The organism is Candidatus Omnitrophota bacterium (genome assembly GCA_026387175.1).
Lineage (GTDB): Bacteria > Omnitrophota > Gorgyraeia > 2-01-FULL-45-10 > 2-01-FULL-45-10 > CAIMPC01.
The window spans coordinates 57,672-173,014 of sequence record JAPLME010000006.1 but is presented as its reverse complement, the minus strand read 5'-3'; the positions used below and the strand labels follow the sequence as shown (position 1 = coordinate 173,014).

The window sequence follows — 115,343 nt, the reverse complement described above, 5'->3', positions numbered from 1 at the left end:
TGTCTCATGGTATAATTACGCCAGAGAGATACTGAGGCTGGTGAAGTCAAAAACTGAAGTCCTGCCGATTACGTCGGAAGAACTGGCCCGTCCGGCCAGGAGGCCCGCGATGTCGGTCATGGACAATTCGAAATTCAGTAAATTTACAGGCTACAGGATGCCTGATTGGAAGATAGCGCTGAAAGAATATTTATCGAAATGTCATTGCGAGGGCCGAAGGCCCGAAGCAATCTAAAAGGGGTTATATGCTAAATGAATTGAGGAAGAGGATATTGAGCAGGAAGGCGAATATAGGGGTAATAGGCCTGGGCTACGTGGGCTTGCCGCTCTCGGTTACGTTCGCGAAAGCAGGGTTCAAGGTGCACGGTATCGATATCGATAAAGATAGAGTGGAAAAGATAAGGAAGGGCGAGAGTTACATACTTGATGTCTCCAAGTCCGAACTTATGATGGTTACACGTGACAGGTCGCTGGAAGTCACAACGGATTTCAGCGTGATAAAGGAGCTGGACGCGGTCATCATATGCGTCCCGACGCCGTTATACAAAACCAGGGAGCCGGATGTCTCATATATAGTCGCGTCCGTAAAGAATATCAAACGTTATATGAAGCGCGGCCAGATAATCGTGCTGGAATCGACGACGTATCCTGGCACCACCGAAGAGGTGATGCTTCCGATACTGGAGGAGGACGGCCTTAAGGAAGGGAAGGATTTTTATCTTGCTTTCTCGCCCGAGCGCGTTGATCCGGGTAACGCGAAGTATGATACGAAGAACACTCCGAAGATAATCGGCGGCATTTCGAAGAGCTCGACTGAGATCGCCAAATTACTGTATGAACAGGCGCTCGAGACCATAGTGCCGGTATCTTCCGCTAAGGTTGCGGAGATGGTGAAGCTACTGGAGAATACTTTTCGGATAGTGAATATTGGCCTCGTAAACGAGATATTACTCATGTGCGATAAGCTGAAGATAGACGCATGGGAAGTCATCGACGCCGCTAAGACGAAGCCTTACGGTTTCATGCCGTTTTATCCGGGCCCGGGCGTCGGGGGCCATTGCATCCCGATCGATCCCATATACTTATCGTGGAAGGCGCGGATGCATGGATTCGAGGCGCGCTTCATCGATCTCGCCTCTCAAGTCAATTCCGAGATGCCGCATTACGCGGTATCGAAGGTGGCCGAGGGCCTGAATGAACATAGGAAGCCTCTTAAGGGATCGAAGGTGCTTGTGGTCGGAGTCGCGTATAAAAAGGACGTTAAGGACCTGCGCGAATCCCCGGCGCTTGAGATAATAGAGATGCTGGTCAAAAAGGGAGCGGATGTTTCATATTACGACCCATTCTTTTCGTACCTTAAGATACATAGCATTAATCTCAAATGCGCGAAATTCTCGAAAGAGACGTTTAAGTCCGCTGACTGCGTCGTGATTGTTGCCGATCACACGAAGGTAGATTACGGCTTCATAGTCAAAAATTCGAAATTGATAGTGGATACCAGAAATATTCTGAAAAGCGTTGAGGATAGGAGCAACATAATCAAATTATAAAACTATGGCTAAATATCTCGTTACAGGCGGCGCGGGTTTCATAGGCTCTAATATAGTAGAGGAACTAGTCCGGCGGAAGGGACTGTCCCCAGACGGTAGTCTTCACAAGGTGGGGACTGTCCCTAAAGTCGGCGAGGTAGTCGTCCTCGATAACTTCATCACCGGCAAGATGGAGAACCTGAAGCCTTTCTTGACGCGGATCACACTAGTAAAGGGCGATATAAGAAACAGGAAAGACCTGGACAGGGCCCTGAAGGGCGTAGACTACGTCATACATCAGGCGGCCTTGCGGTCGGTCCCGAAATCGGTCGATGATCCCTTTACGACGAATGACATCAACGTCCATGGCACGCTGAACCTCCTCGTTGCTGCGCGCGATCACAAGGTTAAGAGGGTAGTTTATGCCTCATCAAGCTCCGCATACGGTGACGCGAAGCATTTTCCGCAGAGAGAGACCGACATTCCGGCTCCTATCTCACCTTACGGTGTAGCTAAATTGGCCGCCGAGCATTATTGCGTGGCATTTGCCAGGACATTCGGTTTAGAGACCGTGTCCTTAAGGTACTTCAATGTGTTCGGTCCGAGGCAGAATCCGGATTCCAAGTATTCCGCCGTTATCCCGGCATTTTTATTCACGATGGCAAAGGGCGGATCGCCTATTGTGGAGTGGGACGGTAAACAATCACGGGATTTCACGTATGTAGGCAATGTAGTCGAGGCAAATCTGAGAGCCTGTGTAATTCCGGGTATTTCGGGAGAGGTATTCAACGTCGCTTGCGGCACGACTACATCTATCATAGATATCGTGAACGAGCTCAATAAGATATTGGGGACAAAGATAAAGCCCAAACATGCGCCAAAGAGGAGAGGGGATGTCCGCAAGACATACGCCGACATATCGAAGATGAAGCGTCTCTTAAAGATAAAGAATATCATCGGTTTCAAAGAGGGCTTGCGGCGCACGGTCGAATGGTTTGGTAATATATGAGAGTAAAAATAACGCTCATTACAGGCGGCGCGGGCTTTATCGGTTCGCACCTATGCGACCTGTTTCTGGAAAAGGGTTACAACGTTATATGCATGGATAACCTTATAACCGGAAAGGTCGAAAATATTAGGCACCACATGAAGGATCTGAACTTCAAGTTCATTAAGCATAACGTCTCCGAATATATTGATATCAAAGGCAAGATAGACTATATTCTGCACTTTGCTTCCCCGGCCAGTCCCATAGATTACCTGAAATACCCGATACCGACCTTGAAAGTCGGCTCTCTAGGAACTCATAATGCGCTGGGCTTAGCGAAGGCGAAAGGCGCCAGGATTCTGCTGGCCTCAACGAGCGAAGTTTACGGCGATCCGCTCATAAATCCGCAGCCTGAGAGTTACTGGGGTAATGTAAACCCGATAGGCCCACGCGGCGTGTACGACGAGGCCAAGCGTTTTGCCGAAGCGATAACGATGGCTTACCATAGATATCATAAGCTCGATACCAGGATAGTGCGTATATTCAATACTTACGGCGAGCGGATGAGGGAAGAAGATGGCCGCGCGATCCCTAATTTCATCAGTCAAGCGCTCAAAAATAAGCCTATAACCGTTTACGGTAGCGGCAAGCAGACGAGAAGCTTCTGCTATGTTTCAGATTTAGTTGGCGGTTTATATAAACTTTTAATGTCAAAAGAATCCGACCCGGTTAATATCGGCAATCCCAACGAAATGTCGCTTTTAAAGCTTGCCAAGGTTATAATTAAACTGACAGATTCAGAAAGCCGGATCGTATATATGCCGCTTCCGGTCGATGACCCGAAGGTCAGACGGCCGAATATAGCGAAGGCCAAAAAGATCCTGAATTGGACGCCGAAGATCCGTCTTGAAGAAGGGTTATCAAGGACCATAGATTATTTCATATCCATAAAAGACAAGAGCCCGTGCCGATAAAACCATATAAGTTAGGCTGCTTCAAGGACAGAAAGGACCTGCGCGATATCCCGATGGGGCTGGTTCTCCCGCCGATAAAGGTGCCCGCCCAAGTTGATTACTCAAAGGAAATGACTGCCGTAAGAGATCAGGGCGATGAAGGTACCTGCGTCGCGTTCGCGAGCGTTGTAGGGGTGAAAGAATACCAGGATACCAAAGAATACCGGAAGGACATAGAGCTCTCTCCTCGCTATCTCTACAATTTATGTAAGGCCAATGACGGCATACCAGGCGAAGAAGGAACGTATCCCAGAGTTGCCATGAAGATGCTGTTGAAATACGGCGTCTCTCCCGAATCCTATTGGCCGTACCGGCCCCACCAAAAAGACGCCTGTAAGCCCGGAGCCGATAAAGCCGCGAAGACCTACGTGATAAAGGCATACGCGAGATTGAATTCCGTACAGGATATGAAGCGGAGCCTCGTAGTCAACGGGCCGTTCCTCGCGGGAGTGGATGTATTCGCGTCCTGGTTTACGGATAAAGTTTCAAAGACCGGAGTTATACCTATACCGAAATCGCGCGATGAACTGCAGGGCGGCCATGCCATATGTATTATGGGATATGATGACTCCGATAAGATATTCAAGTTCAAGAATTCATGGAGCCAGGGGTGGGGAGACAAAGGTTATGGGTATATTAAATATGAGTATCTTAAGCGGCACTGCTCCGACGCCTGGAGCGGAACGGATCTTATCGGGAGCCCTGAAATGCTGGTAAAGAAGAGGGAAGAGCTGCTCAGCCGTTATGCGTAAGGCATACACGCTGATAGATAATCTATTGGATTTATGCTGCACAAAACGCGCCGGAACCATTCTCGCCATATCTTTTATAGCAGTATTCTTCATTCTATCCCTGACGCGAAACTACGATTACAAAAGCTTTGAAAGCATCCTTAACGCTACCGGGGATGACTGGGGCATATACGCTCAGCATGCTTTAGATATAAAACATAATGGCATGCTTATGCCTTCGGCGATATCGGCCTATTGCAGTCCCGCCGGTTTTTTGTATAACTATTTTATCGCCCTATGCCTGGTGATATTCGGAGAGAAGAGCCTGCCCATCTTTGTCGTGCAGCACCTTATGCTGGGGTTCTCCGTGGCGCTGGTCTATTGGACCTTTCGGGATAAGATGAGGGGCCTTACAGGCATCTTATTTCTCTGCGTCTTGTTCTTCTTTGCGCTGAAGGATGTTTACAAAAATTATTCGCCTTTACTGCTGAGCGAAAATCTCGCCCTCTTTACGGTCGCGCTATTTTTCTTTTGCTTCATTAAAGGTTTTGAGAAAGATAACCTATTCCTGCAGATCATGGCCGCGTTCTTACTGGGGCTGTCCATCCTGACCCGTCCGAATATATTTGTATATGGGATCGCGTTGATGCCTCTTGTCGCGTTATATTACGTCAAGAGAGGAGGGGCGGGCTACAGGAATTTATTGATATTTGCCTTGGCGCTTATCGCGGGATCTTCATTTTTGGGAATACGGAATTACCTGTTCCTTAAACAATTTATTTTTCTGCCGACGAACATGTCGTCCATAGACGGCTTAAGAAATTTTCATCCGATACCGTCATCCGTCGACCTGTCGAGAGTGGCCGGGAATTTATTATACACGAAACTGCATATCGATAAATTAATAGTCAACTATGTCGAGTATATAAGGCAGGAGCCGGGCCTCTTCTTCCAGTTCTACTTTAAAAAGGTATTGTTTTGCCTCGGCTACCTGCCAAGCCTTCTGGCGGGATCGTACGGTCCGCGCCTTCGCTGGATGGCCATGTGGGCGGGCTACTTTACATATCTATTTCTGCATATCAGGAACCGCGAGAAGTGGGAGATCTGGGAAGTCTCCGTGCATCTGTATATATTCTGCTATTATGGATCGCTCGTTCTGACCACAACCGTTCATAATTACGGTTTCAGGATGCTCATCCCTGCCATATTTTTCGTGCTGGTATTCGCTTTTATGGCGTTGGACAGATTGCTGTCGGCGGTCATGCCCGCCTTTTTTGGGCCCGATAGGCCTGCCTATCTGCATTAGGCATAGCCCAAAAACCTGTATTTATCCTGACAAAGCCCTTCGTGCGTTATGCTTGCTAAAAAGAGCCGTTTATAGTAACATATTATACTAATATATTATGGAATATGCCGCATTAAAGACTGCAAAACGGGCAGTATCCGACAGTAATACCGGACAATTAATGAACAAAGGAGAGTAAGAAAGTGAAGATTCCGTTACTGGACCTTAAAGGGCAATATAGGTCCATCAAGTCAGAGGTAGAGGAGGTCCTGAAAAAGGTCATAGAGAGGCAGGACTTTATATTGGGCGAGGAAGGTCGTCTCTTGGAGAAAGAGATTGCCGAATATTGCGGCTCAAAATATGCTGTCGGTGTGGCGTCCGGAACGGATGCGCTGATATTGGCCCTCAGGGCGCTGGATATCGGCCCCGGCGATGAGGTGATAACCACGCCATTCACATTTTTTGCCACCGCGGAGGCGGCATCGCTCCTCGGCGCGAAACCGGTATTTGTCGATATTGAGCCCAGGACTTATAATATTGATCCGCGATCGATAGAGAAGGCCATAACTTCCCGGACAAAGGTGATCATCCCTGTCCATCTTTACGGGCAGTGCGCCGATATGGACCCGATAATGGTCATCGCCGGGAAATACAAATTGAAGGTCATAGAGGATACGGCTCAGGCCATAGGCGCTACGTATAAGGGCAGGAAGGCCGGTTCGATCGGAGATATCGGGACGCTCAGCTTCTTCCCCAGCAAGAACCTTGGCGCGTTCGGTGACGCCGGTATGGTAGTCACCGATGATAAGGAGATCGCGGAGAGGATCGGGATGCTGAGAGTACACGGCAGCGCCCGGAGATATATCCATTCCGAGATAGGGATGAATTCCCGACTCGATAACCTGCAGGCCGCCGTATTGAGGGTGAAGCTCAGGCGTCTCGACGGCTGGCTTGAAGCCAGGAGAAATAACGCCGCGCATTACAGCGAAGAGTTAAAAGGTCTGCCGATCGCTTTGCCGTATGTGCCGGATCATAATGTGCATACATATCATCAATACGTGCTGCGCGTCAAAGACGGCCTCGAAAAGCTCATGAAATTCCTGATAGACAGCGGAATTGAGACGAGGACGTACTATCCGGTTCCGCTTCATCTGCAGGAATGTTACAGGGGCCTCGGCTATAAGAAGGGCGATCTCCCCGAATCCGAAGGCGCATGCAATACGACATTCGCGATAGCCGTTTATCCGGAGATGACGGCCCAAGAGCGCGGATACATCGTGAGTAAAATAGAGGAGTTCTACTCTAAAAAATCATGTGCGGTATAGCAGGCATTATAAATCTGGATAAATCGCCTCTGGACGGCGGCATAATCGAAAAGATGATATGCTCCGAGCGCCACCGCGGTCCCGACGATAGTGGCCTTTACGTGAACGGCCATGTGGGGCTTGGGCACGTGCGCCTTTCCATCATCGACCTTTCGAAAGACGCGGGCCAGCCGATGCATAATGAGGACTCGCGCCTCTTCATAGTGCATAACGGCGAGATATATAACTATCTTGAGCTTAAAGACGAGCTTGCCGGCCTTGGGCATGCCTTCAGATCCAGAAGCGATACGGAAGTCATCCTACACGCATACGAGGAGTGGGGAGAGGATTGCCTGTCGCGCTTCAACGGTATGTGGGCCTTTGCGATACTGGACCTGAATAAGAGAGTGTTATTTTGCGCAAGGGACAGATTCGGCGTAAAGCCGTTTTACTATCATCTCGATAAGGATATATTCATATTCGCGTCCGAGATAAAGTCGTTACTTTGTCATCCGAAGGTAAGAAGGCAGCCGAACGATAGCACCGTCTTCAATTATCTCGCCTCAGGGTACGGATATATGGATATATCCGACGAGACGTTCTTTAAGGGCATCAGGCAGCTCAAGCAGGCACACTACGCGACCGTACCTCTCGACGGAGGGCGGCAATTTTCGCAGAAGCGCTACTGGAACCTCGCTCCGCACAAGAAGCTGCGCCTTAACAATGAAGAGGAAGCCTATGAGAACTTTCGGGATCTGTTCGAGGACTCCATAAAGCTCAGGCTGCGCAGCGACGTCCCTCTCGGAGTCAGTTTGAGCGGCGGCCTCGATTCATCGTCGATCGCATGCGTCTCCGCTAGGCTGCTAAAAGGCGGCGCCATCGAAGCATTCTCATCCTGTTTCGACGAAGCGGAGTATGACGAGCGGGAATACATAGCGCAGGTGCTGGATAAGACAAAGGCAAAGGCCAACTTCATATTCACGAGGCCCGAGAACCTGTTCGATGAGATGGAAGAGATCATGTGGCACCAGGAGGAGCCGTACAGCACCCTGAGCATATTCCCGCAGTGGTATGTCATGAAGCTCGCTCATCAGAAGGGAGTCAAGGTGCTCTTGACCGGCCAGGGCGGCGATGAGGTGCTGGGCGGATACCATAAGTACTATTTCTATCTCCTAGCCGATCTCGTAGCTTCGGGTAAATGGGGCGCCGCCCAAAATGAGATCAGGCGATACCGGGAACTAAAGGGCGACGACGCGCTGGTGGCGGGCAAGGTCTTTAAGATCATGGCTTCCCATATCGCGCCGCAGGGCGTCAAGAATATTTTGAAGCGCTTTAACGCCCAGGGCGCCCCGGCATATCTCGATAAGGACTTCGCAGGTCACAACACAAACCGGGTGTTTACCGAGAAGCGGTTCGGCAGTATATTGAACAACGATCTTTATAATGCGCTCAAGATATCGCCGCTTCCGTCGCTTCTCCATATCGACGACCGCTCCAGCATGGCCCATTCGGTCGAGTCGCGCTCGCCGTTTTTAGATTACCGCCTTGTGGAATACGCTTTCTCTCTCGGTCCCGAATACAAGATACGGGACGGGATCACCAAATATATGTTGAGACGGTCCATGAAAGGGATCCTGCCCGAAGAGGTAAGGACGCGCACCGATAAGATGGGGTTCGCGACTCCGCTCGAAAAATGGTTCAGGACGGACCTCAAAACGAAGGTATACGGCATAATCAATTCCGATTCATTCAAGAAGCGCCCCTATTTTAATCAGGCAAGGGTCCAGAGGAAGCTGGATGATTTTATGTCCGGAAAAGGCGGAGCCGGCGAAAGTGGTCATTTCACGATATGGAGCTGGGTGAACCTGGAGCTATGGCTCAGGAAGTTTATCGATGGGCGATAATATCTACAGCCGCAAGGAGTGGGTGGAGAGGTTCGTCCATCCGTCGCCGGCAGACAGTTTCGATGAGGAGCGTTTACGCAACATAGTCGGCGCGATACCGGAAGATGCGAGGGCGATCCTGGATGTGGGCCTCGGCGGCGGGTTCATCTTCGGGGAGCTTAAGAGGAAAAACGGTGTCAGGTGCTTCGGGATCGACCTGTCACCCGAACTTGTCGGCAGGCTCAAGGATCCACGCGTCTGCGTTGCCGACGCTAAGAACATCCCTTTTAAGGACCGTCAGTTCGACCTTGTCCTGGCCGCCGATATCCTTGAGCATCTCAAAGATGAGTATTTCGACGAGAGCGTTTCCGAGCTTAAAAGAGTATCGCGTAAATATATATTGATAAACAGCCCGTTCAAGGACGCTATCGATTGGCCGGTCGCGCTTTGCAACAAGTGCAATAGAGAATTCAATGTTTACGGCCACATAAGGGCGGTGAACGAGAAATTGATAAACCGCCTCTTTCCAAAAGCGGAGTTCGATATCGTAAACATGAAGGTATTCGGAAAGAGACGGGATGCCAGGCCCTCGGCCGTTGTCCGTGCGGCCCGGAAGCTCGGCAAGGTGTACAGCGCCGAAGGGGCCCTATGTCCTTATTGTTTTAATGATTCCATCGAGCGCCCCTCGCGAAACGCGATCGAAGCCTGTTTCGGCAAGGTGAGCGCCGCAATATTCTTTTTAATGGACAGGCTTACGCCGTCCATTTTGAAACAGGGCAGCGAGATCAGCGTCTTGCTGCGGAAGAGGCTATGAGATTTAAAAATATATTATTGGCCCAGGCCAAATACGATTCCGTCTTTTCGAACGTCCTTCCGGCGGGAATAGGATATCTGTCCGAATTCCTTACGGCAAATGGCATCGAGAATGACGTATTCGATCTGAACGTAGCGAAGAATACCGAGAAGGGGCTCTTCGACAAGATAAGGCGCTTCAAGCCGAATCTATTCGGCCTCAGCATGATGAGCCTGAATTATAAATATAATTACGGCATGCTCGGGCGCGTCAAGGCGCTCTTTCCGGAGATACGGATCGTTGCCGGCGGAGCGCATGTCTCCACTATGCGCGAAGAGGTGCTGAGAGATTGCCCTGCCATAGATTACGGCATAGTGATAGAGGGCGAGCACGCTCTTGTGGAACTGGCCGGAGACGGAGATATCGCCGGGATAAAGGGGTTGATACATAGAGACGGCAGCAGGATAGTCTATAACGGCGACAGGCCATTCCTGCAGGATCTGGACAGCCTGCCGTATCCGAAGTATGAGAAATTCGACAAAACCGATTATTCGTCGCTGATATCCCTTTTCTCTTCGCGCGGATGCCCTTTCGAGTGCACCTATTGTCCCGTTCAGCTTGCCATAGGAAGAAGGTTCGTTACGCGTTCCGCGAAGAGCGTGGCCGATGAGCTCGAATACCATTATAATCTTGGCCGCCGCGAGTTCAGTTTTCGGGACGATAATTTCACATTGGTTCAAGAGAGGGTGTATCAGGTATGCGATGAGATCGAACGGCGTAGATTAAAGGGCCTGTACCTGATGTGCGATAACGGCGTCAGGGCCGATAAGATAGACCATAAGATACTGAAACGCATGAAGGAGGTCGGGTTCAGGATGATAGGGCTCGGCGTGGAGTCCGGCGACGACGGGATACTCAAGAGCCTTAAGAAGAGTTCCACCGTGAAGACCATGGAAGAGGCCATTAAGACGGCCTGCGATCTCGGTTATATAGTCGAACTCTATTTTCTGATCGGCGCCCCGGGTGAGACGTGGAAGGATTTCGAGAAGACTGTCAGCCTGGCAACCAAGTATCCTGTCATGATAGCCAGCTTCTATCATATACTTCCTTATCCGCGCACGGAGCTTTTCGAGTCCGTCAAAAAGTCCGGATATCTGCTGAGGAGCCCCGAGGAATACCTCAATGACGGATCGCAGCGCAGGAATACGCCTTTTTTGTCGACGCCGGAATTTCCCTACGAGCTCAGGAAGAAGGCGTTCGATTACGCTTACCGCTCGACTTCGGGGCATATTAAGAGGACGAGGCGCGCGTATTCCAGGAATAACGCGTACCGGAAATTCCGGGATATGGGGCTCGGGCCCCGCACGGCCTCGGCCCTGGCGCGCATATACGCCAGCGGCATAGTCTATGAGCATATCGTTAACAATAAATTCATCTCAAACCTGCGGAAACGGTTAAAGAACCGGATGGCGGCCGAGAAGATAAGAAGCGCGGTGTGATATGAGTATCGCAAGAGATATGATCAACATGGTCCTGGCCCCTCATACCCTGGCCCAAAAGAGCAATTACTTACGGTACCTTCTTTCAGGGAAGAAGGAGATGCTGCATTACGATCCCGTCACCATCTCCATAGTGGCGACCGGCCGTTGCACGCTCTCCTGTGACATGTGTCCGACGCATTCGGGGCGCGTCCCCGGCGACTACGCCCACGCCCAGCAGTCCATAAAGGATATGGACCTGGCAAGGTTCAAGGAGATCATAAACCGATTCAAGAACGCTGCGACGGTGCATATAATAGGTTCCGGCGAGCCGCTTCTGAACAAGGATTTTTTCAAGATGGTCGATTACGCGGCGCTCAAGAAGATGACCGTAAAGACCTTCTCCAACGGCACGATGATCCGGAAGAATATCGATAATATATTGAATTCGGCCCTGGACGGCATCACTATAAGCATAAACGGGCACAATTCGGAAGAGTTCAGCCGTATGACCGGCATGGGCCCGGAAACCTATCAGGAGATTTACGACTCCGTCAGGATGCTGGTCGAAGAGAAGAGGCGGAGGTCTTCAAGTGTGAAGGTAAAGTTGTCATATATAATCGATAGGCATAACTACAAATTCATTCCCTATATGGTGGATGTCAGTATTGCGCTGGGCGCCGACCACTCTTTCTTCTGCAACTTCCTGTCGGCCCCTTATGACGGCCTCAGGGCCGAGGAGAGGTCCCTTATGGCCGATAAGAAGGTTATCGACGAGATGAGAGCCATATTCGCGTCCTATCCTGCCGCCATCAGGAGGAAGCTTACTCCGCCGCTATTGGTCGATAGGAATATGAGCGAAAATAACTGCGAAACGCATTTTTCCCAGATAAGGTTCGACGGGGACGGCAACGTCTCCAGCTGTTCGATGATGCTGCTCAATATGTCCGGGCATGGCAGCTACAAAGACGAAAATGTCTGGAACAACGCTTTCTTTAAAGATATGCGGAGGGCCTTCCTGTCTAAGGATAATTGCCGGATCCCGGATCCCTGCAAGGTCTGTCCCGACAATAAAGGCATCCGTATCGGAGCGTAGGATCATGGAGAAGAAAATTAAAAATAATAAGATCGTGGCCCTCGTGCGTATCGAGTCGGACGTGGTCATACACCCGCTCGGGCTCATCTATCTCGGAAGCACGCTTAAAAAATCCGGGTATGACGTGCGCCTCTTTAACATTTTTAAAGAGGATATAGGCACCGCGGCGGATGAGATAACGGCCATGCAGCCGCTCTTCGTCGGGATATCCACTCTCACGGGGGCCCAGACAAAATATAGCTATGAAATATCGAAGGCCATCAAGGCTCGCGACAAAGATGTGACCATAGTCTGGGGCGGCGTCCATCCGACCCTTCTGCCGGAGGACTGCCTCAAAGAAGATTGCGTGGACATAGTCGCAATGGGCGAGGGCGAGGAGATGGTGGCGGAGCTGGCGGGTTGCCTGGCGCAGGGTAAAGAGCTGAAAGGCGTCAGGGGCATAGGATATAAAGAGAACGGTAAATTTGTCATAGATTCGAGGAGGCCGTTCATAGGTGAGCTCGATAAATACGAACCTGACTGGAGCCTCGAGAATGATTTTGAGAAATGCGTCACGGTCCTGCCCGACGGCAGAAGGCAGGTGGATTTCGTCGCATCGAGGGGCTGTCCCTATAACTGCAGTTTCTGCTATAACCTGAAGTTCAATGACAGGAGATGGCGCAAGCATTCGCCGGAATACGTTATAGACAAGATAGGGTATCTCAGGAGACATCATAATATAAGGGCGATACAATTTCATGATGACAACTTCTTTGTTGATATGGACAGGGCATTCAATATCCTTGAGAAGTTGAAAGAGATGGATGTGGTGGCCACATCGTGCATGATACGGCTCGAGGTATTGACGGAACCGATATTGAGGCGCCTGGAGGCGCTGGGGGTGAGGCGGATATTCGTGGGGGTGGAGTCGGGATCGAGCCGTGTCCTGGAGCTGATCAATAAGGGGCTGACGCGCGAACTCATATTGAAACAGTTCAAGCTCCTGTCGAAGTTTCCGAATATATCCGTAACGGCCGCGATGATAATAGGTTTTCCTACGGAAACCATGGATGAGATATGGCAGACAGTGGACCTCGGAGTTACGTTGTCGGAAATATTTTCCGACATAGTCGTGACGTTCCAGACATTCATACCGTATCCGGGATCGTATCTCTACCAGCTTGCGATCGAGAACGGGTTCAACCTGCCGGCGAATATGGCGGATTACGATACCTTCGACACGTTCACCGGAAAGATGCACCTCAGCTGGCTTCCATGGGCGGATAAAGATACGAAGACGCTCTTCTACAGGATAGATAAATACGGCAAGCTATTGACACATTCCAAGGGATCCAATATGATACGGACTTTCGGAAAAGAGATATTTTACAGGATAAGCAAAGCAAGGCTAAAGACAAAGTTCTTCGCTTTCCCCTGGGAGATAGAGGTGCTGCACCGGTTCAACAGATACTATAACCCTAAATATTCTGCAAAAGGAGCGGCGTGATGAAGATACTTTTCATAGATCCGATGGGTGACAAGGAATCGACGGGGCTCAATATCGGTATAGCGTATTGCGCGACCAGCGCCCTGAGGCGCGGCCATATCGTCAGCGTTCTGGATTTTGTCAATATTCGGGTGGATGAGCCGCTCAAGTCCATCAGGGACGCGGTGGATGCCTTCAAACCGGACGCGATAGGGATATCGGTCACCAATATGAGCTTCAACAACGTGAAGGCCTACGTGAAAGAGATGAAAAAATATTTTAAGGGCACCGTGATATTGGGCGGCCCCGAGGTGTCCGCGCTTAAGGGCAAGGCGCTCGAGCTTATCCCGGAAGCCGACATTGCAGTCATAGGCGAAGGCGAGCTGACGCTTGTAGAACTGCTGAATGCCTTGGACAAAAAGGCAGCACTCGGTCCCGTCAAGGGCCTGGCCTGGCGGAACGGGCGGGATATCACGATCAATCCTCCCAGGGAATTCATAGGCGATCTCGACTCGATCGAATTCCCCGATTACGGCGTATTCGGCGTCGACAAGATGGATGTCTATCCTATCGTTACCACCCGCGGCTGTCCGTATGGCTGCGTATTCTGTTTCTCGCACTTAGGGAAGAAGTGGAGGGCGCGCTCTCCGGAGAATATCATAAAGGAGATCAGGGCGGCAAAGGAGCGATATGGAGCGAAGATGTTCCATGTATGCGACGCGTCGTTCAATGTCGATATAGGCCGCGTGGAAAAATTCTGCAGGCTTTTAGTGGAAGAGAAACTCGATATGCCGTGGGTCGTACAGGGATTCAGGGCCGACAGGATGACGGAGGGCCTGATGCAGAGCCTTAAGGACGCGAACTGCCGGCGCATATGGGTCGGTATAGAGACGCTTGAAGAGGATGTCTTTAAGAAGATCAATAAAGGCGAGACCATAGAGCAGATCCGGAAAGGGATCGCGCTGATGAAGAAACATAATATAGAGATCTTCGGATATATGCTTATGGGGCTCCCGGGCGATACCTTCAAAAAGACATTGAGGTCGTTTGAAAACGCGAGGAAGCTGGATCTCGATCTCCTGGCGTACGCTTCTTGCGTGCCCTTCACCGGTACAGGGATCGAACGATGGGCGAAGGACAACGCCGTGATGCTTGCCGACGCTTATAACATCTCGTCGATAGGCACGCGGTACGGCAGCATCGCTTACGAGACCAAAGATTTCCCGTTGAAAGAACGCATAAAGGCCAGGCGCATCCTGAATATAAGAAGCGGAAGCTACAATGAGCCGGATATGCATCCGATCCTGTTTAAGATCAAAAAATGGCTGCTGATCCTGAGGTACGATTATCGGAACTTTTTCAAAAGGCTGAAGCAGTCCGTATCGTACAGGAAAAATTACAGGACAAGCGTCGACAGCATTAATCTGAGGCGCGGGATATATTTTACAAGGCTGCCCGACGGTAAATGGGGAGTCAGCGGCGACAGCCGGACAGTTCAAGAGAAGCCCCTGCCGCAAAAACGGTATTTTCTCGATCTAAAACGCCTTACCATGTCAGAGGTCGATGCCGGTGAATGATAAAAAGGTGCTGATCATCTCGTACGTATGGCCGCCGATGGAAGGCGTGGGGCTGGTCAGGGCGCTTAAGTTCGCCAAGTACCTTCCTGCGTATGGCTGGCAGCCTCTTGTGTTGACCGCGAAGTCCGGATCGAGCACCGGCAATAATGATACGATATCTCTACCTGATGTGCGTGTATTCAGGACCGATTACAGGGATCCGATCGAAGAGATCAGAAAGCTGTCGCCTTTCAGGCGGAATGGATGCGCATGCGGCGCTCCGTCCGCTGCAAGAGCCGAAACTCCGGCCGGATGCTCGCGCAGGCCGTCTCTATTACGCGAGCTCATACTGATGCCGGACGACCAGATAGGATGGCACAAGTTTGGCATCGAAGAGGGCGGAAAGATCATCGCCGCCGAACATGTGGATATGATCTTTAGCACCTCGCCGCCCGAGACGGCGCATCTGATAGGAAGAAGATTGAAAAAGATGTTCGGCATACCGTGGGTAGCGGACCTGAGAGACCTCTGGGCGGAGGACCACTTCAGGCAAAGGCCCATGATAAAGAAGATGGTTCTGAAGTCGATCGAAAGGCGCGTTCTGAAGGACGCCGATGCCGTGATCACCGTTTCGGAGCCATGGGCAGAGACGCTTCGCCGATCCATAGGGGGTCCTCCCGGTAAAGTGAAGGTCGTTGAGAATGCATTCGATGAGGAGGACTTTAAGCCGTTCACATATAAGTCGAACGATAAGTTCACCATAACATATACGGGAAAACTTCACCGTGACAAACAGCCTTTGGATCTTCTCTTTAAGACGATGAGGGATCTTATGGCGGAGGGCCGTATAGACGGCAGAAAGATGGATGTCAGGTTTCATGTCCTTGGCTATGATAAGCCCGACATAGAGGGAATGGCCGTATCGTATAATTTAAGCGGGATAGTCAGAGACATGGGAAAGCTCGGTTACCGGGAATCTCTGGAGGCGCAGAGGTCGGCCGATGCGCTTCTCTTCGTCCAGTGGCAGGGAAGAGGCGGCGAGGGCTGGTATTCGGCGAAACTTTACGACTACATAGGATCGCGCAGGCCCATACTGGCATTGGCCAGAAAGGGAAGCATAGTGGACGAACTGATCCGAAAGACATCCTGCGGCCTGACGGCAGATACAGGGGAAGATCTGCGCTCTGCGCTGGCCGGCCTGTATGATGAATTTACACGAAATGGCAATGTGCGATACGATGGGAAGGAGACGGAGATACGAAATCTGTCCCGAAAGCTCAGGGCGGGGGAACTTGCCGGTATTTTCGATTCACTTATTGACAGGGCGAGGGCATAGATCATGCCGGAGCGTAAAAAGAGAATCGGTATTTTCTGGAGGGCATTAAAGAGTTTTATCTGCCGTTCCGCGGATCTATTTTATGCGATACTGCCGAAGAGGGCCGTATTAAGATTTTATTCTTACCTGACCTATGTGCTTCGAACGGTGACATGGCGGCTCGCATGCAAATACTACGGGCCGGCGGTTGTCAAGTACAGGGGCGGTATAGATGAATTCATATTGTCGCAGATAAAGCCGGGCGACAGGGTGCTGGATGTGGGATGCGCAGAGGGCCATCTGTCCGGTATCGTTGCTGTCAAGGCGCGCAGCGTAGTGGGCGTAGATATCGATAAGAACTATATAGAGAATATCGATAAAGATGTCAGGGGACTGAAGAACGTCGAGTTCATAACAGGCGATGTACTGGATCTTGAATTCGAAGAGCCCTTCGACGTCGCTGTCATGGTGCACGCCATAGAACACATGGAGAAGAGCGATGCCATATTGAAAAAGTTATCGGCATTGGCGCGAAATATAGTGGTCGAGACCCCCAGCGAAGAATCGGACTGGGTGGCCGAGCTCTTGGAAGATATGGATATCGAGGATATCGGAGACGACAAGCATATAAAGCTATACAACGACAATTTTCTGAAGGACGAGCTTGAGCAGAGCGGATGGACGGACGTTGTCTCCTCAAGGGGCCCCGGCGTTATACGGGCGGTCGCGCGTTCGAAAACATTTCAGGATAAATAGATATGGCCGGGATCAAAGAGATTTTACTGGATAAGTTCACCAAGGCCGGGTGGTATCTCAAGGACCCAGGGCTTCCACACCGGCAGGCGCCCGCGCGAATAAATTTTTGCATACATACGGAGATGCTGTATGACGAGAAGATCTCCGGAACGCTTCTCGGGTTCTCAAGAGATTTTACTAATCTCACCGGAAAAAAGATAGCTGTCTGTGTCAGCACACCTCATTGTCCGGCGGTCAAGATCGCTATCGACAGGATCGGGATGCCGCAGGAGCTTATAGGACGGAGGATTGCCGATATTGCGAAATTCGCGGATATAGGGTATCACGGACATTTTTATCTAGAGGGCCGGAATGGGCCGACTCAAGTATCCGGCGATAATTATGATAAAGATGTTGTAAGGGCTCAGATCAGGGCCGAGACCGGCTGGCTCAAAGATATGGGTATCGCTCCGAAAATATATATAGGGGGATGGTGGTTCCTGACGGAAGATATAGTGCTTGAGCTGGAGCGCGCGGGCATATTAGTGGATCTGTCCGTGAGGAAAGGGAAGCTCAATACCTTCGGCGGGAGATACCTGGACGATGGGGTCATTCCGGAGCATGGCAGGCAATTTATACTTCCCCCTTCGAAGAATATAGTCGAGATAGAGAGCGTATTCGGGCCGATTATGCCCGCTCCTATTATGAAAGGGCACCTGTCGCGATATCTGGACAAGAATAAGGATGAAGGCCTGTCCTTTGTATTTCCGCTTCATGACTGGGACGTGCCGAAGCATCGTCGTAATATATGGTCCAATGTCAAAGCGCTGCAGATGTCCGGGGAGAGCGTTGTCTGGATGGATATTTTAGATATGCGAGAAGAGCGGCACCATGATAAGCGATAAGTGGATAGATGATACGCTCTATAAGGCTAAGGCGGAGGCTTCCGACCTTCAGCCGTGGCATGACTATTTCGAATCCAAGGCGAGAGAGTTAAGGACGATACTTCGTTTTTCCGGATGCGGCGATGCCGATTCGGTATTGGAGATAGGATGCGGTAACGGTTTTACGGCTTTGCTCCTGTCCGAGAAGGCGAAGAGGGTGGAGGCGTTCGATTTGCCGCTCAAGGATCCTGTGAGCCATTCGATGGGCATAGGGGCCGCTAATGAGCTTGTGAAGAGATTGAATAGCATAAATGTGCATGTCACCGGGGGTTCAGCTGAAACGCTGCCCTTCAAGGACGGATCGTTCCGCCTCATATTCTCGGAGTACGCGCTGCAGTACGTGAAGAATAAGGATAAAGCCCTTATGGAAATGCACCGGGTGCTGACTGACGATGGCCGTATTATAATGGTGGTGCCAAATTTTATGGAGCGCGTCTTCTCGCCCATTATGAAGTATAAATATGCGGCACAGCGGATCCTGTCCCGTATATTCAAGAGCGGCCATGCGAAAGCGGTATCGGCCGCGCAGGGCGGCGCTGGCTGCCCTCAGAGCGCCTGCGCACAGGATAAACTCGCGGCGCTGAGAGACCAGTTATTGTTGAGGCCGGACGGCGCATACAAAAGTTTTATGGAAGAGATGTTCAGGCATACGCCGGGTTCATGGAAAAAGTTATTCGAGAGGAACGGGTTTAAAGTGGTGAACACTTTTTCCACACAGATACTGCCGCTGGGGGTTTTCGATATTCTGGGGACTTCGGTAGTCAGGTTTCTATCTCACCGATCGCACTATCTTAATGACAGGCTCGGCGGCCTCCCATTGATAAAAAATATCGGGTACTCTATAGGGCTGGTAATCGAGAAGGGCTGAAGAGTGAAGAGAGTAATACAGATCTGCGATAGGGCGGCATTTGTCCTGTTCGGCGTCATCTTCGGCATTATTACGGCCGCAGCGTTTGCCGCGCTCGCTTTTTTTAAGAAGAAAAGACATGGCGCGGGGCCCGTCAATGAGCTCTCATTCGCCGTATTCGACCTCATAAGCAATAAATATTCGAGCATGTTCGAGGATGCGCTCCTGAACGGTTATATTTCGAAGCACCACTACATCTATCTGGATTTTAATAACAGGTATGACAGGTTCGAGAAGATGGAGGATAAGATATTTTTTTACAGTGTGGCCGCGCATCCCGACAATACATTGTATAATTCCGGATTTACCATGATGAGCATGCTCTTCACCGAGCTGAAGATATTGGCAGCGGCGTTCCGGATAGCGCGGCGTGAAAATATAAGTTTCGTTAAAGCGCACGACCCGCATCTCCTGGGCTTCAACGGCCTTATGGTCTCCCGATGGTTCAGGCTTCCATGCGTGCTGCACATGAACTCCGATTTCGGCATGAAGTATCGGGGGACGGGGAAGGTGTCGGCTCCCATATTCATTTCAAGAGGGCTGGAGAAGCTTTTCGAGTCCGCCATAATAAATTCATATGACATAGTGATGGCGGACAGGAAGTTCTATTCAAAGTCGGCGAGTTTCCCGAAAAGGAGCCTGAGGAAGTACAGGGCGTTCGGAGTCCGCGTCGAGAGGCTGCACTACAGCGATCCGGATTCCAGAAAAGACCTGAAAGGCGCGATGGGCCTGGATAATAAAAAGATCCTGCTTTACGTCGGCAGGCTGCATCCGGTCAAATATCCTGAAGACGCATTAAAGGCGCTCGCCATCATAAGGCGATCGGTCGGCGACGCCGTGCTCCTCGTGGCCGGCTCAGGGATATTGGAGGAACCGCTGAAGGAGATGGCCCGCCGGGAAGGGCTCCAGGAGAGCGTTATCTTCCTTGGACCGAAGAAGTACGAAGAGCTTATCGATATTCTTTATACGGCGGATCTCCTGCTCGCCCCGCATGGCGGCGTTACGCTGGTGGAATCAGCGCTCGCGTCGACGCCGATCGTCACTTATGATTTTGACTGGCACGGGGAGTTCCTCGAAGACGGTAAGATGGGGTACATAGTTCCTTTTCGTGATGTCCGAACCATGGCGGAAAAGGCCGTCGATATCCTGAAGGATGAATCGCTCAGGCTCGCGATGGGCGATTATTGCCGCAAGGCCGCCGTATCCGGTTATTCGCGGGAAAGATCGATCGAGAATGAGAAGACGATATATGACAGCCTTATGAGCATATGAGAAGGATATTAAAGGTCGCTTCGATTTTGGGCGTAGCTACGCTTGTCAAGATATTCGCCGGCGCGATCCGGGCGAAATTTCTTGCATGTTATCTGGGCCCTGCCGGCGTCGGGGTCATCAGCCAGGCCCTCATGTACTCCGGCCTTACGATACAATTCTGTTCGCTTAATATGGGTATGGGCATAACTAAATATATCTCTGAAAGCATTGCGGAAAAGAGAGAAGATAAGATACCGCTCATAATCAATACAGCCGGTACATTTCAACTTGCGGCATCCTTACTGCTCATAGCCGCGGTATTGCCTTTTTCAAAAGACCTTACGAAATTCGTTTTTTCGGACAGCAGGTACTGGATATATTTTGTGGGCATTACCCTGGTAACTCCGCTTGCGCTATATATGATCGGCATGGCCGATCCTATTTTTTACGGGTTCAGAAAGATTGCTGAGTACACGAAGCTGATGATCTGGTATACGGTGGCAACGCTCGTTATTCTTATAGCGGCCGTTTACTTTTACAGAGTGGATGGGGTGCTTGTACAGATACTTATAGTTTCTGCTATAGGGTTCGGCATGGCGTCGTATTTCCTCAAGAATAAGATAGCGTTAGCGCCGAGGATCCGATGGGGACTGTTCAAGGACAAAGAATCGCGTGCGGTTTCGAAGCAGCTTTTTAAATACGGGCTCATATCTTTTATACCGGCTAACGTTAATATGTTCGTTATTCTTTACCTGAGAAGCCTTTTTATGAAACAATATAGCGCGGACGCGAACGGATATTACCAGGTCGCTTATGGTATAAGCGCTTACTATCTTCCTTTTGTGACGAATGGCATCTGGGGGCATTTCTATCCTGAGATGTGCGCCTTAAAAGATAATAAGGACATCAACCGGGAGCTGAACCAGTTTGTGCGGTTTGCTGTCCTTGTTTCTACGGCGATAGCGGCCGGCTGTATCATCTTCAGGAAATATATCATCCTTATTTTGTTTTCCGGGCAATTTATGAAAGCATATGATCTTCTGGCAATTCAGGCCATAGGAGATATATTTTTTATACTCTTCTGTATGTTCAGTACGGCCCTGATGGCCCGAAAGCAGTTTAAGGGGGTTATACTTATTTCGACGATAGGATATAATGCGGTGCTATTGTTGTCATACCTGACATTAACACATTTTTCCATAATCGGTTTTCGCAGCCTTAACCTGTCTATCGCGTTCACGAATCTTATGCTTGTGGCGGTCTACATGATCTATTCGAAGTATGACACGGGATTTGTATTAACAGGGAATAATATCGCGCGGATCATGAAGAGCGTGGTATTTCTTGGAATTATATATTTCATACCGGATGTGAATATCGGCAGTGTTATTATAAAGATAGCAGTCGGCCTGGGATGGATCGCGCTCACTATTTCAAAGGACGAGGCGAGGAGATGCGCCGAGGCCGTATCGGTATACTTTAATAAGAAAGGAAAATGATCGACATGGAGGCCCCTGAGCAAATGAGTAACCTTAAGAAGATAGCCCTTTTTTCGAATTATTCCTGGGCCTATACGTCGGCAACCGTTGCCAGAAAATATTTTCCCGAAAACGATATAACGCTTATCACCGCGAACACCGAAGATGTGGCAAAAAATCACGACTTTGGAATAACGGTCCTTGAGCTGGCAAGCCTTGAGCCTAAAGGCGCACCCTCAGTTGTGAAACAATTGAAGATATTTAAAGGGATGGGCTTCGATGCCGCTATAATAGATTACGGCTTCAGCCTTAATACCGCTTTCCTGCTGTTGTTCATGAACTTTAAAAAGATATTCATGATAGATTTCGGCAGCAAAGAGATAGTGCGGGCCATAACAAAGGGGCAATTTCTCGCAACATTCCGGAAGAAGCTCTATTTTTTTGTGAATAAGATACTGATACATATTTCGATGGGATTCAGGATGGGAGTGAGCCTGGGGTTCCCTTCGGAGATATCGATCGAGACGACCACTATATGCAATCTGCAATGCAGGGGTTGCCCTACCGGCCTCGGGCAGCTTAACAGGCCGCCGATGCTTATACCGCAGGAGCTATTCGACAATATAACGGAAAAGAACAGGATAAATTTCAGATATTTCGACACGATATATCCCTTCATCTTCGGCGAGCCGCTTTTGAATAATAAGATGATCGATTACCTGAAAAAGCTGCGCAGGATATCATCTCCTTACACGCGCATAGAGCTGCACACAAACGGCAATATACCGGACTCGAAAGAATTGGTTCGCAGGCTGTTAGGAACAGGTGTGGACCTGATCAGTATTTCGGTCGACGGGACGGACAAGACAGCATACGAGAGCTTCAGGAAGGGCGGAAATTTTGAGCTTGTCTTCGAATTTGTAAAGAACCTCACCGCCGCAAAAAAGGAGAAGGGCCTCTTAAAGCCGGAGGTAGTCGTCCAGATGATCCTTACAAGGTATTCGGAGAGCCAGAAAGGAGGCGCTAAGAGGCTTAAGGAGGAGCTGGGTGCGGACAGGCTGCTCTTTAAAGGCTTTTTCCATGAATTTACCGGTTTATCGGATGAGGACGGATATTCGATAGCTCCGCTGCAAAAGGACCTTACGCTGAACGAGAAGGATAAGAAAGCCATAATAGAAGGAAAAAAGAATTTGTGCGGTTGGGCCTACAGGGCCATTTCAATCATGTGTAACGGAAACGTCACCCCATGCTGCATAGACTTCAATACGGTCCTTTTGGACGGATTGAAGATAGATCGAGATGTTTCCATAAGGGATATCTGGAACTCGCCGAAATACAGGCGGTTTCGCAAAAATATGCTGCATGGCAAGATCCCGATATGCAATAAATGCTTTTTCTCATAGTCCAAGATTAAAGCATGTTGACAATCGGTATGTGAATAGGGTACAATTCACAGAATGTTTAAAACGTTCTAAACGATATGAAAACATAAGGAAATTTGAGAAATGGGATGCCATAAAATATGAGTAAAATAGCGCTAATCACAGGTTCGGCGGGCCTGGTAGGGTCTGAGTGCGTCAAGTTTTTTTCTCAGAAAGGGTTCAAGATAGTCGGGGTAGATAATGACATGCGCAGGTCGTTCTTTGGAGAGGAGGCCTCTGTTAACTGGAACAAGAAGCTGCTCATCGAAACGGTCGCCGATTATACCCATTATGATGCCGATATAAGGGACAGGTCCGCCATCGAGAAACTGTTTGGCGAATACAGTTTCGACCTTATAGTGCATACCGCGGCGCAGCCGTCGCATGACTGGGCGGCGCGCGATCCATATACGGATTTCAGCATAAATGCCGATGGCACATTGGTGCTTCTTGAATCTTTCAGGCGCTTCGCTCCCGCGGCCGCTTTTATATTCACTTCGACGAACAAAGTCTACGGTGATAACCCGAATTCGCTTCCTCTGGTAGAGCTTGATAAACGCTACGAATTACGCAAGGACCACAAGTATTATAACGGTATCGATGAGTCGATGAGCATAGATAATTGCCTCCACAGCCTGTTCGGCGCTTCTAAGGTCGCCGCGGATATGCTTGTGCAGGAGTACGGAAGGTACTTTGGCCTCAATACGGCCGCATTCAGATGCGGATGCCTCACGGGGCCCGCTCATTCGGGCGCAGAACTTCACGGTTTTCTGGCGTATCTGGTAAAATGCTGTATCGAAGGCAAGAGATATACGGTCTACGGCTATAAAGGGAAACAGGTGCGCGATAACATACACTCTCAAGACCTCGTAAACGCCTTTTATCATTTCTATCTCAAGCCCCGCCAGGGTGAGGTCTATAATATGGGTGGCTCAAGGTTCTCGAATTGCTCGGTGCTTGAGGCGATAGAACTATGCGAGAAGATCTGCGGTAAAAAGTTCAATTATGAATATGTAGATAAGAACAGGATAGGCGACCACATATGGTGGATATCGGATGTTTCGAAGTTTAAGGAGCACTATCCGTCGTGGCAGTTCAAATACGATGTAAGCAGGATAATAGAGGATATATTTAAAGGACACAGAAAGGAAGCTCACAGGACTTAAAGAGCTATGAATATCTCATTAGTTATCCCGGTCAGAGACGAAGAGCGCAGCATATCGAGGCTGCTTGCGTCCATTGCCGGACAGACGAGATCCCCCGACGAAGTCATATTTATCGACGCCGGATCGGCCGATAAGACGCGGTATCTGATAGAAACACGTAAAGACGATAAGCTTGCGGTCAAGGTCATTTCGATAGGTCCGGCCTACCCCGGCAAGGCAAGAAACGCAGGCATCAAAGAGGCGAAGCATGACCTGATCGCGTTTACCGATGGGGGAATAGAGCTCGATAACGATTGGCTGAAAGAGCTAAATTCTTTTATGGAAAAGGACGCCTCCTGCGATGTAGTATACGGCAGCTATTTTCCGAGGACCGATACGTTATTTAAGGAATGCCTGGCGATAGCAGTAGTCCCGCCGTTCACCTCGAGGAACGGCGTTTGCATGAGAACGCGCTTCATCGCCTCTTCGCTTATGAAGAGATCCGTATGGGAAGGGGTGGGGGCCTTTCCGGACCTGAGGGCCGCGGAGGACAGGATATTTATGGAGAGAGTCGAAGATAAGGGGTTCAAAGTTTTATATAATCCGAAGGCCTTTGTGATATGGGATATTCCGGAAAACCTCAAGAGAGTTATCCGGAGATTCTGCAGCTACTCATATCATGATATGAGGGCCGGCCGCTCGAGAGATTGGCACATACCCGTATTAAAGATGTATATCGCCGTGTTTATTTGCATCCTATTGGGTGCTTTCATGTCGCCCATATTTTTTATTTTACCGGTTATCGGTTTTGCGGCAAGAGTGATAAAAAAAATACTTATTAACATCAACGAGCCATATTTCAAGCTCATGAATGTTCCGGCATATGCCGTGATATCCGGGTTCCTGATATTTAGCATAGATTGCGCCATGTTCGCGGGATGGGCCAGGTATTTAACGGGAAGGCTCGGCGTAAAGTTATGGGGCTAACGTCTTTATGAGAGATAAATTATACGTTGTTTTGATCGCTATATCTCTTGCTACTGCGAGCTTCTTTTTCACCGGCGCGGTATTTCTTTTAATTGTCTTCGGGTCGGTCTGTTACCTTATCTTAAAAAACGCGCCGTTGGAGGACAGGAGATTTATACTTTCAGTGCTTATAGCCGGTTTCCTGATACGCCTTGGCGTAGCCATGTCGCTGCATGCGTTCAGTTATCTCAAGGGATACGAGGGAGCTACCTCCGGGGACGATCTGCTTTATACCGTCAGAAGCTGGGCGATCGTCTTCAAATGGGAAGGGAAGCCTTACTCCTGGGTGCAGGACCTTAGCGGCTCATTAGAGTACGGAGTTAACCCGTTTACTTTTATTATGGCGCTTTTTTATAAAGTATTCGGTTTCCATCCGATGTCCGTCAAGATCATAAATTGCATCATAGGTACCCTGATAGGGTGGATGTCATACTTGATAGGAAAGGAGCTGTTCGGCCGGAAGGCGGGCAGGATAGCTATGCTGATATCGATGTTTTACCCGTCCCTGATACGGTGGTCCATCGCGAATCTTAAGGATTCCCTGACCATACTCTCTTTTATGGTCTGTGTTTATATATGCGTTGCCCTTATATATAACAGAATGGCCATATGGAAATATGGCGTCCTGGTTTTATCTATAGTAACTCTATATTTTTTCGTTCAACGCTTCCATTTCGTGCTTGCCCTGGGAGGGGTGGCCGCAGCGGTGGCGTTAAGAGCTTTTACCGTTTTGAATATGAAATCGAGGATGGCTATCTTATCCATGACGGTAATTATTTTTTTGGCAGGCGGCGTATACTTCTTTTCCGTTAACACGAAACCGCTTATCAAATTGATACAGGCGTGTGAAGAGAAGCAGTTTACAATTGCGAAATCCGACTACGCGGGTTACCATTTTTATTCGGATGATTTCATGAGGTCGATAAAGAACGGCAAGATGCCGCCGCCCGAATTCCTGAAGTCGGTTTTCCTGAGCACTTCCTATTTTATGCTTACGCCGTTTCCGTGGCAGATGACGTCCCGCGAGAGGGCCGTAGCTTATCCTCAGATGCTCCTGTGGTATCTTGTGCTTTTTCTCGCGGTCTTCGGTTATTTCAAGCTTGCCTGCGACAAGACAAGGGCGGCCATCTTGATCGGAATTATGCTGTTTGCGGGCGTGATCGTTCATGCGATGGCAGAGGGTAATATCGGCGCGGCATTCAGGCACAGAGACCTCTTCACGCCGTTCTTCCTGGTATTGGCCTCGCCCGTTATAGCTGTAATAATCAACACCAGCGGCAAGGATGCGTGAAGATGAATATAACGCTTATATATCCTCTCCTGTCGAAGCACCGGAGCAGGATAGACGAGAATAAGCAGTTCTGGCCTCCCCTCGGGCTTGCCTATATCGCGGCAGTCCTCGAAAAAGGCGGACACCGGGTCAGAATCATCGATAGGGACGCATCCTTGCGGAAGAACGCGATGGATTTTGACAAGGTCGATGCTATCATGATCGACGAGATACGGTCATCCGGTTCGGATCTCGTCGGTATAAGCGCTACGACGCCTAATATGTCCGATGTCGGGCACATCTCAAAGCTCATTAAGGACTCGTGCGGTAATGCCGCCATCGTCCTGGGCGGCCCGCATCCTTCCGGTGAGCCTGCGCTCAGTCTCGATGAAAATCCGTGTGTCGATATAGTCGTGAAGGGCGAAGGAGAGTTCGCATTGCTCGATATCGCGGAAGGCCTTCTCCGGAAAGATATAAAAGGGATATACTACAGGGACGGCGGCTCGGTCGCCTCTACCGCGCCGCGCGAAGTGATCAAGAATATAGACGATCTACCCATGCCGGCGCGACATCTGCTCGATATGAAATTCTATACCAGGCCAAGCCGCTTCACTTCAAGGAACCTGAGTTTAAGGACAACTTCGATCTTTACGGCCAGAGGGTGCCCGTACCGCTGTACTTTTTGCGCGGGGCCGCTCATCTTCAGCGGTAAGGTCCGCTTTCATTCGCCCGGGCGTGTTGTGGCGGAGATAGAGGAGCTCGTGTCGCGCTACGGTATAGAGGCCCTCTATTTCGCGGAAGACATGTTCCTGAGCTCGAAGGAAAGGGCCGAAGAGCTTCTGAATATATTTATCAAAAAAGGCCTAAATAAGACGATCCGATGGATGGCGCAGGCAAAAGCGAGCATCATTACGGATGATCTGCTTGGCCTCATGAAGGATGCGGGCTGCGTCGGCATAGAATACGGGTTCGAATCGGGATCGCAGAGGGTGCTGGACCTTATGAACAAGCGCCTGAAGATCGACGAAAGCCTGAGGGCCGCCACCCTGACGCGCAAGGCCCGGCTGCGTTTCCAGGCGAATATCATCGTCGGATATCCGGGCGAGAAGGAAGAAGATTTCAAAGAGACGCTGTCGTTCATAAAGAGAGTGAAACCGAATATGGTGGGTTTCAACATCTTCATGCCACTTCCCGGCACGTCGAGCTACGAGGCGCTGAAGCGCGATAAGAAAACTCTCCCGAAATGGGACGATATAGGCGATCCGGAGATGCCGCATATAAATTACGCGGATATGCCGCGGGAGACGTTCGAAAGGCTCTACCTGGAAGCGCGGCTGAAGCTGATATTGCCGCTTAATCTGAAGGCATTCATTGCGGATAACATCCGGAATCCCGCACGGCTTATCCGGATAGCCCTGACGCAGTTCCGCGGGGTCCTGATCAAGACGTGCAGGTCGTTTATCAGGCTTTCGACGCTGAATAAGGCCTCACATGCAAAATAAAGCGAAGATCCTTTTCTTATCCTATAATGGCCTGCTCGAGCCGATCCTGCCTTCCCAGGCCGTTCCGTATCTGGAGAAATTGGTCGCAAAGGGATTTGGCTTCATGCTCTTTACCTATGAGAAGAAACGGGATCTGGAGAGGGTCGGGAAGGGAAAGATAGAAATCCTGAAAGGCGAGTTAAGGTCGAAGGGCATAGATTGGAGATATCTGCCCTACCATAAACGGCCCCCTTTGTTGTCGACGCTGTTTGACCTTGCCGCAGGCGCCGCCGCCGTATCGCGCCTTGTCCGAAAAGAGAAGGTCGACATAATACATGTAAGAGGGATCACGCCCGGCATTATCGTGCTCATGCTCTCGAGATTATTAAAGGTGAAGGTCCTTTTCGATATGAGAGGGCTTCTCGCTGAGGAATATGTGGGAGGCGGATTATGGAAGGAGGACAGCCTTGCCTTCAGGGCGGTCAAAATGGCCGAAAGAAATATGCTATTGCGCGCCGATGCGATAACGGTGCTTACGCAGAAACACCTCGAATTCAACAGGACCCTGGATTATTTAAAGGATAGAGATGTCCCCATGGATGTTATCCCATGCTGCGTGGATATGGATCGATTCGGATATAATCGAGATAACGATACGACCCGCTCAGAGTTGGGGATCGATGGCTCATTTGTTATTATGTACCCGGGCAAGATCGGCACGTTCTATTTGATGAAGGAGATGCTCGAATTCTATAAAGTTTTAACTGCTCATCTGCCCAAGGCCGTATTTTTGATATTGACAAATGACGACACCGCCGCCGTTCTCGAAAAAGCGAGGGCTATCGGCATCGATGAACGGGGCATTAAGATCGTACGTGGCATCCGGTTTGAAGAGATGCCGCGTTATATGGCCGTAGCCGACGCAGGAATATTCTTTATCAACCCATACAAGAAGATTGGTTCATCGCCCATCAAGATGGGTGAGTTCCTTGCTTCGGGAGTCCCTGTTGTCATAAATCCCGGGGTGGGGGATACGGAGGAGCTTGTGCGAAATAACAATATCGGGGTCGTGGTCGAAGGTTTCGAAGAAAGAGATTACAAGGATGCGGCATTACGCCTGATGGCGATGAAAGGCGAAGGTGAGACCCTTAAGCGCAGATGCAGAGATGCGGCGATGCGCTGCCTTTCCCTGAGTGAAGGAGCGGATAAATACGAAAAGATATACGGCATTTTATCGCGCTCAGAAGGGAAGGCATGAAGCAATTCACAATAAGCAAGAAGATGCGGCGTTTCCTGTTGTTACTGATCCTCGCGGCAGCCGCGGCGGCCGTTCTCACTATTGACGTTTCGATAAAGCAGGGTGTCGATGGCCGTGTCAGGGAGATCCATATGCCCCTTTATGCAAAGGGTGCGGAGTTCTTAACCAGGCACCTTGAGTACATCAGGTTGGCTAAAGACGTAACCGCGGGCTGTAGCACCGATGAGCAAAAAGTGCTGGCTATCCTGAAATGGACGCGTGAAAATATTAAAGAGATTCCGCCCGGCATGCCGGTCATCGACGACCATATTTTGAATATCATTATAAGAGGCTACGGTGTGCAGGAGCAGTTTCAGGATGTCTTTACCACGCTTTGCGCCTATTCGGGCGTTCCGGCATTTTGGGGAAGGGTTTACGGCGAAGACCGTAAAGTTAAATACACTCTTTCCTTTGTGACGCTGGATAAAAAGTTGCGGGTATTCGACGCTTATTACGGTAAGTATTTCAGGAATAAAGAAGGAAAGATCGCGTCTGTGGAAGATATATCAGGCGACCACTCTATAGTGAGCGGCGGGGACGTAGATTCTATTTTTATAAAAGGCGTCCCGTATAAGACGTTCTATTATAATCTGGACCAGATCGAAGAACAGATGAAGTTCAGGACCCAGAAGCAGATGCCGTTAAGGCGTATCCTGTTCGAATTCGGGAAGATATTCGATGGGAAGAAGGAAAAGAGATGAAGGTTTTATTTGTTAACCCGTCACGGGCAGGCCAAGGGAACATTCCGCTTAATATCCCTATCCTGATCAGCGTACTGAAAAGCCACGGCCACGAAGTCCGGCTGTTCGATTTTCCGGATTACGAGAAATTTAGCTACGAACTTTACAAAAAGATGTTCTTTAAGAGCGCGCCGCTCGATGCCGATCAGGTCATACGCGACAGGAAGGATTTTTATAAATACGATTTCGGTATCATGGTCGAAGGTTGCGATTTGAAGAGAACGGACTACAAAGCCGATTTCGATAAGCTTTTGAACGATTTTCGTCCGGATCTGATAGGCGTAAGCGCATTAACCGTGGATTTTAAATTCAGCAGCCGGTTCCTGCTGCCGTTCAAGAAAAAATATAATATACAGGTCATCTACGGAGGCTGCCAGGCCATACTGCTGCCCGAGGAAACGCTTGCTTCTCCGGCATGCGATATAATTTGTACCGGAGAAGGTGAGAAGACGATATTGGCCATGATGGATGCGCTCGAGCATGCGAAACCGTTGAGCACGGTGCGTGGGATATGGTTCAAGCAGGACGGCGTTATAATAAAAAATCCCGGCATGCCGCTGGAAGATATCTCGAGCCTGCCGGACCCGGATTACGGATCTTTTGACCCGATTCATTTTTACAGGCCGTTTGACGGAGAACAATATAAGATGCTTAATTATGAACTGTCAAGAGGATGCCTGTTCGATTGCTCATATTGCGTGAACAGTGTCTTTAAAACAAGGTTTAAGGAACTCGGAGTTTATCGCAGGGTAAAAAAAATACCCAGGAGCATTGAAGAGCTTAAAAACCTAATCGCTAAATATAATTTCAACTTTATCCGCTTTTGGGATGAGGATTTCACTTCTTTGAATGCCGCTTATATAAGAGAATACGCCGATGCCTACAAAAAGGAGATCGGTCTTCCGTTTCTTATCTATGCGCGCGTAAGCACTATCACTGAGGAGAAGGCAGGGATATTGAAAGAGATGGGGTGCAGGACATTCGCAATAGGGATAGAGAGCGGCAATGATTTCATAAGAAGAGAAGTCATGAACAGAAGGATGACTAACGAGGAGATAATAGAGAAGTTCAGGATCGTCAGCTCATTAGGCATAAGGGTATCTTCATATAACATAATAGGCCTGCCTCGTGAAACCAGAAAGCATATCTTCGATACCATAGAGCTGAATAGATTGGTAAAGCCCGATTCCTTCTCAGTCAGCTTATTAGCGCCTTTTAAAGGTACTCCTATCAGAAAATTGTGCGAGGAGGAGGGTTTGGACCCTGATTACGATGCGACGGCTTTTATCGGCGTTCAATTTGTGCCAAAAGGGATGACCCGCAAAGAGCTTGAGGGCCTATTTCGAACCTTTTCATTTTATGTTCGCTTCCCAAAAGACAGGTATGATGAGATAAAAGAGGCAGAAACAGATGATTTGGTGTATAAAAGGCTATTGGAAGAGTTCAGAACTAGATTATAACATATTAATTGACACGATATCAGTGGTGTAGTATACTTATTCAACGTTTAATATGTTTTAAACAATATAAATACTAAAGAGGAGACAATGAATTCTAAACTAGAAAGTGCGCAAGATAAGTTTATAGAGAGCATAGGTAAGATGTGCGACAGTTTTGGATTAAACCGATTTATAGCTCAGTTGTATGCGGTGCTTTATTTAAGCGACAAGCCTTTATCGCTCGATGACCTGATGGGTAAGCTGAAAGTCAGCAAAGGTTCGATAAGTCTCAACATACGGGAGCTTGAAAAATGGGGGGCCGTCAAGAATATCTGGATCAAAGGATCGCGCAGAGACTATTATGAGGCAAACCTGGATGTTAAGAATATAATCGCTAATAAGATCAAGAGCGGCATCCAGAAGAGGGCGAATGAGGTTTCCAGTATGCTGGATGAGTTTAACGCGATCGTCCGGTCGGCAGGCGGCGAGCTTACCGAAGAAGAGCAGAAGACAGCCAAGCTCTATCAGGAAAGGATGAAGAATATAGAGGAGCTTAAGAGCATTGCCATCAGTGCCATAAATCTCGCGGATAAATTTCTATCGGTGTTGCCTGATCGAAGAGATGCTCAATAAAAATATGGAGGCAACTTGCCGGACTTAAAAACGCCGAAGATCGATATTCTCATACCTTCCCGCAGCGGGTCGAAGGGCCTTTACAGGAAGAGCATGGTGCTTTTGGATTTTAAGCCCCTAATCGAGTATACGCTTGACGCGGCGGTGGGCGCGAAACATATAAGACATGTCTATCTTACTACGGATGAACCGGACCTGCTCTCTAAGTATAAGGGCTATCACGGCATAAGGATTATCGAAAGGCCCAAAGTTTTGTCCGGAGACGATGTCTCGATAAAGGATGTTATATTACACGCCCTAAGCGCAATGGACAAGAATAAGCCGGATATACTGGCCCTGCTATTTCCGTCAGCGCCGCTCAGGACAGCCTCTCATGTCGATAGATCCGTAGAGTTCGCCATTTCGCTCAAGTCGTTCGATAGCGTGGTGAGCGTTACACGTACGAGATTCTCTCCTTACGGCGGGCTTAAACTTGACGGGCGGAATAGGGCAAAGTTCCTTCTTAAGGATGGACCGAAGTATTTCAGACGCCAGGACCAGCCGGTAACATATAAACTGAATGGCGCTATCTGGATTGTGAAGGCAAGGGATGTCCAGAAGCTGAATGATCTCCTACTCGGTAAAGATTCGTATGGATTCGAAATGGATGAGGCAGATAGCGTAAATGTGGAGACTCTTTACGATATCCCTTTTGCCGAAGCAATGCTATCGTTTCGGAAAGAGCGCATAAGTTGGGAATCGAGGGGCGGGTTCAACGTCCAGCGATTTTATATGCACGATGACGCCGCGCTCGGCATCAGAAGGACGATATTCGATGCGGCCGCCTATGAGAGGCATTTTGCGCGCTACCGCTTCTTCCTGGATCACATAGAGCCTTCGGATTCTGTGCTCGACATCGCATGCGGCAGCGGATATGGTTCGGAGCTTATCGCGGAAAAAGCACGTCTGGTGACCGGTGTGGACGGCGATGCGAAGACGATCGAATATGCCAAACGTCACCACTCCAGAGAGAATATCGCGTTCCAGGCGTCATCCGCAGAGATGTTCTGCCCGAAATGCCGATATGACAAGATAATATCCGTAGAGACTATAGAGCACCTTACGGATCCGGCCGCGTTCCTGTCCCGCGCGAAAGGATGGCTTAAGCCGAAAGGGGAGCTATGGCTTACATGCCCCCTTGCCGATAAGTCGGTAAAGCATGTCGATAATCCGTTCCATATAAGCGAGATGACATATGAGGAGATAAATAAATTAATGAAGTCGTATTTCCGGAAAGCGGCCTTTTTCAACCTTTCCGGCCAGGATATATTCTCGCGCGATACTTTGAACAACAAGACGACCTATATAATCGCGAAAGGAACATGCTAAAGAGATGAAGGCTATGAGGAATTACGCGCTCATACCGGCCAAGGAAAGATCTTCGCGGTGCCATAACAAGAACTGGCGGGACTTCACGGGCGGCTATTCGCTGGTCGATTTCGCCGTGAAGACCACGCCGGAAGGCATCTTCGATACCGTGATCGTCTCGACCGATAAAAAGGGCTATTCCGTTCCGAAAGGGGTAAGTGCACATCTCAGAGGTAAAGAGTTGGCCGGAGAAGATTCGTCCGTCATGGATCTCATTAAGGTGATCATTAAGGAATACGGGATGCGTGATTCCGACTACCTTTGGCTTTTGAACCCGACCTCGCCGTTCAGGAGCCTTAAAGATTACCGCGAGATCTCGCAACTGATCAGGGAAGAAAGGCCGAAAGCGGTGATATCGGTTACGGGGGTAAGCCCGTTCATATGGAAAGGCGATAGGCCGTTGTTCCCGACCAGCGGCAAGCGGCCGAACACTCAGGATTTCAAGAAACAGTATGCGGTCGAGAACGGCATGTTCTATATTATGAATGTCGGTTATTTCCGCAGGAGGAGCAGTTGGTATGGAAATGGAACTATGCTTTATGAACAGAAGAGGCTGGAGTCTTTAGTCGATATAAATACCGAAGAGGATTTTAAAGAGGCCAAAAAGATAGCCAAAAGGAGAGCAGCATGATAGAGCTCGATCTTTCCAAGCAGTTCTATTACGAAAATAATTTTTACCTGACCGCTCCGATAAACAGGATAAGCAAGTTCGCGACGCATCTTGAGCTATTCAGGAAGGTATCGAACATTGCGGGCGACATAGTGGAATGCGGTGTCTTTAAAGGCGTATCCCTCTCCAGGCTCATCAAGTTCAGGGCTCTTTTCGAGAATGTTTACTCAAAGAAGATAATAGGTTTCGACATATTCGGGGAGTTCCCGGAAGCCAGGTTTGAAAAGGACGTAGCGAAGAGGGCGCAGTTCATCCGTGAAGCCGGAAGCAGGAGCATAGGGAAAGAGGAATTCATCACCCTCCTTAAGAAGCTCGAGCTTTACCAGAACATAGAACTGGTCGAAGGGGATATTTTAAAGACCGTGCCGGAATACAAGTCGAAGAATCCGCACCTCAAAATATCACTTCTGCATATAGACGTCGATCTTCATGAGGCCACGGCGGTCTGTCTCGAGGAACTCTATCCGCTTGTCTCAAGAGGCGGGATAGTCATACTTGACGATTATGGCGCATTTGCGGGCGCCAATAAGGCTATAGACGATTTCTTTGCCGACAAGAAGACCAGGATCAATAAATTGCCGTATGCCAACGCCATATCGTTCGTGGAGAAGCCTTGAAGATATTGTTAGTGGTTTATGATAATGACGCGTTTTTGCACCAGTTCCCTTTAGGGACGGCGTATATAGCCGCTGCCCTGAGGAAGGCCGGGCATGATGTCACGATATATCAGCAGGATGTATACCATATGCCCGAAGATCACCTTACTGCGCACCTTGACGGCAATAATTATGATATGGTCGGCGTGGGGGTGATAGGCGGTTACTATCAATATCGTAAACTGCTCAAGATATCGGACAGTATAAATAGATCGAGAAAGAGACCCCTTTATGTGATCGGAGGCCACGGACCGTCTCCCGAGCCCGCCTATTTTTTAAAGAAGACGGGGGCCGATGCCGTGGTGATAGGCGAGGGCGAAAATACCATAGTCGAATTATGCCGGGCCATTGAAAGCAAGAGCCCGTGGGAAGACGTTAAAGGCATCGCCTACATGGATAATAAGCGCGGAAAGTTTCAGACGAACGGAGAGAGGGCGCTGATAAAAGATCTCGATCTGATAACTCATCCGGCATGGGAGTTGTTCGACATAAATTATTACGCGTTATTCCGGTATCCTAATATAAGGCATAACCAGCGCGGACTGCCCATGATCACGGGGCGGGGATGTCCATACAGATGTAATTTTTGCTACAGGATGGATAAAGGGTTCCGTCCGAGGCGGCCGCAAAGCATTATCGATGAGATAAAGATACTCAAGGAGAGATATGGCATCACTTATATAACATTTTCGGACGAACTCTTAATGTCTTCGGAAGCGAGAACGATCGAGCTGTGCGATCAATTCCTGAAGGCGAATCTCGGTATAAACTGGTACTGTAACGGAAGACTTAATTACGCTTCCGGGAAGGTTCTGAAACTTATGAAAAGGGCAGGATGTGTTTTTATCAACTACGGCATAGAAGCCATGGATGACCTCGCCCTTGAAAAGATGGAGAAACAGCTTACTACGGCACAGATCATAAGGGGCGTTGAAAACACGCTTGAGGCCGGCATAAGCCCCGGGCTTAATATTATTTTCGGCAATCTCGGCGAGAGCAGAGAGACCCTCATGAAGGGCGTTGAATTCCTGCTGAAATATGACGATATGGCGCAGATAAGGACCATACGGCCGGTTACGCCATATCCAGGGTCCCCGCTATATTATTATGCGATCGAAAAAGGCCTGCTGAAAGATTGCGCGGATTTTTATGAGCATAAACACCGGAACTCCGACCTGTTAAGTGTTAATTTTACAGACATGACCGACAATGAATTTCACGCATCGCTATTTGAAGCTAACAAGATGCTTCTCGAGAACTATTTTAAAAAGAAATTTGCGGCATCGGTGGAGCAATTCGAAAAGATGTATTGCCATAACGATACCTCGTTCAGGGGGCTGCGCCATACATGAAGAGGCAAAAGAACGTTATATGGATCCAGAGGCTGGGCTCGCCACAGATAGTCTCCATGCTTTTCAGGAGGATCGCAGGATCGTCAGAGATATTTTACGACGAACATTGCGTAACGCCTACGGCAAAGCTCATCATGAAAGCTATTGCAGCCGTTGGCGCAGGTTCTCTTTTGCGGCCTGCGGAGCTATCGATAAGCCAGAGGGATGGGGAAGGTTTTGCCGCGTCTCAGGGCATCTGGGAGCGCATGGATAAGAGCATCGACCGTTTCTGCGATGACTGTTGCGCCGGAGCCGACGGACGGTCACGGAAGACGATCAAGTCATATCTTGCGGCGATAGTCCGCAGCCAATGCGAATTCATCGGTATGGTCGAACTGAAGATCGACGGCGCGGTCGATTGCGATAATATACTTTATATAACGCGGCATCCCGCAAACAGGGCCCTCGATGGATTTTACGATAGGCGGAACTACTGCATCAAGGAATACGGTCTCAAGGATACGATCAAGCATTACCTGAAACCGTTGTACTATGCGTTCTTAGCCCTCCTGGTAAGATTCATTCCGCAAAGGGGTCTCGGTAATGCCTGCCAAACGAAGCCCTCGGTCTGGGTGGAGTACGTGAAGACGGATGTATTCGACTTCGCCTTCTGGCGCAGGCATATAGTTGCGGAGACATTCGACATAATAAATTACATAGATAGAGATGACCGCGGCCATTTTAAAGAGACGGTCGATGATATCACGGACCGGGCCTTCAAGTGGCTCAGGCTGGACATCGTCGCGCTGATGAAGCTGGCGCGATTGAAGCCATCCGATCTGGCGCCCATCTTTTTTAAGAGACGTCTTCGAAGCTCCAACGAGCCGCGATGGTTTGCGATATACACCTTCGAGTACGAAATATTGTACATTCTATATCGGGCCGTATTTGTGCGCTTTAAAGCTAGGATGCTTATACAGCATCAGGAGACTTCGTGGAGACAGGACGTCCAGTCGCGCGCGATCGAAGACGCCGGCGGCATCATGTTCGGATATAATTGGTCCAATTACTATTTTTATCCCCTGCCTACGCACATCTTCCCTCAGCACGTCTATTTCGTATGGGGAGACAACATTAAAGAGAGCATGATGAAGCTGGGCAATATGTCGATGAACATCCTGCCTTCCGGGCTCTGGCTTACGCCCGGGAAAGAGACCCCTGCTGGGCTTCAAAAGATGGCCGGCGGCCTTGATTTTATCATGGCGATATTCGATAATTCCGCGGGATATAAAGTGCTCCATTCTCCCGGGTCTCTCGCGAGGTTCTATCTGGAGATGCTGGAGTTATTAGAGCAGAACCCGCGATGGGGAGGCATCATCAAGAGCAAGTCCTACGATATCGCTGCGTTGAGGCAGCTGCCGCGCGGCGAAGAGATCGTTTCGAAGGTGGAATCTCTCGGCAAGGAAGGCCGGCTGGCGGTCATCGATCACGGCCAGAGCCCGCTTGCCGTTTCGAGGGAGGCGGACCTCGCAGTATGTTACGGCCTGAATTCAGCCGGTATCGTCGCCGCCGTTTATGGGACTCCCGCCGTGCACTGGGATTGCGGTGGCGTGGGCAGGTTCGCATTTTATGAAGATGTCCAGCAGCGTTTCTTCTTCAAGACGCTCGATGAGATGAAGGAAGCGATCAGACTCTCTGCTGCGGGCGATACGTCTATAGGAGATTTTTCAAATTGGGCGCGCGAGTTTAACTATTTTAACGATCTTGCTGCGCCCGCAAGGGTCGGGCGCTTCATAATGACTTTTATGGACAGGCTCTCCGCTACCGACGAGATCCGGCCATCGTTAAAATATTCGGTCGAAAGATACATGGAAGAGAACGGCCTTTCTTCAGGCGTTCGTGGAGGTTCATTTGAAAAAGCGTGTGCATAAGATACAGTTGAAAGATGTAGGGCTGATCGTATACGATTTTGACGGTGTGCTTACGGATAATAGGGCGATCGTCAGCGAGAAAGGGGCGGAGGGCGTGATGGTCAACAGGTCGGACGGCCTGGCGATCGATATGATGCGCCGCTCCGGGGTCGAACAGGTCATCCTCACTACAGAAAAGAATAAGACGGCGGTCTTTCGCGCGCGCAAGCTTCGCATCCCCATCAAGTACGGTATCGACGATAAGAGGGATGCCCTTGAAAGATATTGCAAAATTAAAGGCATCCCGCTCGGGAAGGTCGTTTATGTAGGTAATGACGTGAATGATCTTGACGCGATGGCAGTCGTTGGCTGGCCCGTCTGCCCTTCCGACGCATATAGAGCGATCAAGGACGTGTCGCGGATGATCTTAAAGACCCCCTCGGGCTCTGGAGCCGTTCGTGAGCTTGCGGGCTGTATCTTCGGTGGGATATGGCGCATATAATCTGCATCGTTCCCGCCAGGGGCGGCTCGAAGTCGATACCGAAAAAGAATATTGTGGATTTCTGTGGAAAGCCGCTGATAGCCTGGACGATCCGGCAGGCGCTCGAGAGCAGCCTTATCGATGACGTATATGTGACAACGGATGACGATACGATCGCCGCCGTCTCGGAGAAATACGGCGCGAAGGTGATAAGGCGCCCGAAACGTCTATCGACCGATACTGCGAGCTCGGAAGATGCCCTTATGCATGCCCTATCGGAGATAGAGAAGAGAGGCGCCGGGATAGATCTGGTGGTCTTCCTTCAGGCTACTTCGCCGCTTCGCCGCGCAAAAGATATAGATATGGCCATAGCGCAGTTTCGCGCGACGAAGGCCGACTCGATGTTTTCGGCGGCCATCCTGGAGGATTATACCATTTGGAAGAAGATCGGCCCCCGGCTTAAGAGCGTCAGTTTTAATTATAAGGAGAGAGGCCGCAGGCAGGACAGGGAACCGCTTTATCTGGAGAACGGCTCGATATATCTTTTTAAACCGGAGATACTAAAACGATGCAAGAACCGTTTGGGCGGCAGGATGCGCATGTATATTATGGACTTCTGGAGATCGTACGAGATAGATAATGCCGAGGATTTAAAAGTGTGTGAATATTTCATGAAAAATAATATTTTAAAAAAGCGGGGATAAGCTATGGCGCAGAAAGTGATAAAGGTCGCTGATCATACTATCGGAGAAGGTTCCCCGGTATTCATGATCGCCGAAATAGGGATCAACCACAACGGAAACCTCGATATCGCCAAGAGGCTTATTGACGCGGCCTTCGCTTGCAACTGGGATTGTGTGAAATTCCAGAAGAGGACTCCCGAGATATGCGTCCCGGAGCACCAGAAAGGCGTGATGCGCGATACCCCATGGGGAAGGATGACGTATCTTGAATATCGGCATAAGGTCGAGTTCGGGGACGCGGAATATTCTTACATCGACAGGTATTGCAAAGAAAAGCCTCTGGCATGGACCGCTTCAATATGGGATCTGCCCAGCCTGGATTTTATATTGAAGTATGACATCTCTTTTATCAAGATACCGTCGGCCAAGCTGACCGACAAGGAGCTTATTGGCCAGGCCTGCAGGGTCGGTAAGCCCGTGATCCTGTCGACCGGGATGAGCACAATAGAGGAGGTCGATGAGGCCGTTGAGGTGCTGGAGAAGTATTCGAAAGGGAACTATGTCATTATGCATACTAACTCCACATACCCTACACCGGCCGCTGAAGTGAACTTGCGGGTTATACCGCTTTTGCAGAAAAGATACGGATGCATAGTCGGCTACAGCGGACACGAGTATGACCTTGAACCCACCGTTATCGCAAGCGTCTTGGGAGCGAAAGTCGTGGAGAGACACATAACGCTTGATCACGGCATGTGGGGTTCTGACCATGCTGCCAGCCTTGAGGTCCATGCGATGAATATGCTCTATAAGCGCATAAAGGATATAGATATGCTTCTTGGGGATGGCGTCAAGAGGATCACGGAGAAAGAGCTGGAGATTAGGAAGAAGCTTAAGTGAAGATACTGTTTATCTATCCGAATGCCAACGGTTATGGCAGGATCCCTATTGGGATTTCGGTTATTATGACCATGCTGTCCGTCCGCGGCCACAAGATAGAGCTCTTTGACACGACATTTATACTGAAGACAGAACACGCCGATAATGCTGTCAGGGAGAAGGCGAAACTGGTCCTTCCTACGGATACGTCAAACCTTTACGAGGGGCTTTCGCCGGAAAAAGTGGACAGAATGCTGGAAGAAAAGTTCATGAGGTTTTCACCTGACCTTATAGCGATAAGCATAGTGGAAGACAATTATCAATATGCGGACCATCTTCTCAGTATCATCAACGGCATAGACAAGGATATACCGGTAATCGCGGGAGGTTCTACACCGACCATAGTGCCGCATATCCTTATCGACAACCCCAATATCGATTATATAATCCAGGGTGAAGGAGAAGATGCTATGGCTGAGTTCTGCGGCCTCTTGTCTGCCCATAAAGATGTCAGGGGTGTAAAGGGCCTATGGTTTAAGGATAACGGAAAGGTGCGGCGTAACCCGTTAAGGCCGTTCGTGGATCTTGATACGCTTCCATTTCAGGATCTCGACTTTTGGGACAGCCGCCACTTTGTGAAGGCGTACAACGGGAAACTTTATAAAGCCGGATATTTCGAGATGTCGCGAGGCTGCCTCAACAGGTGCTCTTATTGCATAAATGATTCATATCAGAAATTATTCCGCGATTCAGGCAGCTACCATCGCAGGAAGTCGGTTGAAAGGGCTATCGGCGAGATAAAGTCTTTAAAGGAAAGGTACGGATTCGACATCATATTCTTCTGCGACGACAACTTTCTCCTATTACCGGATAGGAAGATGGCGCAATTTGCGGCATTGTGGAAGCTGAAGGTAACCCTGCCTTACTGGATAAACACTACCGTCGAAACGCTCACGAGGCAGAAGCTGGAGATGCTTAAAGCGTCCGGATGCTGCGGCATTGGAATAGGGATAGAGTCCGGCAGTGAATGGATGAGAAGGCACATCCTGCGCCGCTCGGTTACTAATAAGAAGATAGAAGATGTGTTTGGACTTATACACGAGTTCGGCATACGCACTACTGCGAATAATATGATAGGTTTTCCCGGTGAATACGAGGAAGATATTTTTGAGACAATAAAGCTCAATAAACGCATAAAGCCGAAGAGCTGCGATGTCACTTTCGTCGCGCCGTACGCCGGGACAGCGATATATTCCGTCTCGAAGAAATTCGGCTATATAGAGGTGTCTGATAGGCCCGGTTTTAAGGGCATGTCGAGACAGATCAATATGAGATACGGTCCTGTTATACAGAATCCTGAGATCTCAGCTGAAAGGCTCATGGATATATTCTATAAATTTATCGATTACGTGGATGGGCGCATCTCAATACCGGAGAAGTTCAACCTTCCCGCCCCGGGAAGCGATGGTTCTGCTGCGGGCCGCGGCAGGATGAGCATAGGCGTAAAAGAGGCGCTCGACGCTTTCGTGCCATGATCCCGTTGGCCTTTAAATGATGGAGGAATGTTGTGGATAGCTGGAAAATACCGTGGAGCGGAAAGGCTCATGATTTTACCGATGAGGAGATATCCTTTATTGTAAATGTTATGAAGACGGCTGATCCGCTTACACAGGGTAAATACCTGAAATTATTCGAAGAAGAGCTTACCAGATACCTGGGGGCAGATACCGGCAGCGTTTGCGCCCTGAACAGCGCGACATCTGCGCTTGAACTCGTAGCGGCGTTCTGCGGCCTTAAAGAAGGGGATGAAGTTATAGTCCCCGGCCATACATTCACCGCTTCGGCCTTGCCATTCTTAAGGAGGGGAGCAAGGATCATCTGGGCGGATATTGACCCTTTGACCTGGGTTATAAGCGCCGATGATGTAATTAATAAGATCACGAAACGGACGAAAGCGATAGTGCTGGTCCACTTATACGGCGTGACCGCTGATGTCGGTAAGTTCATAAAGATAGGCGCCGATAAAAAGATACTTATAGTGGAAGACGCCGCCCAGGCATTCGGGGCGATGCATGCCGGAAAAAGAGCGGGCACACTCGCCGATTTCGGGGTATTCAGCTTCCATGCACAGAAGAACATGACGACTTTCGGCGAAGGCGGAGCACTATATGTTAAGGATGCGGGTATTGCGGCCAAGGTGCCCGGTATGAGAAATTTCGGCGCAAAGCCGTTCGATAAGAAAGAGTTCTACTGGAAGCCGGCTATGACAAACATAGATACGGTTCTCGACAATGAACTTCCCTATAAATTTACGATTTCTGAAATACAATGCGCGATAGGGTATAAGCTTCTCAAAAGAATAGAGAGCCTTAATAATTCCAGGAAAGCGCGGTATCTCGAGTTCAGGAAGGCGCTATCCGCATTCCCTGAACTGGTCTTTCAGAAGGTGCCGGATGGATGTGAACCATCATATCATCTATTGCCAGCAAAGTATGAAGGCCGGAAGCACGGAATAGCATCGACGAGAGACGATCTTATAAAAGCGCTGGCTTTTGAGTATAAGGTACAGGCGATAGTCCAGTATTATCCTTTGTACAGATATGATCTCTACAAGAAATGCGGCCAGGGGAAGGCCGAATGCCCGAATACGGATAACTTATTCGACAACATGGTCTCGTTTCCTTTCCATCAATGGATGTCCGATGAAGATTTTGGGTACATGGTGAATAGCACCAAGAAAGCCTTAATGAAGCTGAGGGGACAAAAGAATGATAAAGTTTGAGTCGACAACAAAGCTGATATTGTCGGATAACTTGGCATCCGATATCGGCGCGATCGTCAGAGACGAGATGCCGAAGAATATTACGGTTATACTCGATGCTAACATTGCCGGACAAGAAAGCGTAGTAAAGATGCTCGAAGCTATCGAAACTATTGCCGCGGTGAAAGCGGTTACCGTGAAATCAGCTGAACCCACTACGGATATGGTAAACGAATATGCCGGAAAATTGAGGAAGGTGAAGACGGGCCTGTATATAGGTATTGGCGGGGGAAGCGTGCTTGATCTGACTAAGGCGCTTTCCGTCATGACCGTAAACGCCGGCAAAGTCGAGGAATATCACGGGACCGGCAAGATCTTTACGTCTGGCGTAAAGAAGATGATGGTGCCGACAACCGCCGGTACAGGAAGCGAAGTGACAGGTGGCGCGGTCCTGGTCAACGAAAGGACAAAGTTCAAAAGAGGCATCGGGGGCAAGTATGTCATTCCGGATTATGCCATATTGGACGCATCGTTGACGGCCACGATGCCGGACAGTATTACGGCCTCCACGGGAATGGATGCTATAGGCCATGCGGTGGAGTCGTATACGGCACGGTGTGCGAACGATATAACGAGGATCTACTCAAAAGAGGCATTCAGGCTCGTTTATAACAATCTTCCCAAAGTTCTTAACGACAGGCAGAATATGGACTTGCGGAGGAAGGTCCTTCTCGGCTCGACTCTGGCCGGCATAGCGATCGCTAACTCCAATACCGGGGCATGCCACTCGATATCTTACGCGATGGGGCTCTACCACAATATTCCGCACGGTCTGGCGGTGGCATATCTATTACCGGCGGTCGTGAAGATAAATATGGAAAAAGGGTGCAACTTGTATGCAGATCTTTATGATCTGATAGATGTCGCCGATAAAGGCTTATCGATAAGGATGAAGGCAGAGAGGTTCAGCAGCGACCTATCAGTCTATGGCCCGTTATCGTGCCTTACTAAAAAATTCAGTGATTACGGTGTGACGGAAAAAAACCGCGGTTTTATAGCTAAGAGGGGCTTAGACCTTACGCCCGCATTGAGCAATAATCCGGTTGAGTTCGGGCTCGAAGAAGCCCTTAGGGTACTGAGAGAGGTTTAGATTGAAGACGAAAATAAAAAAAGGCGTAGATATCGAGATAAAGAAAAAACTGATCCCATTCGCCGAATTTCACTCTCCCTCAAAGGCTGCTATGAAGATCACGGCATCTCAGGCTGAACTTGTACGGGAGTTTAACCGTAAGGTGACGGATGGCCTTATTGAATACGAGACTGTCGAATGTCTGTGCGGCGCCCGCGCATTCGATCTCCTGGCATCAGCGGACAGGTACGCCATGATACAGGATTCAGTGGTTTGCACAAAATGCGGGCTCATCCAGTCGAACCCAAGGATGACGGAAGAGGAGCTTCGGCGCTTCTATTCTTCGGATTTATACCGGAGGTGCTACGAGGGCGACGACTATCTGGACACGGCAAAATTCAAATATGATACTAAGTACGGCTACTATATATTCGATGAGATAAGAAAAGTTAGAGAGATCGTGCCTGGCATGACTATTGTGGAGCTGGGCGCCGGGGGCGGCTGGAATCTGGTGCCGTTCAGGGATGCGGGAGCCAAGGTCCTAGGCGTGGAGTATAGTCCGAGCCTTGTAAAGTTCGGCCGGGATAATGGGATGGAGATGGTGCAGGGTGATATAACAAATATAAACGGCACCTATGACGTGGTCATCCTTAACCATGTGTTTGAACATATGCTGAACCCGGTAAGCTTCCTTAAGAAGCTGACGAAACATCTTGATACGGGGTCCGTCGTATATATAGCGGTCCCGAATATAATGAATTTTGGGATGCTGCAGCTTCAGAACGCGCATACCTATTATTTTTCGCCTGAGACGCTAGAATACTTCTGTTCTCTCGGAGGGCTGGAGATGGTGAAGAGAGGCCCTGCCCAGAAGATCCACATGTACGGGATATTCAGGAAAGTCGCCAAGGAAGGACGGCAGGCAGATCTCGGGGGCCATTATAAAAAAATGCGCCGGCATATCATGAAGTCGAATGTCAAATTCCGGATAAAATCCGTGTTGAGGGCGTTATGCCTAAAGTAAAAAAGATAATATTCTTCGTGGAATCCCCATTTTGCCGGCGCGACTACGAGAGGTTCGGCGTAGATATCATACGAAAGAACGGATTTGAGGTCGAAGCGTGGGATTTTACGCCATTCCTGCATCCCGATCTTCATGGAAATGTAAAAGCTGAGGATCCCGGCGATCGGGACGGCCACAAACTGTTTAATACATTGAAGAGAGCGAGTTACGCGATCTCCCGGATCGATAAGGATGAATGCATGATCGTCTGTATGATCTCTTACAGCCTGATCTCATATGCGATCTTCAGGGCGCTTTCGAACAATAACATACGGTATTGCATGTTCGGGGCAAATGCGATACCCCTGGTCAATGACAGCGCGATCATGCCGAGGATATCCCGCGTATTTGACAAAGGCGGTTTCGGAAGAATGCTGAACAGTCTGTTTCTACGAATTCCGCATAAATTGATAGGGGTCCGCCCGGCAGCCATGTTCCTGGCGGGCGGGAGCGGATCGGTCCATTTCGGAAGGTTCTACCCTAGAGACAATAGCACGAAGACGATCCCGATCCATACGCTCGATTACGATATCTATCTCAGGGAGGGAAAGGCGAACATTTCGACGGATAGCATGACGGGAGTATTCCTGGATGAGGATGTTTGTTTTCATCCGGAATATATAATACGGAATGAAAAACCGTACTCTACGGCCGAAGAATATTTTCCGCTTTTGCGTGATTTCTTCGACCATCTTGAAAATAGATTGGGCATAAAGATAACTGTCGCGGCTCATCCGCGATCGAGATACGAAGACCACCCGGGCTATTTCGGGGATCGGCCGGTCATCAAAGGAAGGACGATCGAGCTAGTGAAGAAGTCACGTTTCGTTATGGCGCATAACAGCTCATCCATCAACTTTGCAGTCCTCTACGGGAAACCGATAATATTCATAACGACGGATGATCTGAAGAGGAGCCCGCAGGGAAGGCTCATAGAACGGATAGCGTCGATCTTTGAAAAGAATCCGATAAACTTGAACGATGGTTTTGAAATCGACCTGGAGAAGGAGCTCGCCATCGATGGCAGGGTATATGGACGGTATGCGGAGTCATATATAAAAATTCCGAATTCCGGAGATCGGTTATTCTGGCAGATATTTTCGGATAACGTGAAGGAATTTGGATAACGATGAATATACTGCTCATAAATGTACCATCGAGAAGGGGTCCGGGAGGGTTGATGCTGCCGCTGGGTCTTCTCTATGCAGCCTCGATCATCGAGCGTGCTGGACACCGGGCGAAGATATTGGACCCTCATATCGATGATCTTGAGCTCACGGTTATGGATAGCGGCGATTTTAGCGGCATATTCAAAGCAATCGATGATTTTAAGCCGTCAGTTATAGGGTACGGAGGTATCGCAACCTCTTTCGGGAGGACCAAGAAGATATCTCTTGCCGTTAAGGAAAGGTTTAATAGTATAATACAGATAGCCGGCGGGCCGCTTGCATCCGTTTCAGGACTTTTGCTCAATAAGACAGCTATCGGCGTAGTGTTTCATGGCGAGACCGAAGCGAGCTTGCCGGTATTTTTGGATAAGATCGCATACGGGAAGCTGTTAGAAGGCGTGCCGGGTATCTCATACAGGAACGGCGATAAGGTTTTAAAGAATCAGGATGCGGAGCAGGTCGCATATCTTGACACGATACCGTTCCCGGCATACCACCTCGTGGACCTGAAGAGATACTTTGATTCTACCACCGACCTCTTTAAGGCGTACAGCGGCATGATAGCCGAGAATCCGCTTTATGCCGAGATCAAAGAGCGCGTGGGAGAAGGCAGGTCCTATGTGTCTATCGTGACCGCGAGGGGATGCACCCACAGATGCAGTTTCTGTTACAGGCACATGCGCGGCATCAGGCAGCACAGCACAGACTATGTCATCAGGCACATGAAATACCTAAAAGACATGTATGGTGTTGACGGTTTCCTGATAGCGGATGAGCTGTTCAATTCGAAGCCCGAATGGGTCCGCGAATTCTGCGACGCCCTTGAGAGAGAAAAACTGGAAGTGTTTTACACGATAGCCGGCGCGCGGGTCGATAGGGTGAACGCCAGCCTGCTGAGGCGGCTGAAGGAAACGGGCTGCATAAAGATCGAGTACGGACAGGAATCCGGATCGGATCGGATACTGTCGGAATACCGGAAAGGGATAACGCGCCGGCAAAATAAAGAAGTCACGTTGCTGACAACGAGAGATATAGGCCTATTCAGCGTCGTACAGATTGTGATAGGCTCTCCATCGGAGACGCACGCAACCATCTTAGAGACGATAGAATTTCTGAAAGAGATAGGCGCCCATTACTATTCGCTCAATTATCTGATGCCTCTGCCGGGGACGCCTGTATGGGGACGCGTCGAAGATTCCGGGTTGATTAAGGATGTTGAGAAGTATCTCGATATGGTAGCTGAATACGGCGGGCAGCCTATCGTCAACCTCACCTCCGCGCATGATAATGAATGGCGCCGCTGGGCCGATCTGATCCGGAAAGAGACGAGGCTTGACCATTACTCAAGACGGAACTCTAAATATTATCCGTTGTATGCGTTGATACAAAATGTCAGGAGCGCGATAGCGCCGTATCTTCCGATGGGCGTGAAGAGGATGCTGTCGAAGCTGGTGAGGACTTAAATATGAATAGGACAGAACGGGTCATATATTATCTTAAAAAATACTACCTCCTTTCCGTCTCTATATTCTTATTCGTAGTCTTTGGCTCGTTCCTTGAGATGTTTAATATCGGATTGCTATTCCCGATACTCCAGGGTGTGATAGGAAGCAATTCGATCTTTTCCGGTATACCTTTATTGAGCGGGTTGGATAGCATCTTCAAGGGCTGGGCGAGGACCGATATCTTATCGCTTCTCCTCCTCGTATATATTATCTCTTTCGGGGCGAAACACGTGGCCTTTTATTTCGGGAACGTCGCGATCAGTAAGCAGCGCTTTCTGATCACCAGGGACCTGCAGCTGGATCTTTTCGATAAATTGATGCGTTCGGGGATGAAGTTCTACGATTCAACGAAAACGGGCTATATCGTCAATAGCCTTTATAATGAGACGACTAGGATAGGTAATTTTATAAACTGCGCACTTCGTATTTTCGCGATGGCCGCCAGACTGATTGTTAATGTCATGATACTATTTTTCATATCATGGCAATGGACCGTAGCCGCCCTTTTAGTATTCGCGGTGGTCAGGATCCCCCTGGGCATGACCGTCAAATCGATAAGGGCGCTGGGCGCATCCGTGAACAGGGCCATAGCCGATTTTAACTTCACCGTCCTTGAGATCATAAACGGGATACGTGTCATTCGCATATTCTCGGACGGCGATCGTGAGCGGAGAAGATTTAAGGAGATCGCGGATAAGTGCTACGAATATAATTACTCCATCCTGAAAAAGTCGGAATTATTATTGCCGATTACGCAGGTTGCGTTCTTGGGAGTGTTTCTGACGCTCTTCCTTCTGTTTATAAGGGTCGCACGGCTGGATCTCGTGAAGGTGATACCCTATCTTGTAGCTTACCTTTACGTATCGAAAAATGTATTGACGGATCTCGGCAGTTTTCAGGACCGCAGGGCCGAGGCAGCCGGTTATCTGGGCTCGTTCGATTCCTATGAAAATTTCAACAAGGCAATGGAGGTGACTTTTGAAAGGCCGGGGATGCAACGCTTTGAGGCTCTTAAGGAAGGTATAAGGTTCAATAATGTACGTTTCGGGTATTCGGACGAAAAGGATATACTGAAAGGGATTTCGCTCGTAATTCCTAAAGGCAAGATGACTGCGATAGTCGGCTCTTCAGGTATTGGCAAGACGACGATGATCAATCTAGTTTTAGGATTTTATGAGATCACCGAAGGCAGGATAGAGGTTGACGGATCGGATCTCAGGGATATCGACCTCTATTCATGGAGGACCAGGATCGGCCTGGTTTCGCAGGACGTATTCATATTCAATGCGTCTGCAAGAGAAAATATAGCTTTCGGTCGCCGCGATGCATCGGATGAAGAGGTGAGGAAGGCCGCCCGGATCGCGGAGATCGACAGGTATCTGGAAAGCCTTCCTGAGGGATATGATACGATACTCGGAGAACGCGGGGTAAAGCTTTCTGGAGGCCAGAGACAGAGGATATCGATAGCGAGAGCTATCATGCAGAACCCCGAGATACTGATCTTCGATGAGGCGACGAGCCATCTCGATAGTGAGACCGAAAGGCAGATACAGAACGCGATAGATAAGCTTGCCAAGAACAGGACGGTCATTCTTATAGCGCATAGATTCTCTACAATACAAGGCTCCGATAACATTGTGGTGCTTGACAACGGCAATGTCGTCGAGGGTGGGAGCCACGCGGAGCTTATGTCGAAGAACGGGGTTTACAGAAGATTGTATGAAACTCAGTTTAACGCATCTAAGTAAGGGAACGGCATGAAGGTTGAGTTGATATATCCGGATGTGTCATCGTTTCACGGCCTGCCGTATCATCCGGGCCTTGCGTCGATAGGCGCCGTGCTCAAGGCGAACGGGCATGAAGTCAGGATAAATTACATAGATAGCGTAAAGAAGATCGGAAGTGTTCTTGATGGTATAAAGGCGCGCAAGCCTGCAGTGGTCGGATTCACCGCTGTCGAGACCCAGTTTCCTTATGTAAGGGATCTCGCGCGGCGCATTAAGAGCGCCTATCCGTGTCTGGTCGTATGCGGCGGCGTCTTTACCACCTTATTCCCTGAAGTGGTGATCGAAGAAGCGAGCCCGCTCGATGCTGTCATTATGGGTGAAGGCGAGTTCTCGCTTTTAGATCTCGTCTCGAAACTGGAAAAGGGTGATGAGTGGCGCAGTGTGCCAAACCTCGCGTACAGGGACTCGGTCTCAGGCGGGATAGTGAAGAATCAGCTCGCGCCGCTTATGGCCGATCTCGACGCCTTGCCATTTCCGGCGACCGAGCTCTTCCCGTATCAGGATATCATCGACCGGCAGAACGTAGCCCTGTTCCATTTTAACAGAGGGTGTCCGTATCGTTGCACATTCTGTTCGAATGAGGCGCTCGGAAAAGTATACGGCATGGCGACGAACCGCATGCGCTACAGGACCGTTGAAAGCGTGATGCGCGAGATAACGTCTACCCTGACAAAATACAGGATACAGAACGATAAGCTTCTATGTTTCCAGGATGACCTTTTCCTGTCCGACAAACGGTGGATCACGGAATTCTGTGCTATTTATGAGAAGACCATCAGAAGACCTTTCTGGTGTACGGCCCGCTCCAATCACATCAATGATGACGTTTGTGCGTCATTGAAGCGAGCGGGCTGCAAGACGCTTATGATGAGCGTTGAGTCGGGCAATGATTACATCCGGAACGAAGTGATGAAACGGAATATATCTAGAGAGGTGCTTGTGAAGTCTTTCGAGACCTGCCACAGGCACGGAATCAATACTATGGTGTCATGCATAATAGGCCTTCCCTTTGAAACTGCGGAGATGATAGATGATTCTATAAAGACTATGGCAGGTCTTCCGTCGATATCCACATACGGCATAAATATATTCTATCCTTATAAGGGTACGGTCCTCAGGTCTGTATGCGAGGAAAAAGGTTTCATGCCTGCCGGCATACCCGATAAACATGGTTTCGAAGAGAGGAAGGATTCGATCCTTGACTTGCCGGCTCTCTCCAAGGAAAAGATCGGGTACTATCATGATAACTGGGTTCGACTTATAATGAAAGAGAAGGGCGGTAAGGATAGGATTAAATACTATATATGGACTTTGATGGATGCAGTGTGGAAGAGTTGGTTCGGCACCGCCGTGAAGTCCGCGTTCAATAATAAGGTCGGCAGGCGGCTCAAACAGTACGTGGTGAAAATAGTATGGAACAGGTATTGATTTTAAGGTTATAAAATAGGATCAGGGATAATATGAAAATCAAGCGATCTGTGAAGGCCGGCATGGAGGCATTATTTGACTTGGCGGGAGTTAAAGCATATTTCGCCCGGAAAAGGGATAAGAGCGACATGGTCTTCTTCGATAGGAATATGTTATCTTCATTTTATAATAATAATGGCAGGGTGCGGTTGTACTATGACGGATTGAAGCGGACCAAGGGCGAATGGACCGACAACTTCTCCAAGCAATGCAGGTTCTATGGCCTGCAGGAGATGGCCGGGTGGGTGCTGGGGAAAGAGCTGGGCGGCGACTTCGCAGAATGCGGATGCTGGAGGGGACATTCGACGTATATCATTTCGAAAATTCTCTCGGACAATAATTTCAGGGCTTCTTTCCATGTTTTTGACTCTTTTGAGAATGGGCTTTCGGATAAGACGCCGGAAGATGAAAACGAAAGATTTGCATTGTCTGCGAAAGAGGTTGCACAGGAGAAGATGATGTTCGGCTCTACGGAAGATGAGGTTCGGAAGGTGTTGTCTGATTTTAAGTTTGTGAAGTTATATAAAGGGTGGATACCGGAACGGTTCAAAGAGGTCGAAGGTCATGCTTTCTCGTTTGTACATATAGATGTGGACCTGTACCAGCCTACCCTGGACAGCCTGAGATTTTTCTTTCCGAGGATCGTTGCCGGAGGGTGCATAGTCGTAGATGATTACGGATTCACGAAGTTCCCGGGATCTAAGAAAGCCGTTGACACGTTCTTGTCGGAAAATAAATGTTATTTATGCTACGAGCTTCCTATGGGCGGATGTTTCATTATAAAATAACGCTCCAGAAGCAGAGAAAGGGTATTAAATGAACCTGAACGAACTTAAGTATTTCCAGAAAATGCAGCTGAAATGTTTCGATACCACAGCGCTGCCAATGAGCGTGCTTCTTAAGTCTATATTGGTGAAGGTTCGCAGGAAGACGTGGGGCAAGCTGCTGGACAAGAGATCCCGCCTTGTATGGACGGTGGATATGGTGAGCGACGCCGTAGGTCCTTTCGCGAATATCCGAGACTACAAGGAGAGAAAGGCTATACGTTCGATCCTTGACAGGATCGACAAGGAATATCCGATCAATTCAGCGTGCGAAGTCGGGTGCGGCTACGGACGGCTTATCATGGTGATGGAAGAGTATGCCAAGAGAGTGGTCGGTTTTGAGCGGGAGCAGCACCTGGTCGATATAGCCAAAGAGCTGCTGCCCGCCATAGATTTTTGCAAAATTGATTCGTTGGACAAGCTTTCAGGTTTCGGTAAATGCCAGTTCGATTTTGTGATGACTTGCACAGTCCTTCAGCATCTTACGGATGACCTGTGCAAGGCAGTCTTGGAAGAGATAAAGCGGATAGCCCCTAAGGGGCATATCCTGCTGATCGAGAAGGCAGAGGATAACTTTACTACTAAGAATGTTACGGATGGTGATTCGTTCATAAGCAGGGCCCGCAGTGTGGAAACATACGGCAGCTGGATGGCCCCTTACAAACTCGTCTCTGTTACTAAGCGTTCGGTAGAGCCGGGCTACTTTAATCCAAATGTGGGCGAATGCATGTTGTTCAAAAGCCCGCTTCTTTAATGCAAATGTTAAGTGGATCGGAAAAATAGTGAAAAGATTATACATTCTTTATAAAGACAGCTCTATTTCCCCCGTCTCCGGCGAGGCGGTATTGAGCTTTATGCCGCCGGACGAAGAATACAGGGCGGCTTCGCGTTTCCAGCGGTTCTTTTTCGGCAGGAAGGAGATGGATGCGATCCGGGAAAATACACGCAAGAAATACGTTGATATAGTCTCCCGTATCGCGGCAACGCCATGTCATGGAAAAACATTGCGTCAGGCCCTTGAGATCCCCGGTTGCGGCAATCCATGGTGGTATCACGCGGTGAGCGAAAAGCAGGTTGAACGCGATGACACATTTAACAGGCTCCTGCAGATCTTCACGGCCATGTACGTAGCTGATAGGGAGGGGGCCTATGAGATCGTGATATATGGCGCCCCGGTAGAAGTCATTAGCGTATTGAAGACGAAATATAAAACCACCGGAATGCAATGCCAATTTGAAAGAGGAACCAGTTTGATACGGGCGACTCTTTCGCGGATAAAATATTTATTCGATTCTTTACGCGCATATCATTATATGAAACGGATCGCCATTGTGCCTATCGCAGAGCCCAATATTGTGTTTCAAGGTTTCTGGGGCTGGAGCCTCAAGATAGATGACAGTACAGGCAAGGCAGACGATAAATATTTTAAAGCGCTTCCCGACAAGCTTCGCGGCAAGGGAGCTAAGTGCGCATGGTTTTTATGGGTAGGTCGGAAGTCGGGAGATGCCCCAGGGTGCAGATCAGCGATCGATGCCCTTGGATCCGCTACCGTAGACGCCGAGTTTATCTTTGTACAAAAGTTTCTAAGGATGATGGATATACCCTCCCTGGTTTTTGACATGCGGCCTGCTTATAGGTATCTTCGTTTCAGCCGTTCCGATGAGTTCAAGGCTATCTTTAAGGAAGACGGCTGTGATATGATGCCGCTTTTTCGCAATAAATTGGCTTATGGGTTCTGCGACTCCTCTTTACCGCATAATTATTTGATGGAGACCGCTTTTAAAAGAGCATTCGCTTTTTATAAACCCAAGGTATCGTTTTCTTTTCTTGAGCTCTATCTGTCGGCGAGGGCTTTTAACCAGGGCGCTATTCTTGGAAGCCCCGCGACCGTAAAATGTGATATGCAGCATGCAAGCTATGCCCGGGAGAAGACATTTATACTTGCAGATCCTGAGATGGAATTCAGCGGCAAGCCGGATGGAAAGGCGATGCCGTCTCCCGATAGATTTTTCGTGATGGGAGAATTGTGCAGGGATATCCTGCTTGAGAACGGTATTTCCGCCGAAAAGATATTCATGACGGGATCCGCTCGTTTTGATCATATGGAGAATGCCGGAAATAAACCTCGATCAGGCAAAGCGTCGGATCCGGCAAAAGTCCTTTTAGTTTCGACGCTCAATGTGCGGCTTGATTTCGAGATGGTACGTGCTGCGCCGCTTGCGAGCGAGGGACTGAGAATACGTTTATTCCTGCGAAGCCATCCCTTTGCCAAGATGGAGGAGATGCCCGCATACAAACGGTACAGAGATGCTTTTACTTTATCCAATGTTTCGCTTGAAGAAGACCTTAACTCCGCGGACCTTCTTCTATTCACATACTCCACTGTCGGAGAAGAGGCGTTCTTGAGAGGCATACCGGTCGTGCGGTGGCAGGCTAATGGTTTTAATGGCTCTGTGTTCAGAGATATTGGTGTAGTCCCAAGCGCATATTCTGTAGAGAGCCTGAGGCGGGAGTTCAGGAGATTACTGGAAGATCCCGACTCATTAAGGCCCGATGAAAAGCTTAAAGATCTGGTCTTGCGCAAGTGTTTTTATAAAACGGACGGTATGGCGTCGGACAGGATTGCGGGGAAAGCGGTAGAGCTGCTGGCCCGATCATAAAGAGGCCGGTTATGTTCATTTAGTGTCACGACAATAAAAGGGAAACCATTATGAAGAGAACCGGTATTGGACAGAAGGTTTTAGTGGTCATACCTGCGCGCTATGCCTCGACCAGATTCGAAGGAAAACCTTTGGCGATGATAGCGGGTAAACCGATGATCTACCATGTATATAATCGCGCCGTCAAGTCGAAGATAGTTGATGAGGTAGTTGTCGCCACTGACGATGAACGTATACTATTGTGCGTTGAAGGTTTCGGCGGCAAAGCGGTCATGACGTCTTCTCGGCACCAGACAGGCACAGACCGGATCGCCGAAGTCGCAGAGAAACGCGGGGCGGACATCATAGTCAACGTTCAGGGTGATGAACCCTTGCTCGACCCGGAGATGATATCGCAGGCGGCCGGGCCTCTTATGGATGACCGCGCGGTGAATGTTGTCACATTAGCCGGCAGGATAACAGATCCTGCAGATCTTGTAGACCTGATGAACGTTAAGGTCGTGATGGATGTCAACGCGAACATAATGTTCATGAGCAGGGCTCCTATACCGTATCCTAAAGCAAGGAAGAATTACTGCGTATACAAACAGATCGGGCTTTACGCATTCAGGCGGGATTATCTTCTGCGTTTTGCGGCCATGAAGCAGACGCCTCTCGAGATAATCGAAGGGATAGAACTCTTGAGGGTGTTGGAGAACGGGCATAAGCTTAAAGGGGTTGTGACGAAACATCGCACCTACAGTGTCGATACGCCGTCGGATCTGGTTGAAGTCAACAGGATATTCGCAAAGATGAAGAATGATAGGGGGACGCATGAATAGCATGGACAGCAGGTTGAGGGAGAAGATCGTAAAGATCAAGATACTCATCATAGATACGGACGGGGTCATGACGAAACCTTTTGTTATCTGGAGTAACGACGATCTCGGTAAGAAGAAGCTCTTCGAGACGAGGCTCTTCTGCATACATGACGGGTCTTCCTGCTGGGCAGCAAAGGCGGCAGGGCTTAAGATCGTGCTGGTATCGGGAAGGGCCTCCGAGGCGGTGTCTAAGCGGGCAAGCAAGATCAAGATAGATGAGTTGTATCTGGACAGGATAAATAAGCTCGAGACACTGGATGAGGTGATGAAGAATAATAGCGCAACACGGGACTCTATAGCGTATATGGGAGACGATTTTCTGGACCTCCCGATCTTGAAAAACGTCGGGCTTGCGATCGCGGTAAACGACGCGGTAGATGAGGTGAAAGATGTCGCCGATTATATTACGAAGAAGAACGGCGGCGAAGGTGCCGTTGCAGAGGCGATACGGCTCATACTGAAGGCCCAGAATAAATGGGATAAGGCTGTGGCCGATGTGCTTGAAGAAAGTTATAAGCATAGCGAAAATATAACCAAAATTTCATAATTGCAACGAATGGGTCATAAGATGAGCACGCACGATCGCAAAATAATATCGAAGAAATACCAATTCTCGAACATAGCGCACCTGCCGTTAAGCGATGAACAGATAAAGCTACGGGATGCTATCCAGGAGAAGATCGGGAGCGGGATCTATGCGCTTGAACACTGCCGATGTCTGTGCGGTTCCGGCGATGCGGCGATTATCGCTGAAACTGACCGCTACGGGTTCAGTTTGAATACGGTGATTTGCAAGTCTTGCGGTATATTACGCACAGACCCCCGCCTCGACGATCGTTCTTTAAGAGAATTCTACAGCAAGGAGTACCAAGACCTCTATTTCAATTCCGGAACGTCAAGCATATCCGCGCATTTCAAGGCGCAGCGGACGAACGGGTTGTACATAATGGATTTTCTCCGTGCTCATTACAAGGCGTTTACATTGAAGGGTAAATCGGTCATGGAGATCGGTTGTTCCGCCGGAGGAATATTGGCCTCCTTCCTGGACGCAGGCGCTGAGGTCCGGGGGTATGACCTAAACGATAGCTATCTTGAGTATGGCAGAAGCATTAACAAAGGGCTTGATCTGCGCCACGGTGGCATCGACGATATGAAGCATATCCGCGATCGCTTCGACCTGGTAATAATGAACCATGTGCTTGAGCATCTGGCAGATCCGAAGGCAGCGGTCATGGTGGCATGCGGTCTTCTCAAGGACAGCGGGATCCTCTTCCTATCGGTGCCGAGCATCAAGAATGCCCAGTATTATAACAGCCCCACCCGTAGTTATCTCGGTTCACTTCATATAGCTCACCTGTACCATTTTTCAAGGAATGCATTGATAAGCGTTGCAGAAGGTCTGGAACCGATTTATGTGGATGGGAAGGCGAGAGGAATATTTAAGCGTGCACGGGTAAAGAAGACGCTGCCGTTTCCGCGGGAATACGAAAGAAATATGCGTTTTATCCGGTGGCGTGAAAATTCCCTGTCAGGCGCGGTTTCACGCAGGGTGGATATGATGCTGCACGACCATCACTTTTATACCCGCGCTACGTGGCTGCTTCACTGTTTGCGCAACAGGAGGGCCGGATGAGCCTTCAGCAAGTTGACATAACGCGATACGGGTTCTCCATCCTCCAACTCGAGACAATGTCCCTTTGCAATATGAACTGCGATTTTTGCGGTTATCCGCTACGGCGCGATAAGGCCAGTATCTTGCCGGATAAGGCCGTGTTCAGCGTCATTGATTCGATATGTGTGACGGAAGAGTTTCGGCATCTCTGCCTTAGCCAGTTCAATGAACCATTGCTCGATCAGCGTATATATTCTTTCATCAGTTACGCCAGGGGGCGCAAGGTGCCCGTGATGATCGTAACGAACGGACTTCTTTTCAATTCAAAAGAGGTGATAGATAGGCTAATCGATGCCCGCCCGGAATATATCAAGGTGTCGCTGCAGGTATTGAGCGCCGGATTGTTCTCCCGCGTTCGTAAGACAGGATACGATTTTCAGCAATACAAGGATGGGATATTTGCATTCCTGAAAGCGGTCCGCAACACCACCTCGAACGTCACCGTTGATATTGCATGCAATTTTATATCCGGGACCGGCAGATTGAAGCAGCTGCTTGGACTTGAGCAGGGTGATCCTTCCGTATATGATACTGTAAAAGACCTGAAGATCGACAGCAAAGGCTTCTTACGGGAGATGCAGGCTTGGATCCCCTCGTACCGATACGACGCCGACCTTGTCGATGGTTATCTTGCAGATGTTAGTGCGAATTATATGCTGGAGCCGGGGTTGAGAGTTGCTGATAATATTTCGTTGAAGATAAAGCCTTTCATTTACGGCCGGAGGATTGAGAAATTCTATCCTGTGAAAAAAGCCAGGCCGTGCAATAGCAGGATATTGGGGGTGCTGTCAAGCGGCGATGTCGTTCCATGCTGCATGGCGTATGATGGTAAAGTCTCGCTTGGAAATATCCAGAAAGATACGCTCGGAGCGATACTGGAGAAGAGCGCGCCGTTGCTGGATAATATCAGGAATAAGGGGACGCCCCTTCCTACCGCCTGTCAGCACTGCCTGGGTGCGCCGACAAGACGCGGTGCCATGCTGAAGAAGTTGAGATATTTTTTAAAAGGACAGAGATGAATATTTTGATAACCGGCGCTACGGGGCTGTTGGGCAGGGCGCTCATCGATACAAAAAAACCTTCGCATAAGGTCGCCGGCGTCTATTTGGGCAAGTATGGGATGGCGAACGGGCCCGACATAACGTATTATCCGGCGGACGTGCAGGATCGCGGCGCGCTCGAGGCGGTATTCCTGGCGAAGAAGATCGACGCCGTCATCCATACTGCAGGCGCGGCGGATGTCGATTTTTGCGAGAGGCATTATGACCTTGCATACCGGTCCAATGTGCTGGGGACAAAGAATATCGTCGAACTGTGCGAAAAAGCAAAGGCAAAGCTTGTATATATATCGACCAATGCCGTTTTTGACGGGGAGCATGCCCCTTACGGAGAGAACGACAAGGTCAACCCGATCAATAAATACGGAGCCATGAAATTAGATTGCGAGATCATGGTCAAGAAAGCGTTAGAGGACAATATCATCGTCAGGCCGATACTGATGTACGGATGGAACCACGAAGGCGAAAGGAAGAACCTCGTCACGGCCCTGATCGACTCCCTCGGCTCCGGCAAGGACGTCAATATGGTCGTGGATGTTTACGATAATCCGTTGTGCGCCTATAATTGCGCCGAAGCGATCTGGTCGCTTCTCGAAATGGACAAGAAGGGGACTTATCATATCGCGGGGCGGGACATAGTCAGCCGTTATGATTATGCGCTTCTCATTGCGGATGTGTTCGGGCTGGATGCGCGCCTGATCAAGCCCGTCGATAGCAGTTTCTTTCCGAATATAGCGCCGAGACCGAAGAACACGTCATACCGCACAGAGAAGATCGAGAGCGAGATAGGGTTCGTGTCTCTGGGGTTGCGGGAAGGTCTTTTGTCCATGAAGGCCATGAGAAAGGAACGCTGTGGAAAAGGTGCCTGAGATCAGCGTAGTAATAGCGGCATATAATCACGGCAAGTATATAGAGGAAACGGTCAGGTCCGTCCTTAAACAGACTTTTGCCGACCTCGAGGTCATCGTCTTCGACGATGGCTCTAAAGATGATACCAGGGAGATCATTGCCGGGATCGACGATAAAAGAGTTAAATATTTTTATCAGGAGAACAGCGGTCTGCCCGCATGCGGCAGGAACAGGGGTATGAGCCTTGCCCGCGGCAAATATATCGCTCTTCTCGACGGGGATGATACCTGGCGCGAAGATAAGCTTGCGCGCTGCAGGGAGATACTCGATGAGAACCCCGGCGTCGATCTCGTTTTTCATAATGAGGCCGTGGTCTACAACGGAAAGGTATTAAGGCATACTTCGTTCGGCCCGCTCGCGGATAACATGTATAATAAGCTGCTCTTCAAAGGCAATTGCATGCACTCTTCGGCGGTCGTCCTCCGGAGGAAGATCGTCTTCGACGACGGCATGAAATACTCCGAAGACAAAGAGCTTTTTACGATAGAGGACTATGATTACTGGATGCGATTATCGCAGAGATACCGATTCCATTTCCTGCCGGATTCACTTGCGTTTTACAGGGTGACGGAGACGGGGGCCTTTTTACGAAGCGCGGAATCCAATGCCGTCAATACTTTAAAGCTCCTCGACAGGAACTTTGCCCGGATCGACAGATCACAGGATGGGATCGATGCGATGGTACGGAAGCGCCGGGCGTCCGTTATGATCGCAGGAGGCAGGATGCATCATCATAACCGCGATTTCAGGGCGAGCCGGAGATGGTATCTCAGGGCCATCAAGGAAGATCCCATGAACTACAAGGCGTACGTAAGCCTTGCCGCGGCGCTTTTAAGATACAGGATAGTGTACCGGTGAGGCCATAGCATGCGTGATAAGAATATAATAGCGCTCCTGGTGATCCTTTCGATCGTGGTGAAGCTCGTCTTCTTATTCGGTTCAGGCGTCTATATGAAACCGGGCCTCTTCGAATACGAATCGATAGTCAATAACATGCTGAACGGGGGAGGGTTTTATTACAGGCATTTTCATACAAATTATTACGGCCTAGAGGCCCCCGGATACATACTCCTGTGTTTCACCATATATAAATTATTCGGACATAACCCGCTCTATGTCGTTTTTATACAGATCGTGGTGACGTCGCTTATATCTGCGCCGATCTTTCTGATTGCGCGGAGCATATTTGACAGAAAGGCCGCGATCATTGCCGCGGCCCTCGCGGCGCTCTATCCGCCGTTCATCGTCTATTCGACATCGAAACTGCATGCTATGAACGTCTATTCTTTCCTGTTCATACTTCTGACCTGGTCGCTCATCCGCCTGAAAGAAAGGCCGGACTTAAGAAACGCGGCATTTGTCGGGATCGCCGCCGGGCTGGCGATCAACTTCAGGTTCACCACCCTGCCGTTCCTGGTCCTCGGTCTTGCATGGTTCTGTATCGTGTCGCATGAAGCCCTGCGGAAGTGGTTGTCATTGACATTCGCCATATTGGCGATAAGCGGGGCCATCCTGTCTCCGTGGATCGTCAGGAACTGGATCGTCTTCGGGAAACCGGTCCTGCTTCAGACCAATAAATGGGAGGCCCTCTGGTGCGGCAACGCGCCCGGGACGACGGGCTCCCTCTATATCGAGGATAATGTCACGACGGTGGATAAGATGGCTTCGGAGCTTCCGGAAGAGTTTTATAAGATGAACGAGCTGGAGCAGGGAGAGTACCTTAAAAAACTCACGGTCGGTTATTTCAAAGATGATCCGATGGGATTCATTAAGAGGATAATCAAAAAGATGGGCTATTTCTGGTATTTTTCCCCGCACCAGGGAGGGCTTTACCCGAAACGGTGGATGGGCCTATATAAGATATACTACCTCGCCATTCTCCTTCCGGCGCTTCTCTCGATCTTCTATCGTCTATTCGTTTCGAAGAAAGGCGAAAAGCCGGCCATTGTCCTGATCTGCCTCTTCTTCGCCGCGCTCACGTTCACGCATTCGCTCTATTTCGTAGAGGCACGGCATCGTTGGTCGGTAGAGCCGCTCCTGTTAGTATTTACGGCGGGCGGTATACTTATGATAATAGATGGCATACGCGCTCTGGCTCCGAGGTCTCACGCATGAATACACGGGCCGCTCACGAGATAGAACATGGAAAATATCTCGCCGAAGGCGATACCGAACTGCTCTGGGGATGGGCCACGCCGGCCGGCCGTTTGCGCGCCGAACGGCGCGCGGAGATGGTGGCCTCCGGCGCGCGGCTTCGTCCGGGCGCGCGTGTCCTGGAGATCGGTTGCGGCACAGGGCTCTTCACCGAGATCTTTGCCAAAAAAGGGGCCTGTATAGTGGCCGTCGATATTTCGGAAGATCTGCTGAATAAGGCAAGGGCGCGGCATTTGCCGGAAGACAGGGTCCGCTTTGTGAAAAGGCGATTTGAGGATTGCGATATGGACGGCCCGTTCGACGCGATCATCGGCTCTTCGATCTTACATCATCTTGATCTCCAGGAAGCGCTCAAAGTAATTTTCCGACTGCTGAAGCCTAATGGTATAATCAGTTTTACCGAACCCAATATGCTCAATCCGCAAGTTTGGGCCGAGCGCAGGTTCCGCGGCCTATTTCCTAAAGTTTCGCCGAATGAGACCGCATTTGTCCGATGGAAGTTAAGGAAGACATTGCGGGAATCGGGCTTTAGGGAGATCGAGATAGCGCCTTTTGACTGGCTGCATCCGTATGTGCCCCGGTCCTTGATCGGTATGGTTTCGGCGATGGGACGTATGTTCGAGGCAACTCCGATTCTGCGCGAGTTCTCAGGTTCGTTGTACATAAAGGCTGTTCGCCCTTCTATATGATGAATAAACAGCGTTTTAAACTGCCCGATCATCGGCATTATCAGGAAGCGTGGGGAGATGAAGAGCTCGATCTGCTCGCGCAGCTCGTCTATCACCCTCTTTACGGCCTGGTTTACCGTCACCGCTACAAGATGGCGCTGCCGCGGATGCCGGAGTCCGATAAGGTGCTGGAGATAGGATGCGGTTACGGATTATTTCTGCCGGCCCTTTCGCGCAGGGCTAAAGATCTCCATGCGATGGATATCCATCCGCTCCTCGGAAGGGTGAAGAGCGCGATGGAAAAGGAGGGCCTGAAACGGATCGGCTTCAGCAGGGCGGATATTCTGCGCCTGCCATACAAGAACGGGAGCTTTGATACGGTCGTCTGCATGAGCGTGCTGGAACATGTGGTCAAGCTTGGCGACGCGATCAGCGAGATGAAGCGAGTGATAAAAAAAGGCGGTTGCCTGGTTGCGGGTTTTCCCGTAAAGAATGCGGTGACAAAGATGCTCTTTAAGCTCATTGGCCGCGATGATGATGAGATACACCCGAATAGCCACAGCTCGATACTCGGGGCGCTGGATAAACAGATGTCTCTTTGCGGAACGCGCGTATTTCCCGCATATGTTCCGGTTGATCTGGGCTTCTACTGCATAGGAGAATACAGGAAAAATGATTGATCAGGTTCGCAAGCATTTCGATTCCATAGCCGATAATTACGATTCTTACAAAAGGAAGAACGGGTACTACCACGACCAGGTGACAAGGTTTTACTGCCAGATCATACCGCCGGATTCGCGGGTACTGGAGGTCGGTTGTGCGACGGGGAGCCTACTGGCTGCCGTAAAGCCGTTGTATGGATTCGGTATGGACATAAGCGGGAATATGATAGAGGCCGCAAAGAAGAAGCATCCGGACCTGGATCTTGTGAAAGGGGACATATGGACGCTCGAACCGAGGCAGGATTTCGATTACATAATACTCTCCAATCTTCTGGATTATACCGAGGACCTGTGCCTGTTCTTCGGCCGGCTGAGAGAATGGGCCGGCGATGATACGAAAATATTGATCAATAATATAAATCCCCTGTGGGCCCCCGTGATACGGCTGGGCGCGAAGCTTGGGTTGAGGACGCCGGATGCGCCCCGTAATTTTGTCACGCTCAGGGACATATGCAATATACTGGAAGTGGCGGATTACGATATTTCCGAGAAAGGGTTCAGATTGGCCCTTCCGGTCCGGATCCCGCTGATATCGAAGATCATCAATAAGATCATACCGCGAGTCTTTGTTATAAATAATATATCCTTTGTCCAATATGCGGTCTGCCGAAAACGGCAGCGCCTTTCGAAAAGGGACAAGCTGTCGTGCTCCGTCATAGTGCCGTGCCATAACGAGGAGGGCAATGTTGAGGAGTGCGTGAGGAGGGTGCCCAGAGTCGGGGCGCAGACGGAGATCCTCATCGTCGATGACGGGTCGACGGACAGGACGTATGATATAGCCCGGAAGATGGCGAAAGAGATCGAGGGTGTCAGGGTGGTACGCATAGAGAAGAACCTTGGTAAGGGGAACGCCGTGCGCACGGGTTTTGAAAGCGCGAAAGGCGATGTGCTTATGATACTGGACGCCGATATGGCCGTAATGCCGGAAGATATCCCCAAGTTCTTCAATGCCATCGCCGACGGGACCGCTGAGTTCGTGAACGGCACCAGGATGGTATACCCGATGGAGAAAGAGGCGATGAAGTTCGCCAATTATATCGGTAACAAGATGTTCGGCATCATGATGAGCATCATAATGGGGCAGCGTAATACCGATACGCTCTGCGGCACCAAGGCGCTCCTGAAGCGTCATTACCGGCATATCGAGATGAAGGACTGCAAGTGGGGCGACTTTGATCTTCTGTATGGAGCCGCAAAGCTGAGATTGAAGATGGCCGAGATGCCCGTTCACTATAAGAAGAGGATCAGCGGTAAATCCAAGATGAAGGCTTTTCGCCACGGCCTCGGTATGATGCAGAAGTGCCTTTCGATGTTATGGGAGCTGGAATGAAAGTACTTTTTTTACAGAGGGACCCTTTTGTAAAGCTCGGTATCGCGACCTTGTCGGCCGTGCTGAAAAAAGCGGGGCACGGGGCCGACGTTCTCATCGAGAGCCTTGAAAAGGACCTGATAAAGAAGGCCGAGGAATGCCGGCCGGACATCATAGCTTTTTCGATAACCACAGGCGAATATTCCTGGATGTCCGAACTTGCCCGGAAGGTCAAGGCACGTATCGATGCGCCGATAATATGCGGAGGAGCGCACCCCACATTCTACCCTGATATCGCAAAGGACCCGTCATTCGATATCATCTGTCGCGGAGAGGGGGAGGGCGCGATACTGGACATCGTCAACGCGATGGAATCCGGAAAAGATATAACCGGTATCAGGAACCTTGTGGTAAAAAAAGACGGACGTATATATACCAACGGCCTCAGGCCTCTGATAGACGATCTGGATTCGATTCCGTATCCGGACAGAGGCATCTATGACAAATACGGGTTTTTCAAAGAACAGAAACACAGGCACATGCTTACCGCCAGGGGCTGCCCCTTCCAGTGCTCTTTCTGTTTCAATAAGCTGTATAACGATATGTACCGGAACAACGGGAAAGTGATCAGGCGGCGCAGCGTCAGGCATGTTATCGATGAGATCAGGGCCTTGAAGACAGAGAATCCCGGGCTGGGGCACATCTTCTTTCTTGACGATACATTTATACTGTCCAAACAGTGGGTGGATGAGTTCCTCGGTATTTATAAAAATGAGATAGGCCTGCCGTTCAGCTGCACCGCGCGGGCGAACCTTGTAACGCGGGACCTTGTGAAAAAGATGAAGGGCGCAGGGTGTTTTTCGATAAGGCTCGGCATCGAATCGGGGGACGATCATATGAGGAACGACATCCTGAAGAAAGAGGTGACCATAGGCCAGATAGAATCCGCGACGGCTATAATAAAAGAACATCGGATCAGATTGCTTACCTATAATATCGTCGGAACTCCCGGGGAGACCATCGAGAATGCGTTTAAGACATTTTTGCTGAACAAGCGCATCCATCCGACGTATGCCTGGTGCTCTTTGCTTCAGCCCTATCCCGGAACGGAGATATTCGAATACGCTTCAAGCAACGGTTACCTGTCGAGCGGCCATGATTTCGGAAATATGGAAAGCTCATATTTCATGACGAGCCCCGTCAAGATGGAGAAGGCCCGCCAGATGCAAAACCTCCAGAAGGTCTTTGCGCTCGGTGTCGCCTTACGTCTTCCCGCGGGCCTGGTGAAATTTTTGATAAAGCTTCCCTTGGAAGCGCTATATGAAAAGATGTTCCAGCTGATCTATGCAATAGGCATATCGAGGATTGACAATATAGGATTGATGCAGCTATTGAAGACCGCATCGCATTCGAAAAATTATTTTACAAAAAAATAGAAGGCCTACGCATGGTAAATAAGCAGCATCCCCTGAAGATAGTTATCTTTTCGTTTATACCGTTAATACTGCTTGTCACCTGTCTTGAGCTTGGCGCGCGCACCTATTTCGCTCTTAAGTATAAGACCGGACGGTATCTTTCCTATGGTTTTGATGTGAGGCATCAGGGTGCCGGGAATAATGGGCCTTCCGAGAAGATCGTTATGTATGACAGGGTAAAGCATGAGATCATTAAAATGCCTGACGGCACGAAATATTGCAAGTCCAAGCCGGGAGTTTATAATCAGCGTTATGGATCCAGGGAATTTAAGGTAGCGGTCAACAGTCTTGGATTTAGAGGCAAAGAATTTTCGGCAGAAAAGCCGGATGGTGTTTACAGGATATTTTGCCTTGGTGGGTCTTCTACGGAAGGGCTTGAGGTCGAAGACGGAAACGATTATCCGTCTATACTCGAGAAAAAGCTGAATGCGATCGATCTGCCGGTGAGGGCCGAGGTTATGAACGCCGGTTATATGGGCAGCACATCAAAAACCATCCTGAGCCTTTTCACGAACGAAATTCTCAGATACCGGCCGGACCTGATAACTTTCTACGAAGCGTTTAATGATTATCATAGGGTGGATGACCTTAGCCCTGTCACGAGGCACTTTGCGGCGGTTCCGCATCTTTTCAATTTATTATATTCGAAGAGCCTCTTATTTTCGATCATAATAGAGAAGAATTGTATTTTTAAGAAAAAGGTGTATAGCAAAGAGCTTATTGCCAAGATCATGCGGGAGTTTTCGAAAAATCTGCGGGAACTGGTCGCGAAGGCCAGAGAACACGGCATAGGGATCATACTGGCTAAGCAGGGAACGGTTATAAAAGGATACGATATGTACTTCGACCCTAAGCAGGTAGAGGCCATTAGGGTAAAGGTGAATGCCGGACAGCCTGTGACGAGGGAAGATATCTATTACTATCTTCACGCGTTGACGCGGAACGCGATAGACGAGATCGCGCGGGATATGTCCGTAAAGACAGTCGATATTCACACTGAACTTTTGAAACACCCTTCCGAAGAAGTCTATTATGATATAGTTCATCTGACCGAGAAAGGAAACGAGGTCATTGCCTCGGGGCTTGTCGATGCGGTAAAAGAAGAGATCTCGAAGGAATTGCGGCTAAAATCATAGGTATATTATGAAAGAAAAAGTAATTAAATATTTTGATGACCAGGCTGTTGAGTACAACGGTAAATATGGGCGGATTAACGATCTGAGATCTTTTATATTTGCGGAAAGAAAAAGAATCGTGCTTACTATGCTTGGAGCCGATCGCAAGAGAATATTGGATATAGGATGCGGTCCCGGCGTATATACGGATGAGCTTTCCGGAAGGTGTGGCAGGCTGTATGGGGTCGATGTCTCAAGCGAAATGATAGCCATTGCAAACGGTAAAAAGTTCAGGAACGCCGAATTTTCCGTAGGAAACATAGAAAAGCTTGGGTTCCAGGATGGTTTCTTTGACGCTGTGGTATGCGCTGGGGTGCTGGAATATCTCGATAACGTTGAGGCCGGCATCAGGGAGGTCGCCCGCGTTACAGGGAAGAATGGTATCGCCATCTTCACCGCGCCGAATGCTTCCAGCATTACGAACAAACTCGATTATTATCTACGCGCGTTTCTTAAGGTCTCACGAAAGATAATCAAGGCGGACATCTCCGGGTCTTTTATGAATTACGATTTTGAGCCCAAGCTGCTTTGTGGAAAAGAACTGGAACTTTTATTAAAGAAATACGGTTTCAGGGTTGAGCGGACAGTGTTTCATGTCTTCAGGTTGTCCCTATTGAATAGGATAAATCCGAGGCTATCTCTTTATCTTTCAAAAAAGCTTAACTTTGTTTCGAGCAGATTTTTAGCCATAAATTATGTCGTAAAGGCCGTAAAAGATGGTGCAGCTCGTTAAAGACCTTATAAGCTTCCTCGCATATATTTTCATAACGCCGTTTTACCGTAAACGGAACGTCGTTCTCGTCTATCATTCCATCGGCGATATAGATCCTTCGTCGGATCCGCAAAAGATCAATGTGACGCCGGAGCGGTTTGAGGAACAGATGCGCTATCTCTCGACTTGTGGCAGAAGCTATCTACTTACCTTCGATGATGGATTCGAGAACGTTTATACAAACGCTTTTCCGCTGCTGAAGCGGTATGGCGCGCGGTCGATCCTGTTCATCACTACGGATTTTATCGATTCCAGGCTCGGATCCGATCGGCTTTTCAATAACGCTCAGCCGTTAAGGCCGTTAACATGGGCGCAGGTCAAGGATATGAGCTCCTGCGGCGTCGAAATCGGTTCCCATTCATGCACTCACAAGACGATGTCCGATCTGGATGAGAAGTCGGCCAGTCACGAGGCGTCGGCATCGCGGGAAAGGATAAGGGATATGGTGGGATGCGATGTCAGGTATTTTTCCTATCCTTTCGGCAGCCGAAGATCGTTCAATAAAGCCACCGAACGCCTGCTAAGGGACGCAGGATATTCAAAAGCGTTCACAAATATCATGGGTATGGATAATTCGGAAGAAGAGCCTTTCGTTGCCAGAAGGATACGGGTATACGGCACCGACAATATCTTTAGATTTAAGATGAAGGTATCGGGAGCGTATAACTGGGTAGATCATCTGCCGGGCATACTTGTTAAGAATAAATTAAAAAGTTAGATATTTGCTTTAAAATTCGCATCCGGTTGCCATTCTGCTAAAGCTCTCCGGCTATCCAATAAATAATATTTCTCTCATATCATATCTATATAATTAAATTGAGATATGATAAACAGTATGGTAAAATCACTTCCACTACAAATTTTGAATGGAAAACATGCAAAAACATCAGAATATTATATGCATATCAAGCATCGATTGGGATTTCATTTGGCAGGGCCATCAGGAGATCATGACGAGGCTCGCCAGAAGCGGCGATAGGGTGCTTTTTATAGAAAATACGGGCGCCAGGGCTCCTAATGTGCGGGATATCGGCAGGATACGAAGCCGCCTTGCCAACTGGGGAAAAGGGCTGCACGGCATCAGGAAAATAGAGGACGGCCTGTATGTCTATTCGCCGCTCGTATTGCCGTTTCCGTATTTGCGCCCCGCCAGATTTTTGAACCGCAAGCTCGTATTCTCGGTCCTCTTCAAATGGCTTAAGGCGGTGGGTTTCTCTGATCCGATAATATGGGACTTTCTGCCTACAGGATTGAGCCTGGACATAATCGAGAAGATAGACCCGAAAGTCCTTATCTATTATTGTATAGATTCCTTCCAGGTGAGCTCCAAGGGCGCTAAGAATATAAAGCGCACGGAAGAGAAGATGGTGAAGCGGTCGGATCTCGTATTCGTGACCAGCATGGAGCTTTTCAGATACTGTTCGCAGTGGAGCAAGAAGGTCCATTACTTTCCTTTTGGCGTCAATATTGAGAATTTCGCGAAAGCCCTGACCAATACCTCGCTGGTTCCGGAGGACATAGGGCGTATAGGGCATCCGATCGTCGGGTATCTGGGGGGCATCCATAAATGGATAGATTTCGATCTGGTGCGCACGGCGGCGACGCGCAACAAAGACGCCAACTTTGTATTCTGTGGGCCGATACAGACCGATACCTCACAGGTTAAGGATCTGCCGAATGTCTTTTTCCTCGGCCAAAAGGGACGGGATGAGTTGCCGCTATATGTGCGGGAGTTTGATGTCGCATTGATACCCTATAAGATAACCGAGTATACCAGGAACGTCTATCCGACTAAACTGAACGAGTATCTCTCGCTCGGCAAGAAGGTAGTTTCCACGGGTTTGCCGGAAGTCGTGAAATTCAACTCCGAGAACGGCGCCGTGGTAATGGTCGCCGAGTCAGCGGAGGCCTTTTCCGCGCAAGTGCGCGAAGCCATAGAGAAGCCCGTAAGCGAGGCCGAGCGCCAGCTTTTTATGGAGACGGCAGAGAAGAATTCGTGGGCCAACAAGGTGGCGCAGATGTCGGCCCTGGTGGAGCAGGTTGCGCAGGAAAAGGCAAAACAAAAAGATACGTTATGGAAAGCGAACCTGGTAAAGATATACAAAGGCACAAAAAGACGGTTTCTGCCGGTCGCTGCCGGGGCATTGCTCGTTTACGCCGTATTATTCCATACATCTCTCTTATGGTATATGGCAAACCCCCTGAAGATCAGCGATGCGCCCGCGAAGGCGGACGTGATAATGGTTTTGGGCGGCGGCGTAGGGGAATCCGGCAAAGTCGGACAGAGCTATGAAGAGAGAGTAGCCCTTGCTATAGATCTGTACAAATCACATTATTCCGACAAGATACTGTATTCGAGCGGATATAGCTTTATCATGCGGGAGGCGCAGGTCATGAAAGCGCTTTCTGTCGAGTTGGGAGTGAAGCCCGAAGCGATACTATTGGACGAATCCCCAGCCAATACCTATGAAATGATACTTCACTTAAAAGACCTTGCTGGGGCGAGGGGATGGACGAGCGCCATAATCGTAAGCTCTCCTTATCATATGTTGAGGGTGAAGCTGTTGTGCGATAAGTACCTGAAAGGAATGAACATTTATTATGTTCCCATAAAAAAAGGCAGCTATTACTCAAGGGAGCATGGCATTGAATTAAAACAGATAAGGGGCATACTGCACGAATATCTCGCTATTCTTTATTACAAAGCAAAAAAATATATCAATTAAAAAAGGGAGACGGTATGAAGGTTATCGATGAAAAGGGAAGGATTTTCGGACTGATAAATATCTTTGATCTGTTCGTTCTTTTCGTCATAGCCTTTATTGCGCTCTTCGCGTTTAAATGGATAAGGCTCGCCGATGATCCTTCATGGGTGAAGGTCGAAAATGTGCATATACGATGCGAGGCCGTTGCGTTGGTACCTGTTTTTGTGACCGATATCATGAAAGAGGGCGATGTGATGCGGGGTGCCGATGGGACTATTATAGCGCGCATAGAAAAGATACTCAAAGTCGAGCCTGTGGAGATGACGCTAAAAGATTCTGCCGCAGCCGGAGAAGCGAAGGCGTTTATTGACCCGACTTCTAAAAGAGTAACCGTTTTAATTGAAATGCTTGCGTATAAAAGGCTCGATAGCTTACGCATGTATGCCGGAGCGGGAGTGTTTAATATAGGCCTTGGGTTCAGTTTCGAAACAAAAAATTATAATGTCACCTGGACGGTCATAAAAGTGATTAATAAGGGCTGATCGGAAGATGGTATATCAGAAAATTGTTGCGGACAGCTTGACGTATAGGATAATGGTCGGCCTGTCAAGTTCATTTAGATCGGCCATATTTTATTCATGTACAAGAAATATCGCGGCCCCCATCCTGATCTACGCGCGCCACAACATTCTCTCTTCAGCCAGTTACGGATTTTTCACAGAGGTTTTTAATATGTGCCGGAAACACGCAGGGCTTATTATCGCGGGGTGGCTCTTGTGCTCCGCGATCTTCTACGTTATTTTTATCGCGTTCACTAAATTGATATAGGACCGAAGAACCATGGTTAAGATCCTCAGGATAATAACTCGGCTTAATATAGGTGGTCCGGCCATACATTCGATATTGCTGTCGAGCTCTTTAAACGGCAATGGATATAAGGATACGCTTGTTTGCGGAACGGTTAGCAAGTCGGAGGGAGATATGGGCTATCTCGCCAAAGACTATGGTGTAGAGCCTGTTGTCGTTCCCGAGATGGGCAGGGAGATATCATTAAAAAATGACCTCAAGACGTTTTTAAAGCTTTACAGCATCATGAGGTCCGAGAAACCCGACATTGTGCATACGCACACGGCTAAGGCGGGAGCGCTCGGCAGGCTCGCCGCGATATTCGCCGGCGTCCCTATAAAGATCCACACTTTCCATGGGCACGTCTTCGACGGTTATTTCAGTCCGCTGAAGGCCAGGATATTTGTTTGCGTAGAAAAATTTTTGGCGTTATATACGGACAGGGTGATAACCGTCAGCGAGGCGGTGCGCAATGATTTGATCAACAGACTGAGGGTCGCAGAGGAGCGGAAGAGCGTCGTCATACCGCTTGGTCTTGATCTTGGCAGGTTCCTTGAATGCGATAAGAACAGAGGCTGGTTCAGAAAAAGACTGGGTGTCGATGATAAGGTCATGCTTATCGGGATAGTGGGGCGCCTGGTCCCTATCAAAAACCATAAGATGTTTCTGAAGGCGGCGCGATCCGTATTAAATGAAAGACCCGGCGCCGATATCAGGTTTGTGGTAGTAGGGGACGGAGAGCTTAACCAGTTTCTTAAAGAGGAAGCGAAGGCCATCGGCCTGGAGCATCATGTCATATTTACGGGCTGGATAGAGGATCTGGCATCCGTATATTCGGACCTGGACCTGCTGGTGCTGACGTCTCTGAATGAGGGAACTCCAGTATCGTTGATCGAGGCCATGGCGTCGGCCAAACCCGTTATAGCGACCGCCGTAGGAGGCGTCGTCGATCTCGTCAAGGACGGCTACAACGGGCTGCTGGCCGATTCGAACGATCATGCGGATCTCGCCCGCAAGATCATCAGGTTGATGGATGACCGCTCCGGGCGGCTGGCGATGGGGGCGCATGGCAGAGAATCCGTCCGGACGAAATACTCAAAGAGCAGGCTCGCCGCGGATATAATGAAGCTGTACGAGGAGTGCCTGGAAGAGAAACATAAGGGATGATAGAACAATGAAAATACTTTTCATAAATCCAAATTCCGATTTTCTGATAAACGAGAAAGTATTTCCGTCGCTCGGGCTTCTCTACCTTATCGCGTATCTCAAACAGAACGGCTACAACGATATCTCTTACATCGATATGAATGACGAGAAGCCTCTTCCGGAATCTATCGACGCCGATATCGTGGGCTTTTATTCCAATACTCCGCAGTTTCCGACCGTTATGCGCCTGGTAAAGCAGGTTAAAAAGATAAACCGGGCCAGATCCCCGCTATATGTGCTGGGCGGCCCCCACGTTTCGGGCAAGCCCGAAGACGCTTTTAGCGAGTTCGATGTTGTGGTGAAGGGGGAGGGGGAGAGGGCTATCCTTGATATCGTACGGCGGGAAGAGGCCTCAACGGAGCAGTCTCAGGTAACCCAGTGCGACTATGCCGATATCAACAGCTTCCCGTTCCCGGACAGGGACACGATCGACATCAAGAGCTATCGGTATTATCTTGACGGTAAATTGACCACGACGCTGGTGACCTCGCGCGGCTGTCCTTTCGGTTGTAAATTCTGCGCGAATAACGCCTGGGGCAAGACCCTTAGGATGAGGAGCCCGCAGAATGTGTTCGAAGAGGTATCGTTACTGGTAAAGCGATACGGCTATGAGGCGGTCATGTTCTTCGATGATACGATGACGGTCGATAGAAAAAGGATGAAAGAGATATGCGATCGATTGAAGCAATTGAGCGTTATATACAGGTGCTTTATACGGTCTGATACCGTTGACGGGGATATATTGCGTAGGATGCGGGAATCCGGCTGCGTAGAAGTGGGCGTCGGGATCGAGTCGGGTTCCCAGCGCATACTCGATACGATCAATAAAGGCGAGACGGTAAAGAAGAACCTGGAAGCTATAAAGCTATGCCACAGATATGGTATCCGCGTGAAAGGCTTTTTTATAATAGGCCTTCCCGGCGAGAACAGGGAGTCGATAAAGGAGACGACGGATTTTCTGGAAGAGGCCGGTCTCGACGATATAGATATCACGGTCTATACTCCATATCCCGGATCGCTTATCTATAAGAATAAAGAGAATTTCGACATAAATTTTACCGACGATTATGACCATGCATGGTTCAAGGGCAGGCCCGGCGATTACACGACTAAGATATCTACGAAGGCCTTCAGCTCGGATGATATAATAAAGCTTCGCAATTCGATCGAGAAACGGTTCAAGAACCCCCAGCCGGCGAAGGCCCAGGTGAAGTGATGGCATATAAGATCAAATGCGATGTATGCGGTTCCGCGGAGTACCTTCCGCTTTATGATATGGACGGTAAGTATTCCATAATCAGGTGCAGCGGATGCGGGCTCTGGCTAAGTTACCCTATATTAAATAATGAAGAGATAGAGCGGGTATATGCGAAATATCATGAGGTATGGGGCATTGTCGGAAAAGATGAGGAGATGCACAGGAAGATGCGACATCTGACGTTCCGGTGCCTATTTAAGTCGCTTTCCCGATTTACGCCTCATCGCGGCCGGCTTTTAGATATAGGGTGCGCAACAGGTATATGCATGGAAGTCGGAGAGGAGTTCGGATGGGATGTCTACGGCGTGGACATATCGGAGGAGGCCGCACGCGTCGCAAAGGCCAGATTCGGTTCCAGGGTGGAGGCCCTTGATTTTGTGAGAGCGAAAGAGATGCCGTCGGATCATTATGATATGATAATAATGACCGATGTGCTGGAGCACCTTAACGGCGCCAGGATCGCGGTGGAAAAGGTGTATAAGATGCTGAGGCCCGGAGGGATAGCTGTTATAGTTACTGTAGATACAAGCAGCCTTTTCGCGAAGTTCACGGGAAAGAGATGGCCTTATATCCACAGGCAGCATCTTGTATATTTTTCGAAAAAGAACCTTAACGCTTTTCTCAGGACGATGGGTTTCAAGATACTGGGATTTAAAAGCGCTTTCAAATCGATAAATCCCTATTATGCCGGGGAGTATATGAGGCAGAAGAGCGAGGAATCGGCAAAAAAGAAGAGCAGCGCTGTAAGCCTTATGGAAGGCCTTATCGGACGCCTGCCTCCGCGGTTAAAGTATCATAATTTTATAATACCGTCAGGCGATATCGTCGCGATCGCCAAGAAAGGATGAGCCTCACGCAATGGCTATATTGAAAAAAAAGCATAGCTTGGATCCGGTTTCTTACGGCGCAGATCAGATAGTTTTCGGTATGGCGGCCTATCTGGTGATCTATATAGCTTTTATCATAATGGGCACGGCAGTCTATATAAACCTTCCCTTTAGAAAGCTCTATGTGCCTCTGGCGGGCTGGTCGGTCCTATGTCTTTACAGCGCTTTTCATTCGATTTTTTTCAAGACCGATTTTAAGACAAATCTGCACAAGATCATACCAATAGGCCTTGCCTTGCACCTCTCATTTCTAACATTAGATCTCAATGTCCAGATATCGGGCTCTTCTTATTTGTCCGGGATCTATTATCTTTATATCGGAACGGTCACAACTGTATTTCTTGCATCCATGTTTTGCGCCGGTTTTTTTCTTAGAAAGGATTTTTTCTTCATACCGCTCGTTATTGCGTCTATTCATTTGGCTGTGACATGTCTGCTTAAAGGATTTTCAGGGTATGTGGCCGCCGCAGCGGTTATAGCGGCTTTATTTGCTGCCATCACGCGCATAGACGGGTTGGCGCAACTTCTTTATACTAGGATAGTGTCGTTCTTCAAGGATGAGCGAAAGGTGATTGCGCTTCTTTTTCTGGTCGGCACGATAGTCAGGATCGTATTCGCGTTCCACATACTGAAGACCACGGGAGGAGGAAGCGTCTTTGTCGACTCGAGCGATGACGGCCGTACCTATAACGCAAACGCATGGACCATGGTAACGAACCCGGAGAAGATACTAAAAGGGGGAACCCTGTTTCCCGGTGTCTGGGAGCCGGGATATATAGTCCTCCTATCTCTTGTATATAAATGTTTCGGTCATAATTTTTACGCGGCTACATTCGTTCAAAGCCTGCTTGGAGGAGCGCTTTCAGTCTTATCCTACTATATAGCGAAAGAGCTTTTCGGGGTCAGGAGCATCTCCATATTAACGGCTTTACTCGTAAGTATGAGCCAGATACTGATAATGTATATGGTGGTGCTGGGTGGAGAAGCCCTTATATTGCCGCTATTAGCTGCGTTTGTCCTTTCGTATCTCCGATGTTTCAGGAAGCCCGATAATAGGCTCTACAGGGTGACCGCCGGCCTCGTCCTGGGGTTGCTCTGTATCACAAGGAGCTTATTCATGGCTCTGCCTGTCCTATTCTTCGTAACGGAGCTTTTTGCGGTGAATAAAATTACGTTTCGAAAGAAGGCCGTGAATACCCTTATCACCGTTCTCGTTGCGTCTTTTTTGATCGCCCCCGTAACATTTATTAATTACCTGAATGACGGTAAGTTCAATTTGGTGGTGAAGTCCGGTTTCAGGCTCGAAGCCTGCTGGAACGCTCAGAGCCCGTGGCCCGACAAAAGCCCGGATAACCGGGGACTTGACGCTCTGGGGGTCAATCCGTTTAAAGATCCCGCCGGTTCGTTACGCGTCGCACTGAAAGAGCCTGCGGCCGTAGCCGCTACAGCCTGCCGTATTTACACTAAAAGGTTCCTGAATTATTTTATATGGCCCTGCTTCGGGTTCTTCGACCCTATACTTCTCATTAATAATTCAAGGGTGCCGAACGTCTTTGCTTCAAGCATGGAATTTTACGTATATTTGATATTCCTGATAGGACTCTGGCTGGTTTTCCGGAAATCCCGTAAGCAAAAATCGATCTTTTTGATCTTTGCGGTCATATTTTACTCCATATTAGCCCATTGCTCGCTCATTACAATAGTGTCCGTCAGGTACAGGACGCCTATAGTGCCTTACCTGATGATGATAGGCGCTGTTGGGTTATACTATGTTTACCGTTTTTCAAGGCCGCCGACAGGGCCGGAATCGAAGAGATAATTCGCGATGGCTCAAAATAGAAGCTCAATAGACGAAAGCAGTATACAGTTGGAAACCGTACGATGCGGATTGTGCGGGAACGATGATCCGTCCCTGCTTTTGAAAGCGGCAAATATCAAACAGCGCTGCAAGAGAGAATATAATGTGGTAAGATGCGGGAAATGTGGGCTTGCTTTTCTGAGCCCCCGGCCATCCAGGGAATCTCTCCTCAAGTATTATTTGGAGGACGATCCGGAGAAGACGGAAAGAAAGCCGGCATTTTACGAAAAATTGTATTTTAATATTTTCAGGAAGATACCTTTAAGGCGGAAGGGATCGCTCCTTGATGTGGGGTGCGGCAGCGGCAGGTATATATATGTACTCAAGGCCCTCGGATGGGATGTTAAAGGCATAGATATCGGTTATACCGGGTATGGCAGGGATGTGCTGGGACTGGATATCCGTGAGGGGGACCTTGTGGACGCTCATTTTAAGCCCGAGAGCTTCGATGCGATAACATTCTGGTGGACGCTTGAGCATATGTACGATCCCTCGTCGGTGCTGAAGGAGGCCTACAGGCTGCTTAAAAAGGGCGGGGTTGCGGTCATCGGTGTTCAAAATATCGATTCGCTGGAAGCTCGCTTATTTAAGCGATACTGGTTCCATCTTTTTTTGCCTAAGCATCTCTACCATTTTTCTCCGAAATCGCTCACCGCGATTTTGAAGAAGAGCGAATTTGGAAAGGTGAAGATCCGGCATGATCTTTTTTCGTTCGGCACAATAGGGAGCCTGCAGTGTTTCCTGAATGCTCACGGCATTAATGTATCGTTCACGAACCCGCTTTTTTATGCGTTATCGCTGCCTATCGATGCAGTGCTGGGCATGATGAAGAACAGCGGGCTCATAACCGCATACGCTTACAAAGAATAAAGGACCGCTAATGAAGATTCTCAAAAAGATAATAATATCCATGCGTCCGGAGCAATGGACAAAGAATATCATTGTTTTTGCCGGTCTTTTCTTCGCTAAGAAGCTCAGTGACCCCGCCACGCTCTTTTCTACTATTGAAATATTCTGCATATTCTGCATAGTATCATCGGCCTCTTATATCCTGAACGATATCATAGACAGGAAAGAGGATATGCACCATCCCGATAAATGTAAGAGGCCCATTGCCAAGGGCGAGCTGAATATAGGCCCGGCAGCGGGTGTATCGTTCGCGCTTGTATCGACAGGCCTTTTCTGGGCGTGGATGCTTTCCGGCAAATTGTTTGCGATAGTCGTGATATTCCTGGTCCTCCACATCGCATATGATCTGGCGCTAAAGCATATTTCTATCATAGACGTATTTGCCATATCGCTTGCCTTCATCCTTAGGCTGCTTGCCGGTGTCTCTGTAAGCGGTATCACGTCCCTGATATCATCATGGATCCTTTTATGCACATTTTTGCTTGCATTATTTCTGGCGCTTTGCAAGAGGCGGGCCGAGATGGCGCTTCTTCTGGAGAGATCGAAGCAGCACAGAAAAAGCCTAGAAGGCTACAGCCTTGAGTTCCTCGACCAGCTCATTACCATAGTGGCCGGGTGCTCCATTCTCAGTTACGCGCTGTATGCTCTTTCGGCCGAAACGGTCGCAAAGCACGGGACCGATAAGCTTAAATACACGATACCGTTCGTAGCATATGGGATATTCAGGTATCTCTATCTGGTGAATATGAGGCGGGGCGGATCTAACCCGGAGAAGATACTTTTGAAAGACATCCCGTTCCTGGTGAACATTCTCTGCTACTGCGCGATTGTGTATTTGCTGGTCTACCGGGGTATCTTTTGATGGCACGGGTGCTTTTAGTAAAGCCTATCAGCCAGTATTGCTATACTATCGCGCCGAATCTCGGCTTGGGATATCTGGCGTCTGTGTTGAGGAACGCCGGGCACGATGTCACATTTCTCGACTGCGACAAGGAGAGGCTTTCCCTTGAAGGTTTCGCCGATCGCTTAAAGGGAGAGGTGTACGATGTGATCGGGTTCCAGCTTTATACGAACGGGCTCTATACTGCGAGAAAACAGCTGGAGATAGCGCGGCAGCGCATGAAAGAGGCACTGATAATCGTCGGAGGGCCGCATGCGACAGGCGACCCGCATCAGACGCTTGCGTTTCTTAAAGATGCCGATCTTGCCGTCTTGGGAGAGGGCGAAAATATAATAGACAAGATAGCGGGTTTGAAGAGGAGCGACGTAAAAGATACGTCGGTTCTGGCAAATCTCAGCAATATCGCGTATAGGAACGCCGCCGGCGCCGTATGTGTCAATCCCATAAGGAACATAGGCGACCTGGACAGCCTGCCGATGCCCGCATGGGAACTTATGGATCCGAGGAGATACCCGGAAGCGCCTCATGGGACGTTCGCGAGGTCTTTTCCGATAGCGCCGATCATTACAAGCCGCGGATGCCCTTATTCGTGCACATTTTGCGCGAGTTTCAGGATACATGGCAGGAAGATGCGCAGGAGAAGCAGCGCCGCCGTGCTGGATGAGATAGAGTATCTGAATAAAAAATTCGGTGTCAGGGAGTTCCAGATAGAAGACGATAATTTCACGATGGGCAAAGAGTATGCGAGGGAGGTGCTGTCCGGTATTATCGAACGGGGCCTGAGGGTGTGGATATCTTTGCCTAACGGCGTGCGGATAGATGCCCTCGATAAGGAACTGCTTCAGCTGATGGAGCGCGCGGGCTGCTATTCTTTGGCGATCGGTATCGAATCGGGATCGGACAGAATACTGAAAAAACTGCAAAAGAGCCTTACGACGAAGGAGATCGAAGAAAAGCTGAACCTGGTAAAAAAGCATACAAAGATAAGAGTCACAGGATTTTTTCTTATAGGGCATCCCGATGAAACGGAGGACGATATCAAGAAGAGCATAGAGTTTGCGTTAAGATTGAAGTTGGACAGAGCAAGCTTTTCTCCGCTCATGCCGCTTCCGGGAAGCGCGATCTATGATGAATGGAAGGGAAGAGTCGATTTTGAAAATGTCGACTGGAACAAGTTTCTATACTATCAGTTCATTCCTTCGGTTTCGCCCCTTCCCGTTGACATGCTCGAACGCTGCCTGAAAAGCGCGAACGCGCGGTTTTACATAAGACCGCATATATGGCTCGGCCTTCTCGTAGAGGTGAGGACGCCGTATCAGTTCAAGATGCTCCTGAAGAGGGCGCGAAAGATACTTGTCGGTTGAAAAAGGAAAAGTGGATGATATCCGTCATTACGCCGGCTTATAACAATCCGGATAAGCTTGAAAGGTTCTTGAGGTCTGTTGAAACAAACAGGACTTTATGCGCCGACGCCCTTGAGGTGATAGTTGTCGATGACAGCTCGACGCTCGACCTCAAAGCGACGACCGATAAATTCAAGGATGTCATCTATCTGCGTCTCGAGGCCCATCCGGGGCCGGCCGCGGCAAGGAACAGAGGTGCAGGGGAAGCTAAGGGCGATCATCTGATATTCTTCGACTCCGATGTAATTTTGAGGCCGGATACGCTGAAGCTTTTCGTAGATAATTTTAAAAAAGGGGAAGCGGCCGTAGCGGGCGAATATGATATTGAGCCCGCCGAAAAGGGTTACTTCGCGTATTTCAAGGCGCTTCTGACCGAATCGTGGACGCCCAAGACAAAATATGTGAGCGTTTTTGCGCTGAGGGCCGCCGGTATAACCAGAGATGCCTTCAAAAGAGTGGGCGGGTTTAACGAGGACATTACGACGGCATCGGTCGAGGATTTTGATTTCGGGGAACGTCTTAAAAAAGCCGGCATACTGATCGCCTACGACCCGGCTATTGTTGTTCAGCACTTTCACCCCTCCTTCAGGAAACAGATGAAATTATTTTTCTTAAGGTCGAGGGATTGGACGGAGCTTTTTTTAAAAAGAGGCGGAAAATTCGATAACTGGTGCGCTAGCCCGTCCGAAGGCCTGGCGAGCGTATCGGGCGCGTTCTTCATTGTGAGCATCATTCCGTTCCTTATCATAAATAACAGGTTACTTATTGCGCTTTCGCTTGCATCATTTATTCTGTATGTGCTCTTTAATATTGATTTTATAAAAATAGCGTACAAACGCCGGGGCCTTTTTTTCGTGCCGATCGCTCTGGCCATAAAACTGCCGCTTGCGCTTATGGTGACGCTCGGATTTGCCGCGGGCATTTTTCAATTTGTTGGAGTAACATTCGGAGGGAAGGCGCCAAAGCAATGAAGTTCGATAAACTGGAAGCGATCACACCTACGGAATATTCGCGGGACGTCTATATCGATAAGATGTTGTCGATATTGGGCAGCCGGGTCAAGAGCGTCTGCGATGTCGGCTGCGGCGTCGGCAACCTGTTGCTGGCCCTCGAAGACCGGTTGGCCGATGCGAAGGGCATAGACACTTCGGACGAAAGCCTGAGTCTGGCCAGAACGAAGATAACCTCTCCGCGCATAAGGCTTGAAAAGAAGAGCGCGCTTGAGCTTGATGAGCAGTTTGATCTTGTTTTTTTGACCGATATCCTCGAACATATACAGGACGACAGGAGCATGATCCGCTCTCTCCACGATAAGGTGGTAAAGAAGAACGGGTATCTGATAATGACGGTCCCCGCTCACAGAAGGCTGTATTCGAAGTTCGACAGGAACGCCGGCCATTACCGGCGATATGATAAGGCCGCTCTCCTCGCTCTTCTGAAAGAGGGCGGTTTCGAGCCGATGTTATGCTGGTGCTATGGCCAGCTTGTCTTTCATTATATTGCGAACGCGATGCTGCTATTCGACAGGAAGGATCGCGCGAGTAAGGGGGCCGATACGGATAAATGTTTCAACGAGAGGACGCGCGTCAGCGCCATACGTGAGTTTTCAGGAATTTCGAAGCTCCTCGTCTCCAGAGTGAACCTCATTCACCGCATCTGTTTCGCACTGGAGTACATGTTTAAGGATCTCAGCTTGGGAATAGGATACTGCGTATTGTGTAAGTCTCGTTAAGAACGGCTATGCCGGAAATAATATAACAAGGAGAGTGACATGAAAAGTCTTATAACAGGTGGAGCGGGCTTCATCGGTTCACATCTCGCGGAAGAGCTCTTACGGAGAAATGAAGAGGTAGCGGTCATAGATAATCTATCGACGGGCAATATGGAAAATATCAAACATCTGAAGCTCAATCCGAAATTTTCGCTGTATATAGACACGATCATGAATGAGAAGCTGATGAAACGCCTTGTAAGAGACTGTGATACCGTATATCATATGGCGGCCGCCGTAGGAGTTAAATATATAATAGACAATCCTCTTGAATCTATGCATACGAACGTGCAGGGCACCGAGATCGTCCTGGAGCTCGCGAATTCTATTGGTAAGAAGAAAGTGATAATAGCGTCCACTTCGGAAATATACGGTAAGGACAGGCCCGGGAAGAGAATCTTTAAAGAAGACGATGACAGGGTGCTGGGCCCGACCACGATCTCGAGATGGAGCTACTCCTGCGCTAAGGCTATGGACGAATTTTTATCGCTGGCATACTGGCGCGAGAAGAAGCTGCCGGTGGTCATCGTGAGATTTTTTAATACAGTGGGTCCGCGCCAAAGCGGTATGTACGGCATGGTCGTACCGCGTTTTGTTAAATGCGCGCTCTTAGATAAACCAATAATAATATACGGGGACGGGAAGCAGACGAGAAGCTTCACCTATGTCTCGGATGCGGTACGGGCGATAACGGCCCTTGCGAATAATCGGAAGGCCGTGGGGGAGATATTCAATATAGGTAATCCCAATACCATCTCGATACAAGCCCTGGCGGTGAAGATAAAGAAGCTCACCAAATCGGATTCTCCCATTGTGCATATTCCCTACGAGAAGGCGTATGAGAAAGGTTTTGAGGATATGAGGCACAGGGCGCCGGATATTAAGAAGATAAAGAACCTTATAGGTTTTCAGCCGAAGGTGGATCTGGAAGAGATGCTTATGAATATAATCAGGTATTTTAAGAAATAAGGGTCGGGGTGGATTTATGCTGAGGATAAAGAACGTTATCGAAATCTTCGTGCTTACGACGGTGATCTCTTATATCATTACTCCCGTCATCAAAAATATTGCCATTAAGCTTAAATATATTGACCATCCCAAGATCAATAAGGTCCATGCCCATCCCACAGCTCTTCTGGGAGGTGTCGCTATCTATCTATCATTTATAGCCGGACTCATTACCACCATCGGCTTTACATTGGATATCAAATTGGTTAGCATCATTACCGGAGCCACATTCCTGCTGATCGTCGGCCTTGTAGACGACAGGATGGGGATGATGCCCGAGGTAAAATTACTAGGCCAATTTCTTGCGGCGATGATAGTGATCAAGTCAGGAGTCAGGGTGGACTTTCTGCATAATTACTATCTTGATACACTGTTTACATACTTCTGGATAGTTGGCATCACCAATGCGTTTAATCTTCTGGATAACATGAACGGCCTTTCGGCGGGAATAGCCGTGATAGCTTCGGTATTCTTCGGGATTGTCATGTGCACGAGTAATCAGATAGACGTAGCGATCATAGCGTTTGCTCTCGCAGGCGCCGGCCTCGGTTTTTTGAGGCACAATTTCCCAAAGGCGAGCATATTTATGGGAGATACGGGAAGCCTGGTGTTAGGTTTTGTGCTGGCGGCGCTCGCTGTAATGGGAAGCTGGAGCACAAGATTTCTTACCACGTCACTTGCTATGCCGATACTTATACTGGCTTACCCTATATTCGACACCATACTCGTCACTGTGATGAGATCGATCGAGGGACGCTCCGTATTCCAGGGCGGCCGTGACCACTCGTCGCATAGGATAGCTCTTCTGGGATTCAGGAAGAGAAGAACCGTTATAGCTATATACGGTATATGCGTAGTGCTCGGGCTATCGGCTCTGCTGGTGCAAAGGCTGCCGCTTAAATCGGCTCTCGTGCTGATCGGATGTGTTATCATTTTGATGGTGACGCTGGGAGTAAGGCTCGCTTTCGTAGATACGGGTAGATTTGGCAGGAATAAAGGAAAGAGGGATTTTGAATAATAGAGAGCGATTGGATATAATTTTTAGTGAAACGATAAAATGGTGCCTCTATGCGGTAGTCTTCGCCGCGCCTTTTTCAAAATCAATATCAGAAATTGGCATAACGATCGCGATAGCTGTGTGGATAGCCCAAAAGTTATTGAATCGGGACGTGAAGGCGGCAAAAATAGAGATGGGCATCGGCCTGGCAATATTTGTTATCGCTATCCTACCCTCTTTCTTTAATACCGCTTATCCGTCTCTCAGCATAAAAGCATTTTTTACAAAAGTTTTAAAATACGTATTTTTGTGTATTGTGATGGCAGACACCATAAGGACTAAGGAACGGCTGAAGGATCTTTTGACGGTAGCATTTTTATCCATCGCGATAATAACGATCGATGGCCTTGTCCAGCACTACACCACAGGATATGATCTGCTGCATAATTATCCTTCTTTCAGTATGCGTCCGATTTTCGATGGAGCAGGATTCTTCAGAGGGTATCCTACGGCGTGTTTTCCATATCCGAACGATTTGGCGGCATGGATATTGCTGATGCTCCTGCCTATTGCCTGTGTCACATTATTCGATATGAAGAGGTCCGTGCTCAGATATTTGACGGGATTTGCATCGGCAGCATTGTTCTATCTTTTTTTTCTGGCCAAGGCCAGAGGCGCCTGGATAGGCTTGGGCATATCCATGTTATATCTGGCGTTTTCAAAACGCAAGATATGGATAGTGCTCCTGCTTGTCCTGGTCCTTTCCGCCTCCGTTCTGGTCAAGACCGAGATGACGCGCGCTATATTCGCAACGGGCAGCATCAGCGACAGAGTCAGTATGCTTGGCACTTCCTATCAGATATTCGTCAAACATCCTGTGATAGGTAACGGACTTAATACTTTCTTCGTTAACTTTATGAAATACAGGAATGACGAATGGAAAGGCAAGAAAGGGAGCTATGCCCATAACTGTTATCTGCAGATGGCGGCGGATACTGGAGTTGTGGGGCTGGCCGGATTCCTATTTCTAATTATTTTATATTTCCGGGCGGTTATAAAAGAGTTAAAGGTCATCAAAGACGATTTTTACCGGACGGCTCTCTGGGGTATATCTATCGGCGTCTTCGCTTTTCTGGTTCATAGTTTCTTTGACACCAATCTATATTCTCTGAATCTGGCGACCCTCTTCTGGTTTGCCATAGGTACAAGTCTCGCAATTATCAGGGTATCCAAGACCACCGGCTTATGAAGATTAAAAAGATCCTTATTATAAATCCCTTTGGCATCGGAGATGTCCTATTCTCTACTCCGCTTGTAGAGATATTGAAAAGCAGATATCGCGACTGCTTTATAGGCTACGTTTGTAATAAGAGATCTTACGAGGTCATAAGATCAAACCCGAAGATCGATAAGTTTTTTATATACGAGAAAGACGATTACAGGAAAGCATGGGAGCGGTCGAAGATGGGATGTCTTAGACTGATCTGGGACTTCCTGATGACCCTTATGCGGGAAAGATTCAACATCGCCATCGATCTTTCATTGGGGTACCAGTATAGCCTGCTCTTAGGTCTTATAGGGATACGGGAAAGATTCGGATTTAATTACAGGAAGAGAGGCCGGTTCCTTACCCGTAAGATAGATATAGACGGTTTCAACGAAAAACATGTCGTGGAATATTACTGCGATATATTGAAATTTCTGGATATCAATATAAGGGATCTTAAACCAAGCCCCAAAGTCTATATAACGAACGAAGATATTGCCTGGGCAAACGACTTCCTGAAAGCTAACGGTGTTACCGAGAGCGATTCTTTGATAGGCGTGATACCCGGATGCGGCGCGAGCTGGGGGGCCGACGCGCGCCACAGGCGCTGGGATAGCGACGGATTCGCGAAGGTGTGCGACGGCCTGGCGGAGCGTTACGGCGCTAAAGTGGTGCTTCTGGGCGATTCTCACGAAACAGAGATATGTGATAATATCCAAAGTAAGATAAAAAGCAAGGCTATAATGGCCTGCGGCAAAACGAACCTCAGGAATTTTCTAGGATTGATCAACAGGTGCAAGCTTATCATAACCAATGACGGCGGTCCGCTGCATATGGCGGTGGGCTTAGGGTTGAATACGGTGTCGATATTCGGGCCCGTAGATGAAAATATATACGGGCCGTATCCGATGTCCAAAGATCATATTGTCATATCGAAAGGCGACATCCCCTGCAGGCCCTGCTATAAAAAGTTTAAATACAAGATCTGCGAAGATAGGTCGTGCCTTAAGTCCATAAAGGCTGATGAAGTGCTGGAGGCGGCGGGCAGATTTTTATCGAAAGGCGCATGATCCTATGAAGGTATTGCTGGTATTCGCGGGAATAGCCGAAACGGGTTTTAACCGGTCCGGAGAGAGGTTTAAACTTGTATGGATAAATCATGGTCTGGCTTCGATATCCAGTTCCGTCAAGAAGGCCGCTCACGAAGTGAGCCTTATAGATTTGAGGCAGCTTGCGTCCTGGGATGAATTTAAGGAGAAGGTTAAGGCCTCTATGCCTCAGGTGGTCGGCTTTACGATGATGAGCGTCGACTATGAGACGGTTACCCGGGCCATTGCTATAGTAAAAGAGATAGATAGGAATATAAAAGTGGTAGTTGGCGGACCGCATCCGAACCTTGCGCTTGAAGAAGTTAAAGAGAACCCCGGCATAGACCATATAGTGCTCGGCGAAGGAGAGATCAGCTTCGTCGAACTGCTCAAGGACCTGGAGTCAGGGAAGACGGCCGATCGAATAATAAGAGGCGTGAAGCCGGACCTGGACAGCCTTCCCTTCGCCGACAGGGAGATATTCGCCGCCGGAGAAATGCCGATAGACCATTTCCTCAGGATACCTTTTGTCACGATAATAGCCGGCAGAGGCTGTATCTACAATTGCAGTTTTTGCCAGCCAGCCGAGAGGATCATATTCGGCTCCAAGGTCAGAAGGCGGAGCGTAAAGAACGTTATGGATGAATTGAAGCTCTTGCGCGAAAGATCGAATTTTCAGAGCCTGATGATCCATGACGATTGCCTTACCGAAAACAGAAAATGGGTAATGGATTTCTGCGATGAGTATAAAAAGAACAGGTTCGGCCGGCCATTCATCTGCCAGTCCAGGGCCGATATAATATGCAGGAACGAGGATATGGTGAAGAGGATGGCCCGCTCAGGGCTCGTAATGTTCCTGATAGGATTCGAGAGCGGGAACCAGAGGGTGTTGAATTTCTTAAGGAAGGGGACAAAGACCGAACAGAATTACAAGGCGGCGGCTATATGTAAGAGATACGGCGTCCGCGTCTGGGCGAATTATATGCTGGGTATTCCGACCGAGACTAAGAGAGAGGCTCTTGATACCCTTAAAATGATACGAAAGATAAAGCCTTATAGGGCGAGCCCCGCTTTCTTCACGCCGCATCCCGGCAGCGATCTGTATAAATATTGCGAAGAAGAAGGTATATCTCTCATAAAGAGCCATAACGATTATTCCCGCTCCCCGGACAGCCCAAAGATAAAGGGGATAGATTATGTTTTCCTGAAAGGGGTTCTTGAAGAATCAAAGAAAGTGCCGCTATCGGTTAAGATAAAGAGAAAGATCGACCATACGGTGGAGCGGAAGTTAAAGAAGCACATTATAAAATTCAAGAAGAGGCTGGGGGTGGCAGTATGAAGTGCGACATAATCATCCCTGTCTGGAACCAGTTATCTTTCACCAAAGATTGCCTGGAGCATATCTTACGAAATACCCGCTATCCTTACAGGCTTATTCTTATCGATAACGCAAGCGAGAAAGATACGGAAGAGTACCTGCGCAAGTTTGCCTCTGATAACCCGGATAAGACGGTGCTTATACGAAATAAGGGGAACGCCGGATATATAAAGGCGGTTAACCAGGGACTTAAGATCTCCAGCGCTCCTTACGTTTGCATGATGAACAATGATACGATCCCGGCTCCCGGATGGTTAGAGAGTATGGTGGAGTTTGCCGAGACCCATCCCGATGTCGGTCTTATAAACCCCCAGTGCGGCGGCCATAGCGATGCTTCAGTCGACGCTTATGCGCGGACGCTCGAGCGCTATAAGGGCGAGTATATGGAGATGAACCAGTGCCAGGGCTTCTGTATGCTCGTGAAAAGGGAGCTGATAGATAAGATAGGCGTTCTGGATGAGGCTTTCGGCATAGGCGGCTACGATGATACAGATTACTCGATAAGGGCCCATAAGGCGGGATACAGGTCTGTCTCCATACGTGACTCCTATGTCTACCACCGCATTCATGCCTCCTTCGATAAGGCCGGTAACAGGGAAGAGTGGGTGAAGAGAAACCAAAAGATTTATTACGATAAGTGGGGGAAGCATCTCCGCATAGGCGTCTTATCCTCGCTCAATACGCTCGATCGCGCCGAGATATCAGGGCTGACAGAGTATGTCTACGGCCTCGCCAGGGAATGGTCCTGGGTCCATCTATGGATCAATTCCGCGCAAGGCGAAGACGCGATAAGAAAATTAATAGAAGGGACGATGAGGGAAAAGAGCCTTGCGCCGCACCAGAATATAAGGATAGACTATTTTAATCTCCCCCGGTTATTATTCGATCTCACAATCTCAGGGAAAATGATCGAGAGGTTGCGTAAACGTATGAAGGATAAGAGATTCGATGCTATAGTCTCCTTCGAAGATAAGGCTGGCGGGCTTGTTTATCCTATAGCAAAAATGACCGGATCGTCTGTAATAAAACCGCCTTCGCTGAAACGCGCGTGCGATTGGCTGGAAGAAGGCCGAAAAACCGCTTTGGCTGTAAAAGAGACACGCGATGGCAGATAGGACGGTCGACATCATAATACCGGTATTCAACGAGGCCGCGCTTACAAAGAACTGTCTGGAGAGCATCGTCAATAATTCCGATACGCCGTATCATTTGATACTGATCGATAACGCGAGCGGCGAAGAGACAAGAAAGTGTCTGGAAGAGTTTGTCAGGACGAATAGAAATTCCGTGCTTATACGGAACGGGACAAACCTCGGATGGGTAAAGGCCGTCAACCAGGGAATAAATATGTCGTCGGGCCCTTATATCTGCATTATGAACAATGATACGGTCGTGAGAACGCCCGGATGGCTCTATAAGTTGATAGCGGCCGTCGAAGCGAACCCCGGCGCCGGGCTCGTGAACCCGCGTTTTGAGACCAAGAACGCCGCTATTGCGGAAAGATATCCTTATATCGAGATAGATTTTTGCAGGGGCTACTGCGTTCTGATAAAGAGGGCGGTCATCGACAAGATAGGCGGCCTGGATGAGGCATACGGCCTGGGATATTATGATGATGACGATTTCTCGGTCAGAGCTATACGCGCTAATTTTCGGTGTATTCGCGCCAATGACATAGTGGTCGAGCACATTAGGGATTCTACATTTTCAACCGTTTTTAAAGACAAAGCCCGGCGGGAGCTTCACGAAAAGAATAAACAGTTATTTTATTCGAAATGGGGCAGGAGGCTCAGGATAGTCTTTATAGTTACGAAAACTTTGGACAAGGAGCGCCTTAAAGATGTGCTTCTCCTTCTTGCAAGACGGCAGCACATAGTCTATTTATGGAATTTGGCCGAACCTCTGGGAATACGGCACATAAATATAAGGGAGAGGATCTTCCCGAAAATCTTTCCGGGAGCGTTATTATCGCTTACCTTATTTATAAATTCTATTAAAAAAGAGGCTAAGCGCTATAACCTGGTGTTCGTCGACAACCCCGGAGTCGCCATGAAATTATCCGGAGACTGCCCGGCGGTGCATTGCGTCGATGTCGAAAGAGGGGCGGATAGAGTCTGCCAAATAGCCGATTCGGCGGCTAAGGATACGAGATGAAGTGTGATATAATAATACCGGTCTGGAATCAGCTCTCTTTTACGAAAGATTGCATAGATTCGATCAGGAAGAATACGCCCGGTGAATACGGGCTCATTGTAATAGATAACGCAAGCGGCGAGGAGACCGTAAATTATCTCGAAGGCCTCAAGGCATCCGGCGAGCTGCCGCTTAGACTGATCAGGAATAGTGAAAATTTAGGTTTTGTGAGGGCCGTTAACCAGGGCATGACCGCTTCGGAGGCCCCATTCCTCTGCCTTCTGAATAACGATACGATCGTTACAAAAGACTGGCTAAAGGAGATGATAGCTGTCGCCGACAGTTCGGCCGATATAGGGATAGTGAATCCGTCGAGCAATAATCTGGGCCAGAAGCCGGCGGATGGGGAACCGGTGGACCTCTATGCCGAAAAGATCAGGCGGCTTTCCGGCCGATCTGTGGAACTCGGCGCGGCGATAGGGTTCTGCATGCTGATCAAACGCGAGTTAATAAGAAAGATAGGACTCTTTGACGAGATATACGGGATGGGCAATTTCGAGGATACAGACTTCTCGCGTAAAGCCGTCAAAGAAGGATACAGGTGCGTCAGGGCATGCGGCGCATATGTATATCACAGGGAGAGCTCTTCCTTTGGAAAGGTGAAGACGTTTGATGAAGATTTTAACAGGAATAAAGAGATATTCGAGTTCAGGTGGGGCAAGCCCAAAAGGATCGCTTATATTCTCGACCTTTACGACGTCAATATCCTGAAGAGGCTGGAGATGGATTCCATCAAGCTTGCCAGGGACGGTAACTGGGTATGGTTCTTCGCTAAAGACGAAGTGAAGATGCCCGTCCATTCCAATATAACTATGGTGACGGCGGATAAGAATAATTTTTATATGAATACGGCGTTCAAGATACTGACGAAGAAGAAGCGTTTCAGCGAGATATTCGTAGGAGGCCAGAAATTCTGGAAGTTTTTAGATGCCCTTTCATTTATCCATAAAGCGAAAGTGAGGTACTATTAAGATGCCCGGTAAAGCGCCTGTCTCAATTGTAGTGATCACGAAGAATGAAGAGGATAACATAGCGGCCTGTCTCGAGAGCGCGTCATGGGCGGATGAGATCATAATCCTCGACGATGCCAGCACTGATGATACCGTGAAGATAGCCAAAGGGTTTACGGACAAAGTGTTCAGCCGTAAGATGGACATAGAGGGCAAACACAGGAATTACGCCTACTCGCTCGCGAAGAACAATTGGGTGCTCAGCCTGGACGCGGACGAGCGCGTTACTCCGGAGCTCGCCGAAGAGATTACGAATCTATTGAAAGGCGAGATGAAAGATAAGGCCTATACCATACCCATTAAGTCATATCTGGGTAAGAGGTGGATAAGGCATAGCGGCTGGTATCCTGCCGCGAAGGTCAGGCTCTTCGATAAGCGTTTCTTCAAATATGAGGAAGCGGAGGTCCACCCAAGGGTATTTATCGACGGCACGTGCGGCCATCTCAAGAAGGATATCATTCATTATTCTTACAGGGATTTTCATGATTTCTTTGTAAGCATAAATAACCAGACAACGCTCGAGGCAAAGAAGTGGTATAAGGAGCGCCGTAATATTAATTTTATAAAGATGTACCGCAAAGGCCTCTCGCGATTTCTGAAAGGGTATGTACAGAAGGGCGGGTTCAAAGACGGCCTCCTGGGATTTACTATTTCGTGGGCGGGCGCGCTATATCAATTTATGAGTTACGTGAAGTATAAAGAGATGCTCGACAATGAACCTAAGAAGGAGAGTTGCTGCTGCTGTCATGGAAAAGATTAAGATCACTGTAGCGATTATCACTAAGAACGAAGAGAAGCGTATTGCCAAGTGCCTTGAGAACGTCATCTGGGCGGATGATATAGTCGTGGTTGACGGTTTCAGCACGGACAAGACCATTGAGATAGCGAAGTCGCTAGGCGCTCGCGTAGTCGATCATAAATTTTCCGGATCATTCGCCGATGAGCGGAATGTAGGCAACGATAATGCGAAGCACGATTGGGTTCTCCATATAGACGCCGATGACGTCGTTACGGATAGTTTCAGGAAGAAGCTGGAGAAGGCACTCTCCGGAAACGAAGATGTAGTAATTTATAAATTCAGGAGGAGAAACTTCTTCTTAGGCCACTCGATGGACCATGGCGGGTTCCATCATTACATACCCAACCTGGTTAATAGGAAACATGTTAAGTACAAAGGTGAAGTTCATGAGGTGCCGGTATATGAAGGCGCTATGGGCGTGATCGACGCTGATGTAAATCATTATCCATTCGATTCGATCGATCAATTTGTTCAAAGGCAGAACAGGTATGCCGGTATCGCGGCCAAAAAGATGCTCGAAACTGAAGGCATATTAAGCGAGCGCCTGATAAAGAAGGCCCTTGTGAACAAGACATTCAAAATATTCTGGAAGTCTTATGTGAAGAAACAGGGGTATAAAGAAGGCATTTACGGGCTTATCTTCGGGATCCTGTTCGCGTTCATCAATTTTTTAAAATGGGCGAAGTACTGGGAGCTTGTGAAGAAAGATGAGTAAGTGCGATATTATAATTCCCGTCTGGAATCAGCTCGAAGTGACGCGCGAGTGCATAGATTCGATATTGAAGAATACGAATTATCCTTACAGGCTCATAGTCATCGATAACGGAAGCGAGGCCCCGACCGAAAGCTATCTCTCGGGCCTTAAAGAGAATAAGGGCCTGGACCTTCTATTGATACGGAACGATAAGAACCTAGGATTCGTAAAGGCGGTGAACCAGGGCGTGGTCGTTTCGGACGCGCCTTACCTGTGCATCATGAATAACGATACGATCGCCGCATCCGGCTGGCTCGAAGAGATGGTGGACGTTATTGAGGCGAACCCGTCCATCGGACTATTGAACCCGTCGAGTAATACGTCCGGGCAGTTCCCGGGAGAAAGGTCGATAGATGAGTATGCTCTCACCTTGAAGGGGTTCAAAGGACAGATACAGGAACTCTACACATGCCGCGGTTTCTGCATGCTGGTCACCAAAGAAGCGATCAAGCGCGTCGGCCTCCTCGACGAGATCTACCATGTCGGATACTTTGACGATACGGATTACTGCAAGAGAGCGCAGGCACTCGGTTATAAGACGGCACGCGCCAAGGCGGCGTACGTATATCATAAGGAAAATGTGAGCTTCAGGACTTTGAAGAATAACAAAGACCTCTTCAGTGATAACGAGAAAATATTTTTTGAGCGGTGGGGAAGGCATGTGAGGGTAGGATATTTCATAGACGGGCCGTTGTCCAATGAGAAGGCCGATGAGATCGCTACAAGCGTGGCGAGACATGGGCATCAGATCATGATATTCCTGAAGAAAGGGTTGAATTGGCCCGTAACCATCGATCATTTTGATATAAGGCGGGTGGATGTCAACCCCTTGCTGTTCGGCGTTGCGTCGATATACAAGATACTGAAGCGTAAAAAGAAGAAGAAAGTTGAGGTCCTGTTGACGGATAATAGATCCTTCGGAAGGCTGTTGAATATCACAAAGAGCCTGCACGGCGCGGACGTTATCGTCGGCCCGGATAAGGAGAGCCTGTTAACGCTTTTAGAGCGGAAATCGAAAGTATTTTAATTAAAAGGACGTGAATTATGCGAGAGAAGATCCTGTCGGTCGTGATGCCCGTCTATAACGAAAAGAATACGGTCACGAAGATAATGGATAAAGTGTTGAAGCTCGACATGGTGAAAGAGCTGATAATAGTCGATGACGGGTCCACGGACGGCACGAGAGATGTCCTGGCGAAAGTCGCAGCTGATCCCAGAGTGAAAGTAGTGCTCCATGAAAAGAATAGCGGCAAAGGCGCGGCATTGCGGACGGGCTTTAAGGCTGCTACAGGCGAGATAGTCACCGTGCAGGATGCGGACCTCGAGTACGATCCGAACGAGTTTGTGGAGATGGCTGCTCCGATAGAGGATGGTATGGCCGATGTTGTCTACGGCTCCAGGCTGTCGGGCGGCAAGCCGCAGCGTGTGCATATGTTCTGGCACAAGATAGGGAACAGCTTCCTTACGTTCATGATGAACTTCTTATATAACTCCACATTATCAGATATCGAGACGTGCTATAAGATGTTCCGAAAGAAGGTCATAGATGGTATAGATATAAAGTCGAACGATTTTTCGGTCGAGCCCGAGCTTACCGCGAAGATCCTGAAGGATAAGTCCTTGAGGATTTATGAGATGCCGATATCCTATTACGGCAGAAGTTATGCCGAAGGGAAGAAGATATCCTGGAAACACGGTTTCGGCGCGCTCTGGGCGATCATTAAATACAGGTTTGTTAACTGAGCTCATGAAAGTACTTCTGGTTAAGCCTTATAATCAGAGCGATCATATCCAGCCGTCTCTCGGCCTGGGATACCTGGCGAGCGCGATCAGGAAAGAGCATGATGTAATGCTCCTGGACTGCATCAAGGATAATCTCACGATCGATAAATTTGTGCCTATCCTTAAAGAGCATAACCCGGATATCCTCGGGCTGCAATGTTATACGTTCGACCTTCCGTTCATAAGGCTGGCGCTCCGCGCGGCAAAAAACCTCAATAAAGATATCGTGACCGTAATAGGTGGGCCGCACTCTTCGGCCCTGCCGGAGGCAACGCTCAAGGCCGAGAAGGACCTCGATTTTCTATTTGTCGGCGAGGCGGAGAAAGGATTCCCTCAGCTTGTGAACGCGGTCGAGAAGGGGCCAAAGGATTTCTCCGGAATACCGGGCCTCGGATTCAGGGAAGGCGGCGCTATAAAGATAAATCCTAAGATAATCGTGGATGACCTGGATAGCCTTGGGCTTCCGGCCTGGGATCTTATAAAGCCACAGGAGTATCCGGAGTCGCAGCATGGCGCTTTCTTTAAGCAGTTTCCGATAGCGCCCATCATGGTTACGAGAGGCTGCCCCTATTCCTGCACATTTTGCGCCGGCAAGATAGTCTCCGGAAGGAAGATACGTCGCAGGTCCATCGATAACGTTCTGGGCGAGATAAAGATGCTCAATAAAGATTTCGGAATAAAGGAATTCCATATAATCGACGACAATTTTACGATGGATAAAGAGTATGCGAAGGATCTTTTACGGAAGCTGAAGGAGCTGGATCTGGGCATGACATGGGCCGTCCCTAACGGCGTCAGGATGGACGCGCTCGATGATGAGCTTCTGGCCCTGATGAAAGAGACGGGGCTATACATGATATCGCTTGGGATCGAGTCCGGCTCGGATGAAGTACTAAGAGCCATGAAAAAAAATATCACCGTGGCCAAGATAAGGGAATGCGTTAACAGGATCGACAGGGCGGGCATAGATATAGCGGGCTTCTTCATACTGGGATTTCCCGACGAGACAGTGGCGACTATCAAACAGACCATAGATTTCGCCGTGGAGCTTCCGCTCAAGAGGGCCAACTTTTTCACATATCTGCCGTTTCCCGGAACGGAGAGCTATGAAAAGCTATTGGCGAGCGGAGAATTAAAGGATGTGGACTGGGAACGGTTTTATTTTACAAATGCCGCTTACGTGCCTCGTGGAATAACAAGAAAAGAGCTGAAGAGCCTGCACCGCCTGGCCTTCGCTAAATTTTATTTGAGGTCGCATATCATACTGTACCAGCTGAAGTCGATACAGTCGGTAAAACATTTCGGATTTTTAGCCCGGCGCTTTGTGCGCTGGATAGTGGCAAGTTAATGTCATTGCGAGGGAACGAAGTGACCGAAGCAATCTTAAAAGCGTTTTTCGCCGCCTGGGTTGCACTCTGGATAGGCTTTTTTGCGAGAGAGCTATTCGTGAAGAAGAATATCAATGACTACAAGGCTCTCTTAACGAGGACCCTCGAGGGTAAACATGCTTACGTTACTGGTGACAAGCTATACGAATTTTTAGTCTACTGCAAATCGAAGATGCCTGAAAATAGCACATATAAGATCGAAGGCCTAGAAGAGGGCGACATGGAATCGAGGAGAGCGGTCTATTATCTCTATCCTCGCCTCAGGAGTGCCGATCCGGATTTTGTTATAGATGCGAAATCATACACTATGAAGAGAGTAAGGTAAAGGAATAACGCCTTTGGAACTTATCAGTTTAGCCACTGTCTTAATAACCGCCGCATTTATAGGGTTTAACATCCTGTATTTGATCGCCGGAGGGTTCAATAGGCTATATCTTACAGAAACGGCTTTCATCTCGTATGCCTTGGGAGTCGGATTCATATCTCTCGAGATGCTCCTATTTTATTTACTTGGCCTGAAGTTCAGCATCTCCGGAATATTGATTCCGTGGGCTTTTCTTGTAGCGATAAATGCGTACCGGTATGTAAAGTCCGGCAGCAGGTTTATCTTTGCCGATCAGCCTCCGGTAAGCGATGAGAAAAATCGATTTTTGAATATCTTTCTGGCGTCAGGTATAACGCTTGAGGTGGTATATGCTTTTTTCAGAGCGCTCATCAAGCCTATTGAGGCTTATGATGCTGTAGCCATATATGCTATAAAGTCGAAGATATTTTTTCTGGCTAAGGCTATACCCGATACTTATTTTCCCAGCCTTGTCCACGGTTTTCCGCATCCGGACTATCCGCTGAACATACCGCTTACCGAAACTTTTATGTATCTGGCAATGCGGAATCTGAACGACCAATTGGTCAAGATCATCTTTCCGTTATTCTTTCTGGGAATACTCTCGGTTCTATATTTCGCCATAAGGCGCTTCGCTAGCCGTACATACGCGCTCGTCTTCACATTCCTGCTGGCAAGCATTCCGATGTTTAATTCTTACGCGGCCAACGCTTATCAGGAGTTGCCGCTAGCTTTCTACTACTTCGCGAGCGCCGTCTTTCTCCTGGCCTGGATCGAGGACAGGAAGGACCTGCGGTTTTTGGCTGTGTCGGCGGTGATGGTGGCCCTTGCCGGATGGACGAAGAATGAGGGTATGCTATATTGCGCGATAAACGCATCTCTTGTGATTTATCTTTCCATTACGACCCGTAAAGAAACTTCCGTAAAGACGATTTATGCTCCGATCCTCTATCTTGCCGTGATCGGAATCATCCTCGCGCCGTGGATATGGATAAAGGCGAGGTTCGGGATCGTGAACGACGAGATAAACCTGCTTAACCTGAACCCTGTGTATCTATTGAAACAGCTTCCTAAATTAGGGCCGATATTTTATGAGCTCCAGAAGCAGCTATTTGGCCCGAAGAAGTGGATCCTGTTGTGGCCCATCGCGATATTTGCCGCGATATTCAATTACAGGAAGATATTCACCGGCGCGCAGAAATATATATCGATATCGCTTATATTGGCCTTTTGCGGGTATGTGGTCTTTTATATGATATCCTATGTAGATGTGGTATTCTTCGCGAGCAAGACCTGGGGCAGGTTTCTGCTCCATTTCCTGCCGCTTCTCGTATTGTGGCTCGCCTATATGTTGAAAGAGGATATTAAATTATGATAAAGACGATCTTTATAGATAGAGACGGTGTGGTTAATAAAGATCCCGGCGGCTGGACAAGGCATCAATATGTGGCCGAGCTGAAAGATTTCCATTTTCTTCCGGGCGCGCTCGAGGCCCTGGCTCTCTTAAACCGTAACAGAGTGCAGGTCGTGATAGTATCGAACCAGGCCGGTGTGAATAAGGGGTACTTTTCGAAAGAGAGGCTGGACGAAATAACCTGCATGATGCTCTCCGAAATTAAAAAGAATAGCGGCAAGATAAGCGAGGTCTATTATTGCGTCCATACGAACGAGGATAATTGCAATTGCAGGAAACCCAAACCCGGCATGCTCGAACAGGCCATTAAGAAATACAGCGTTACGGCCCGCGATACCTTTATAATAGGGGACAGCGAGGTCGATGTCCTGGCCGGCAAGAGCGCGGGACTGAATACTATATTTGTGCTTTCCGGCAAGACCACCAGGGATGAGATGAGAAAGTGGAGCGTTAAGCCGGACTATATCTTTAAGGACCTCCTGGAGGCGGTGAAGTGGCTGCTTGTAAAAGAGAGAAGGAAATCCGAAAGGTCGATGCGAAGAGAAAGGGAAGGCAGGAAACAATGAAAAAGATATTGATAGCGTATGCGACGGCCGGCATAGGCCATAAAAAGGCGGCCCTGGCCGTGAAGGCGGCGCTCGATGAGATGAAGCCGGCGGATACGGAGGTGCGCATAATAGACGCGCTCGATTATACCAGCGAGTCATTCAAATGGTCATATCTGCAGATATATCTCTTCATGGTAAATAAGACGCCCACTCTCTGGGGGATCTCCTATTATCTTACGGACAATCCGTTCATTAACCTGATCGTCTCACAAATGAGAAGGCTTAACAATTGGTTCAATTCCGCAAAACTGCGCGAATATCTATTATCATGGAAGCCGGACGTAATAATCTCTACGCATTTCTTCGCAAGCGAGGTCATAGGAGATATGAAGAAGGCAGGCGCTCTCGACTCCCGCCTTATCACGGTCGTTACCGATTACAGGCTGCACTCATGGTGGATAGCGGGAGAGACGGATGTTTATGTGGTAGCCGGAGAAGATACCAAGTGCGATCTCTTGAAGTGGAAGGTTGAGGAATCTAAAATAAAGGTTTTAGGCATACCTATAGAGCCGGTATTTTCAAAACCCGTAGATGGAAAAGCGATATTGAATAAGCTGGGGCTCGGCGATGACCGCCTGACGATACTCGTTATAGGCGGAGGATTCGGCGTCGGGCCGATCGAGGCCATAGTGAAGACGATAGACAGCATATCCCGCCCGATACAGATAATAGCTGTATGCGGCCATAATGAAGAGCTTGTGAAGAGGCTCGAGGCCTTAAAGCCGAAATTTAAGGACAAGATGGCCGTCTTTGGCTTTGTAAATAATGTATATGAATATATGGAGATAGCGGACCTCCTGATCTCCAAGTCGGGTGGTATAACGGTGAGCGAGAGTCTTGCGAAGGAGCTTCCGATGATGGTGATAGCTCCGATCATAGGACAGGAGACCCGCAATAGTTCATTTATCGTAAGGCACGGCGCGGCAATTAAGGTGGATAGGATAGAAGACCTTAAGGATGCTCTGGAGAAGTTGACGGCCCATCCTGAAAGATTGGTCAAAATGAGAAGCGAGATACAGAAGATAAAGAAGCCGGAGGCCTGTTACGATGTGGCGAAACTGGCTATTGAGACTGCGAGCGCGAAATGAACCATGGTAGCGTGAATGAAAATAGGGAAAATAGGGCGCTGTCCCCTATTTTAACTATTTTAAGATCGGTTAAATCGTATATCGAATTTGAAAAAGAGTCCGGGACGGAGGAATTGTTTTCTTCGCAGCCTGCGGCGGGAAGCGCAAAGACTTCGGCAAGCGGAGACGTAAAGCAGCAGCTTGAAGCTCTGAAAAAGGAAGTGTTGCGATGCAGAGCCTGCGGTCTATCTAAGACGAGATTGAATGTCGTCTTCGGCGCCGGTAACTCGAGAGCCAGGTTAATGTTCGTCGGCGAGGCGCCGGGCTCGGAAGAGGACATCCAGGGCCTGCCATTCGTCGGACGCGCCGGACAGCTCCTGACCAAGATAATAGAGGCTATGGGCTTGGAACGGGAAGACGTTTATATCGCTAATATATTAAAGTGCAGGCCGCCCAATAACCGCGCGCCGCTTCCTGAGGAGATATCGGCCTGCAGGGAGAACGTGAGGCGTCAGATAGCCATAATAAAACCGAAAGTCATATGCACATTGGGAAAATTCGCGAGCCAGACGCTCCTCAACACGGAAACCACCATAAGCCGGCTTCGCGGTAGTTTTTATGAATACGAAGGTATAAAGGTGATGCCGACGTTCCATCCCGCATATCTTCTCAGAAACCCGCAGGATAAAAAACTGGCCTGGGCTGACATGAAAAAGATTAAGAAATTATTGTGATCAAATGACAAAATTCGCTGAGGTTGCCGTATCGTTGCCGGTCGACAAGCTCTTCCAGTACAGGATACCGGAAGGGCTTTATAATGATGTGAGGATAGGCGCGAGGGTATTTATCCCGTTCGGCCCCAGGACCATTGTAGGATATGTAGTGGGCTTAAATGACGTTGCCGAAGTGAAGGATGTGAAGGAAATAAAAGGAGTTATTGATAAAGAGCCCATCCTGACGGACGAACTGTTGAAGCTTACGAAATGGATAGGCGAAAATTACTTCTGTTCATGGGGAGAGGCGATAGGCGCGGTTATACCCGGCGGCATAAGGAAGGGCAAAGAGAGTATCGGGTCGAGGATCAAGGTCCCGGAAATGAGAGCGGAAGATTTTGTGATAACGGAGCCCCATGTCCTGATGGAGGAGCAGGGAAGAGCACTGAAAGAGATAGAGGAGTCTATCGATAAAAATGAGCCCCGGACATTCCTCCTTCACGGCATAACTGCCAGCGGCAAGACGGAGGTTTATTTGCAGGCCATAGAAATAGTCTTGCAGAAAGGCAAGCAGGCTATCATGCTCGTGCCGGAGATAGCGTTGACGCCGCAGACGATAGAGCGTTTTGTCTCCAGGTTCGGCCATCGTGTAGCGGTCATCCATTCTCACCTCACTCCAGCGAAAAGATTTCTGGAATGGAAGAAGATAAAAGACGACAAGGCTGATATAGTCGTCGGGGCGCGCTCGGCCATATTCAGCCCCATGTCGCGGCTCGGTCTCATAATAATAGATGAAGAGCATGAGACGACGTATAAACAGGATGACGTTCCGCGTTACCACGCGCGCGATGTGGCCGAGGAGAGATCCAGACTGAATAAATGCCCGCTCATATTGGGAAGCGCGACGCCTTCGCTCGAATCATATTATAAGGCAAAACACGGCGACTATAAGCTTATACGCCTTACCAGACGTATCGAGGACAGGCTCCTGCCCAAGATGAAGATCGTCGATATGAGGATGGAACTTGCTACGAGGAAGAGGATAACCGTATTCTCGAAGGTGCTGCTGGATGCCATAGATAAAGCCCTCAAGGCGGGTAATCAGGTTATAATATTCCTGAACAGGCGCGGCTTCTCGACGTTCATTAACTGCAAGAAGTGCGGGTTCGTCATGAAATGCAGACGGTGCGATGCGGTCATGGTCTATCATTTTGAGGAGAAGAAGCTCGTATGCCACTATTGCAACTATCATCAACCCCCGCCCGACATATGCCCGAAATGCAAATCCGGTTACATAAGATATTTCGGCCTCGGCACTGAGAAAGTGGAGTCGGAGATGAGCCATGCTTTCGCTAATATCAAAATAGCCAGAATGGATTCGGATACTACCGCAAAAAAAGGATCTCATGATAGGATATTGAGCAGGTTTAAGTCGGGCGAAGTGAAGATGCTGGTCGGGACGCAGATGATCGCGAAGGGCCTCGATTTTCCTCAGGTGACGCTCGTCGGGGTCGTCTCGGCGGATGTCACGTTGAATATCCCCGACTTTCGCTCGAGCGAGAGGACATTTAATTTACTTACCCAGGTGGGAGGAAGGGCGGGCCGCGGTGAGGACGGCGGAGAGGTCATAGTTCAGACCTACACGCCGGACCATTACGCGATACTTGCGGCGGCCAAGCACGATTATGACAAGTTCTACGAGGAGGAGATAGTGTCGCGCAAAGAGCTCCTATTCCCCCCGTTCATCAATTTAGTCAAGGTGGTGGTGAGGGCAAGAAATGAAGAATTCACGCATCAGACGGCGGACGAGCTGGCGGAAGCTATAAGGGCGGAAGATAAGGACGCGATGTTCTCTGGGCCTGCTCCGGCGCCGATGGCCAGGATGCGCGGATACTTCAGGTATAATATATTAATGAAGGGTAAGGACAAGACCGCTATATGCGCCCTGCTGAGGAAAGTCCTCGGCAGTTTCCGTAAACCGCACGGCGTCCTGATAGCGGTCGACGTAGACCCTATTTCTATGTGAGGGGGAGTAGAGATGAATATTGTTTTCTTTGGCACTGCGGAGTTTGCCATTCCGGCGTTTAAGGCGCTTATTGCCTCGAAGCATAAGGTGCTGGCGCTCGTAACGCAGCCGGACAGAAAGCGCGGGCGCAATCTGAAGATCCAGCCTCCGCTGACTAAGATTGTGGCCGAGACACACGGCATTCCCGTTTATCAGCCGGAGGACGCATCCAGCCGCGAAGCTATTGAATATCTGAAGAAGCTGGGCGCGGACCTATTCGTGGTTATCGCGTTTGGCCAGATACTGAAGCCCGAAGCACTATCCGTCCCAAGACTCTCGGCGATAAATCTGCATGGCTCGCTTCTCCCCAAGTACCGCGGAGCCGCGCCGACCAACTGGGCGATAATTAACGGCGATAAGACGAGCGGCGTTACTATTATCAGGATGAACGAGCGGATGGATGAAGGCGACATAATATTGAGACGCGAAGTTATGATAAATGAAGAAGATACTAATATCACGCTTAATGAAACACTTTCGGCCCTTGGCGCTAAGGCGCTTATCGAAGCGATGGAATTGATAGAATCCGGAAGAGTGGTTTTTAAACCTCAGGACAAAACCCTGGCTACTCTGGCCCCTAAATTGAAGAAGGAAGACGGCATTATCGACTGGGGCCAGCCCGCGAGAATTATACATAACAGAGTCAGAGGCCTATTGCCGTGGCCGAGCGCATATACGAGCGCTTCAGGTAAAACGTTGAAGATATTGAATACCGAACTTACCGATTATCCGGCCAGGGACGGGGTTAAGCCGGGAGAGGTCCTTGATACAATAAGAGGCAAGGGCATCGTGATGAATACCGGCTCCGGAACTATAGCGATAAAATATCTTCAGCTCGAGGGTGGGAAGGTTCTCGACGCCGATTCGTTCCTCCGCGGCCACAGGTTACACGCCGGCGATATCTTCATATAGAGTATGTTCTTGCATAAAAACGGCGCTGTGATATAATTCATCAATTATGCCGAAGAAGATAGCGCTGGCCGAACTGATCCAGCAGGATTTCCGCAATCTGAAGACCTCGGAGAGGCTCTGCACGATCCCCAGAATAGAAGACCTTGTCTTCATGCAGTCCATAGAGGGCCGCGCCCATAACGGCGCCGGCGCATTCAATAAACGTTTCTACGTAAATACCACCATAGACGATATCGTAAGCGCCCTCGGCAGGAGCCCGAAAGTCATAAAGACGAAGCGCCAGGAACTTATCGATGAGATATTCGAGTACGCCGACAGCGCTATAGAGGACGACCCGAGGGACAGGCTCGTCACAAAAAACGGCAGACCGCTTCTTGGAATTCCGCAGTTCAAAGACAGGACCGTAAATTACCACGATATACTTAAAGGCCTGTATCTGGGCGGCCTCAGAGATAACCCCGATATAAGGAAGAAGACCCAGGAGCTGTACGGCATCAATATCGGTTACGGCAAATGTTACCTAGTCAATGTTAAAATAATGGAAGAGATGGGCCTTGACGGTGAAGTGCTTGCCCACCAGGAGCATGAGGATCGGCTGAACTATTATAAATCATCCGGGCTGATAGTGGACCCGGACAATAAGAAGCGCAGTCTTCCAAAGCATATCAAGTACATGTATATTCGCCATCACGTCGGACCGGGGCAGTCGGACGACGCGGCTATGGTTGCCGCCGGGCTTCTTTATAATGTCGATGTCGCGCTCGGTGTATTCCTCGCGGATGCCGTAGATACATTCGAAAAATACGTTTCCAACTACAGGGACCAGGATAGGGAGATCGCTTTCCATATTAAGGATAATTACAGTTTTCTGGATCTGGACGAGAAAGATGTGTATGAGCTCGCGTATCTAGCGGCGATACCGGAAGAGAGAGTGGACGCGATACCGGACAGTTCGCTCAGATACCTTCTGGCCATCGACCAGGAGACGGGCCAATCGAGCCTAGAGACACATCTGAATTTTATCGAAGGAAAGCCGTTCATGCCGATGGCGATCAGCTATAAGAGGATAATGGTCACGGTCCTGTACGACTTCGTTAGAGAAAAATTGAGTAGTATAAATAAGGAGGTCCTCTTTAAGATCCCCGAGGCGTTGCTGCACGAGCTCGACTCATCCGTCACAAAGGTCATGCAGAGGCGCTTCATAACGGTCGGACCCCACACTTCGCTCAAGTCCGCGCTAAGCAAGGTCGAGGCAAGGAAGGGTGAGATCATAATAGTGAAAGATGAATTCGGCAATATCCTCGGAGTGATCAATCCCGCCGATTTTCTCATATTCCTGAGAGGGAAGTAAGCCCTCAGATAAAAAATGCTGGAAAAATAATCTGTTTTATTGTATAGTAGCGCTACAATAAACAAAACAAATCTCAAAGGAGGTAGGACGATGGCTGTAAAGATAGGTATCAACGGATTTGGACGTATAGGAAGGATGGTCGCCAGGGCCATTCTTGAGAAAGGTTCAAAGAATACAGAGCTCGTCGCCGTCAATGACATCACCGACGCGAAGATGCTGGCGCATCTCTTGAAATATGATTCTGTGCACGGCCGTTTTCCAGGAGGTAACGTAAAGGCCGAAGGGGATTCTATTATTGTGAACGGTAAGGCGATAAAGGTTCTGGCGAAGAAGGATCCCGTAGAGCTTCCGTGGAAAGACCTCGGCGTTGAAATAGTTGTAGAGTCGACCGGTTTATTCACAATTAAAAACGACGGCGTGAATAAAAAGGGTAAAGAGGTCAGAGGCGCGGTCAACCATATCACAAAAGGCGGAGCCAAGAAAGTTATTATCTCAGCTCCGGCCGAAGGCGAAGATCTCACGGTAGTGATGGGCGTGAATGAGGATAAGTACGATCCGAAGAACCATTCGGTCATCTCGAACGCGTCCTGCACGACTAACTGTCTTGGGCCTGTCGCAAAAGTATTGAACGATACGTGGGGCATCGAGAAAGGTCTGATGACCACGATCCATGCATATACCAACGACCAGAGGGTCCAGGACCTTCCGCATTCCGACCCGCGCAGGGCCAGAGCCGCTGCGGTCTCGATGATCCCGACTTCTACAGGCGCAGCGAAGGCAATATCGCTGGTTATCCCTGAGCTAAAAGGTAGGCTAGATGGTTTCGCGATAAGGGTTCCGACCCCGAACGTATCGATCGTGGACCTGACCTGCATGCTTAAGAAAGAAGCGACGGCGGAAGATATCAATAAGGCCATGAAGGCCGCTTCCGAAGGCAAGATGAAAGGTATCCTGGACTACACATCAGATGACGTCGTATCGATCGACTTCAACCATTACCCGGCTTCATCCACTTTGGATTCGAAGCTGACCAAGGTGATCGGCGGAAATTTCGCGAAGGTCATTGCATGGTACGACAACGAGTGGGGATATTCCTGCCGCGTCGTAGATTTGATAGAGTATATGATAAAGAAGGGTCTGTAAACAGAGGTACGGTGTAAAAAAGACGGCGCCCCTCAGCTTATTAGCTAGGGGCGCCTGTTTTATTGGTGAGATTTTTCGGTCCTTCCTGACCCGTCCCTTGCGGGGTGGGTGCATCGCGGGGACGCGAAATTTCCCCTGCGAGGAAATTTCGCTCGGAAAGGTCGCTCGCTCTTTTTGGCATGCAAGCATACCAGGACCAAAAATCCGTGCCCGCTCGCGACTTTCGACGCCCCGCTCAACACCCACCCCGCAAGGGCCTGCTGAGCGAGCCGAAAAATCTTCCGGGGAGCGAAGGCGAAAATATTATATGGATATGTCAGATGGCGGAACTTTCGGGCGATGCTGGAGCGACTTTATAAAATTTCGATACATATAGGCGGTACAGGCTTCATCATCGAAATTTTATCAACAGCGAGCGAGGAAGCCTATTCCGAGCGAGCGGCAAGCGGAAGCATTGACCGAAAGTAAACGCCGGACTGAAATGTTTATAAGATATTTTCGCCGTAGCGAAGAGATTGACAAACCCGCCCTACTATTATATAGTGATTAGCGTATATGAAATTCAAGTTCAGGAGGTATTATCTCTACTATTGGGGCAGATGCCTCGTATTCATATTCTATTTAATGCCGATCAGGGCCGCTGCCGCAATAGCGGCCTGGCTGGGCAGGATCGGTTTCGCGCTGGCAGGGAAATACAGGAATCTGACAATAGCTAATCTGAGGTTTGCCTTTCCTGAAAAGGACGAAGCCGAAATAAAGCGTCTCGCTATTAAAGTCTTTGAGAATCTGGGTAAGACCGGAGCAGAGCTTGTCAATTTCCCTAAGATCAATAAGTCTAATATAGACAACCTTGTCCACATAGAGAATATAGGCATATTGGAGGATGAGCTTAAAAGGGGCAAGGGCGTTATCATGCTCACCGCCCATTTCGGCAACTGGGAGCTGCTCGCTGCTACGATGAAGGTTAAAGAGTACCCTGGCTCGGTAGTAGGCAGACGCCTCTATTTTCATAAATACGACCGGTATCTTAATTACCTGCGCAAGTTGACCGATGTCAATGTCATCTATCGCGATCAGTCGCCGAGAGGGATACTGAAAATTCTGAAGGCAGGCGGGATAATAGGTATGCTTGCCGACCAGGATGTCGATTCGGTAGAGGGCGTATTCGTCGATTTCTTCGGCAAGCCGGCTTATACGCCTGTGGGGCCTGCCGCGCTGGCGATGGCCAGCGGAGCCGCCATTGTACCGGCGTTCATAATAAGAAGAGAAGACGGCAATCATACTTTGATGATAGATAAGCCGATCGAGATAACGGATACCGGTGATAAGGAAGCGGATATTTTAACCAATACGAGAAGATGGTCGGACGTTGTGGAGTCCTATATCAGAAAGTATCCGGATCAATGGGTCTGGATGCACAGAAGATGGAAGACGAGGCCAAAATGAATAATATGAGAAATCTCACAGTAGCGCTGCTGGTCGTATTTTTGTTTACAGGAGGCTGCGGCAATAAGGAAGAGCCGAAGGCGAAAGAGGCTAAGGCCCCGGAGGCTGCGGATAAGACTCAGGGCGACGCGGTGAACCATAAGGTCCTTTCATTTAACCTGGAAGGGCTGACGGAGCGCGGCGTTAAGAAGTGGGATGTGAAAGGGGAGTCAGCCGAGGCCATATCCGAGAACAGGGTCAAACTGGATAACATAATCGCATCGGCGTACGGCGAGGAATCGGAGGCCGTCATCACGGCCGATAAGGGCGTCTACGACAGGAACAAGAACAATGTAATGCTTGAGAAGAATGTGCATGCGACCATCCTGGCGACTAAAGGGTTTACGGGGGACTTTGTGGAAGGCGCCGGGCAAGCTAAGGATAAGAAGCCCGATGCCGCCAAAGGCGAAAAACCTAAAAAATCGAAGACCGTGATAACTTGCGACGGCGAGGTACAGTTTGATTACGAGAAGAACCAGGCGTTCTTCCTTAAGAATGTCAAGGTTGTGAGCGAAGACGGAACTATCGACGCGGACAAGATAACGGTTAATCTCGATCCCGCTACAAGAAGGCTTACGGAGATAATTGCGGATGGAAATGTGAAGATAGTAAGAGGTGATAACACGACATTCAGCCAAAGAGCAAGCTATTCTGAGACCGATAAAAAAGTGACGCTTTCCGGCAAACCTAAGCTTATACTATCGCCGGAGGGCGGAATGGGCGGTTTTGATGCGAGCTTTAAACAAGAGGCGAAGAAGTAATGCATCTATTAGAAGCCACAGGCCTGGTCAAGGAATACGGCGCCAAGCGCGTCGTGAATTCCGTTGATATCAACGTGAAGCGCGGCGAGATCGTGGGCCTTCTGGGCCCCAATGGCGCGGGCAAGACGACTACCTTCTACATGATAACGGGCATAATACCCCCCGATAGCGGCAAGATAATATTCGACCATAAGGACATAACCAGGATGTCATTGCATGATCGCGCCCGCCGGGGCATCGGATATCTCGCCCAGGAGCCGTCCATATTCAGAAAACTGACCGTCCAGGAAAATATCATGGCTATCCTCGAGACTCTCGGTTTTTCTCCCAGAGAGAGGAAGCGGCGCGCCGATGAACTATTGAACGAGCTTAAGATAACGCATCTCAGTAAACATAAAGCATATACGCTTTCGGGCGGAGAGAAGCGCAGGGTGGAGATAACGCGGGCTCTTGTCACCAATCCGATGTTCATATTGCTCGACGAGCCTTTCAGCGGCATAGACCCTATAGCCGTGGCGGAGTGCCAGGAGATCATTAAGGAGTTGAAGAGTAAAGGGCTGGGGATACTCGTTACGGACCATAATGTGAGAGAGACGCTGTCGATAACCGATCGCGCCTATCTGATGGCCGAGGGCCATATTTTAATATCGGGCACGAAGGATGAGCTTATATCGGATCCGAAGGCCAGAGAAATTTATCTCGGCGAAAAATTTACAATGTGATTCTTTTGTGATATAATCTTTTTTTTATTGTCCATTGTTATTGTAGTAAGCGAAAGGAATTGAGAGTGAAATCCAAGGCGAAGCAGATCGATGAATGCTTAACATTGCTTGAGATAGAGGCCTCCAGGGAGACCATAGAAAAGGCATTCGATGAGGTTTATAACGAGATAACCAAGGTAGCTAACATCCCCGGTTTCAGGGTAGGCAAGGCTCCGAAGGACATGGTTAAGCTGAGCTACGCGAAAGCCGCCAAGGAAGAGGTGCTGAAACGCCTGGTCCCCGAAGGATATAAAAGAGCTCTGCTGGAGCATGGTATCACTCCGATTGGCACACCGGAGATCAGTGATCTGGTTTTCGAGGAAGACAAGCCGCTCGCTTTCAAGGCGAGAATCGAGACGCGGCCGAAGTTTAAATTGAAGGCATATAAAGGGTTAAACCTGGAAAGAAAGAAGGCGGCAGTCACCGAAGAGGATATCAATAATACATTGAAGAGCCTTCAGGAGATGAATGCCAAATATATAGCGGCCGACGATAGGCCCATACAGATGGGCGATTACGTGGTGAGCGACCTGGACTGTTTTGTGGACGGAAAGGCTGTCCATAAAAAAAGGGAAAATCTCTGGCTGACCGTTGAAAAGGACTCATATATACCCGGCCTCTCCGAGAAGCTGGTCGGGCTGAAGAAGGGTCAGGAAGCGGATATAGACGCCAAGCTTCCCGAAAAGTATCCGGATGCCAAGCTTGCGGGGAAGGAAGCCAGGTATCATGTGCTCGCAAAAGAGATAAAAGAGAGAAAGCTTCCCGATCTCGATGATGAGTTCGCGAAAGATCTGGGCAAGGCCTCACTGGAAGAGCTTAAGAAAGATATCGGGCTGGAACTTGAGGCGAGAGCGAAAGCCGCCTCCGAGGTAAATGTAGAGAACCAGCTCCTGGGTAAGATCGTGGATGATAACGTCTTCAGCGTTCCGCCGAGTTTCGTTGCCAGGCAGCTGGAACATATGGTAGAGGACGCCAAGAGGAAACTGCAGGAGAGGGGTTTTGGGAAGGAAGAGCTGGGTAAGAAGGACAAGGAATTTAAGGATAAATTTAAAGATGACGCTGAGCGCCAGATAAGGCTGCTCTTCATCCTGGACGAGATAGCCGGTAAAGAGAAGATAGAGGTTACCGACGAGGATGTCAGCGGCGCCTATAAGTCGATAGCCTCCCAGAGCGGCAAGGCCGAAGGCTTCGTCAGGGATTATTACGAAAAAGAAGGCCTGGTCGATAATCTGAAGGATAAGATACGGGAAGGCAAGACAGTAAAGTTCCTTTTGGATAATTCCAATATAACGGAAAAATAGCAGTATAGATAAACCACGGAGGTCATTATGAGTATGCTAGTTCCAATGGTAATAGAGACTACCGGCAGAGCCGAGAGGGCGTATGATATATACTCGAGGCTGTTAAAGGACAGGATAATCTTCATAGGTACCCCGATAGATGATATGGTGGCCAACCTTATAATAGCGCAGCTATTATTCTTGCAGATGGAATCTCCGGAAAAAGATATCAATGTATATATAAACACTCCCGGGGGGTCAGTGACGAGCGGCCTTGCGATATATGACACAATGCAGTTCGTGAAATCGGATGTCAACACCTATTGCGTGGGCCAGGCCTCAAGTATGGGGGCGGTGCTCCTGGCGGCGGGAAGGCCGGGGAAGCGTTACGCGCTTCCGCACGCGCGCATAATGATACATCAGCCTTGGGGCGGAGTTCAGGGCGTTGCGGCCGATATCAGCATACAGGCGACCGAGATCTTGAAGCTGCGCGCGAAGCTTGAAGAGATAATAGCGAAACATACGAAGCAGCCTTTGGAAAAGATACAGAAGGATACGGACAGGGATTTCTTCATGTCTGCCGAGGAGGCTAAGGCATACGGCATAGTGGACGAAGTTATTACGAACGTGATTCAGAACAAATAATATTCCATCGGAAAGGAAGACATGCAATGGCTAAAAAATATTTAATGACGCCCGGCCCGACGCCGGTTCCCGAAGAGATAAGAAACGAGATGGCGAAACCCATCATTCATCATAGAACTAAAGAATATCAGGCGATATTTAAGGATGCTACGGACGGGCTGAAGAAGATATTCAAGACGTCCAACGATATATATACTTTTACCTCGAGCGGCACAGGCGCGATGGAAGCGTCCATAGTGAACGTCCTGTCTCCCGGCGATAAGATCATAGTGGTTCGCGGCGGTAAATTCGGAGAGCGCTTCGGAGATATCGCTAAGGCGTGCGGCGTTGAGGTCATTCCGTTGGATGTGCCGTGGGGTACCGGCCCCCGTCCGGAGGACATTAAAGACCTTCTCAGCGCCAACCCCGGCGTGAAAGGCGTTTACACCACTCTCTGCGAGACGTCGACCGCGACCGTTTTTGATATTAAAGCCATAGGCGAGATCGTAAAAAAGACAGATGCTTTATATGTGGTCGATGTGATAAGCGGCCTCGGGGCTGACAAATTCGAGAATGACGCCTGGGGAGTGGATATCGCTGTCTGCGGTTCCCAGAAGGGGCTGATGATACCCCCGGGACTCGCGTTCTGCTCGGTGAGCCAGAAGGCATTGAAGGCCGTGGAAAGCTCCAAGCTGCCGAAGTTCTATTTCAGTTTCAAAAAGTACAAGAAAGCGATGGCGGATACCGACACGCCGTTCACTTCCGCGATAACTCTGGTTATAGGTTTGCGTAAGGCGCTCGAGATTATTAATAGTAAAGGCGTCGATAATGTGATAGCCGAGCATACCGCCCAGGCCAACGCGTTCAGGGACGCTGCGAAGGCGATGGGCCTTAGCTTATTCTCGAAATCTCCGTCTAACGCAGTTACGGCGGTGAATACTCCCGCCGGCATGAATGCGGATGAGCTTATAAAACTTCTTAAGACGGAATACGGCGTGACATTTGCTGGCGGCCAGGAACAGCTTAAAGGCAAATTATTCAGGGTCGCGCATATGGGAGGCATAGATAAGGAGCATACTATAGAGTCGATAAAGGCTCTTGAATCGGCTCTTCACAAGATGGGCTATAATTTTAAGGCCGGCAGCGGTATTGAAGCGGCCGCCGGAATACTGGGGAAATAGAGATACGGGAGACCAAAGATGCCATACAAAGTCCTGATAAGCGATTCGCTCTCGAAGGAGGCCGTAGAGATCCTTCAGAAGGAGAAGGAGTTGACGGTCGATGTCAATACGAAGCTTACGCCCGCTCAGCTTAAAGATATCATAAAGAATTATGATGCGCTGGCGGTGCGCAGCGGCACAAAAGTTACGAAGGAGATCATAGAGGCCGCTGATAAGCTGAAGATAATAGGAAGGGCTGGCGTGGGGCTGGACAATGTCGATGTCGAAGCCGCGTCAAAGAAGGGCATCATAGTGGTGAATACTCCCGCGGGGAATACGATATCTACGGCCGAGCACGCGTTCACTATGATGCTCGCGTTATCGAGGAACATTCCGCAGGCCGATCTTTCGATGAAGAACGGCGAATGGGAACGCAAAAAATTCACGGGCCATGAGGTTTATGGCAAGACCCTCGGCATAGTGGGGTTGGGCCGCATAGGCACCGAGGTGGCTAAACGCGCCTTAAGTTTCGGCATGAAGGTCCTCGCATATGATCCGTATCTCTCGATGGAACGAGCCAAGGTGCTGGGCATAGAGCCGGCGGACCTTGATGCCCTATTCAAAAATTCCGATTATATCACCGTGCATACACCGCTTACGGATCAGACTAATCATCTTATATCGGATAAGCAGTTTGAGCTTATGAAGAAGGGCGTGCGCGTTATAAATTGCGCCAGAGGCGGTATTATAGATGAAGCCGCGCTTGTCAAGGCGATAGAGGCCGGTAAAGTCGCCGGGGCCGCGCTCGATGTGTATGAAAATGAGCCTCCGCAGAAGGATAATAAACTTTTGAAACTCCCTCAGGTCGTATTGACGCCGCATCTCGGAGCATCTACGGAAGAGGCGCAGACCAACGTCGCTATAGAGGTGGCCAATACGGTTCGCGACTATCTTATGAGCGGCTGTATCCGTAATGCGGTCAATGTACCATGCGTAGAACCGGAGATGTGTAAGGTCATAGATCCTTATCTTAAATTGGCCGAGAAGATGGGCGCTATGCAGGCCCAGCTCGTCGATGGGCACATGAAGAAAGTCAAGATAAAGTACGTCGGGGATATCCTGAAGTATGATCTTTCGCCATTTACGTTGTCGATCATGAAGGGAATGCTTACGCCGATACTTCAGGAGACGGTTAACTTCGTAAACTCGATGGTTATAGCCAAAGAGCGCGGTATAAATATTGTGGAGACCAGGGCCGCGGAAGTGCAGGACTTTGCCAGCCTCATTATAATCGAGGTTGAAACCGATAAGATGAAGAGCTCTATTATCGGCACGCTCTTTACCAAGGTTCATCCGCGCATAGTCAAGATCGACGAATCGTATGTCGACGCAGTCCCGGAAGGATATATGCTTGTGACAAGCAATAAAGACGTCCCGGGCATTATAGGGCAGATAGGTTCGATACTCGGCAAGAATGGTGTTAATATTGCCGGAATGTCGTTCGGCCGTGAGGCGAAGGGCGGTAAGGCCGTCAGCATTCTGAATATCGATAGTGATGTGCCGAAGAGTGTTCTGGATGAGATAAGAAGCGCGCCGAACATCTATGGCGTAAAATTGATCAAAGTATAGCGAACCGAAAGAGAGCGAATTATGGCAAAGAATAAAAAAATATATATAGTCGATGTAACTAACAGGGACGGAGTGCAGACTTCAAGGCTCGGCCTGGCGAAGCTCCAAAAGACTATGATCAATATGTATCTGAACGATATGGGTGTTTGCCAGTCCGAATTCGGGTTCCCCGTGACGCGCCATGAAACCAATTATCTTAACGCTAATCTGGAGCTTGCCGAAATGGGTGTGCTGAAACCCATCGTATTAAGCGGTTGGATCAGGGCCATTAAGCAGGATGTCGAGAAGGCCTGTAAGATGACCAAGGTCGAGAACATGAACCTCTCGATCTCCACGTCCGAACAGATGATAGGCGGAAAGTTCCAGGGAAAGTATACCAAAGAAGATGTCATCAAAGAGATGGTCGAGGCTGTGCATATGGCCCGCAAGCACGGCATAAAGATTTTAGGCGTTAACGCCGAAGACGCATCTAGGACGCATATCGATTATCTGATAAAGTTCTCGCGTGCGGCAAAGAAGGCGGGCGCCGACAGGATAAGATATTGCGATACGCTCGGCCATGATGATCCGTTTACGATATATAACAGGATAAAGATAATCGCGGAAGAAGTGAGGCTGCCGATAGAGCTGCACTGCCATAATGATCTCGGCATGGTCGTGGCCGTTTCGCTCGCCGGCGCCAAGGGCGCGATAGACGGCGGGGTCGACGCGTATATCAACACTACGGTAAACGGCATGGGCGAGAGAGCCGGTAATGCCGATCTCGTCAGCACCATACTTGCGGTAAAATATTCAAGCGGTTTTGCCGGGCGCTACTCACTCGATGAACGCGTGAAGCTTAATCACGCCTGGAAGATATCTAAATATGCCTCCTACGCGTTCGGAGTTCCGATACCGATCAACCAGCCGGGCGTAGGCGCTAACGCGTTCGCGCATGAGTCGGGAATACACGCTGACGGAGCGTTAAAGGACAGGCGCAACTATGAGCTCTATGACTTCGAAGAACTCGGCAGGGGCGAGCCGGAGATCATAGAGACGGGCAGGCAGATAACGGCGGGAGAGTATAGCGGTATAAAAGGTTTCAGGAACGTTTATGATAAGCTTGAAATAAAGTTTAAAGATGACAAGGACGCTACAAAGATCCTGGAGCTTGTCAGGTACGCTAATGTGCACACCCAGAAGCCTCTTACGCAGGATGAACTGTTATTTATCGCGAAATATCCGGAGATAGCGCGTCAGATATTTACGATGACGCCGTAGAAGGAATATTATGCCAAGTTCAGTTATCGTAGGGGCGCAATGGGGAGACGAGGGCAAGGGTAAGGTAATAGATATATTTTCCGCGAAGGCCGACTACATAGTCAGGTATCAGGGCGGCAATAACGCGGGCCACACAGTAGTTATAGGCGAAGATTCCTTTATACTGCATCTGATACCATCAGGCATACTCCACAAAAACAAAATCTGCGTTATCGGTAACGGAGTCGTAATAGATCCCAGGGCGCTCCTGGAAGAGATAGAGATGCTCAAAGGGCGCGCGATAAAAGTCGACGGACGGCTCTTCATAAGCGAAGAAGCGCATGTAATATTGCCATATCATAAACTTCTGGATGAGCTTAAAGAACAAAAGAAGAGGAAGATCGGCACGACCAAGAAAGGTATAGGCCCATGCTATGCGGATAAGGTCGCGCGCAGCGGCATAAGGATAATCGATCTCCTGGAAGAGGACACGCTTAAAGAGAAGTTACGGAATAACCTGGAGGAGAAGAATCTTATACTGGAGAAGATATACGGATCAGAAGGATTTGAGCTCAACTCCCTCTATAAAGAGTATTTGGATTACGGTAAAAAGATAAAGAAATATGTCTGCAATACAAAGCGATTACTTAATGATGCTATAGCTGATAAAAAGCGCGTGCTCTTCGAGGGCGCCCAGGGCACGCTTCTGGACGTCGATTACGGCACATATCCCTTCGTGACATCTTCTAATTCCTCCGCGGGCGGCGCGTCGATAGGTACCGGTGTGGGCCCCAATAAGATAGATAAGGTCATAGGTGTGGTCAAAGCTTACACGACCAGGGTCGGTGAGGGGCCTTTCCCGACAGAGTTCGACGCCGCGCTTATGGAGAAGATCAGGCAGAAGGGCAAAGAGTTCGGCGCTACCACGGGCCGCCCCAGGCGCTGCGGATGGTTCGACAGTGTGGTGGTAAGGCACGCGGTAATGGTAAACGGCCTGGATGAATTGGTAGTCACCAAGCTTGATGTGCTGGATGACCTGGATACCATAATGATATGCACAGGCTATAAATTCGGCGATAAGATATATAACGATTTTCCTTCCAGTATCAAAGTCCTCAACGATTGCCGGCCTATTTACGAAAAATTACCGGGCTGGCGCAAGCCCACTACCAGGATCACCTCTTATTCGAAATTACCGGATAACGCGAAGAAATACCTGAAGAGGATGCAGTATTTATTAAAGACAAAGATAGTGCTCATATCGGTAGGCTCCGAAAGAAGCCAGACATTCTCGAAAGGAGATTGAGGTGCATTTAGATCTTTTAGTTCTTGCCCCTATCGGATCTATCCTGGCCCTTGCCTTTGCGGGGTATCTCGCGATGAAGATATTGAAGACGAGCGAGGGGACCGGCGATATGATAGCTATAGCGGATGCTGTCAGGGAAGGAGCCTACGCATACTTAAAAAGGCAATATTCAGGAGTCGCGATATTCTTCGGCGTCATGTTCCTCGTGCTTATTGCGCTTGCGTTAAGCGGCAAGCTTCCTATATTCGTCCCGTTCGCGTTTTTAACCGGCGGATTCTTCTCGGGCCTGTCGGGTTTTATCGGAATGTCTATCTCGACCAGGTCGAGCGCCAGGACCGCCAATGCCGCAAAAACGAGCCTGAATACCGCGCTTGGCATCGCTTTCTCATCGGGCGCGGTCATGGGACTGGTCGTGGTCGGCCTGGGGCTTCTGGACCTGTCTATATGGTATTATCTCCTGGACTGGTGGTATTCGTCCCATGTGACACCGCATGGTATGGATAAACTTGGCGCGATAACGTCGACTATGCTCTGTTTCGGAATGGGCGCCAGCTCCCAGGCTTTATTCGCCAGGGTGGGCGGAGGAATATTCACCAAAGCCGCCGACGTAGGCGCGGACCTGGTAGGAAAAGTGGAAGCGGGCATTCCGGAAGACGACCCGAGAAATCCCGCGGTTATAGCCGATAACGTCGGCGATAACGTCGGTGATGTTGCC

Annotated in this window: 104 protein-coding genes (2 of these 104 cut by a window edge); all 104 read left to right on the top strand. The window is 49.1% G+C overall.

The features are described 5' to 3' along the window. Window positions 1-235, top strand: partial view of a dTDP-4-dehydrorhamnose reductase gene (gene rfbD / locus NTY76_02710; protein MCX5678000.1) — the 3' end only. It extends 728 nt beyond the left edge of the window; only the last 235 of its 963 coding nucleotides appear in the window; its start codon lies off the left edge, out of view; it ends in the stop codon at window positions 233-235. A gap of 10 nt (window positions 236-245) precedes the next feature. Continuing rightward, the gene (locus NTY76_02705) at window positions 246-1,550 is read left to right on the top strand and encodes a nucleotide sugar dehydrogenase (protein ID MCX5677999.1); all 1,305 of its coding nucleotides are present in this window, start codon (window positions 246-248) and stop codon (window positions 1,548-1,550) included. A 4-nt stretch (window positions 1,551-1,554) separates the two neighbouring features. Continuing rightward, a complete protein-coding gene (locus tag NTY76_02700; GenBank protein MCX5677998.1) occupies window positions 1,555-2,538 on the top strand; it encodes an SDR family oxidoreductase in 984 nt (327 codons plus the stop codon). Then, window positions 2,535-3,491, top strand: a complete 957-nt coding sequence (locus NTY76_02695) for an SDR family oxidoreductase (GenBank protein ID MCX5677997.1) — start codon at window positions 2,535-2,537, stop codon at window positions 3,489-3,491. The genes NTY76_02700 and NTY76_02695 overlap by 4 nt, the downstream gene beginning before the upstream one ends. Then, window positions 3,482-4,282, top strand: a complete 801-nt coding sequence (locus NTY76_02690) for a C1 family peptidase (GenBank protein ID MCX5677996.1) — start codon at window positions 3,482-3,484, stop codon at window positions 4,280-4,282. Before NTY76_02695 ends, NTY76_02690 begins: the two co-directional genes overlap by 10 nt. Beyond that, a complete protein-coding gene (locus tag NTY76_02685) occupies window positions 4,275-5,567 on the top strand; it encodes a glycosyltransferase family 39 protein (GenBank protein MCX5677995.1) in 1,293 nt (430 codons plus the stop codon). The genes NTY76_02690 and NTY76_02685 overlap by 8 nt, the downstream gene beginning before the upstream one ends. A 182-nt stretch (window positions 5,568-5,749) precedes the next feature. Then, the gene (locus NTY76_02680) at window positions 5,750-6,871 is read left to right on the top strand and encodes a DegT/DnrJ/EryC1/StrS family aminotransferase (protein MCX5677994.1); all 1,122 of its coding nucleotides are present in this window, start codon (window positions 5,750-5,752) and stop codon (window positions 6,869-6,871) included. Next, a complete protein-coding gene (gene asnB, locus NTY76_02675) occupies window positions 6,859-8,754 on the top strand; it encodes an asparagine synthase (glutamine-hydrolyzing) (GenBank protein MCX5677993.1) in 1,896 nt (631 codons plus the stop codon). Before NTY76_02680 ends, asnB begins: the two co-directional genes overlap by 13 nt. Further along, the gene (locus NTY76_02670; protein ID MCX5677992.1) at window positions 8,744-9,547 is read left to right on the top strand and encodes a class I SAM-dependent methyltransferase; all 804 of its coding nucleotides are present in this window, start codon (window positions 8,744-8,746) and stop codon (window positions 9,545-9,547) included. Before asnB ends, NTY76_02670 begins: the two co-directional genes overlap by 11 nt. Beyond that, window positions 9,544-11,025, top strand: a complete 1,482-nt coding sequence (locus NTY76_02665) for a radical SAM protein (protein ID MCX5677991.1) — start codon at window positions 9,544-9,546, stop codon at window positions 11,023-11,025. The genes NTY76_02670 and NTY76_02665 overlap by 4 nt, the downstream gene beginning before the upstream one ends. Window position 11,026: 1 nt before the next feature. Further along, window positions 11,027-12,100, top strand: a complete 1,074-nt coding sequence (locus NTY76_02660; GenBank protein MCX5677990.1) for a radical SAM protein — start codon at window positions 11,027-11,029, stop codon at window positions 12,098-12,100. Window positions 12,101-12,104: 4 nt separating this feature from the next. Continuing rightward, window positions 12,105-13,586: a radical SAM protein gene (locus tag NTY76_02655; GenBank protein ID MCX5677989.1), complete on the top strand. Its 1,482-nt coding sequence runs from the start codon at window positions 12,105-12,107 to the stop codon at window positions 13,584-13,586. Further along, window positions 13,586-15,142, top strand: coding sequence for a radical SAM protein (locus NTY76_02650; protein ID MCX5677988.1), 1,557 nt, complete (start codon window positions 13,586-13,588; stop codon window positions 15,140-15,142). The genes NTY76_02655 and NTY76_02650 overlap by 1 nt, the downstream gene beginning before the upstream one ends. Further along, a complete protein-coding gene (locus NTY76_02645; protein ID MCX5677987.1) occupies window positions 15,135-16,457 on the top strand; it encodes a glycosyltransferase in 1,323 nt (440 codons plus the stop codon). Before NTY76_02650 ends, NTY76_02645 begins: the two co-directional genes overlap by 8 nt. 3 nt (window positions 16,458-16,460) lie before the next feature. Continuing rightward, a complete protein-coding gene (locus tag NTY76_02640) occupies window positions 16,461-17,192 on the top strand; it encodes a class I SAM-dependent methyltransferase (GenBank protein ID MCX5677986.1) in 732 nt (243 codons plus the stop codon). 2 nt (window positions 17,193-17,194) lie between these two features. Beyond that, on the top strand, window positions 17,195-18,076 hold the full coding sequence (locus tag NTY76_02635; protein MCX5677985.1) for a hypothetical protein: 882 nt from the start codon (window positions 17,195-17,197) through the stop codon (window positions 18,074-18,076). Further along, window positions 18,063-18,983: a class I SAM-dependent methyltransferase gene (locus NTY76_02630; GenBank protein ID MCX5677984.1), complete on the top strand. Its 921-nt coding sequence runs from the start codon at window positions 18,063-18,065 to the stop codon at window positions 18,981-18,983. Before NTY76_02635 ends, NTY76_02630 begins: the two co-directional genes overlap by 14 nt. 3 nt (window positions 18,984-18,986) lie before the next feature. Further along, window positions 18,987-20,294 (top strand): glycosyltransferase, encoded by a 1,308-nt coding sequence (locus NTY76_02625; protein MCX5677983.1) that lies wholly within the window; start codon window positions 18,987-18,989, stop codon window positions 20,292-20,294. After that, window positions 20,291-21,772, top strand: coding sequence for an oligosaccharide flippase family protein (locus NTY76_02620; GenBank protein ID MCX5677982.1), 1,482 nt, complete (start codon window positions 20,291-20,293; stop codon window positions 21,770-21,772). The genes NTY76_02625 and NTY76_02620 overlap by 4 nt, the downstream gene beginning before the upstream one ends. 23 nt (window positions 21,773-21,795) lie before the next feature. Continuing rightward, complete coding sequence (locus NTY76_02615) at window positions 21,796-23,154, top strand: radical SAM/SPASM domain-containing protein (GenBank protein ID MCX5677981.1); 1,359 nt, start codon at window positions 21,796-21,798, stop codon at window positions 23,152-23,154. 119 nt (window positions 23,155-23,273) lie between these two features. After that, window positions 23,274-24,338, top strand: a complete 1,065-nt coding sequence (locus NTY76_02610; protein ID MCX5677980.1) for an NAD-dependent epimerase/dehydratase family protein — start codon at window positions 23,274-23,276, stop codon at window positions 24,336-24,338. Between the two features lie 6 nt (window positions 24,339-24,344). Further along, window positions 24,345-25,304, top strand: a complete 960-nt coding sequence (locus NTY76_02605; GenBank protein ID MCX5677979.1) for a glycosyltransferase — start codon at window positions 24,345-24,347, stop codon at window positions 25,302-25,304. Between the two features lie 7 nt (window positions 25,305-25,311). Next, complete coding sequence (locus NTY76_02600) at window positions 25,312-26,634, top strand: glycosyltransferase family 39 protein (protein ID MCX5677978.1); 1,323 nt, start codon at window positions 25,312-25,314, stop codon at window positions 26,632-26,634. A gap of 2 nt (window positions 26,635-26,636) precedes the next feature. Next, window positions 26,637-28,115 carry a radical SAM protein gene (locus NTY76_02595; GenBank protein MCX5677977.1) on the top strand — a complete coding sequence of 493 codons (1,479 nt, stop codon included), beginning with the start codon at window positions 26,637-26,639 and terminating at the stop codon, window positions 28,113-28,115. After that, complete coding sequence (locus NTY76_02590) at window positions 28,105-29,352, top strand: glycosyltransferase (GenBank protein ID MCX5677976.1); 1,248 nt, start codon at window positions 28,105-28,107, stop codon at window positions 29,350-29,352. Before NTY76_02595 ends, NTY76_02590 begins: the two co-directional genes overlap by 11 nt. Further along, window positions 29,349-30,092, top strand: a complete 744-nt coding sequence (locus NTY76_02585; protein ID MCX5677975.1) for a transglutaminase-like domain-containing protein — start codon at window positions 29,349-29,351, stop codon at window positions 30,090-30,092. Before NTY76_02590 ends, NTY76_02585 begins: the two co-directional genes overlap by 4 nt. After that, on the top strand, window positions 30,089-31,591 hold the full coding sequence (locus NTY76_02580) for a radical SAM protein (GenBank protein MCX5677974.1): 1,503 nt from the start codon (window positions 30,089-30,091) through the stop codon (window positions 31,589-31,591). The genes NTY76_02585 and NTY76_02580 overlap by 4 nt, the downstream gene beginning before the upstream one ends. Window positions 31,592-31,678: 87 nt before the next feature. Then, window positions 31,679-32,203 carry an HTH domain-containing protein gene (locus NTY76_02575; protein MCX5677973.1) on the top strand — a complete coding sequence of 175 codons (525 nt, stop codon included), beginning with the start codon at window positions 31,679-31,681 and terminating at the stop codon, window positions 32,201-32,203. Between the two features lie 15 nt (window positions 32,204-32,218). Beyond that, window positions 32,219-33,571 carry a methyltransferase domain-containing protein gene (locus tag NTY76_02570; GenBank protein ID MCX5677972.1) on the top strand — a complete coding sequence of 451 codons (1,353 nt, stop codon included), beginning with the start codon at window positions 32,219-32,221 and terminating at the stop codon, window positions 33,569-33,571. Window positions 33,572-33,584: 13 nt separating this feature from the next. Next, window positions 33,585-34,241, top strand: a complete 657-nt coding sequence (locus NTY76_02565) for a hypothetical protein (GenBank protein ID MCX5677971.1) — start codon at window positions 33,585-33,587, stop codon at window positions 34,239-34,241. Then, window positions 34,238-34,897 carry a class I SAM-dependent methyltransferase gene (locus NTY76_02560; GenBank protein MCX5677970.1) on the top strand — a complete coding sequence of 220 codons (660 nt, stop codon included), beginning with the start codon at window positions 34,238-34,240 and terminating at the stop codon, window positions 34,895-34,897. Before NTY76_02565 ends, NTY76_02560 begins: the two co-directional genes overlap by 4 nt. Further along, window positions 34,894-36,288: a radical SAM protein gene (locus NTY76_02555; protein MCX5677969.1), complete on the top strand. Its 1,395-nt coding sequence runs from the start codon at window positions 34,894-34,896 to the stop codon at window positions 36,286-36,288. Before NTY76_02560 ends, NTY76_02555 begins: the two co-directional genes overlap by 4 nt. Next, entirely contained in the window at window positions 36,285-38,198 is a 1,914-nt protein-coding gene (locus NTY76_02550; GenBank protein ID MCX5677968.1) for a hypothetical protein, read from the top strand. The genes NTY76_02555 and NTY76_02550 overlap by 4 nt, the downstream gene beginning before the upstream one ends. After that, window positions 38,179-38,679 (top strand): HAD hydrolase family protein, encoded by a 501-nt coding sequence (locus NTY76_02545; GenBank protein ID MCX5677967.1) that lies wholly within the window; start codon window positions 38,179-38,181, stop codon window positions 38,677-38,679. Before NTY76_02550 ends, NTY76_02545 begins: the two co-directional genes overlap by 20 nt. Further along, window positions 38,667-39,362 carry an acylneuraminate cytidylyltransferase family protein gene (locus tag NTY76_02540; protein ID MCX5677966.1) on the top strand — a complete coding sequence of 232 codons (696 nt, stop codon included), beginning with the start codon at window positions 38,667-38,669 and terminating at the stop codon, window positions 39,360-39,362. The genes NTY76_02545 and NTY76_02540 overlap by 13 nt, the downstream gene beginning before the upstream one ends. Window positions 39,363-39,365: 3 nt before the next feature. Further along, the gene (locus NTY76_02535) at window positions 39,366-40,241 is read left to right on the top strand and encodes an N-acetylneuraminate synthase family protein (protein MCX5677965.1); all 876 of its coding nucleotides are present in this window, start codon (window positions 39,366-39,368) and stop codon (window positions 40,239-40,241) included. Next, entirely contained in the window at window positions 40,238-41,755 is a 1,518-nt protein-coding gene (locus NTY76_02530; GenBank protein ID MCX5677964.1) for a radical SAM protein, read from the top strand. The genes NTY76_02535 and NTY76_02530 overlap by 4 nt, the downstream gene beginning before the upstream one ends. A 32-nt stretch (window positions 41,756-41,787) precedes the next feature. Further along, window positions 41,788-43,002 (top strand): DegT/DnrJ/EryC1/StrS family aminotransferase, encoded by a 1,215-nt coding sequence (locus tag NTY76_02525; GenBank protein MCX5677963.1) that lies wholly within the window; start codon window positions 41,788-41,790, stop codon window positions 43,000-43,002. Continuing rightward, entirely contained in the window at window positions 42,989-44,131 is a 1,143-nt protein-coding gene (locus NTY76_02520) for an iron-containing alcohol dehydrogenase (GenBank protein ID MCX5677962.1), read from the top strand. Before NTY76_02525 ends, NTY76_02520 begins: the two co-directional genes overlap by 14 nt. Window position 44,132: 1 nt before the next feature. Then, the gene (locus tag NTY76_02515) at window positions 44,133-45,134 is read left to right on the top strand and encodes a class I SAM-dependent methyltransferase (protein ID MCX5677961.1); all 1,002 of its coding nucleotides are present in this window, start codon (window positions 44,133-44,135) and stop codon (window positions 45,132-45,134) included. Beyond that, a complete protein-coding gene (locus NTY76_02510) occupies window positions 45,122-46,300 on the top strand; it encodes a hypothetical protein (GenBank protein MCX5677960.1) in 1,179 nt (392 codons plus the stop codon). Before NTY76_02515 ends, NTY76_02510 begins: the two co-directional genes overlap by 13 nt. 2 nt (window positions 46,301-46,302) lie before the next feature. Further along, on the top strand, window positions 46,303-47,805 hold the full coding sequence (locus NTY76_02505) for a radical SAM protein (protein MCX5677959.1): 1,503 nt from the start codon (window positions 46,303-46,305) through the stop codon (window positions 47,803-47,805). Window positions 47,806-47,807: 2 nt separating this feature from the next. Beyond that, on the top strand, window positions 47,808-49,595 hold the full coding sequence (locus NTY76_02500; GenBank protein MCX5677958.1) for an ABC transporter ATP-binding protein: 1,788 nt from the start codon (window positions 47,808-47,810) through the stop codon (window positions 49,593-49,595). Window positions 49,596-49,604: 9 nt separating this feature from the next. Further along, a complete protein-coding gene (locus tag NTY76_02495; protein ID MCX5677957.1) occupies window positions 49,605-51,062 on the top strand; it encodes a radical SAM protein in 1,458 nt (485 codons plus the stop codon). Between the two features lie 32 nt (window positions 51,063-51,094). Continuing rightward, complete coding sequence (locus NTY76_02490) at window positions 51,095-51,889, top strand: class I SAM-dependent methyltransferase (protein ID MCX5677956.1); 795 nt, start codon at window positions 51,095-51,097, stop codon at window positions 51,887-51,889. Window positions 51,890-51,917: 28 nt separating this feature from the next. Further along, a complete protein-coding gene (locus NTY76_02485) occupies window positions 51,918-52,679 on the top strand; it encodes a class I SAM-dependent methyltransferase (protein MCX5677955.1) in 762 nt (253 codons plus the stop codon). Window positions 52,680-52,707: 28 nt separating this feature from the next. Next, entirely contained in the window at window positions 52,708-54,585 is a 1,878-nt protein-coding gene (locus tag NTY76_02480; GenBank protein ID MCX5677954.1) for a hypothetical protein, read from the top strand. A 50-nt stretch (window positions 54,586-54,635) separates the two neighbouring features. Continuing rightward, window positions 54,636-55,406: a 3-deoxy-manno-octulosonate cytidylyltransferase gene (gene kdsB, locus NTY76_02475; protein MCX5677953.1), complete on the top strand. Its 771-nt coding sequence runs from the start codon at window positions 54,636-54,638 to the stop codon at window positions 55,404-55,406. Continuing rightward, window positions 55,399-55,992 (top strand): HAD hydrolase family protein, encoded by a 594-nt coding sequence (locus NTY76_02470; protein ID MCX5677952.1) that lies wholly within the window; start codon window positions 55,399-55,401, stop codon window positions 55,990-55,992. The genes kdsB and NTY76_02470 overlap by 8 nt, the downstream gene beginning before the upstream one ends. A 21-nt stretch (window positions 55,993-56,013) precedes the next feature. Beyond that, a complete protein-coding gene (locus NTY76_02465) occupies window positions 56,014-57,078 on the top strand; it encodes a methyltransferase domain-containing protein (protein ID MCX5677951.1) in 1,065 nt (354 codons plus the stop codon). Next, on the top strand, window positions 57,075-58,136 hold the full coding sequence (locus NTY76_02460; protein MCX5677950.1) for a radical SAM protein: 1,062 nt from the start codon (window positions 57,075-57,077) through the stop codon (window positions 58,134-58,136). Before NTY76_02465 ends, NTY76_02460 begins: the two co-directional genes overlap by 4 nt. Continuing rightward, window positions 58,133-59,044 (top strand): SDR family oxidoreductase, encoded by a 912-nt coding sequence (locus NTY76_02455; GenBank protein MCX5677949.1) that lies wholly within the window; start codon window positions 58,133-58,135, stop codon window positions 59,042-59,044. The genes NTY76_02460 and NTY76_02455 overlap by 4 nt, the downstream gene beginning before the upstream one ends. Then, window positions 59,028-59,942: a glycosyltransferase gene (locus NTY76_02450; protein MCX5677948.1), complete on the top strand. Its 915-nt coding sequence runs from the start codon at window positions 59,028-59,030 to the stop codon at window positions 59,940-59,942. Before NTY76_02455 ends, NTY76_02450 begins: the two co-directional genes overlap by 17 nt. Window positions 59,943-59,951: 9 nt before the next feature. Next, window positions 59,952-61,199, top strand: coding sequence for a glycosyltransferase family 39 protein (locus NTY76_02445; protein MCX5677947.1), 1,248 nt, complete (start codon window positions 59,952-59,954; stop codon window positions 61,197-61,199). After that, entirely contained in the window at window positions 61,196-61,927 is a 732-nt protein-coding gene (locus NTY76_02440; GenBank protein MCX5677946.1) for a class I SAM-dependent methyltransferase, read from the top strand. The genes NTY76_02445 and NTY76_02440 overlap by 4 nt, the downstream gene beginning before the upstream one ends. Continuing rightward, window positions 61,924-62,586, top strand: coding sequence for a class I SAM-dependent methyltransferase (locus tag NTY76_02435; GenBank protein MCX5677945.1), 663 nt, complete (start codon window positions 61,924-61,926; stop codon window positions 62,584-62,586). The genes NTY76_02440 and NTY76_02435 overlap by 4 nt, the downstream gene beginning before the upstream one ends. After that, window positions 62,579-63,958: a glycosyltransferase gene (locus NTY76_02430; GenBank protein ID MCX5677944.1), complete on the top strand. Its 1,380-nt coding sequence runs from the start codon at window positions 62,579-62,581 to the stop codon at window positions 63,956-63,958. Before NTY76_02435 ends, NTY76_02430 begins: the two co-directional genes overlap by 8 nt. Beyond that, entirely contained in the window at window positions 63,955-65,373 is a 1,419-nt protein-coding gene (locus NTY76_02425) for a radical SAM protein (protein ID MCX5677943.1), read from the top strand. The genes NTY76_02430 and NTY76_02425 overlap by 4 nt, the downstream gene beginning before the upstream one ends. Window positions 65,374-65,384: 11 nt before the next feature. Further along, window positions 65,385-66,548: an SGNH/GDSL hydrolase family protein gene (locus NTY76_02420; protein MCX5677942.1), complete on the top strand. Its 1,164-nt coding sequence runs from the start codon at window positions 65,385-65,387 to the stop codon at window positions 66,546-66,548. 7 nt (window positions 66,549-66,555) lie between these two features. Continuing rightward, entirely contained in the window at window positions 66,556-67,320 is a 765-nt protein-coding gene (locus tag NTY76_02415) for a methyltransferase domain-containing protein (GenBank protein ID MCX5677941.1), read from the top strand. Beyond that, complete coding sequence (locus NTY76_02410) at window positions 67,304-68,077, top strand: polysaccharide deacetylase family protein (protein MCX5677940.1); 774 nt, start codon at window positions 67,304-67,306, stop codon at window positions 68,075-68,077. Before NTY76_02415 ends, NTY76_02410 begins: the two co-directional genes overlap by 17 nt. A 157-nt stretch (window positions 68,078-68,234) precedes the next feature. Beyond that, window positions 68,235-70,085: a YdcF family protein gene (locus NTY76_02405; GenBank protein ID MCX5677939.1), complete on the top strand. Its 1,851-nt coding sequence runs from the start codon at window positions 68,235-68,237 to the stop codon at window positions 70,083-70,085. A gap of 14 nt (window positions 70,086-70,099) precedes the next feature. Further along, on the top strand, window positions 70,100-70,606 hold the full coding sequence (locus NTY76_02400; GenBank protein MCX5677938.1) for a DUF4330 domain-containing protein: 507 nt from the start codon (window positions 70,100-70,102) through the stop codon (window positions 70,604-70,606). Window positions 70,607-70,904: 298 nt separating this feature from the next. Beyond that, on the top strand, window positions 70,905-72,077 hold the full coding sequence (locus tag NTY76_02395; GenBank protein ID MCX5677937.1) for a glycosyltransferase family 4 protein: 1,173 nt from the start codon (window positions 70,905-70,907) through the stop codon (window positions 72,075-72,077). A gap of 7 nt (window positions 72,078-72,084) precedes the next feature. Next, window positions 72,085-73,332: a radical SAM protein gene (locus NTY76_02390; protein MCX5677936.1), complete on the top strand. Its 1,248-nt coding sequence runs from the start codon at window positions 72,085-72,087 to the stop codon at window positions 73,330-73,332. After that, a complete protein-coding gene (locus tag NTY76_02385) occupies window positions 73,332-74,222 on the top strand; it encodes a class I SAM-dependent methyltransferase (protein MCX5677935.1) in 891 nt (296 codons plus the stop codon). The genes NTY76_02390 and NTY76_02385 overlap by 1 nt, the downstream gene beginning before the upstream one ends. A gap of 10 nt (window positions 74,223-74,232) precedes the next feature. Beyond that, complete coding sequence (locus NTY76_02380) at window positions 74,233-76,080, top strand: glycosyltransferase family 39 protein (protein ID MCX5677934.1); 1,848 nt, start codon at window positions 74,233-74,235, stop codon at window positions 76,078-76,080. A 6-nt stretch (window positions 76,081-76,086) separates the two neighbouring features. Beyond that, window positions 76,087-76,989 carry a class I SAM-dependent methyltransferase gene (locus NTY76_02375; GenBank protein MCX5677933.1) on the top strand — a complete coding sequence of 301 codons (903 nt, stop codon included), beginning with the start codon at window positions 76,087-76,089 and terminating at the stop codon, window positions 76,987-76,989. Window positions 76,990-76,999: 10 nt separating this feature from the next. After that, window positions 77,000-77,890, top strand: a complete 891-nt coding sequence (locus NTY76_02370) for a decaprenyl-phosphate phosphoribosyltransferase (protein MCX5677932.1) — start codon at window positions 77,000-77,002, stop codon at window positions 77,888-77,890. After that, window positions 77,890-79,293, top strand: coding sequence for a radical SAM protein (locus tag NTY76_02365; protein MCX5677931.1), 1,404 nt, complete (start codon window positions 77,890-77,892; stop codon window positions 79,291-79,293). Before NTY76_02370 ends, NTY76_02365 begins: the two co-directional genes overlap by 1 nt. Beyond that, window positions 79,290-80,303, top strand: a complete 1,014-nt coding sequence (locus NTY76_02360) for a glycosyltransferase (GenBank protein MCX5677930.1) — start codon at window positions 79,290-79,292, stop codon at window positions 80,301-80,303. The genes NTY76_02365 and NTY76_02360 overlap by 4 nt, the downstream gene beginning before the upstream one ends. Next, complete coding sequence (locus NTY76_02355; GenBank protein ID MCX5677929.1) at window positions 80,300-81,064, top strand: class I SAM-dependent methyltransferase; 765 nt, start codon at window positions 80,300-80,302, stop codon at window positions 81,062-81,064. The genes NTY76_02360 and NTY76_02355 overlap by 4 nt, the downstream gene beginning before the upstream one ends. 39 nt (window positions 81,065-81,103) lie before the next feature. Continuing rightward, a complete protein-coding gene (locus tag NTY76_02350) occupies window positions 81,104-82,072 on the top strand; it encodes a GDP-mannose 4,6-dehydratase (protein ID MCX5677928.1) in 969 nt (322 codons plus the stop codon). 16 nt (window positions 82,073-82,088) lie between these two features. Further along, window positions 82,089-83,129 carry an MraY family glycosyltransferase gene (locus NTY76_02345; GenBank protein MCX5677927.1) on the top strand — a complete coding sequence of 347 codons (1,041 nt, stop codon included), beginning with the start codon at window positions 82,089-82,091 and terminating at the stop codon, window positions 83,127-83,129. After that, window positions 83,122-84,357, top strand: coding sequence for an O-antigen ligase family protein (locus NTY76_02340; GenBank protein ID MCX5677926.1), 1,236 nt, complete (start codon window positions 83,122-83,124; stop codon window positions 84,355-84,357). The genes NTY76_02345 and NTY76_02340 overlap by 8 nt, the downstream gene beginning before the upstream one ends. Further along, window positions 84,354-85,445: a glycosyltransferase family 9 protein gene (locus NTY76_02335; GenBank protein MCX5677925.1), complete on the top strand. Its 1,092-nt coding sequence runs from the start codon at window positions 84,354-84,356 to the stop codon at window positions 85,443-85,445. The genes NTY76_02340 and NTY76_02335 overlap by 4 nt, the downstream gene beginning before the upstream one ends. Window positions 85,446-85,449: 4 nt before the next feature. Next, complete coding sequence (locus tag NTY76_02330; GenBank protein ID MCX5677924.1) at window positions 85,450-86,802, top strand: radical SAM protein; 1,353 nt, start codon at window positions 85,450-85,452, stop codon at window positions 86,800-86,802. After that, window positions 86,799-87,956: a glycosyltransferase family 2 protein gene (locus NTY76_02325; GenBank protein MCX5677923.1), complete on the top strand. Its 1,158-nt coding sequence runs from the start codon at window positions 86,799-86,801 to the stop codon at window positions 87,954-87,956. Before NTY76_02330 ends, NTY76_02325 begins: the two co-directional genes overlap by 4 nt. Continuing rightward, on the top strand, window positions 87,946-88,995 hold the full coding sequence (locus tag NTY76_02320; protein ID MCX5677922.1) for a glycosyltransferase family 2 protein: 1,050 nt from the start codon (window positions 87,946-87,948) through the stop codon (window positions 88,993-88,995). The genes NTY76_02325 and NTY76_02320 overlap by 11 nt, the downstream gene beginning before the upstream one ends. Then, complete coding sequence (locus tag NTY76_02315) at window positions 88,992-90,005, top strand: glycosyltransferase family 2 protein (protein ID MCX5677921.1); 1,014 nt, start codon at window positions 88,992-88,994, stop codon at window positions 90,003-90,005. Before NTY76_02320 ends, NTY76_02315 begins: the two co-directional genes overlap by 4 nt. Window position 90,006: 1 nt before the next feature. After that, window positions 90,007-90,804, top strand: a complete 798-nt coding sequence (locus tag NTY76_02310) for a glycosyltransferase family 2 protein (protein MCX5677920.1) — start codon at window positions 90,007-90,009, stop codon at window positions 90,802-90,804. Next, on the top strand, window positions 90,758-91,558 hold the full coding sequence (locus tag NTY76_02305; GenBank protein ID MCX5677919.1) for a glycosyltransferase family 2 protein: 801 nt from the start codon (window positions 90,758-90,760) through the stop codon (window positions 91,556-91,558). Before NTY76_02310 ends, NTY76_02305 begins: the two co-directional genes overlap by 47 nt. After that, window positions 91,551-92,624 carry a glycosyltransferase family 2 protein gene (locus tag NTY76_02300; GenBank protein MCX5677918.1) on the top strand — a complete coding sequence of 358 codons (1,074 nt, stop codon included), beginning with the start codon at window positions 91,551-91,553 and terminating at the stop codon, window positions 92,622-92,624. Before NTY76_02305 ends, NTY76_02300 begins: the two co-directional genes overlap by 8 nt. 17 nt (window positions 92,625-92,641) lie before the next feature. Then, window positions 92,642-93,340 carry a glycosyltransferase family 2 protein gene (locus tag NTY76_02295; GenBank protein ID MCX5677917.1) on the top strand — a complete coding sequence of 233 codons (699 nt, stop codon included), beginning with the start codon at window positions 92,642-92,644 and terminating at the stop codon, window positions 93,338-93,340. A 4-nt stretch (window positions 93,341-93,344) separates the two neighbouring features. Beyond that, complete coding sequence (locus tag NTY76_02290; GenBank protein MCX5677916.1) at window positions 93,345-94,727, top strand: radical SAM protein; 1,383 nt, start codon at window positions 93,345-93,347, stop codon at window positions 94,725-94,727. Further along, a complete protein-coding gene (locus NTY76_02285; GenBank protein MCX5677915.1) occupies window positions 94,727-95,092 on the top strand; it encodes a hypothetical protein in 366 nt (121 codons plus the stop codon). Before NTY76_02290 ends, NTY76_02285 begins: the two co-directional genes overlap by 1 nt. A gap of 13 nt (window positions 95,093-95,105) precedes the next feature. Next, window positions 95,106-96,485: a glycosyltransferase family 39 protein gene (locus NTY76_02280; GenBank protein ID MCX5677914.1), complete on the top strand. Its 1,380-nt coding sequence runs from the start codon at window positions 95,106-95,108 to the stop codon at window positions 96,483-96,485. Next, window positions 96,482-97,090: an HAD family hydrolase gene (locus tag NTY76_02275; GenBank protein MCX5677913.1), complete on the top strand. Its 609-nt coding sequence runs from the start codon at window positions 96,482-96,484 to the stop codon at window positions 97,088-97,090. Before NTY76_02280 ends, NTY76_02275 begins: the two co-directional genes overlap by 4 nt. Continuing rightward, window positions 97,087-98,220: a glycosyltransferase gene (locus tag NTY76_02270; GenBank protein ID MCX5677912.1), complete on the top strand. Its 1,134-nt coding sequence runs from the start codon at window positions 97,087-97,089 to the stop codon at window positions 98,218-98,220. The genes NTY76_02275 and NTY76_02270 overlap by 4 nt, the downstream gene beginning before the upstream one ends. After that, window positions 98,217-98,933: a uracil-DNA glycosylase gene (locus NTY76_02265; GenBank protein MCX5677911.1), complete on the top strand. Its 717-nt coding sequence runs from the start codon at window positions 98,217-98,219 to the stop codon at window positions 98,931-98,933. The genes NTY76_02270 and NTY76_02265 overlap by 4 nt, the downstream gene beginning before the upstream one ends. Before the next feature lie 4 nt (window positions 98,934-98,937). Next, window positions 98,938-100,938 carry a primosomal protein N' gene (priA, locus tag NTY76_02260; GenBank protein ID MCX5677910.1) on the top strand — a complete coding sequence of 667 codons (2,001 nt, stop codon included), beginning with the start codon at window positions 98,938-98,940 and terminating at the stop codon, window positions 100,936-100,938. Window positions 100,939-100,950: 12 nt separating this feature from the next. Next, window positions 100,951-101,889 carry a methionyl-tRNA formyltransferase gene (fmt, locus tag NTY76_02255; GenBank protein ID MCX5677909.1) on the top strand — a complete coding sequence of 313 codons (939 nt, stop codon included), beginning with the start codon at window positions 100,951-100,953 and terminating at the stop codon, window positions 101,887-101,889. Window positions 101,890-101,935: 46 nt separating this feature from the next. Then, window positions 101,936-103,240 carry a CBS domain-containing protein gene (locus NTY76_02250; GenBank protein MCX5677908.1) on the top strand — a complete coding sequence of 435 codons (1,305 nt, stop codon included), beginning with the start codon at window positions 101,936-101,938 and terminating at the stop codon, window positions 103,238-103,240. Between the two features lie 90 nt (window positions 103,241-103,330). Next, complete coding sequence (gap, locus tag NTY76_02245) at window positions 103,331-104,383, top strand: type I glyceraldehyde-3-phosphate dehydrogenase (GenBank protein MCX5677907.1); 1,053 nt, start codon at window positions 103,331-103,333, stop codon at window positions 104,381-104,383. A 555-nt stretch (window positions 104,384-104,938) separates the two neighbouring features. Then, window positions 104,939-105,829 (top strand): lysophospholipid acyltransferase family protein, encoded by an 891-nt coding sequence (locus NTY76_02240; GenBank protein MCX5677906.1) that lies wholly within the window; start codon window positions 104,939-104,941, stop codon window positions 105,827-105,829. Continuing rightward, on the top strand, window positions 105,826-106,629 hold the full coding sequence (gene lptC, locus NTY76_02235; GenBank protein ID MCX5677905.1) for an LPS export ABC transporter periplasmic protein LptC: 804 nt from the start codon (window positions 105,826-105,828) through the stop codon (window positions 106,627-106,629). The genes NTY76_02240 and lptC overlap by 4 nt, the downstream gene beginning before the upstream one ends. Continuing rightward, window positions 106,629-107,351 carry an LPS export ABC transporter ATP-binding protein gene (lptB, locus tag NTY76_02230; GenBank protein ID MCX5677904.1) on the top strand — a complete coding sequence of 241 codons (723 nt, stop codon included), beginning with the start codon at window positions 106,629-106,631 and terminating at the stop codon, window positions 107,349-107,351. The genes lptC and lptB overlap by 1 nt, the downstream gene beginning before the upstream one ends. 65 nt (window positions 107,352-107,416) lie before the next feature. Then, entirely contained in the window at window positions 107,417-108,691 is a 1,275-nt protein-coding gene (tig, locus tag NTY76_02225) for a trigger factor (protein ID MCX5677903.1), read from the top strand. A gap of 33 nt (window positions 108,692-108,724) precedes the next feature. Beyond that, window positions 108,725-109,315: an ATP-dependent Clp endopeptidase proteolytic subunit ClpP gene (gene clpP, locus NTY76_02220; GenBank protein MCX5677902.1), complete on the top strand. Its 591-nt coding sequence runs from the start codon at window positions 108,725-108,727 to the stop codon at window positions 109,313-109,315. Between the two features lie 26 nt (window positions 109,316-109,341). After that, entirely contained in the window at window positions 109,342-110,475 is a 1,134-nt protein-coding gene (locus NTY76_02215; GenBank protein ID MCX5677901.1) for an alanine--glyoxylate aminotransferase family protein, read from the top strand. An 18-nt stretch (window positions 110,476-110,493) separates the two neighbouring features. After that, window positions 110,494-112,083: a phosphoglycerate dehydrogenase gene (serA, locus tag NTY76_02210; GenBank protein ID MCX5677900.1), complete on the top strand. Its 1,590-nt coding sequence runs from the start codon at window positions 110,494-110,496 to the stop codon at window positions 112,081-112,083. Between the two features lie 21 nt (window positions 112,084-112,104). Further along, entirely contained in the window at window positions 112,105-113,343 is a 1,239-nt protein-coding gene (locus NTY76_02205) for a homocitrate synthase (GenBank protein ID MCX5677899.1), read from the top strand. A 10-nt stretch (window positions 113,344-113,353) separates the two neighbouring features. Continuing rightward, a complete protein-coding gene (locus tag NTY76_02200; GenBank protein ID MCX5677898.1) occupies window positions 113,354-114,628 on the top strand; it encodes an adenylosuccinate synthase in 1,275 nt (424 codons plus the stop codon). Between the two features lies 1 nt (window position 114,629). Beyond that, window positions 114,630-115,343: the beginning of a sodium-translocating pyrophosphatase gene (locus tag NTY76_02195; GenBank protein ID MCX5677897.1), read on the top strand. 1,398 nt of this gene lie beyond the right edge of the window; the window shows 714 of its 2,112 coding nt (coding positions 1-714); its start codon is at window positions 114,630-114,632; its stop codon lies beyond the right edge, outside the window.

Excerpts from the sequence above, each read along its gene's own strand:
- NTY76_02705 (MCX5677999.1), top strand. The coding sequence starts at position 246 with ATGCTAAATGAATTGAGGAAGAGGATATTGAGCAGGAAGGCGAATATA.
- NTY76_02700 (MCX5677998.1), top strand. The coding sequence starts at position 1,555 with ATGGCTAAATATCTCGTTACAGGCGGCGCGGGTTTCATAGGCTCTAAT.
- NTY76_02695 (MCX5677997.1), top strand. The coding sequence starts at position 2,535 with ATGAGAGTAAAAATAACGCTCATTACAGGCGGCGCGGGCTTTATCGGT.
- NTY76_02685 (MCX5677995.1), top strand. The coding sequence starts at position 4,275 with ATGCGTAAGGCATACACGCTGATAGATAATCTATTGGATTTATGCTGC.
- asnB (MCX5677993.1), top strand. The coding sequence starts at position 6,859 with ATGTGCGGTATAGCAGGCATTATAAATCTGGATAAATCGCCTCTGGAC.
- NTY76_02670 (MCX5677992.1), top strand. The coding sequence starts at position 8,744 with ATGGGCGATAATATCTACAGCCGCAAGGAGTGGGTGGAGAGGTTCGTC.
- NTY76_02665 (MCX5677991.1), top strand. The coding sequence starts at position 9,544 with ATGAGATTTAAAAATATATTATTGGCCCAGGCCAAATACGATTCCGTC.
- NTY76_02660 (MCX5677990.1), top strand. The coding sequence starts at position 11,027 with ATGAGTATCGCAAGAGATATGATCAACATGGTCCTGGCCCCTCATACC.
- NTY76_02655 (MCX5677989.1), top strand. The coding sequence starts at position 12,105 with ATGGAGAAGAAAATTAAAAATAATAAGATCGTGGCCCTCGTGCGTATC.
- NTY76_02650 (MCX5677988.1), top strand. The coding sequence starts at position 13,586 with ATGAAGATACTTTTCATAGATCCGATGGGTGACAAGGAATCGACGGGG.
- NTY76_02640 (MCX5677986.1), top strand. The coding sequence starts at position 16,461 with ATGCCGGAGCGTAAAAAGAGAATCGGTATTTTCTGGAGGGCATTAAAG.
- NTY76_02635 (MCX5677985.1), top strand. The coding sequence starts at position 17,195 with ATGGCCGGGATCAAAGAGATTTTACTGGATAAGTTCACCAAGGCCGGG.
- NTY76_02630 (MCX5677984.1), top strand. The coding sequence starts at position 18,063 with ATGATAAGCGATAAGTGGATAGATGATACGCTCTATAAGGCTAAGGCG.
- NTY76_02620 (MCX5677982.1), top strand. The coding sequence starts at position 20,291 with ATGAGAAGGATATTAAAGGTCGCTTCGATTTTGGGCGTAGCTACGCTT.
- NTY76_02615 (MCX5677981.1), top strand. The coding sequence starts at position 21,796 with ATGAGTAACCTTAAGAAGATAGCCCTTTTTTCGAATTATTCCTGGGCC.
- NTY76_02610 (MCX5677980.1), top strand. The coding sequence starts at position 23,274 with ATGAGTAAAATAGCGCTAATCACAGGTTCGGCGGGCCTGGTAGGGTCT.
- NTY76_02605 (MCX5677979.1), top strand. The coding sequence starts at position 24,345 with ATGAATATCTCATTAGTTATCCCGGTCAGAGACGAAGAGCGCAGCATA.
- NTY76_02600 (MCX5677978.1), top strand. The coding sequence starts at position 25,312 with ATGAGAGATAAATTATACGTTGTTTTGATCGCTATATCTCTTGCTACT.
- NTY76_02595 (MCX5677977.1), top strand. The coding sequence starts at position 26,637 with ATGAATATAACGCTTATATATCCTCTCCTGTCGAAGCACCGGAGCAGG.
- NTY76_02590 (MCX5677976.1), top strand. The coding sequence starts at position 28,105 with ATGCAAAATAAAGCGAAGATCCTTTTCTTATCCTATAATGGCCTGCTC.
- NTY76_02585 (MCX5677975.1), top strand. The coding sequence starts at position 29,349 with ATGAAGCAATTCACAATAAGCAAGAAGATGCGGCGTTTCCTGTTGTTA.
- NTY76_02580 (MCX5677974.1), top strand. The coding sequence starts at position 30,089 with ATGAAGGTTTTATTTGTTAACCCGTCACGGGCAGGCCAAGGGAACATT.
- NTY76_02575 (MCX5677973.1), top strand. The coding sequence starts at position 31,679 with ATGAATTCTAAACTAGAAAGTGCGCAAGATAAGTTTATAGAGAGCATA.
- NTY76_02565 (MCX5677971.1), top strand. The coding sequence starts at position 33,585 with ATGAGGAATTACGCGCTCATACCGGCCAAGGAAAGATCTTCGCGGTGC.
- NTY76_02560 (MCX5677970.1), top strand. The coding sequence starts at position 34,238 with ATGATAGAGCTCGATCTTTCCAAGCAGTTCTATTACGAAAATAATTTT.
- NTY76_02550 (MCX5677968.1), top strand. The coding sequence starts at position 36,285 with ATGAAGAGGCAAAAGAACGTTATATGGATCCAGAGGCTGGGCTCGCCA.
- NTY76_02540 (MCX5677966.1), top strand. The coding sequence starts at position 38,667 with ATGGCGCATATAATCTGCATCGTTCCCGCCAGGGGCGGCTCGAAGTCG.
- NTY76_02535 (MCX5677965.1), top strand. The coding sequence starts at position 39,366 with ATGGCGCAGAAAGTGATAAAGGTCGCTGATCATACTATCGGAGAAGGT.
- NTY76_02520 (MCX5677962.1), top strand. The coding sequence starts at position 42,989 with ATGATAAAGTTTGAGTCGACAACAAAGCTGATATTGTCGGATAACTTG.
- NTY76_02510 (MCX5677960.1), top strand. The coding sequence starts at position 45,122 with ATGCCTAAAGTAAAAAAGATAATATTCTTCGTGGAATCCCCATTTTGC.
- NTY76_02505 (MCX5677959.1), top strand. The coding sequence starts at position 46,303 with ATGAATATACTGCTCATAAATGTACCATCGAGAAGGGGTCCGGGAGGG.
- NTY76_02500 (MCX5677958.1), top strand. The coding sequence starts at position 47,808 with ATGAATAGGACAGAACGGGTCATATATTATCTTAAAAAATACTACCTC.
- NTY76_02495 (MCX5677957.1), top strand. The coding sequence starts at position 49,605 with ATGAAGGTTGAGTTGATATATCCGGATGTGTCATCGTTTCACGGCCTG.
- NTY76_02490 (MCX5677956.1), top strand. The coding sequence starts at position 51,095 with ATGAAAATCAAGCGATCTGTGAAGGCCGGCATGGAGGCATTATTTGAC.
- NTY76_02485 (MCX5677955.1), top strand. The coding sequence starts at position 51,918 with ATGAACCTGAACGAACTTAAGTATTTCCAGAAAATGCAGCTGAAATGT.
- kdsB (MCX5677953.1), top strand. The coding sequence starts at position 54,636 with ATGAAGAGAACCGGTATTGGACAGAAGGTTTTAGTGGTCATACCTGCG.
- NTY76_02470 (MCX5677952.1), top strand. The coding sequence starts at position 55,399 with ATGAATAGCATGGACAGCAGGTTGAGGGAGAAGATCGTAAAGATCAAG.
- NTY76_02465 (MCX5677951.1), top strand. The coding sequence starts at position 56,014 with ATGAGCACGCACGATCGCAAAATAATATCGAAGAAATACCAATTCTCG.
- NTY76_02460 (MCX5677950.1), top strand. The coding sequence starts at position 57,075 with ATGAGCCTTCAGCAAGTTGACATAACGCGATACGGGTTCTCCATCCTC.
- NTY76_02455 (MCX5677949.1), top strand. The coding sequence starts at position 58,133 with ATGAATATTTTGATAACCGGCGCTACGGGGCTGTTGGGCAGGGCGCTC.
- NTY76_02445 (MCX5677947.1), top strand. The coding sequence starts at position 59,952 with ATGCGTGATAAGAATATAATAGCGCTCCTGGTGATCCTTTCGATCGTG.
- NTY76_02440 (MCX5677946.1), top strand. The coding sequence starts at position 61,196 with ATGAATACACGGGCCGCTCACGAGATAGAACATGGAAAATATCTCGCC.
- NTY76_02435 (MCX5677945.1), top strand. The coding sequence starts at position 61,924 with ATGATGAATAAACAGCGTTTTAAACTGCCCGATCATCGGCATTATCAG.
- NTY76_02430 (MCX5677944.1), top strand. The coding sequence starts at position 62,579 with ATGATTGATCAGGTTCGCAAGCATTTCGATTCCATAGCCGATAATTAC.
- NTY76_02425 (MCX5677943.1), top strand. The coding sequence starts at position 63,955 with ATGAAAGTACTTTTTTTACAGAGGGACCCTTTTGTAAAGCTCGGTATC.
- NTY76_02420 (MCX5677942.1), top strand. The coding sequence starts at position 65,385 with ATGGTAAATAAGCAGCATCCCCTGAAGATAGTTATCTTTTCGTTTATA.
- NTY76_02415 (MCX5677941.1), top strand. The coding sequence starts at position 66,556 with ATGAAAGAAAAAGTAATTAAATATTTTGATGACCAGGCTGTTGAGTAC.
- NTY76_02410 (MCX5677940.1), top strand. The coding sequence starts at position 67,304 with ATGGTGCAGCTCGTTAAAGACCTTATAAGCTTCCTCGCATATATTTTC.
- NTY76_02405 (MCX5677939.1), top strand. The coding sequence starts at position 68,235 with ATGCAAAAACATCAGAATATTATATGCATATCAAGCATCGATTGGGAT.
- NTY76_02400 (MCX5677938.1), top strand. The coding sequence starts at position 70,100 with ATGAAGGTTATCGATGAAAAGGGAAGGATTTTCGGACTGATAAATATC.
- NTY76_02395 (MCX5677937.1), top strand. The coding sequence starts at position 70,905 with ATGGTTAAGATCCTCAGGATAATAACTCGGCTTAATATAGGTGGTCCG.
- NTY76_02390 (MCX5677936.1), top strand. The coding sequence starts at position 72,085 with ATGAAAATACTTTTCATAAATCCAAATTCCGATTTTCTGATAAACGAG.
- NTY76_02385 (MCX5677935.1), top strand. The coding sequence starts at position 73,332 with ATGGCATATAAGATCAAATGCGATGTATGCGGTTCCGCGGAGTACCTT.
- NTY76_02380 (MCX5677934.1), top strand. The coding sequence starts at position 74,233 with ATGGCTATATTGAAAAAAAAGCATAGCTTGGATCCGGTTTCTTACGGC.
- NTY76_02375 (MCX5677933.1), top strand. The coding sequence starts at position 76,087 with ATGGCTCAAAATAGAAGCTCAATAGACGAAAGCAGTATACAGTTGGAA.
- NTY76_02370 (MCX5677932.1), top strand. The coding sequence starts at position 77,000 with ATGAAGATTCTCAAAAAGATAATAATATCCATGCGTCCGGAGCAATGG.
- NTY76_02365 (MCX5677931.1), top strand. The coding sequence starts at position 77,890 with ATGGCACGGGTGCTTTTAGTAAAGCCTATCAGCCAGTATTGCTATACT.
- NTY76_02355 (MCX5677929.1), top strand. The coding sequence starts at position 80,300 with ATGAAGTTCGATAAACTGGAAGCGATCACACCTACGGAATATTCGCGG.
- NTY76_02350 (MCX5677928.1), top strand. The coding sequence starts at position 81,104 with ATGAAAAGTCTTATAACAGGTGGAGCGGGCTTCATCGGTTCACATCTC.
- NTY76_02345 (MCX5677927.1), top strand. The coding sequence starts at position 82,089 with ATGCTGAGGATAAAGAACGTTATCGAAATCTTCGTGCTTACGACGGTG.
- NTY76_02335 (MCX5677925.1), top strand. The coding sequence starts at position 84,354 with ATGAAGATTAAAAAGATCCTTATTATAAATCCCTTTGGCATCGGAGAT.
- NTY76_02330 (MCX5677924.1), top strand. The coding sequence starts at position 85,450 with ATGAAGGTATTGCTGGTATTCGCGGGAATAGCCGAAACGGGTTTTAAC.
- NTY76_02325 (MCX5677923.1), top strand. The coding sequence starts at position 86,799 with ATGAAGTGCGACATAATCATCCCTGTCTGGAACCAGTTATCTTTCACC.
- NTY76_02320 (MCX5677922.1), top strand. The coding sequence starts at position 87,946 with ATGGCAGATAGGACGGTCGACATCATAATACCGGTATTCAACGAGGCC.
- NTY76_02315 (MCX5677921.1), top strand. The coding sequence starts at position 88,992 with ATGAAGTGTGATATAATAATACCGGTCTGGAATCAGCTCTCTTTTACG.
- NTY76_02310 (MCX5677920.1), top strand. The coding sequence starts at position 90,007 with ATGCCCGGTAAAGCGCCTGTCTCAATTGTAGTGATCACGAAGAATGAA.
- NTY76_02305 (MCX5677919.1), top strand. The coding sequence starts at position 90,758 with ATGAACCTAAGAAGGAGAGTTGCTGCTGCTGTCATGGAAAAGATTAAG.
- NTY76_02300 (MCX5677918.1), top strand. The coding sequence starts at position 91,551 with ATGAGTAAGTGCGATATTATAATTCCCGTCTGGAATCAGCTCGAAGTG.
- NTY76_02295 (MCX5677917.1), top strand. The coding sequence starts at position 92,642 with ATGCGAGAGAAGATCCTGTCGGTCGTGATGCCCGTCTATAACGAAAAG.
- NTY76_02290 (MCX5677916.1), top strand. The coding sequence starts at position 93,345 with ATGAAAGTACTTCTGGTTAAGCCTTATAATCAGAGCGATCATATCCAG.
- NTY76_02285 (MCX5677915.1), top strand. The coding sequence starts at position 94,727 with ATGTCATTGCGAGGGAACGAAGTGACCGAAGCAATCTTAAAAGCGTTT.
- NTY76_02275 (MCX5677913.1), top strand. The coding sequence starts at position 96,482 with ATGATAAAGACGATCTTTATAGATAGAGACGGTGTGGTTAATAAAGAT.
- NTY76_02270 (MCX5677912.1), top strand. The coding sequence starts at position 97,087 with ATGAAAAAGATATTGATAGCGTATGCGACGGCCGGCATAGGCCATAAA.
- NTY76_02265 (MCX5677911.1), top strand. The coding sequence starts at position 98,217 with ATGAACCATGGTAGCGTGAATGAAAATAGGGAAAATAGGGCGCTGTCC.
- priA (MCX5677910.1), top strand. The coding sequence starts at position 98,938 with ATGACAAAATTCGCTGAGGTTGCCGTATCGTTGCCGGTCGACAAGCTC.
- fmt (MCX5677909.1), top strand. The coding sequence starts at position 100,951 with ATGAATATTGTTTTCTTTGGCACTGCGGAGTTTGCCATTCCGGCGTTT.
- NTY76_02250 (MCX5677908.1), top strand. The coding sequence starts at position 101,936 with ATGCCGAAGAAGATAGCGCTGGCCGAACTGATCCAGCAGGATTTCCGC.
- gap (MCX5677907.1), top strand. The coding sequence starts at position 103,331 with ATGGCTGTAAAGATAGGTATCAACGGATTTGGACGTATAGGAAGGATG.
- NTY76_02240 (MCX5677906.1), top strand. The coding sequence starts at position 104,939 with ATGAAATTCAAGTTCAGGAGGTATTATCTCTACTATTGGGGCAGATGC.
- lptC (MCX5677905.1), top strand. The coding sequence starts at position 105,826 with ATGAATAATATGAGAAATCTCACAGTAGCGCTGCTGGTCGTATTTTTG.
- lptB (MCX5677904.1), top strand. The coding sequence starts at position 106,629 with ATGCATCTATTAGAAGCCACAGGCCTGGTCAAGGAATACGGCGCCAAG.
- clpP (MCX5677902.1), top strand. The coding sequence starts at position 108,725 with ATGCTAGTTCCAATGGTAATAGAGACTACCGGCAGAGCCGAGAGGGCG.
- NTY76_02215 (MCX5677901.1), top strand. The coding sequence starts at position 109,342 with ATGGCTAAAAAATATTTAATGACGCCCGGCCCGACGCCGGTTCCCGAA.
- serA (MCX5677900.1), top strand. The coding sequence starts at position 110,494 with ATGCCATACAAAGTCCTGATAAGCGATTCGCTCTCGAAGGAGGCCGTA.
- NTY76_02205 (MCX5677899.1), top strand. The coding sequence starts at position 112,105 with ATGGCAAAGAATAAAAAAATATATATAGTCGATGTAACTAACAGGGAC.
- NTY76_02200 (MCX5677898.1), top strand. The coding sequence starts at position 113,354 with ATGCCAAGTTCAGTTATCGTAGGGGCGCAATGGGGAGACGAGGGCAAG.